This is a genomic window from Shewanella sp. LC6, assembly GCF_006385735.2.
Lineage (GTDB): Bacteria > Pseudomonadota > Gammaproteobacteria > Enterobacterales > Shewanellaceae > Shewanella > Shewanella xiamenensis.
On record NZ_CP043903.1, the window covers coordinates 230,687 to 345,668 of the forward strand.

123 protein-coding genes and 3 pseudogenes (1 of these 126 only partly in view) are annotated in these 114,982 nt (G+C 44.4%); 56 read left to right on the forward strand and 70 right to left on the reverse strand.

Annotation, left to right across the window (positions count from 1 at the left end; all coding sequences use genetic code 11):
• Positions 1-457: 457 nt before the first annotated feature.
• The 4 genes from FJD32_RS25195 (at position 458) to FJD32_RS23605 (ending at position 3,538) form a co-directional block, all read left to right on the forward strand.
• The gene (locus FJD32_RS25195; protein WP_240200038.1) at positions 458-721 is read left to right on the forward strand and encodes a hypothetical protein; all 264 of its coding nucleotides are present in this window, start codon (positions 458-460) and stop codon (positions 719-721) included.
• A complete protein-coding gene (locus FJD32_RS23595; protein ID WP_240200039.1) occupies positions 673-2,547 on the forward strand; it encodes an RHS repeat-associated core domain-containing protein in 1,875 nt (624 codons plus the stop codon). The genes FJD32_RS25195 and FJD32_RS23595 overlap by 49 nt, the downstream gene beginning before the upstream one ends.
• 4 nt (positions 2,548-2,551) lie before the next feature.
• Positions 2,552-2,818 (forward strand): hypothetical protein, encoded by a 267-nt coding sequence (locus FJD32_RS23600; RefSeq protein ID WP_140906946.1) that lies wholly within the window; start codon positions 2,552-2,554, stop codon positions 2,816-2,818.
• Positions 2,819-3,178: 360 nt separating this feature from the next.
• A complete protein-coding gene (locus FJD32_RS23605; protein ID WP_140906947.1) occupies positions 3,179-3,538 on the forward strand; it encodes a hypothetical protein in 360 nt (119 codons plus the stop codon).
• A gap of 915 nt (positions 3,539-4,453) precedes the next feature.
• Here FJD32_RS23605 and FJD32_RS23610 read toward each other — a convergent pair.
• The 6 genes from FJD32_RS23610 to FJD32_RS23635 form a co-directional block, all read right to left on the reverse strand.
• The gene (locus FJD32_RS23610; RefSeq protein WP_140906948.1) at positions 4,454-5,827 is read right to left on the reverse strand and encodes an ATP-binding protein; all 1,374 of its coding nucleotides are present in this window, start codon (positions 5,825-5,827) and stop codon (positions 4,454-4,456) included.
• Between the two features lie 59 nt (positions 5,828-5,886).
• Complete coding sequence (locus FJD32_RS23615; protein WP_181317832.1) at positions 5,887-6,762, reverse strand: tetratricopeptide repeat protein; 876 nt, start codon at positions 6,760-6,762, stop codon at positions 5,887-5,889.
• Positions 6,763-6,791: 29 nt separating this feature from the next.
• Positions 6,792-9,878, reverse strand: a complete 3,087-nt coding sequence (locus FJD32_RS23620; RefSeq protein ID WP_205403063.1) for a Tn3 family transposase — start codon at positions 9,876-9,878, stop codon at positions 6,792-6,794.
• A gap of 23 nt (positions 9,879-9,901) precedes the next feature.
• Entirely contained in the window at positions 9,902-10,213 is a 312-nt protein-coding gene (locus tag FJD32_RS23625; RefSeq protein WP_140907296.1) for a type II toxin-antitoxin system RelE/ParE family toxin, read from the reverse strand.
• Positions 10,213-10,473: a type II toxin-antitoxin system Phd/YefM family antitoxin gene (locus tag FJD32_RS23630; protein ID WP_011787805.1), complete on the reverse strand. Its 261-nt coding sequence runs from the start codon at positions 10,471-10,473 to the stop codon at positions 10,213-10,215. Before FJD32_RS23630 ends, FJD32_RS23625 begins: the two co-directional genes overlap by 1 nt.
• Before the next feature lie 264 nt (positions 10,474-10,737).
• Positions 10,738-11,340 carry a hypothetical protein gene (locus tag FJD32_RS23635; RefSeq protein WP_181159891.1) on the reverse strand — a complete coding sequence of 201 codons (603 nt, stop codon included), beginning with the start codon at positions 11,338-11,340 and terminating at the stop codon, positions 10,738-10,740.
• A gap of 552 nt (positions 11,341-11,892) precedes the next feature.
• On the opposite strand from FJD32_RS23635, the gene FJD32_RS23640 reads away from it, so the two are divergent.
• The 34 genes from FJD32_RS23640 (at position 11,893) to FJD32_RS23815 (ending at position 44,434) form a co-directional block, all read left to right on the forward strand.
• On the forward strand, positions 11,893-12,108 hold the full coding sequence (locus FJD32_RS23640; RefSeq protein WP_140418345.1) for a hypothetical protein: 216 nt from the start codon (positions 11,893-11,895) through the stop codon (positions 12,106-12,108).
• Between the two features lie 586 nt (positions 12,109-12,694).
• Positions 12,695-12,889: a hypothetical protein gene (locus tag FJD32_RS23650; RefSeq protein ID WP_088212956.1), complete on the forward strand. Its 195-nt coding sequence runs from the start codon at positions 12,695-12,697 to the stop codon at positions 12,887-12,889.
• Positions 12,890-13,682: 793 nt separating this feature from the next.
• Positions 13,683-14,624: a P-type conjugative transfer ATPase TrbB gene (gene trbB, locus FJD32_RS23655; protein WP_240200040.1), complete on the forward strand. Its 942-nt coding sequence runs from the start codon at positions 13,683-13,685 to the stop codon at positions 14,622-14,624.
• A 10-nt stretch (positions 14,625-14,634) separates the two neighbouring features.
• On the forward strand, positions 14,635-14,982 hold the full coding sequence (locus FJD32_RS23660; protein WP_081990880.1) for a TrbC/VirB2 family protein: 348 nt from the start codon (positions 14,635-14,637) through the stop codon (positions 14,980-14,982).
• 306 nt (positions 14,983-15,288) lie between these two features.
• The gene (locus FJD32_RS23670) at positions 15,289-17,724 is read left to right on the forward strand and encodes a conjugal transfer protein TrbE (protein ID WP_088212958.1); all 2,436 of its coding nucleotides are present in this window, start codon (positions 15,289-15,291) and stop codon (positions 17,722-17,724) included.
• A 19-nt stretch (positions 17,725-17,743) separates the two neighbouring features.
• The gene (trbJ, locus tag FJD32_RS23675; protein ID WP_140907734.1) at positions 17,744-18,502 is read left to right on the forward strand and encodes a P-type conjugative transfer protein TrbJ; all 759 of its coding nucleotides are present in this window, start codon (positions 17,744-17,746) and stop codon (positions 18,500-18,502) included.
• Positions 18,503-18,512: 10 nt separating this feature from the next.
• Positions 18,513-20,165 (forward strand): P-type conjugative transfer protein TrbL, encoded by a 1,653-nt coding sequence (trbL, locus tag FJD32_RS23680; protein ID WP_140907735.1) that lies wholly within the window; start codon positions 18,513-18,515, stop codon positions 20,163-20,165.
• On the forward strand, positions 20,165-20,884 hold the full coding sequence (locus FJD32_RS23685) for a type IV secretion system protein (RefSeq protein WP_088212961.1): 720 nt from the start codon (positions 20,165-20,167) through the stop codon (positions 20,882-20,884). Before trbL ends, FJD32_RS23685 begins: the two co-directional genes overlap by 1 nt.
• A complete protein-coding gene (gene trbG, locus FJD32_RS23690) occupies positions 20,884-21,765 on the forward strand; it encodes a P-type conjugative transfer protein TrbG (protein WP_088212962.1) in 882 nt (293 codons plus the stop codon). Before FJD32_RS23685 ends, trbG begins: the two co-directional genes overlap by 1 nt.
• A 4-nt stretch (positions 21,766-21,769) precedes the next feature.
• Complete coding sequence (locus FJD32_RS23695) at positions 21,770-22,213, forward strand: hypothetical protein (RefSeq protein WP_088212963.1); 444 nt, start codon at positions 21,770-21,772, stop codon at positions 22,211-22,213.
• Positions 22,206-23,528, forward strand: a complete 1,323-nt coding sequence (locus FJD32_RS23700) for a TrbI/VirB10 family protein (RefSeq protein ID WP_219848079.1) — start codon at positions 22,206-22,208, stop codon at positions 23,526-23,528. The genes FJD32_RS23695 and FJD32_RS23700 overlap by 8 nt, the downstream gene beginning before the upstream one ends.
• Positions 23,529-23,593: 65 nt before the next feature.
• The gene (locus FJD32_RS23705; RefSeq protein ID WP_240200041.1) at positions 23,594-24,391 is read left to right on the forward strand and encodes a hypothetical protein; all 798 of its coding nucleotides are present in this window, start codon (positions 23,594-23,596) and stop codon (positions 24,389-24,391) included.
• A 12-nt stretch (positions 24,392-24,403) separates the two neighbouring features.
• Positions 24,404-25,900, forward strand: a complete 1,497-nt coding sequence (locus tag FJD32_RS23710) for a hypothetical protein (RefSeq protein ID WP_088212966.1) — start codon at positions 24,404-24,406, stop codon at positions 25,898-25,900.
• A complete protein-coding gene (locus tag FJD32_RS23715) occupies positions 25,897-27,027 on the forward strand; it encodes a hypothetical protein (RefSeq protein WP_088212967.1) in 1,131 nt (376 codons plus the stop codon). Before FJD32_RS23710 ends, FJD32_RS23715 begins: the two co-directional genes overlap by 4 nt.
• A 12-nt stretch (positions 27,028-27,039) precedes the next feature.
• A complete protein-coding gene (locus FJD32_RS23720; RefSeq protein WP_088212968.1) occupies positions 27,040-27,237 on the forward strand; it encodes a hypothetical protein in 198 nt (65 codons plus the stop codon).
• Between the two features lie 155 nt (positions 27,238-27,392).
• Positions 27,393-27,830 (forward strand): hypothetical protein, encoded by a 438-nt coding sequence (locus tag FJD32_RS23725; RefSeq protein ID WP_140907736.1) that lies wholly within the window; start codon positions 27,393-27,395, stop codon positions 27,828-27,830.
• Positions 27,831-27,838: 8 nt separating this feature from the next.
• A complete protein-coding gene (locus tag FJD32_RS23730; protein ID WP_140907737.1) occupies positions 27,839-29,461 on the forward strand; it encodes an ATPase, T2SS/T4P/T4SS family in 1,623 nt (540 codons plus the stop codon).
• 11 nt (positions 29,462-29,472) lie between these two features.
• Complete coding sequence (locus FJD32_RS23735; protein ID WP_140907738.1) at positions 29,473-30,504, forward strand: hypothetical protein; 1,032 nt, start codon at positions 29,473-29,475, stop codon at positions 30,502-30,504.
• Between the two features lie 106 nt (positions 30,505-30,610).
• Positions 30,611-31,105 (forward strand): hypothetical protein, encoded by a 495-nt coding sequence (locus FJD32_RS23740; protein ID WP_219848078.1) that lies wholly within the window; start codon positions 30,611-30,613, stop codon positions 31,103-31,105.
• Positions 31,106-31,112: 7 nt separating this feature from the next.
• Positions 31,113-31,625, forward strand: a complete 513-nt coding sequence (locus FJD32_RS23745) for a hypothetical protein (protein WP_088212972.1) — start codon at positions 31,113-31,115, stop codon at positions 31,623-31,625.
• Positions 31,626-31,666: 41 nt separating this feature from the next.
• Entirely contained in the window at positions 31,667-32,593 is a 927-nt protein-coding gene (locus FJD32_RS23750; protein WP_140907739.1) for a hypothetical protein, read from the forward strand.
• Between the two features lie 11 nt (positions 32,594-32,604).
• The gene (locus FJD32_RS23755) at positions 32,605-33,318 is read left to right on the forward strand and encodes a hypothetical protein (protein ID WP_140907740.1); all 714 of its coding nucleotides are present in this window, start codon (positions 32,605-32,607) and stop codon (positions 33,316-33,318) included.
• Between the two features lie 110 nt (positions 33,319-33,428).
• Positions 33,429-33,620 (forward strand): hypothetical protein, encoded by a 192-nt coding sequence (locus FJD32_RS23760; RefSeq protein WP_088212975.1) that lies wholly within the window; start codon positions 33,429-33,431, stop codon positions 33,618-33,620.
• Between the two features lie 64 nt (positions 33,621-33,684).
• Entirely contained in the window at positions 33,685-34,701 is a 1,017-nt protein-coding gene (locus FJD32_RS23765) for a trypsin-like serine protease (RefSeq protein WP_088212976.1), read from the forward strand.
• The gene (locus tag FJD32_RS23770; RefSeq protein WP_088212977.1) at positions 34,694-35,116 is read left to right on the forward strand and encodes a hypothetical protein; all 423 of its coding nucleotides are present in this window, start codon (positions 34,694-34,696) and stop codon (positions 35,114-35,116) included. Before FJD32_RS23765 ends, FJD32_RS23770 begins: the two co-directional genes overlap by 8 nt.
• Positions 35,117-35,183: 67 nt before the next feature.
• Positions 35,184-35,843: a hypothetical protein gene (locus tag FJD32_RS23775; protein ID WP_088212978.1), complete on the forward strand. Its 660-nt coding sequence runs from the start codon at positions 35,184-35,186 to the stop codon at positions 35,841-35,843.
• A gap of 2 nt (positions 35,844-35,845) precedes the next feature.
• The gene (locus FJD32_RS23780; protein ID WP_088212979.1) at positions 35,846-36,037 is read left to right on the forward strand and encodes a hypothetical protein; all 192 of its coding nucleotides are present in this window, start codon (positions 35,846-35,848) and stop codon (positions 36,035-36,037) included.
• 11 nt (positions 36,038-36,048) lie between these two features.
• Positions 36,049-36,669 (forward strand): hypothetical protein, encoded by a 621-nt coding sequence (locus FJD32_RS23785; RefSeq protein WP_140907742.1) that lies wholly within the window; start codon positions 36,049-36,051, stop codon positions 36,667-36,669.
• Between the two features lie 11 nt (positions 36,670-36,680).
• Positions 36,681-37,208: a conjugative transfer signal peptidase TraF gene (gene traF, locus FJD32_RS23790; RefSeq protein WP_140907743.1), complete on the forward strand. Its 528-nt coding sequence runs from the start codon at positions 36,681-36,683 to the stop codon at positions 37,206-37,208.
• Positions 37,209-37,231: 23 nt separating this feature from the next.
• A complete protein-coding gene (locus FJD32_RS23795) occupies positions 37,232-39,118 on the forward strand; it encodes a type IV secretory system conjugative DNA transfer family protein (protein WP_140907744.1) in 1,887 nt (628 codons plus the stop codon).
• 89 nt (positions 39,119-39,207) lie between these two features.
• A complete protein-coding gene (locus FJD32_RS23800; RefSeq protein ID WP_140907745.1) occupies positions 39,208-39,537 on the forward strand; it encodes a single-stranded DNA-binding protein in 330 nt (109 codons plus the stop codon).
• 12 nt (positions 39,538-39,549) lie between these two features.
• The gene (locus tag FJD32_RS23805) at positions 39,550-41,607 is read left to right on the forward strand and encodes a DNA topoisomerase 3 (RefSeq protein WP_140907746.1); all 2,058 of its coding nucleotides are present in this window, start codon (positions 39,550-39,552) and stop codon (positions 41,605-41,607) included.
• Between the two features lie 51 nt (positions 41,608-41,658).
• Positions 41,659-41,844 (forward strand): conjugal transfer protein TraD, encoded by a 186-nt coding sequence (locus FJD32_RS23810; protein ID WP_088212985.1) that lies wholly within the window; start codon positions 41,659-41,661, stop codon positions 41,842-41,844.
• Positions 41,837-44,434, forward strand: coding sequence for a zincin-like metallopeptidase domain-containing protein (locus FJD32_RS23815; RefSeq protein WP_181159892.1), 2,598 nt, complete (start codon positions 41,837-41,839; stop codon positions 44,432-44,434). Before FJD32_RS23810 ends, FJD32_RS23815 begins: the two co-directional genes overlap by 8 nt.
• Positions 44,435-44,537: 103 nt before the next feature.
• On the opposite strand, the gene traI is transcribed toward FJD32_RS23815, so the two are convergent.
• Positions 44,538-46,691, reverse strand: coding sequence for a TraI/MobA(P) family conjugative relaxase (gene traI, locus FJD32_RS23820; protein ID WP_140907748.1), 2,154 nt, complete (start codon positions 46,689-46,691; stop codon positions 44,538-44,540).
• Positions 46,688-47,068, reverse strand: coding sequence for a conjugal transfer transcriptional regulator TraJ (gene traJ, locus FJD32_RS23825; RefSeq protein WP_140907749.1), 381 nt, complete (start codon positions 47,066-47,068; stop codon positions 46,688-46,690). The genes traI and traJ overlap by 4 nt, the downstream gene beginning before the upstream one ends.
• Before the next feature lie 352 nt (positions 47,069-47,420).
• Here traJ and FJD32_RS23830 point away from each other — a divergent pair, with 352 nt between their 5' ends.
• Genes FJD32_RS23830 through FJD32_RS23840 form a run of 3 tightly spaced genes read left to right on the forward strand, consistent with a single transcriptional unit; the run spans position 47,421 to position 48,988 of the window.
• Entirely contained in the window at positions 47,421-47,807 is a 387-nt protein-coding gene (locus tag FJD32_RS23830) for a TraK family protein (protein WP_140916720.1), read from the forward strand.
• 9 nt (positions 47,808-47,816) lie between these two features.
• On the forward strand, positions 47,817-48,542 hold the full coding sequence (locus tag FJD32_RS23835; RefSeq protein ID WP_047533052.1) for a conjugal transfer protein TraL: 726 nt from the start codon (positions 47,817-47,819) through the stop codon (positions 48,540-48,542).
• On the forward strand, positions 48,539-48,988 hold the full coding sequence (locus FJD32_RS23840) for a conjugal transfer protein TraM (protein WP_088212927.1): 450 nt from the start codon (positions 48,539-48,541) through the stop codon (positions 48,986-48,988). Before FJD32_RS23835 ends, FJD32_RS23840 begins: the two co-directional genes overlap by 4 nt.
• A gap of 65 nt (positions 48,989-49,053) precedes the next feature.
• On the opposite strand, the gene FJD32_RS23845 is transcribed toward FJD32_RS23840, so the two are convergent.
• The 33 genes and pseudogenes from FJD32_RS23845 to FJD32_RS24010 form a co-directional block, all read right to left on the reverse strand.
• Positions 49,054-49,365 (reverse strand): PapB/FocB family fimbrial expression transcriptional regulator, encoded by a 312-nt coding sequence (locus FJD32_RS23845; protein ID WP_345890733.1) that lies wholly within the window; start codon positions 49,363-49,365, stop codon positions 49,054-49,056.
• Positions 49,366-49,496: 131 nt separating this feature from the next.
• Complete coding sequence (locus FJD32_RS23850; protein WP_088212929.1) at positions 49,497-49,898, reverse strand: hypothetical protein; 402 nt, start codon at positions 49,896-49,898, stop codon at positions 49,497-49,499.
• An 11-nt stretch (positions 49,899-49,909) separates the two neighbouring features.
• Entirely contained in the window at positions 49,910-50,245 is a 336-nt protein-coding gene (locus tag FJD32_RS23855; RefSeq protein ID WP_088212930.1) for a hypothetical protein, read from the reverse strand.
• A gap of 75 nt (positions 50,246-50,320) precedes the next feature.
• Positions 50,321-50,767, reverse strand: a complete 447-nt coding sequence (gene radC / locus FJD32_RS23860; protein WP_088212931.1) for a DNA repair protein RadC — start codon at positions 50,765-50,767, stop codon at positions 50,321-50,323.
• 104 nt (positions 50,768-50,871) lie between these two features.
• The gene (locus tag FJD32_RS23865) at positions 50,872-51,180 is read right to left on the reverse strand and encodes a helix-turn-helix transcriptional regulator (protein ID WP_088212932.1); all 309 of its coding nucleotides are present in this window, start codon (positions 51,178-51,180) and stop codon (positions 50,872-50,874) included.
• A complete protein-coding gene (locus FJD32_RS23870) occupies positions 51,177-51,488 on the reverse strand; it encodes a type II toxin-antitoxin system RelE/ParE family toxin (RefSeq protein ID WP_140907751.1) in 312 nt (103 codons plus the stop codon). The genes FJD32_RS23865 and FJD32_RS23870 overlap by 4 nt, the downstream gene beginning before the upstream one ends.
• A gap of 95 nt (positions 51,489-51,583) precedes the next feature.
• Positions 51,584-52,072, reverse strand: coding sequence for a hypothetical protein (locus FJD32_RS23875; RefSeq protein WP_140907752.1), 489 nt, complete (start codon positions 52,070-52,072; stop codon positions 51,584-51,586).
• A gap of 351 nt (positions 52,073-52,423) precedes the next feature.
• Positions 52,424-52,774 (reverse strand): hypothetical protein, encoded by a 351-nt coding sequence (locus FJD32_RS23880; RefSeq protein ID WP_088212934.1) that lies wholly within the window; start codon positions 52,772-52,774, stop codon positions 52,424-52,426.
• Positions 52,775-52,838: 64 nt separating this feature from the next.
• Positions 52,839-54,458 (reverse strand): annotated as a pseudogene (locus FJD32_RS23885) (DNA sulfur modification protein DndB).
• 61 nt (positions 54,459-54,519) lie between these two features.
• On the reverse strand, positions 54,520-55,179 hold the full coding sequence (locus tag FJD32_RS23895; RefSeq protein WP_140907755.1) for a DUF3560 domain-containing protein: 660 nt from the start codon (positions 55,177-55,179) through the stop codon (positions 54,520-54,522).
• A 170-nt stretch (positions 55,180-55,349) separates the two neighbouring features.
• Entirely contained in the window at positions 55,350-55,511 is a 162-nt protein-coding gene (locus tag FJD32_RS23900) for a hypothetical protein (RefSeq protein WP_205403064.1), read from the reverse strand.
• Positions 55,487-55,678: a hypothetical protein gene (locus FJD32_RS23905; protein WP_173944797.1), complete on the reverse strand. Its 192-nt coding sequence runs from the start codon at positions 55,676-55,678 to the stop codon at positions 55,487-55,489. Before FJD32_RS23905 ends, FJD32_RS23900 begins: the two co-directional genes overlap by 25 nt.
• A 114-nt stretch (positions 55,679-55,792) precedes the next feature.
• The gene (locus FJD32_RS23910; RefSeq protein WP_140907756.1) at positions 55,793-56,065 is read right to left on the reverse strand and encodes a hypothetical protein; all 273 of its coding nucleotides are present in this window, start codon (positions 56,063-56,065) and stop codon (positions 55,793-55,795) included.
• Complete coding sequence (locus tag FJD32_RS23915; protein ID WP_088212938.1) at positions 56,065-56,448, reverse strand: hypothetical protein; 384 nt, start codon at positions 56,446-56,448, stop codon at positions 56,065-56,067. The genes FJD32_RS23910 and FJD32_RS23915 overlap by 1 nt, the downstream gene beginning before the upstream one ends.
• A gap of 551 nt (positions 56,449-56,999) precedes the next feature.
• Positions 57,000-57,623, reverse strand: a complete 624-nt coding sequence (locus FJD32_RS23920) for a recombinase family protein (RefSeq protein WP_240200042.1) — start codon at positions 57,621-57,623, stop codon at positions 57,000-57,002.
• A 17-nt stretch (positions 57,624-57,640) separates the two neighbouring features.
• Positions 57,641-57,832, reverse strand: coding sequence for a hypothetical protein (locus FJD32_RS23925; protein WP_140907758.1), 192 nt, complete (start codon positions 57,830-57,832; stop codon positions 57,641-57,643).
• 44 nt (positions 57,833-57,876) lie between these two features.
• On the reverse strand, positions 57,877-58,224 hold the full coding sequence (locus tag FJD32_RS23930; protein ID WP_140907759.1) for a hypothetical protein: 348 nt from the start codon (positions 58,222-58,224) through the stop codon (positions 57,877-57,879).
• 147 nt (positions 58,225-58,371) lie between these two features.
• Positions 58,372-58,569 (reverse strand): hypothetical protein, encoded by a 198-nt coding sequence (locus tag FJD32_RS23935; protein ID WP_140907760.1) that lies wholly within the window; start codon positions 58,567-58,569, stop codon positions 58,372-58,374.
• Positions 58,570-58,848: 279 nt separating this feature from the next.
• Positions 58,849-59,091, reverse strand: coding sequence for a hypothetical protein (locus FJD32_RS23940; RefSeq protein WP_140907761.1), 243 nt, complete (start codon positions 59,089-59,091; stop codon positions 58,849-58,851).
• Positions 59,092-59,119: 28 nt separating this feature from the next.
• Positions 59,120-59,338, reverse strand: a complete 219-nt coding sequence (locus FJD32_RS23945) for a hypothetical protein (RefSeq protein WP_140907762.1) — start codon at positions 59,336-59,338, stop codon at positions 59,120-59,122.
• A gap of 15 nt (positions 59,339-59,353) precedes the next feature.
• The gene (locus FJD32_RS23950) at positions 59,354-59,638 is read right to left on the reverse strand and encodes a hypothetical protein (protein WP_140907763.1); all 285 of its coding nucleotides are present in this window, start codon (positions 59,636-59,638) and stop codon (positions 59,354-59,356) included.
• Between the two features lie 12 nt (positions 59,639-59,650).
• Complete coding sequence (locus FJD32_RS23955) at positions 59,651-59,851, reverse strand: hypothetical protein (protein ID WP_088212942.1); 201 nt, start codon at positions 59,849-59,851, stop codon at positions 59,651-59,653.
• Between the two features lie 22 nt (positions 59,852-59,873).
• A complete protein-coding gene (locus FJD32_RS23960) occupies positions 59,874-60,062 on the reverse strand; it encodes a hypothetical protein (protein WP_088212943.1) in 189 nt (62 codons plus the stop codon).
• A 25-nt stretch (positions 60,063-60,087) separates the two neighbouring features.
• Positions 60,088-60,252 (reverse strand): hypothetical protein, encoded by a 165-nt coding sequence (locus tag FJD32_RS23965; protein WP_176400019.1) that lies wholly within the window; start codon positions 60,250-60,252, stop codon positions 60,088-60,090.
• A 35-nt stretch (positions 60,253-60,287) separates the two neighbouring features.
• The gene (locus FJD32_RS23970) at positions 60,288-60,530 is read right to left on the reverse strand and encodes a DUF2442 domain-containing protein (RefSeq protein WP_088212944.1); all 243 of its coding nucleotides are present in this window, start codon (positions 60,528-60,530) and stop codon (positions 60,288-60,290) included.
• A gap of 11 nt (positions 60,531-60,541) precedes the next feature.
• Positions 60,542-60,811 carry a DUF4160 domain-containing protein gene (locus FJD32_RS23975; RefSeq protein ID WP_088212945.1) on the reverse strand — a complete coding sequence of 90 codons (270 nt, stop codon included), beginning with the start codon at positions 60,809-60,811 and terminating at the stop codon, positions 60,542-60,544.
• Positions 60,812-60,889: 78 nt separating this feature from the next.
• A complete protein-coding gene (locus FJD32_RS23980) occupies positions 60,890-61,078 on the reverse strand; it encodes a hypothetical protein (protein ID WP_041413370.1) in 189 nt (62 codons plus the stop codon).
• 69 nt (positions 61,079-61,147) lie between these two features.
• Positions 61,148-61,813, reverse strand: coding sequence for a site-specific integrase (locus FJD32_RS23985; protein WP_088212946.1), 666 nt, complete (start codon positions 61,811-61,813; stop codon positions 61,148-61,150).
• A gap of 851 nt (positions 61,814-62,664) precedes the next feature.
• A pseudogene (locus FJD32_RS25330) lies at positions 62,665-62,865 on the reverse strand (hypothetical protein); the annotation flags it as partial.
• A gap of 187 nt (positions 62,866-63,052) precedes the next feature.
• Entirely contained in the window at positions 63,053-64,228 is a 1,176-nt protein-coding gene (locus FJD32_RS23995) for a DNA-binding protein (protein ID WP_140916724.1), read from the reverse strand.
• A gap of 484 nt (positions 64,229-64,712) precedes the next feature.
• On the reverse strand, positions 64,713-65,120 hold the full coding sequence (locus FJD32_RS24000) for a hypothetical protein (protein ID WP_088212951.1): 408 nt from the start codon (positions 65,118-65,120) through the stop codon (positions 64,713-64,715).
• Complete coding sequence (locus FJD32_RS24005) at positions 65,110-65,892, reverse strand: AAA family ATPase (protein ID WP_047533125.1); 783 nt, start codon at positions 65,890-65,892, stop codon at positions 65,110-65,112. The genes FJD32_RS24000 and FJD32_RS24005 overlap by 11 nt, the downstream gene beginning before the upstream one ends.
• A 115-nt stretch (positions 65,893-66,007) precedes the next feature.
• The gene (locus FJD32_RS24010; protein WP_140907765.1) at positions 66,008-66,415 is read right to left on the reverse strand and encodes a hypothetical protein; all 408 of its coding nucleotides are present in this window, start codon (positions 66,413-66,415) and stop codon (positions 66,008-66,010) included.
• 209 nt (positions 66,416-66,624) lie between these two features.
• Between FJD32_RS24010 and FJD32_RS24015 the strand changes: the two genes are divergently transcribed.
• On the forward strand, positions 66,625-67,302 hold the full coding sequence (locus FJD32_RS24015) for a DNA adenine methylase (RefSeq protein ID WP_140907766.1): 678 nt from the start codon (positions 66,625-66,627) through the stop codon (positions 67,300-67,302).
• A gap of 1,001 nt (positions 67,303-68,303) precedes the next feature.
• Here FJD32_RS24015 and FJD32_RS24020 read toward each other — a convergent pair.
• The 9 genes and pseudogenes from FJD32_RS24020 to FJD32_RS24060 form a co-directional block, all read right to left on the reverse strand.
• A complete protein-coding gene (locus FJD32_RS24020) occupies positions 68,304-69,179 on the reverse strand; it encodes a tetratricopeptide repeat protein (RefSeq protein WP_181317832.1) in 876 nt (291 codons plus the stop codon).
• Between the two features lie 29 nt (positions 69,180-69,208).
• Positions 69,209-72,295, reverse strand: a complete 3,087-nt coding sequence (locus FJD32_RS24025) for a Tn3 family transposase (RefSeq protein WP_205403065.1) — start codon at positions 72,293-72,295, stop codon at positions 69,209-69,211.
• A 23-nt stretch (positions 72,296-72,318) separates the two neighbouring features.
• A complete protein-coding gene (locus FJD32_RS24030; RefSeq protein ID WP_140907296.1) occupies positions 72,319-72,630 on the reverse strand; it encodes a type II toxin-antitoxin system RelE/ParE family toxin in 312 nt (103 codons plus the stop codon).
• Entirely contained in the window at positions 72,630-72,890 is a 261-nt protein-coding gene (locus FJD32_RS24035; RefSeq protein ID WP_011787805.1) for a type II toxin-antitoxin system Phd/YefM family antitoxin, read from the reverse strand. Before FJD32_RS24035 ends, FJD32_RS24030 begins: the two co-directional genes overlap by 1 nt.
• 264 nt (positions 72,891-73,154) lie before the next feature.
• Entirely contained in the window at positions 73,155-73,619 is a 465-nt protein-coding gene (locus FJD32_RS24040) for a cation transporter (RefSeq protein ID WP_140907297.1), read from the reverse strand.
• A gap of 7 nt (positions 73,620-73,626) precedes the next feature.
• Positions 73,627-73,911 (reverse strand): mercury resistance system periplasmic binding protein MerP, encoded by a 285-nt coding sequence (gene merP / locus FJD32_RS24045; RefSeq protein WP_069455589.1) that lies wholly within the window; start codon positions 73,909-73,911, stop codon positions 73,627-73,629.
• Positions 73,912-73,945: 34 nt separating this feature from the next.
• On the reverse strand, positions 73,946-74,293 hold the full coding sequence (locus tag FJD32_RS24050; RefSeq protein WP_058689194.1) for a mercuric transporter MerT family protein: 348 nt from the start codon (positions 74,291-74,293) through the stop codon (positions 73,946-73,948).
• A 77-nt stretch (positions 74,294-74,370) separates the two neighbouring features.
• The gene (gene merR, locus FJD32_RS24055; RefSeq protein WP_069455590.1) at positions 74,371-74,772 is read right to left on the reverse strand and encodes an Hg(II)-responsive transcriptional regulator; all 402 of its coding nucleotides are present in this window, start codon (positions 74,770-74,772) and stop codon (positions 74,371-74,373) included.
• A 197-nt stretch (positions 74,773-74,969) separates the two neighbouring features.
• Positions 74,970-75,311 (reverse strand): annotated as a pseudogene (locus tag FJD32_RS24060) (amino acid permease); the annotation flags it as partial.
• A 211-nt stretch (positions 75,312-75,522) separates the two neighbouring features.
• Between FJD32_RS24060 and FJD32_RS24065 the strand changes: the two are divergent.
• Entirely contained in the window at positions 75,523-75,954 is a 432-nt protein-coding gene (locus FJD32_RS24065; protein ID WP_037426668.1) for an Lrp/AsnC family transcriptional regulator, read from the forward strand.
• A gap of 268 nt (positions 75,955-76,222) precedes the next feature.
• On the opposite strand, the gene nrfD is transcribed toward FJD32_RS24065, so the two are convergent.
• The 4 genes from nrfD to FJD32_RS24085 all read right to left on the reverse strand — a co-directional run bounded on the left by nrfD (position 76,223) and on the right by FJD32_RS24085 (position 78,870).
• On the reverse strand, positions 76,223-77,164 hold the full coding sequence (gene nrfD / locus FJD32_RS24070) for a cytochrome c nitrite reductase subunit NrfD (protein WP_047537963.1): 942 nt from the start codon (positions 77,162-77,164) through the stop codon (positions 76,223-76,225).
• Positions 77,161-77,847 (reverse strand): 4Fe-4S dicluster domain-containing protein, encoded by a 687-nt coding sequence (locus FJD32_RS24075; RefSeq protein WP_047537960.1) that lies wholly within the window; start codon positions 77,845-77,847, stop codon positions 77,161-77,163. Before FJD32_RS24075 ends, nrfD begins: the two co-directional genes overlap by 4 nt.
• A 4-nt stretch (positions 77,848-77,851) precedes the next feature.
• Positions 77,852-78,316 (reverse strand): nitrite reductase, encoded by a 465-nt coding sequence (locus tag FJD32_RS24080; RefSeq protein WP_037423605.1) that lies wholly within the window; start codon positions 78,314-78,316, stop codon positions 77,852-77,854.
• A gap of 77 nt (positions 78,317-78,393) precedes the next feature.
• Positions 78,394-78,870, reverse strand: coding sequence for a DUF2726 domain-containing protein (locus FJD32_RS24085; RefSeq protein WP_037423607.1), 477 nt, complete (start codon positions 78,868-78,870; stop codon positions 78,394-78,396).
• A 412-nt stretch (positions 78,871-79,282) separates the two neighbouring features.
• Here FJD32_RS24085 and FJD32_RS24090 point away from each other — a divergent pair, with 412 nt between their 5' ends.
• From FJD32_RS24090 to menE, 5 genes are all read left to right on the forward strand, one after another.
• On the forward strand, positions 79,283-80,251 hold the full coding sequence (locus FJD32_RS24090) for a LysR family transcriptional regulator (RefSeq protein ID WP_140907298.1): 969 nt from the start codon (positions 79,283-79,285) through the stop codon (positions 80,249-80,251).
• Positions 80,252-80,427: 176 nt separating this feature from the next.
• Positions 80,428-82,149, forward strand: coding sequence for a 2-succinyl-5-enolpyruvyl-6-hydroxy-3-cyclohexene-1-carboxylic-acid synthase (menD, locus tag FJD32_RS24095; protein WP_205403066.1), 1,722 nt, complete (start codon positions 80,428-80,430; stop codon positions 82,147-82,149).
• Positions 82,149-82,949, forward strand: coding sequence for a 2-succinyl-6-hydroxy-2,4-cyclohexadiene-1-carboxylate synthase (menH, locus tag FJD32_RS24100; RefSeq protein WP_205403079.1), 801 nt, complete (start codon positions 82,149-82,151; stop codon positions 82,947-82,949). Before menD ends, menH begins: the two co-directional genes overlap by 1 nt.
• A gap of 50 nt (positions 82,950-82,999) precedes the next feature.
• Positions 83,000-84,049: an o-succinylbenzoate synthase gene (gene menC / locus FJD32_RS24105; RefSeq protein WP_205403067.1), complete on the forward strand. Its 1,050-nt coding sequence runs from the start codon at positions 83,000-83,002 to the stop codon at positions 84,047-84,049.
• 6 nt (positions 84,050-84,055) lie between these two features.
• The gene (gene menE, locus FJD32_RS24110; protein WP_140907301.1) at positions 84,056-85,528 is read left to right on the forward strand and encodes an o-succinylbenzoate--CoA ligase; all 1,473 of its coding nucleotides are present in this window, start codon (positions 84,056-84,058) and stop codon (positions 85,526-85,528) included.
• Between the two features lie 81 nt (positions 85,529-85,609).
• Here menE and rpoH read toward each other — a convergent pair whose 3' ends face one another.
• The 4 genes from rpoH to ftsY form a co-directional block, all read right to left on the reverse strand.
• Positions 85,610-86,467, reverse strand: coding sequence for an RNA polymerase sigma factor RpoH (gene rpoH, locus FJD32_RS24115; protein ID WP_047537943.1), 858 nt, complete (start codon positions 86,465-86,467; stop codon positions 85,610-85,612).
• A 230-nt stretch (positions 86,468-86,697) separates the two neighbouring features.
• Positions 86,698-87,663, reverse strand: coding sequence for a permease-like cell division protein FtsX (gene ftsX, locus FJD32_RS24120; protein WP_037423624.1), 966 nt, complete (start codon positions 87,661-87,663; stop codon positions 86,698-86,700).
• A complete protein-coding gene (gene ftsE / locus FJD32_RS24125; RefSeq protein ID WP_205403068.1) occupies positions 87,660-88,361 on the reverse strand; it encodes a cell division ATP-binding protein FtsE in 702 nt (233 codons plus the stop codon). The genes ftsX and ftsE overlap by 4 nt, the downstream gene beginning before the upstream one ends.
• A 3-nt stretch (positions 88,362-88,364) precedes the next feature.
• The gene (gene ftsY / locus FJD32_RS24130; protein WP_205403069.1) at positions 88,365-89,963 is read right to left on the reverse strand and encodes a signal recognition particle-docking protein FtsY; all 1,599 of its coding nucleotides are present in this window, start codon (positions 89,961-89,963) and stop codon (positions 88,365-88,367) included.
• Positions 89,964-90,176: 213 nt separating this feature from the next.
• Between ftsY and rsmD the strand changes: the two genes are divergently transcribed.
• Entirely contained in the window at positions 90,177-90,824 is a 648-nt protein-coding gene (gene rsmD / locus FJD32_RS24135) for a 16S rRNA (guanine(966)-N(2))-methyltransferase RsmD (protein ID WP_205403072.1), read from the forward strand.
• A 1-nt stretch (position 90,825) separates the two neighbouring features.
• Positions 90,826-91,098 carry a DUF1145 domain-containing protein gene (locus FJD32_RS24140; protein WP_047537927.1) on the forward strand — a complete coding sequence of 91 codons (273 nt, stop codon included), beginning with the start codon at positions 90,826-90,828 and terminating at the stop codon, positions 91,096-91,098.
• On the opposite strand, the gene FJD32_RS24145 is transcribed toward FJD32_RS24140, so the two are convergent.
• Positions 91,055-91,411, reverse strand: coding sequence for a helix-turn-helix domain-containing protein (locus FJD32_RS24145; RefSeq protein ID WP_240200044.1), 357 nt, complete (start codon positions 91,409-91,411; stop codon positions 91,055-91,057). The two genes, FJD32_RS24140 and FJD32_RS24145, sit on opposite strands and share 44 nt — an antisense overlap.
• Before the next feature lie 112 nt (positions 91,412-91,523).
• Here FJD32_RS24145 and FJD32_RS24150 point away from each other — a divergent pair, with 112 nt between their 5' ends.
• Positions 91,524-92,441: an IS5-like element ISSpu16 family transposase gene (locus tag FJD32_RS24150; protein ID WP_140906535.1), complete on the forward strand. Its 918-nt coding sequence runs from the start codon at positions 91,524-91,526 to the stop codon at positions 92,439-92,441.
• A 60-nt stretch (positions 92,442-92,501) separates the two neighbouring features.
• On the opposite strand, the gene FJD32_RS24155 is transcribed toward FJD32_RS24150, so the two are convergent.
• Positions 92,502-94,919, reverse strand: a complete 2,418-nt coding sequence (locus FJD32_RS24155; protein WP_140906536.1) for an Ig-like domain-containing protein — start codon at positions 94,917-94,919, stop codon at positions 92,502-92,504.
• Positions 94,920-94,929: 10 nt separating this feature from the next.
• Positions 94,930-97,311: an Ig-like domain-containing protein gene (locus FJD32_RS24160; protein ID WP_140906537.1), complete on the reverse strand. Its 2,382-nt coding sequence runs from the start codon at positions 97,309-97,311 to the stop codon at positions 94,930-94,932.
• Between the two features lie 109 nt (positions 97,312-97,420).
• Here FJD32_RS24160 and FJD32_RS24165 point away from each other — a divergent pair, with 109 nt between their 5' ends.
• Both FJD32_RS24165 and FJD32_RS24170 read left to right on the forward strand, forming a co-directional pair.
• Entirely contained in the window at positions 97,421-97,705 is a 285-nt protein-coding gene (locus tag FJD32_RS24165; protein WP_140906538.1) for a hypothetical protein, read from the forward strand.
• 514 nt (positions 97,706-98,219) lie between these two features.
• Positions 98,220-98,519, forward strand: a complete 300-nt coding sequence (locus tag FJD32_RS24170; RefSeq protein WP_140906540.1) for a hypothetical protein — start codon at positions 98,220-98,222, stop codon at positions 98,517-98,519.
• A gap of 2 nt (positions 98,520-98,521) precedes the next feature.
• Here FJD32_RS24170 and FJD32_RS24175 read toward each other — a convergent pair whose 3' ends face one another.
• Positions 98,522-99,235, reverse strand: coding sequence for a hypothetical protein (locus FJD32_RS24175; RefSeq protein ID WP_140906541.1), 714 nt, complete (start codon positions 99,233-99,235; stop codon positions 98,522-98,524).
• A 75-nt stretch (positions 99,236-99,310) separates the two neighbouring features.
• A complete protein-coding gene (locus FJD32_RS24180; protein ID WP_140906542.1) occupies positions 99,311-100,048 on the reverse strand; it encodes an OmpA family protein in 738 nt (245 codons plus the stop codon).
• Positions 100,049-100,168: 120 nt separating this feature from the next.
• On the opposite strand from FJD32_RS24180, the gene FJD32_RS24185 reads away from it, so the two are divergent.
• Positions 100,169-101,041, forward strand: coding sequence for a DNA replication terminus site-binding protein (locus FJD32_RS24185; RefSeq protein WP_140906543.1), 873 nt, complete (start codon positions 100,169-100,171; stop codon positions 101,039-101,041).
• 144 nt (positions 101,042-101,185) lie between these two features.
• On the forward strand, positions 101,186-102,091 hold the full coding sequence (locus tag FJD32_RS24190; protein ID WP_140906544.1) for a hypothetical protein: 906 nt from the start codon (positions 101,186-101,188) through the stop codon (positions 102,089-102,091).
• 85 nt (positions 102,092-102,176) lie between these two features.
• On the opposite strand, the gene FJD32_RS24195 is transcribed toward FJD32_RS24190, so the two are convergent.
• From FJD32_RS24195 to FJD32_RS24225, 7 genes are all read right to left on the reverse strand, one after another.
• The gene (locus FJD32_RS24195) at positions 102,177-102,722 is read right to left on the reverse strand and encodes a hypothetical protein (protein WP_140906545.1); all 546 of its coding nucleotides are present in this window, start codon (positions 102,720-102,722) and stop codon (positions 102,177-102,179) included.
• A gap of 13 nt (positions 102,723-102,735) precedes the next feature.
• Entirely contained in the window at positions 102,736-103,626 is an 891-nt protein-coding gene (locus FJD32_RS24200; protein WP_140906546.1) for a hypothetical protein, read from the reverse strand.
• A 111-nt stretch (positions 103,627-103,737) separates the two neighbouring features.
• Positions 103,738-110,211 (reverse strand): conjugal transfer protein TraG N-terminal domain-containing protein, encoded by a 6,474-nt coding sequence (locus FJD32_RS24205; protein WP_240200045.1) that lies wholly within the window; start codon positions 110,209-110,211, stop codon positions 103,738-103,740.
• A gap of 3 nt (positions 110,212-110,214) precedes the next feature.
• Positions 110,215-111,609, reverse strand: coding sequence for a conjugal transfer protein TraH (locus tag FJD32_RS24210; protein ID WP_140906548.1), 1,395 nt, complete (start codon positions 111,607-111,609; stop codon positions 110,215-110,217).
• Positions 111,606-112,601 (reverse strand): conjugal transfer protein TraF, encoded by a 996-nt coding sequence (traF, locus tag FJD32_RS24215; protein ID WP_140906549.1) that lies wholly within the window; start codon positions 112,599-112,601, stop codon positions 111,606-111,608. The genes FJD32_RS24210 and traF (FJD32_RS24215) overlap by 4 nt, the downstream gene beginning before the upstream one ends.
• Before the next feature lie 98 nt (positions 112,602-112,699).
• Positions 112,700-112,987, reverse strand: a complete 288-nt coding sequence (locus FJD32_RS24220; RefSeq protein WP_140906550.1) for a hypothetical protein — start codon at positions 112,985-112,987, stop codon at positions 112,700-112,702.
• An 8-nt stretch (positions 112,988-112,995) separates the two neighbouring features.
• On the reverse strand, positions 112,996-114,063 hold the full coding sequence (locus FJD32_RS24225) for a hypothetical protein (protein WP_140906551.1): 1,068 nt from the start codon (positions 114,061-114,063) through the stop codon (positions 112,996-112,998).
• A 643-nt stretch (positions 114,064-114,706) separates the two neighbouring features.
• Here FJD32_RS24225 and mobI point away from each other — a divergent pair.
• Positions 114,707-114,982, forward strand: partial view of a conjugative transfer protein MobI(A/C) gene (mobI, locus tag FJD32_RS24230; protein WP_240200046.1) — the 5' portion only. 216 nt of this gene lie beyond the right edge of the window; only the first 276 of its 492 coding nucleotides appear in the window; the start codon lies at positions 114,707-114,709; the stop codon falls past the right edge of the window.

Genomic DNA, 114,982 nt, shown 5'->3' on the forward strand with positions numbered 1-114,982 from the left:
AGAGTCGTTCCTAAATAGTAACGATATAATTTTTACTTATGACAAGTATGTTAGTCGATATCAGTGCATAGTGAGAGATACTTCAAAAGATAAGCAGGTAGATTCGGCGATAATTATATATTTGTATGTAGACGAGGATAAGAACTTTACCAAGTCAGAGGTTATTGAATCTTTTATCTTTCCCTAGTCCACTAATATTCAGAAATACAGGCAGATCTCTTTTGGCTTAAACCTACTGCGCATGCCACAGAATACAGCTCCCTTTGGAGTTGCCGCAGGGCTAATAGGCAAATTGCGTGAATATCGCCATGGAGGGCAAGCTAGCTTTCCCAGGTACAGGGACGCATCCTTCGGAAGCGATAGCAAATTTACCTATGAGCACAAGGGGCTTTCAACTCGGTTAGGGGCGCCGAGGGATTTCAAAAAAAAGCGGCTAGATATAACCATCGAAATGAAAGTGTTCTTTAACAATTTAAAAACCACAGTGACCGTCGATGGCGCCAGTCGCACGCTCAAACATCAGTACGATGGTTTCTATGGTCACCCTAATGCGCTGGAATACCCCAATGGCTCAACCCTCCCCCTGTATCAAGATAGTCCTATAACGATTACGGCTATCTCGAGCAGACCAGCAATGCTGCTTCAGGTTATGTATATCGTCACATCACAGCCATGGATGAAGCGGGCCATATCACGGGCGCTGACCTTGCTAACCGGGTGATGTCGGAATCTCGCCGCTATTACAGTGAAGGCACCATGGCAAGTGTCGAAGTGGATGGGCCGCTTGGGCGTATTCATGCGCACTACTATGATGGCTATGATGATTTTATGAACCTCATCAGTGAGCGTGATGGGGTGACAGGCCTAACTAAGAGTTACCGTTATGACACGCTTAATCGTCTAACGGAGTATCAGTTTAGCAATACCAACCCGACCTTTAGCGCCACGGTTAACTATGCCTACGATAAGGTGGGTAACTTCCTTAACAAGACCGACTACAGCGCAAATAGCACCACGGCCTACCGCTATGGCGGCAGCGCCTGTGGCTACAAGCCAAACGCCGTGTGTCAGCTAACTAAACTCAATGGCACCACGGTGAGTTTTCAATACGATAATCGCGGTAATTTACGTGTGGGTGATGGCTTAACCATGACCTACAACGCCATGGATAAGCCACTGAGCGTCTCAGGCCGAGGTGCCACCACCAGCTTTGTCTATGGCAGCGATAATATGCGCGCCAAGCAAAGCCGTACAGTCGGTAGCACAACCACGACCACCTATTATGTTGATAAGTACTTTGAAGTTGACAGCGATGGTAGCTGGCGAGCCTATCTTGATGATGTTGCGGTACTCAGTTACATCTGGCTGCGTGGTCATTTATTGCAATTTACCCTCAAGGACAGATTAGGCAGTACCACCACCCTAGCAGACCAACATGGTAATATCGTTAGCCAGCGCTATTTTGACCCCTTTGGCCGCACCACCGACCTGGGTATAAACCATCAGCTGGATATCCAGAATAAAAACACGGTACTCTCACAGCTACAGGATTTAGCGGTCACCAATAAGAACCGCCGCGGTTTTACCGACCACGAGCATCTGAGTGAACAACAGTTAATTCATATGAACGGGCGGATTTACGACTATAACCTCGGTCGGTTTATGAGTGTGGACCCGTTTATACAGAGTCCGACCTCAACCCAGAGCGTCAATCCCTACAGCTACATCATGAACAACCCGCTCGCAGGGACTGACCCAACGGGATACTATGCCGAGTGCCCTGATAGAAACGAAGGATGTCCTAAGCAGGAAGAGGAAAAGCCTGAGAAAAAGAGGCGAATGGACGGCAGTGGTCGGGGCTCAGGCTGGACGGTTATTTACGATAGAAGCGGTAATGGTTCAAGTCGGCAATCGAGCTCGGCAACAGGTACACAGAAAACCGAGGCAATAGGCTCTCCGAAGCAGAATGCGGGGAAAGGAAACTTTCGCATTAATGAACATGCACTGCGTGAAATGATTGCTGATCCTGATACATATGGAGCGGGGCTGGCAAATGTTGCAGGATCTCTTCATGACGATGAACTAAGGGATATCCTCGGTAATAGTTATGGTAGCTTCAGGTCTGAATTGGAAAATGCTTTTAGTACTGGGTGGGATAAGGCAGCATTAGCCAAGTCAATAATGGCTCCCGGATTTATGGCTTCTCGTGGTATGGGCTTAATGCAAGCTCTTGGTGGTTATACAAGAAGTAGTATCATTCAACAACAGATACAGTCAGCACGAACCTATACTAGACCAAATGGTGCTACGTACCACGAGGTGTCACCAACACGATTGATTGTCTCGGAAAATCATATCGGCGATGTTTCTAAGGCACTTCAAAGCCATAATGGAACTCTTAATTTATTCAACAAGAATTTTTGGCAGCATGTTTTACCGCATCGTCATATATATGATGCAGCAAAGGCTCCAAGCCCTAAAGCAAACATGAGAAAAGCATTTGAGAAAGCTGGTGCTGAAAAAACAACAGTCTGGCCATGGGAGTAATGTTATGAAACTTAATGATTTATTTATTGCTGATGGAGTTATTGAGGGTTACTGTTTTGAAAATAACATCTTATTACTTGTGTTTAAAGATTTTAGGGGCTCTGCTTACAATTTGAAATTCAACGGTTGTACTAGCATTGAAGAAAATGGCAGTGTTGGCTTTAGTTTATGTAAAGCAAGTAGCAACAATAACGAATGGACTGTTTATGATGATGATGGTCAAGTTTTAGCTGTGATGTTTTCTTCGGTTGAAATTACTCCCAAAAGTTAAGTTGTATATCGATTGTACATTGTGGAATCTAGACTATTTTTGCCAGTCATTACTTTGCACTAAGGAGCTGGCAAAGTGTAGTGGCATAGTGAATTTGGCCACTATTTGGCCACTACAAAAGCAATCACACAACAAACATTACCTTTTATAATACACCGAATTTAGGCCATAAAACTCTGGAAAAACGTTTTCCAGAGTTTATTTTTATTGTGATTTCCTTAAAAATTTTTACTTTTCCGGAAAAACTCATAACATACTAAATTATATATATTTTTATCTTTTTCCAGAAAACCATCTAAAGAGTATAAGGGGCTATTAGTGATGCGTTTATCCACTTCGACAACTTAAGCGGAAACATTAATGAAAAAAACACTGTTTCTATTGATTTCAGCCACTTTTATGTATGGTTGCGACTCTGCTACAGAGTTAGGAAGTAGCCTATCAGAATATTATCAATTACCTAAACCTACGGTATGGGCGATACCCGATGGCCGTACTCTTAATCTAGGTGATAGGTCGGCGGTAATAGTTGGCACAGATCGTTGTAACAATGGATTTGGCTATTACTCATGTTGGATGTTTTCTCTTGAACCAGATGCCCAAACATTAGTCATCCTAGCGGATGGCACTAAAGAACTTTGGAAAACTGTTGATGCGGGTGATGGCCGTATCTATCTTGAACGCCCTAACGGTTTAAGAGTAAGTGATACCCCTAATTAATAGAACGGAAAATAAAGAGTAATTCGTATGGGATATATGAGGGTCCGCCGTGATCTGACTGATTTCGGCCAAATCAAAACTAACCATCTATTTTAATTGATTTTTTAATAAATTTAAGTTTGGTGAATACAGATGACCCAAAAACACAAACTCAACTCACTTTTGGGATAAAAAGCGTGTTAGGACGTCGGCTTTATGAGGTGGATTTCGGATAAAAATTTCTATGGGTTAACGCCAAATTTAGCGCGGAAAACTGCGCAGCGGGTTGACGTCACAACCAGCGCTTTTTGCTGGCGATAAAATTTGTTTGTTATATCACGAGAAAACTGCATCCATCTGCGTATTTCCACCAATTCCGGTCTCATCCAGCCACGCGTTTCGGTGTGATCCGGCCTACTTAATCTGACCTTCGTTTACCCTTCCTTTTTAACTGACTTCTTCTATTTCAACAACTGGCGAGAAGCGTCAATCAGTCTCTTACGAGCGTCACTTTCACCGCCAGTAGGTCGACCCACTTTTTTTTGTTCCAAAGGAACATTTTGAGCTGAATGTTCATCAGACATAGTTTTGGCTCTCATTACTTAATTAATCGTCTGATTAATATCCTAGAGAGTACCGATTAAAATGGCAGCGATTTAATTCCCTAAAAACATCGAAAGTGATGAATTTATCTGAAACGTTAGCCGCCTAACGACATCTGTCGGAGGACAATAAACTTTGTATCGGAGACGTGCCTTTTCAAACGATTCGTCGGCTATAAAAAGCTAAAGTTTGATCATTTCTTATGCGCGTTGCTACCAGAAACACTGTGGAAGTGACAATAAAAGTCTGAGCAATCTCTAGCAAGCTTTTGGGGTAGAAATGATCCGGTGAAACTTCTAAATTAGTAAATAATTGCTTAGATTTTTTCCTGCGTTATTTCGCTGAATATCTGTTCAAGATAAAAGCTAATCCTGGTTCAGCACGCTCTGCTTTCAATTCCCAACCATGCGCCTGTGCAATTTCCTTGCATATTGTTAAACCGAGTCCTGCTCCGTGATCACGCCGGTGTGGGCCGCGCCAGAATCGTTCAAAAATATGCTTTAACTGCTCGCCTGTGGCGCCAAGCCCAAAGTCACGGATAGTAATCTCTGCTGTATCCATATGAATAAGAACTTCCGTATGTTTGGGAGCATGCTGAATTGCGTTTTCCAGTAAATTCTTCAATAGAACAAACAGGGCTGAACGATCTGCTTCCCAACTAGAGTCCACTGATTGAGTTACGGCTAACTTTACCTCTGCTTGCTTAGCCATAGGCTGCAAGAAACTGCATACCTCTTCAACAACAGTCACGATATGGCACTCTGCTAAGATATAATTTTGCTCTTCACTTACTTCGGCAAGCATCAGCAATTGCTGCACGTGCCGGGTCATGTGCGCAACATCGTTAAGCAAGACATCGCGGTCTTCACTCGGCTCTTTCAGTTCAATTTGCGCCCTGATTAGCGCCAATGGTGTTTTGAGTTCATGGGCCGCAGTTGCCATAAACTCCTGTTGAATACGGTAGCCATTCTCCAGTCTGTCCAAAGCGTGATTAAAACTATCGACCAGCGGAGATATTTCTGTGGGTATCCCTTCTGTTGATAATCGCTCTTTCAGGGTTCGGGGCGAAATCGCCGTTGCTGAGTCCGACAACTCTCTTAGTGGTTTTAAGGTGTAACGTAGGGTTATCCAAGTGCATGCACCAAAAATAAACAACAGAACCACACTGAACAACACTATACCAATCATCATAAAGGGCACTGAGAAGGCATGATGGACGAATGCATAAAATCGTTCGCTAACCGTAATTTGTAAGTACCAAGTACGGCCATTGTTTATTACTGCCGCAGTTACATTGTGATAAGAAATGCCATTTACTTCGGCCAGATTGTGACCTTGCTCTGGCGGTTGTGTAAGGTTTTCAGATTGCCAGACATTTTCTACCGGCACCGACGAAATAACCGTCTGTCCGGCACTGTTTAACACCCGGTAGGCGACATCTTGCTGCATACTGGTGAATACCCAGTCCAACTCACCATGCCCGATAGACAAGCCAACCGGATTCCCTTCCGGGTTAAATTGCAGTGTTTGTCCTATCTTTTCCGCGACATCAGACACATCTAGTGTCGCCAGGGTGTTTTTGTGAAAAACAGACACCCAGAAAATCACCAGAATACTCAATGCAATAGACAGCACTACGCCGGTGACAAAGGCCAGAAGTACCTTTATACCCAGGCTATTGAACTTGTGCTTGTTATCGAAGGGCATAGCCCAAACTGGCTAAATTTGCCCAACGCGCCAAATATGTAAAGTTAGCTCGAAACGGGTTATCTCGAATTCGATAATTCCTCATACAGCTTGCTAGATAATTGCTGAGCCTCATTAAGCTGTTGAGTCGACAAGTTTTTAGCTGTTTCATCTCTATAATTAATAGACTCTACATCTCCTCCAGTTGCAGCAATAGAGAACCATGCATAGCCATTTTTAAAGTCCTGTTCGGTTCCTTGTCCAAGAACATAGAGAAATCCAAGTGCCTTTTGCGCTTCTAGATTTCCTTGTCTAGCTGATTTTAAATACCAAAAATGTGCTTTACTCCAATCTATTGGAACTCCATAGCCAAAGTTATAAGTATCGCCAACAATTTTTTCAGCGATATCACTTCCTTGCTCTGCTGCTTTTAGAAACCATGCTAAAGCACGTGTTTGATCTTTTTCCACACCAACAGCTGATGCATACATGGTTCCTATAGCTAACTGAGAGTAAATATTACCTTGCCCCGCGGCTTTTAAGTGCCATAAAAAAGATTTTGAAAAATCTCTCTCTATGCCATCACCAGCGGCATACATTCTGCCGACTATATTTTGTGCTTCTGGAAGTCCTTGTTGAGCGGCCTTTAAGTACCATTTAAAAGCCTGCCCTAAATTTTCAACTATTCCGTCGCCTGTTGCATATTTTGTTGCAACGATGATCTGAGCGTTCACATCACCTTTTTCAGCAGATATTAAATACCATTTAAATGCATTACTTAAATCTTGTTTTACCCCGTTACCCAATTCATAAGCTCGTCCAAGTATCAGTGAGGAAGTGGCATCCCCATTTTGTGCTGATTGGATGATATCTTTATTTAACTCGTTTCCAGTCAAAGCAAAAGAACTGCAACATAATACTAATAAAAATAGATAGTTGTGCTTTTCAAATTTCATAATCATTTCTGCTCTTCATATTAATTACTCTAAAAATCAACGCTTGGCGTCTCACTATCCGTCAAGGCTTGCTGCCAATATTCTGGTTCAGCATATCGAGCAACCAATGCTTCGATATCTATTTTTGAGGTTGATGGACTAAACTCAAAATTGCCATACATATTGATGTGCTGCCATGCAACGGGCGAAATACTGTGAAGCTGAGCTAGTGCGTTTTGATCTCCTACTGTTTGCTTCTGTTCATAGACACGAGATAGCAGCACTGTGTTGTAGTAAATGACCGCGTTGGTGATGAGCCGAGAGCATTCATTCCAAATTTGTTGCTCCTCTTCCGTTTTTACTCTGAATTTTCCACCGTTAACAAATGCAACAGCTCGCCTGAGACGATGATAGGCTTCACCACGATTTAATGCTTTTTGTACACATTGACGTAAGCCAACATCGTCGACAAAGTCGAGAATGTATAGCGTTCGGCATATATTTTCCAACTCCCATAATGCTTTCTTGGTCTGATTCTGACGCGAATAGCTCGAGAGTTTGCGAACAATCGTGGCTTGAGTAACATCTTTTTGAGCTAGCGATGCCATGATACGTTGAATATTGGGCCATTCACGTTCAATCAATTCATCGTTGGTTTTTCGGGCAGGCTTTATTAGCCAGTCACCACACTCATTGGGATGTTGTGAGCCGACTAACGTATCCATTTTCTTATGCAAATCACGATAACGAGGTGCAAAATGATATCCAAATGCATGCAAAATCCAAAAATTAACCTGATTGGTGCCATGGGTGTCAGTGGAATGCCGTTCTGGCTTTATATCAGAGGTATTGTTATGCAATAAATCGAAAACGTAATGGCTTTCATGTTCGTGAGTCCCAATAATCTTTGCATTTATAGGAACATGATTTGCGACCAACGTGTAGGCGCTGACACCTTTCTGTAAACCAAAATACTTAGGAGAATATCGAGCGTTAAGGGTGTTAATTTGCGTTTCCATCCGCTGGCCATCGCTACTTGAATGGAGCGAGTCCTGAATATCATAGAGATGAAATGCGGGTAGCTGGCTGGTTGCATTACTAATCGCATCATTAGCCGCTCGCAACGTCTCCAAGCGTAGATAATTTCTAGACGTCCCCGCCATTGATGCTGAGCTAAGGCCTGAAACCTCAGCCATTTTTGCTAACCCCATGTTTGTTCCCATCGCAACAATACAGGCGAAAATTTCACGGGGATCAGCTTCATGCTTTACATAACGATCTAATACATGGGTAAATGCATTTAAAAATCCAGTATTACCCGCAACAAACCACAGTAGATCCGCAATACCAATTCCTGGTAACTGGCTGTAAAAATCGCTATTAACGGATTCATCACTGCTCGGATAAAGCAGCTTCCAACGACGCTTTTCGGCAGCCCCAATTACTTTAATATGTTTGTTGACCCCATCAGAAATATGTTGGTTAATCGCACTATAACGTGCTGCTAGCATAGTATGAAATACAGCCAGAGTATCTTGGATAGGGGCCAATAAAATGGGTGCACCAATATCTTGCAATACTCGTTCTTTATCCTGCCATCTAAGATCGCTTATTAAGTCATCTTCAAAGCGGCGAAATTCATTACTATGTTTAACGTACACATCACCCGCTTCCAGTGAGTTGCGTAGTAGGCGATAGACCAAAAACTCATAGCGATCTACATCTAGCGTTTTAAATGTTTTACCCTCTTTACTAAACAAATATCGGCGTAAACCTTTAGGAATAATCTCAGTCGGAAATGCATTAGGATCAGTTTGCCTTGGTGATTTTTCTGTGCGTAACAAGTTTTGTAAAAAACCGATAGCTTCAAGCAAAGGAGAGTCTTCTACACGTCCGGCAAAATCCAGATCAGTAAAAAGTTGCCTTAAGTTACGTTTGAATGTGGCTGATAATTTTGTGTAATGTGACCATTCAAATGCCGTTTTGTCGAAAGCAATATTGCGTAAGTAATCAGCAACTAATGGGAATCTCTCTTGTTCAAGCAATGCATAGGCTCTTTCTTTAATAACGGAAAAAGGTGTGTCATCGGTGATGGTGTCATCCGTAAACAGGCTCAATACATGACCCGCGGCTTGTAAATTTTTCGCTGCATTGGTAACTGCATTATTCATTGCTTCTTCAGCGGCACGCTTGGCCTGTTTCTCATATTGATCGACCCAATGGAGCAATGCTTCAATTAAGTTGTCATTAATTTGCTGAAACCGATGAAAAGCAAAAAACAGCAGATATAACTGAGCAGTCTCTTTTTTCATGCGTTGAAGTTTATAAGTGGTATAAAACTTAACCATAGAAGCATAATACTTGCCGCTTTCATTGGAGATCCCCGCTGTTATGAGGAACTGCTTGGCAAACTCATGTAGAGGCTGGAAAAACTGCCGCCGTGCGACTTCATGTCGCAATTCTTTATAACTGAAATCTTTAGCTTCATGTTTTAATGCGCTGACGCGAAATACTCCTGACTCAGCCCGAAGCAAAGCCGCTAATTGCTGATCGATAAGTGAAGTCATGCAAGTGCTAAGTAATCGAGCAATACGGGTGCGTTCATAAGCCACCACTCTACCAATCATCTCTTGCATATACCGATAACTGGGCATGACAATACGGTGTAATGCTAAGTATTGGGTTAATTCACGAAAGATAAAGATAGGTTGTGTCGATAACATCGCAACGCGCTGTGCTTTATCTTCCAAATCAACTTTTACCTCATTATCACATTGTTTATACTGGAATAAATCAAGAATTGCTCGTTGCTGTTCAGCCCTAATCGGTCTTGAGGGACTTTTCAGTCTTGAAAGCGTTTTGGTGGGAAAGTACAGCGCGGCAATGTAATCCAAGTCATTTAGTACTGACGATTCTTGTTCATAACTGAAAAACTGCCGTTTGGCTTTGAAATAACCCAGTTGCAATACTAAATGGGCTGCCACAGAAAACGTTCGGGTATTGTCGAATAGCTCGCGCTCTTTAGCACTTAAGTCAAAATATAATCGACGATCATCATCTGAGAAATGAGGTAATCCAAACAGTTCATCTATTTCATCGGTTGACAAAATAGATAGCCGCCGAGCGTCATTTTTCATGGATAACCTCATATTTCACTACATCAGATTGTTTCCCGCTCCGCGAGATGTGCAAGTGGAACCATACTTTTATGTAAGATCCCAAATACAACGAATTGATGCTCATGTTGGATGTAATAGATGACATGACTTGAATAAGGGAAGCTAAACACATTCATGCGTACCTCGGGTCTATTTTTCCCAAGGGTGGGTGTTTCAGCCAGCAGCAGAATCGTTTGTCTAAGTCCTGATAAATATGTCTTCGACTGAGTCGTTCCCCATTGGGCTAACGTAAAGCGGTGAATACCTATCAGATCAGATTGTGCATCGGGCGTTAAATGATAAGTTACCGGCATTAGTCATACTGCCCTGCGGCCAGTTCATCAAAAAAGGTATTACCATCAACCAAATTGCCCATTTTGATGTCAGTTATGGCTTTCACCGCTTTGGATTGAAGCAAATGTAATTTTAGTGTCTCGATACTTTGGTATGCATCAGCTGAAATAACAACGGCCACAGGCTTGCCATTTTTATTAATTTGGATTGGAGCTTGTTGAGCTTTGAGCAACAAATCTCCAAAGTGAATTTTTGCTTCATTGGCTGAAAGAGTGTTCATTTATCACCTTTAAACGAATCGTTCGATTCGCTCAATTTACACCAGTTGGGCGATAAAAGTCAAAAATGCACCTTATCAAAATGTATACAATTTGATAGAGTAATTTATCACCTATCAAAACTACTATCATAAGTCGGTTATCAAAATCTCTAAAGAGATTATGGCAAATTTTTAATTTTTAGGTTTAAGGTGTATTTGATATTGAAAACAAGTTGTTACCTCGTGCATAAATCTAACTTTACACTTTTGGCGCGTTGGGCAAATTTAGCCTTGTACTAATCGATTAAAGTAGAAATACCATGTAGATTCAGGTATATAAACCCCGTGCCGCATTGCAACCTCTTTACGCAGCGCATCATGGGTTACATTCTTGCCACCTTGTCTTGTAGCAACGACAATATGACCGTTGTTAACATTGCAATTAACAACAAATGCAGAAAGCATATAACCTAAGATCACTTTTGACCGGTGTTGGGGGGCACCACGCCTTAAACCGTCACCACAATCTAGAAATTCCTCACGATAAGGTAACAACTTAGCTTGTGTGAGTAACGTTTGAATAAAGTCAGGTAAACGCTTGCCTTTAAATCCTGTGAAGCCTGCAATCTTGGCCTTAAAGCCCACTGCGGCGTGTTTTCTTTTCACAGTATCAGCAATGTGTTTAATTTCTGCATTTATCTTGTCACGCTCCGCTTTTCTGGCAGCCCTTAAGCGGGTTACTTCGTCATCAACAGAAAAGGCTTCACCGTCAGGAACGGTATCGAGAAACGATGCATCCATTTCATAGCAAGATAGCGGCGGCAGCAGCTCTTGATATTCATCGCTTGGTGATGAATAGAGGAAATCTGACTGGTTAGCGTTTTGCATCAGACACACCCGCAATGCTACAACTCAGCCCAATTGATCGAGAGATCGAGGACGAATTAAAGCAACGGTTTATGTGTCTGTAGATTAGGTGCTGCAAATGGCAGCCAAAAAAAATAAATGGCATTTTATAGGTTCCGAATGTTGTAGGTGTTTGGGTGACTAATCCAAACGATGGATCTAATGTAATGGAAACGATCGCAAAGATCAATGATCTTAATTTACTGAATTACGAGCACAAAAAAGCCGCCCCATTCGGATAAGGCGGCTTTCTTGTCGAATGCTTCACGCCAAGAGGTCAGTCTCAGCACACTCTAATTCTTGGTGTAAACGTACACCACATAACAAACGTTAATGTGGTGATAGCAAGCTATGTGCTGCACTCTCACCTCAAGAACTACCCTTAGTCTATCTAAGTCTTACTTGTTTTTCAAATTTTTTAGGTCAAAAAATCACTTAATGGTACGTCACAGAGGGAGGGGATTATATTAATTCCCTAGAAAAACATTTGAAGTTGTCTAATAAAAACTCTACCATTACAAAAAACGACAACTATTGCCGAAAATGAAACAGGTAAAACTAAAAACATTCATCAATGATGTAACCAACCTCAGTGTTGGTGATCTTTGCAGCAAACTAGAAATATCAGAGTCAACGCTTCGGCATAGATGGAGATCAAAAGATAAAAGAAAAGAAGTAATTCTGCTCATTGCAGGCTTAACAGCTGACAATGGGAAGTATGGAGAAGATTTAATCGAAAAATATTATTAACATTAGATACAACAACTTAACAAATAAAATAACGCTATGTTGAAGTGTTCCCGCACTTCAACATAGCTAACCATCACAGCCTAAGTAGAAGGATGTATGGCTATGCCACATACTAAAGATCTAATTACATATTTCAAGCAAACTCCCCCTAAAAGTGTCTTAGACATCTTAGAAAAATTGTTTCCCGAACTGTCTTTAAAAGAAACGGAGGCTTTATATTGGTTTGCTTGCGGAGTGCATACCACTGATGTTTCAACCCTAATGAATGCTAATAGCAACACAGTTAAGACATATATAAACCGTTGTAAAGTAAAACTAAATACTGAATCTTCAACTGATTTGCGATTGATTTTTCATAGCCGTTTCCACAGTTTTACGCTTGCGTCTGCTTTCAATTATCAATTCCCGTTACTCTCCTAGTTCCCCGAATTGGCACTAAGTCGCCCTGTAACCTTACAGGGTGACATACTTTTATATTTTTTTTACACAAAATACACCTGCAACATAAAAGGCTCATAAGGCACACATTTTTTTCAGTTTGTACCTTTGAGAGTGATTAAGAAAAGATAAATGAGGCGTGCAATAGATGCCTAAGCAGAACCACGCTCAGGAAGCCTCTGACGAGGGTTTTTCCTCAGTAAAAATAACAGTAACTCTTTCAAGTCGTAGTAATAGGAAAATCCAAGAATTACGTCTTGATGGTGGTGGAAAAGAGACAAAGGCGCAGATTGTAGAAAGAATTGTTAATTCTCACTTAGATAAGCTCCCGCTTAAATCCTAATAGGACGTGGGCTGACTACCCACTAAATCCTAAAAAATCATGCGCTCTGCGTAGGGATTTTTACACCCCGAATTTTAGTCACGCTCTTTAACAATTTGAGCCATAAAAGACCATCCATCCATTATTTGTCATACATGGTGGAAATGGTCACTCCCGGCGTCCAGTAGGGGAGTAACGGAAACTGCTGAAATAGACCTATGTGCCTCTGGTGGCGACCGAGCACAGGAACGCCCAGATAAGCGTTAAAACGCAGGAAACACCTGCGGCCTGTGAGGGAATCAATCCCGACTTGTGAGCATGACCCACAAACGCATATAGCCCCGCCTGTTATCGGCGGCACCAGCGGACGGCTGGTTTGGTAGATAACCACATCAATAATATCCCCTGTTAACAGGGGATATTATTAAGTGATTTTATCAATTGGGATGACAAACTAATTTATAAAGTCATTTGAAATAGGTTGGATAAACTTCTGATTAAGAGGACATTTTATGTAATTAGCAACTTCCATGTGGACGGGTTACGAATCACAACAGGCGTGAGTGAGTAACGGAAACTAACGAATCTTAACGATGACGTCTGCATAAGACAGCGGATTTCATAAGTTGCGCCTGGGCGAACATGGACAAAGGAAAGGGTTAGGGGTTGCGCCGTGTCTTACTAACGCCTTTCTTGCTTGCGCTAAGGGATATTTAAACGATGACTATGGAACACATTCTTTTCATTTTCGCAGCGGTAACACTCCTAAATATCTTGTCACTTGTTCAATTGAAATTACGTAAAAGGTGAATTAATGGACGCAATGGATTCCCGGCTTCAAAGCATCAAATCACACATGGGCATACCCTTATATAAAAAATTGCACGATCCTAACGTGATTGAAATCATGTTAAATCCAGACGGGCAATTATGGGTTGAAGAATTTGGCGAGCCCATGAGCGTATTTGGCTCAATGCAGCCCCACAGCGCCAGTTTGTTTATGAAAGCAATCGCGGGTTATCACAACACAACAATTAGTGATGAAAAACCTATTTTAGAATGTGAACTACCGCTCGATGGTTCACGGTTTGAGGGGATATTTCCCCCGGTGACAAAGAACCCCACTTTTACAATCCGCAAAAAAGCACTCAGGGTTTTCACCCTGAATAATTACATCGAAAGCCAAATATTGAGCGAGCATCAATTTAAGGCGCTTTTGGATGCGATTGAGTCACACAAAAATATATTAATTGTCGGCGGTACTGGTTCAGGTAAAACAACTTTCGCCAATGCCCTTATCGATGCAATGGTAAAAAATAATATCAATGAGCGCATTGTTATTATGGAGGACACCAACGAACTGCAATGCACTGCTCCAAATTCTGTAATCCTTCGCAGCAACGAACACACCAGTATTAACCGTCTACTGAGAGCAACATTGCGACTCAGACCTGACCGAATTTTAGTGGGTGAGGTTCGAGGCGGTGAGGCTCTTGAATTACTTAAGGGCTGGAACACTGGGCACCCGGGCGGGATTGCAACAATCCACGCCGACAGCGCAAGCCAAGGCTTGCAACGCTTAGAAGATCTTCTTTCAGAAGCCACCCCAAACGTAAACAAGGCAATGATAGCCAGCACTATCAATGTCGTTGTTTTTATCAAAAAAAACCCAACTGGCCGCAAAATCGAGGAGGTGATTCAGGTTACAGGGTATGACTCCAAATCCAACCAATATCTATATGAAAAACTTGCTTAAAGGATTAATGATGACTAACTATGCACCCACGCTTAGTTTTAACAAGCACCTTCCCTTCCTAATTGGTGTATCGATTGTATTACTAATGATGATGTTCCCCGATATGGCTCACGCATCCAGTAATACGGGTATGCCATGGGAAAGCCCACTCTCAAAAATCGTTTCATCCATTACTGGCCCGATTGCTTTCGGGATTTCAGTTATAGCCATTGCGGGGTCTGGCATCACTCTAATTTGGGGTGGTGAAATTACCAACCTGATTAAAACCTTATGTTACATAGCACTCGTTGTTTCAGTCATCGTGTTTGCAACAAACATTCTGTCCTCAGTGTTCGGTATATCTTCAACGCTAATTTAAGGGGTTAAAAATGGGGTCAAAACTAAATCGCACTCCAATATTCAATTTTAACCGAAGTAATTTAGTTTTGGGCGGAGAACGTAAGATCGTTTATGGGTTGCTTTTGGTAGTAATCATTTTCGTAGTAACCCTGCAAACATGGTTCACCTTTGTTATAGGGGTGTTTTTATGGATTGTGGGAATGCCTCTACTCCGAATGATGGGCAATGCAGATCCAGAAATGTCCCGTGTATTTAAAAGATTTACGACCTATCAACCTTACTACCCTCCCCACGCCCCTAAAGACTACTCAAGAAGGAATTAACGATGTTCAAAACGGCATCTTATAGAAAATCCATTAAAGGTATGCCTGATTTACTCAATTACGGCATTCTCTGTGATGATGGAGTTGTTGCAAATAAAGACGGTTCGCTTACGGCTGGTTTTGTTTTTCGCGGGGTTGATATATCTAGCTCCACCATTGAGGAGCGAAATCACCTGACCTCACGGATCTCTGATTTGCTAGTCAGCTTCGGCACAGGCTGGATGATCCATGTGGATGCCGTTAGACAAACTTCCCCTGAGTATTTAAATCAGGAAATGTCACATTTTAGCCACCCTGTTTTTGCCATGATTGACGCAGAACGATACGACTATTTTTCGCGAGTCGCAGAGCGTTACGAGAGTAGCTATTATATGTTTGTAACATATATGCCCCCCTCAAAATCAAAAGCAAAAATCCGAGATTGGATGTTTGAAGATAACCTCCAAAAGAAATCTCTATTTGCAAAAAGTCTTGAAACCTTCAATCGCAAACTGCGGGACGTACAAAGCCGATTAGAGTCGTACATCAAAATCAGACGGCTTTTAGCGTATAAGTTGAATGACGATGATGGTTCGACACATTGGTACTGCGAATTATTGCAGAAAATCAATTTAATGGTCACAGGCGTTGACCGCCCAGTTAGATTGCCCTTTGTGCCGATTGGTATTGATTCGTTGATTGGCGCTAATGAGCTGTGGACGGGGTTAAGTCCCAAATTAAATAAACAGTATTTAGCAGCGATCAGCATTGAGAGTTTTCCTGACCAATCGACCCCCAACATTTTAAACCATTTGGACAAGCTGGGATTTGCTTATCGTTGGTCAAGTCGCTATTCATTCTTTGATGCTTTTGACGCTGAAAAAGCGTTGGAAAAAGAGCGCAAAACATGGTCTCAAAAAGTTATTAGCTTTAAAGACCAGTTAATGAAAACGCCAAACCCTAAAATCAATCAAGATGCGGCGCAAATGGTTTGGCAGTACGAACAGGCGCTTAATGATGCTCGTTCAGGTAAGTTGAAATATGGGCATTTCACCCCGTCAATTATCGTGATGAATGAAGATCGTGAGTACCTTGAATATTGCTGTGAGCAAATCGAAAAAACAGTGCAACACCTCGGTTTTGGTTGCAGAGTCGAAACGGTTAACGCTGTCGAGACATTTTTAGGCTCACTGCCAGCGGATTCACTACATAACATTCGCCGTCCGTTGGTATCAACCATTAATCTTGCCGATATGTTACCTATGTCGTCAATCTGGTCAGGTCGATTAACTAACCCCTGTCCATTTTATCCCCCTAACTCACCCGCAGTTATGCAATGTAGCGCCGAAGGGGCAGCCCCGTTTAGGCTCAACTTGCATGTGGATGATTTAGGACACTTCTTAGTATTCGGGCCACCCGGGACAGGTAAATCTACTCTGTTAGCGACTCTAGTGGCACAAACCAACCGCTATAAAGGGTGTAAGCAATATGTCTTTGATAAAGGGCGTAGCGCTTATGCGATTAGTCAATGTGGCGGGGCGCATTATGATATTTGTATCGATGATAAAGTCACTTTTGCGCCGTTATCGCATTTAAGAGACGATTTTGCATGGTGCGTAAACTACATCATCAAACTGCTGGAATTAAGAGGCGTTAAGGTTACAGCCAAACAGCGCAACTTAATTGAAGCAGGGCTAAAAGATTTAGCAGATTCAGACATTAAAGAAATCAATATCAGTGAGTTTCTTAACATCGCTAACGATGTAGAAATCATTGAAGCATTGACTTTTTACACTATCGGTAGCGCGGGTAATCTACTGAACTCAAAGGCTGATACGTTCAAGGACGGCACCTTACAAGTCTTTGAGATTGAAGAACTAATGAATAGAGGAAGTGATGAACTTATCCCTGTTCTGCTCTATATCTTCCGTCAAATTGAGCGAGGTCTAGATGGTTCTCCGGCGTTTATTTTTATCGATGAAGCGTGGGTTGCATTTGGTCATCCAATATTCAAGGCAATGCTGGTTGAATGGCTTAAGGTTCTGCGTAAAGCCAACTGCGTGGTCGGTCTGTTTACCCAGTCATTAAACGATGCCGTCAAATCTGGTGTTCTTGATGTTCTGATTGAGGCTTGTCCTACAAAGATTTTCTTGGCAAATCCCAACGCCAATACAGATCAAATTAAACCTATCTACAAAACATTCGGTTTAAATGACCGTCAGATTGACATTATCAATAACGCTACTCGAAAACGTCATTATTACATCACATCCCCGGAAGGAAACCGACTGTTTGACCTGTCTTTAGGAGAGTTAACGCTGTCGTTTGTCGGGGCTGGGGGTAAAGAAGATATTGCCCGGATGAAAGAGCTAGTAAATGAACATCAAGACGATTGGTATAAACACTGGCTTGTAGAGCGCAAGGTTCTGTCTGAGCAAGATATTTTAGAAGTAGCATAGTTTTTAAAGGATTTTACTTATGAAAAGCAAACTAATCGCTTTGAGTATTTCGCTGTGTTTAGGCTCCGCAGCTTATTTGCCGTCATCTAATGCTTGGCCTGTTGTTTGTGTTAACTGCGGCACCGAATGGACGCAGATAATGAATAACATTCAGCTCGTTCAGTCGTATTCAGAACAGATTCGACAAACCCTAAACCAAGTCAAAATGATCAATGACCAAATCAAAAACACCAAGGCACTAGCCAACGGTGAATGGGGTAATACATTTGATCAGATTGAGCGATTAAGCGCACTGGCGCGGCACGGCCAATCAATTGCCTACTCAGCATCAGATCTCACTGCTGAAATGGATAGACGCTATAAGGGCTATCAGCATTGGCAACGTGAAATATCCCCTCAAGATTATGAAAACCATTACCAGCAACTTAGCCAATCGATGGGTGACTCTGCGGGGGCTGCGTTAAAAGTTGCCAACGGGATTTATAACCAGCGCAATGAAGATGAGCGCGTTTTAAATCGTATTGAATCACGCTCTCAAAGTGCCACAGGCCGGATGGAAGCCATTCAAGCTGGTAATGAGCTATCCGCTCAAATCATTCGGCAACTGCAAAAAATCGAAACGCTATTAAGCGCCCAGATCCAGCAGACAAGCACCTTTGTGCAAGCAGAGAATGAAAAAGAGCAGCTGGCCGCCGCCCAGTCCAGCGAGTTTAAAAAAGGTGATGCACCACCTTTAAAATCTCGCCAACTTGAGACATTTGAACTCAAAAAATTCTAAGGGGTATCTTATGCGCTTGGTGATCACGTTGCTTTTATTGCTGTTGATACCCAATGCTTACGCTCAGGGTGTTCCTGAATCCGGCGCAATCGATGAACTGTTACGCACATTTGAAAATGCAGCCGGGCAATGGCCGCCAGTGCTTAGGCAGTATGCAACTTATGTGTTTATCGCTCTAGTCACAATATCGTGGGCATGGTCATTTATGTGGATGGCCTTTAAAGAAGCCAATATCACGGAGCTGTTAGCAGAATTAGCACGCAGATCCTTGATGATTGGTTTCTTTTATTACCTACTCATGGACGGTACATACTTAGCGGCCAAAATTGTTGAAGGGTTCCAGTTCTTAGCGCAAGCATTGACAGGGAAATACATTCACCCCAGCTCAATTTTCGATATTGGTTACTCATTAGCCAGTGAAATTATCAAGAAATTGAGTTGGACAGATATGGTTGACGGCCTTGGTTTTGTACTGGCCGGGATAGGGATTTTAATTGTTTTCGCGTTTATCGCTCTCGAAATGCTATTAGTCATTATTCAGTATTACATCATGCTCAATCTTGGTGTGATTATGATGGGATTTTTAGGCCATGAATGGAGTAGAGAATATGCGATTAACTATTTCCGTCTAATGCTAGGTCTAGGCGTTAAGTTGCTCAGTATGCAAATGATTGTCGCGTTATCGTTAACTATCTTACAAGGCTGGTTAAACACAAGCGATTTAACGTGGACGCAAATATTACTGATTTTACCGTGCATTATCGTTATTTGGGGATTAGTTCGGGAAGTTCCGGCGCTGGCTCAAAGCCTTATATCTGGCACCGATAGCACGTCAGGTAATTCGATTGCAGGGGCTATGCAAGCTGTGGCCGCTACCGCAGCGTTAGCCGCGGGGGCGTATGCAGCAGCTGGGGCAATGGGTGGCGGCGCAATGGGTGGCGGCGCAAATATGGGTAATTTGCTCCGTAATGCGTGGGATCAAGCAAACGGAACGGATAGCGACCCTGCCACTTCTCCACTTCCAGATAGCGATAGCGGGAGCGGCGAAAGCTCGGGCTCAACAGGTTCAAGTAATATGAGTTCTGATCTTCCTCGCTCCCATGGAAACAATGGTAGCAGTGGAAACGCTGACAGCGGCGACTTTCAAGGCTCAATCTCTGGCTCTGGCTCACCTAGTTCGTCAGGCACCGCGCCAGATTCAAGCTCCCCCTCATCGAGCGCGAGCGCCCCAGCCGCAAAAAGCAGCATGTTATCGACAGCTGGCAAAGCGGCAAAAATTGCAGGTGCGACAGTAGCCAAAGAAACCCTATCAAGCGCCAAAAATGCCTTTCTGAGCGGTTTAAAGCGTCCGATTGAAAACCGTAATCAAGACACTGTTATTGGCCGTGCTGCAAACTCACTCAGTAAAACCGCTGGCGCCCCCTCGCAAGACGCACCGATAGAAAATGTTAAAGCATCACCTCAAAGCGGAGGTAGCCAAGGCAATAACGGGGGCAGTGGTAAAGATTGGTTTTCTCAGTCCGGTGGTTATAACAATCTCTCACGTGACCAAAAAGCGGCGGCTAAAGAAGCGCATACACGCTGGCGTAGTGAATCAGATTCAAACACCTACGACCTAAATAAATATGTGCAATACACGCAAGAACATCACAAGGATAAATAATGAAAGATGATAACGCTTTGCCAGAAACGGCAAATGACAGTCAGCCTAAAGCGGCGACTGACGAACTTACGCTGCTTTACCAACGCGCACGGATGGAATGGGACGAAAGACTGGGAAATATCGTTGCATTCAACCACAAGCTAATCACTATCTCCATCATTTCAGGTCTAGCAACCTTATTAGCCGTCTGCGGAGTGATATACATAGGCGCACAAAGCAAAATTGAGCCGTATGTATTAGCAATGAGCGACACTAAATTGGTAGCACTGCAAGCAGCTCAAAGGATGCCGATGGATGAAAAGAAACGGCTTGAAATTACTCAGTTGAGCGATTTTGTGACTCACGTTAGATCAGTCTTTACCGACATAAACGCGCAGCGTGAATACGTCATAAAAGCCTACGCGCACTTAAGGAGTACCGACCCGGCATTTATACAAGTGAATCAATATTTAAGCGAAACAGCACCGCCCCATAAAAGGGCTGAAACCGAAGCCGTCACGGTCAGAATTGATAATATCCTGCCCATTGGTGATAAGTCATCGACCTATCAAATCGAATGGACAGAGAACATAACAGACCGTCAAGGCAACCCCAAATTACCTCAGCATTTTAAAGCCGCTGTTGAAATCTACTATGAAGTCCCTTCAACGCCTCAAGAGTTTATGGGCAACCCGACTGGTTTGTGGGTGAAATTCTTCAACGTCACGGAGCGTTTATAATGAAACCGAGTTTAATTCTCGTATTTGCATCCTCTATTTTTACTCCCCTTGTTAATGCCGCAAATTTTGAAGATGACTATCCAGCCCCGTCACTTTCACTAAAAGAAAATAGCGCACTCACCATTTCAAATCAGTGGATTGATAAACCGACCACGCCAATTACTGACGGCACAGGCCGAGTGACCTATTACTTTGGTGATTCCTTACCTTCTCTAGTCTGTGCCCCGATAAAAACCTGTGTTATCGAGCTAGAAGAAGGGGAAATGATCGCACAGGGCGGGTTACAGCTGGGCGATAGCACCCGCTGGAAAGTCAGCATGGCCGTATCGGGTTCAGGCGCGAATAAGCGCACTAACTTGATTGTAAAGCCTACAGACATAGCCCTTGAAACAACGATGACCGTTGCTACTGATAGACGTTTATATCAAATCAAACTGATTTCAGATCCTATCCAATGGATGCCCTATGTGTCGTTTTCATATCCAGAACAGCGACAAATGGAATGGGAAACGTATCAGGCGGCAATGGCGCAGCAAGTAAAGCAAAACACGCTGTCTGACGGGGCGTATATCCCTGAACTCGACTTTGACTACAAAGTCAGCGGTAAGTCGTATTTCAAGCCGCTGCGCGTTTATAACGATGGAGTAAAAACCTATATAGAAATGCCCCCCAAAGTAGAGCAGGGCAATTTACCCGTGATTTTGGTCGTGAATGGCTCGCAAAAAGAACTCGTCAACTACCGTTATCAGAATAGCTACACACAAGATGACGGCAGGAAAATTAACGGGCGATTTATTGTTGATCAAGTCTCAAAAGAACTCATTTTGACAATGGGGGTCGGCGGCGATCAAGAATCAATCCTTGTAAAGCATAGGGGCTAACACCATGAAAATATTTTTAGCCGTTTTGCTATCAGTTCTACTTTCCGCTTGTGCTACCTCAGAAGTGAATTACTACGATTTCCCGGTAAAAAATGCTGACCAAGTGACCATAGCGAAAGATCTTGCATGGCATATTAAAGAGAAACACGGCGCTAACGCTGTATTCGATTTTAATTATCCGATGTGGTCAACCAGCACTCACTTTTCTGAACTCGTTGAAACTGAATTAAGACGCCTCGGCATTGGTGTTTATGTCTCTGAAACTGAAAAGCAAGGTAAGCACAATCAGTTGTATTACACCTTGTCGAAGCTTAACGACCGTCAGTTTTATATTCGTGTCGTTGTAAATAATCAGTTTTCATTTCAGCGGATTTGGATTTATCAAGACGAGCAATTATTCCCACTACCAACAACCACCGTGTTTGAAGGGGTAAAAAATCGTGAGTAAAATTTCTCCAATGGGCGACCCGCAACAACATCACACTGGGTTATCGTTAAAAAAATCCCCGATTAAAATCGCGATTGCATTTGCCGGGTTTCTGGTTTTGATTGTGCTTTATGCGATTGGCAGCAAGGGGCAGCAAGTACAAGAGGCCGCAGCGCAAAAAGACGAGTCTAAAAGCTCTGGACGAAAAGAAGGTAGCAGCACAGCAGCAATTCCCCCGGCATTGCAATTAGCTGGTCAACAACCTTCAATACCAGCAGCGAACACCCCACCGCCGCCACCGCCGCGCCCAGCTTATCAAGACAATGAATATGACGATGCTGGCGCTTATGAGGATTCATACCAACCAAGGAGAGCGCCACCGCCGTCTTTAGAAGAACAACGCAGAATCCAGCAAGAGTTGCGGATTGCTGATTATAGGGCACAACAATACCTAGCCGCACTTTCAGCTGATACCGAAGTACGACTGAATGATAATAATCAATCAGCGTCACTTGGGGGTGGGGGGCAAAATGGTTTAGGTGACGGAGAAAGCCGTATCGCGCAAGCTCAAGATAAAATTCAGTCATTGCAATCTAGCTTAGGCTCCCTAGGAAATCCGTTTATGTCGTCTGCTATGGCCGCAGATCAAATGTTGCCGCAAATGCAGCAATCAGACCCAAACGGCCAAGCTAGAAAAGAGGCTTTTTTGAGTCAAAAACGCAGTGATGACTACTTAGAATTTACTCGTGATGTGCCGTTATCGCCCTTTGAGTTAAACGTGGGAACCATTATCCCCGCCGTGCTTATTTCGGGCATGAACTCTGATATACCCGGGGCGCTAATTGCCCAAGTGAGCCAAAACGTCTATGACAGCGCCACAGGGAAACATTTATTAATCCCCCAAGGCGCAAAATTGTACGGCGTTTATGACAGCAACGTGTCTTATGGACAATCCCGGGCTGTGAGCGCATGGACTCGCATTAACTACCCTGACGGTACTCGTCTAAATCTCGGCGGCATGGGCGGGATGGACGTTGAAGGTTATAGCGGATTTGAGGATCAAGTGGACAATCACTATTGGAAAACATTTGGTAATGCGGCACTCCTTGGGATGATTTCAGGCGCTACTCAAGCGGGGATTAGTGAAGATAGTCGCAACAGTAACACTAAAAGCGCCATTGCTGACGGTGTAACTCAACAGTTCGCGCAAACAGGTTCGACATTGATCCAAAAGAACCTCGATGTGCAACCAACTATCAAAATTAGACCGGGTTACAAATTCAATATCATGGTCAATAAAGACATTATGTTGACCCCCTACAAACCGTCTCGCTAACCCTTTTCACGCACATAAAAACAAAGTCAAACCCGGTTTTTTATAAAAGCCGGTAAGGAACCATTTTGTCTAAAAAACTTGCTCTATTGCTAATGGCCGTGCCTACCGTTTCGCTGGCAATGCAGCCTAAAATCGAAAACGAATCGGCCACCTACTCACAAGATGGGATCGTGATTAGTGCCGATGTACTAAGGAAAAGCCAACCAGTTGCCCCGCAGTCTCCACCCCAAATAAAAGCGATTGAGGTTGTGCCCGAAGCCCCCACTGAAACGGTTACTGAAATGGCCGCCCAAGCAGCGCAACCAATACAAGAAACCGCCGCAGTGCCAACGCCTGTTATCACTCACAACCTGTTTATTTATCCCGATGAATCGTTTTATGACGCGATTAATCGCTGGTTGAGAAATGACGGTTACACAACAGTTGCATGGTCTATCGATGACGAGGCCAGCGAGGAACTAGCGAAACGTCCTAAAAGCATAGTGAGCTTTGCGGGTTCAGTCCGAACCGTGTTGCCCACGTTATCTAAACAAATTGGTGTGCCGTTGTATTTTGCTGAAACGTCATCACTGGCAGCAATTCATCAATGGCATAACCGCCAAGTGCAAATAACGCTAGTTAACGGGCAATCATTAAGTGATGCAGTTAAAAAACTTGCTCAGGACTATGGCTGGAACTGGAACGAAACAGCACAAAGCCCCAGCTGGTTAGCGGCTAATGATTACCCCTTTTTGACGAGCTATCCGATAGTCACGCCCCAAGGCGATATTGCAAGGGCATTAGGGGTGGTTCTAGAAGGATTTCCCGTCTCGGCTCAATTGCTCGATAGCACTCAAACCCTGTTTATCGTTGATACCAAATAATAAGGACATATCATGTCGTTAAAGCTATTAAAAACTATCGGCATAGCCGCTGCGCTAACATCATTAATCGGCTGTGTTTCGCAAAATTATACTGACACGAAAAACGAAGCTGATTCGGTTCACGAAAGGATTAGCACTCTTTCTCAAGTTAAACATAGCTCGCAAGTGCGAAGCATCAGCCGCCCTCCCATTTCAACTACGCCGCTAGTGATTAAAAAGGATATTCCTTGGTTAAGTGAAGCGGTAAGTATTTCAGCTAACGATGTGCCGTTGTCACTGGTGATGTCCCAAGTGATGAACGGCGCGGAGCATTACAACAAACCTGTTCGCATCTGGTTTGATGGTGATGTAGACCCAAATAAACGTGTCACGCTCTCATTCAAGGCGAGTCGTGAGGACGTATTAAACCTGATTGCAAGGCAAACCGAATACGGCATTAACACAACTGACGATAAGGTATCTATCAGCCGCTTTGAATCTGAAACGTTTGTGATCACAATTCCCCCGGGAGTGTATAGCGGCCAGTTAGGATCTCAAGGTACGGCAAAATCATCAGGGGGCGGCGCAGATACACTAAACACCCGAGTTGAAGGCCAATACCTAAACACTGCTTACAAGGATGTAGATCCCGTTACGCAAATTAAAGACAGCATTGTCACATTGCTGAAAGACAATGATTCTGACGATGACAAACTGGTCGGCAGTGTAGAAGTTGTGCCAGCCCTAACCGCTATCGCGGTTAGAACAACACCAAGCCGAATGGCACAGGTTCGCAGCTTAGTGAACAGCTTCCAATCTCAATTTGGTGAGCAAGTGATGCTCGATATTCGCATTCTCGAATTTCGCTCTAACCGTGGAAAAGAGCGCGGGGTGGATTGGAATCTCGTAAAAGATATTGGCTCAGGCTCATTAGAATTTATAGTGCCTGGCACAAACACTGTTAGCCAAGGCAGCGCCTACGGCATGGCCTTTAAAGGCACTGGTAAATGGGACGGGACAACAGCGTTTATCAAAGCCTTAGAAAAACAAGGCACGGTTTCAACAGAAACACCAATCACAGCACTAGCTCTCAGCAATCAGCCAAGTCGTATAGCACAGACACTGACCAAGCCTTACTTATACGAAGTAAAGAGCGAGGCTAACGATAAAGTGGTATCTGCATCCGTCACTCGCGCAACGCAAAGCGAAGGGGTTGATATGATGATTACGCCCAAAGTACAAACCGATGCAGTGTGGTTACGTATCGCTGGCAAGCTGTCAAAAATAGTCGGGGAACGCTCTGAAACAGTTCACGATGTGCAATTACAGTTTTTAGATACCCGAGAATCAGAAATCAACTTCACCAATAAATTGCTCTACGGCCAAACCGTTGTGATTGGCTCAATCAAGCAAGTGAGTAAGACGGCAGAAGCCAGCAAAAACTTTGGAGTTGATGCGCTCGGTGGTGAAGGTACGGTAAGCGAAACCGTAGAAACGCTGGTTCTACTAACACCAAGGAGAGTGCAATGATCCACACGCTCGACTTACCCTATATTGCAACGTTACCCAATTCAAAAGGCGCGTTAAAAGATCATAGGCAAAGCAACTCCGCGCTATATGAGCGGGTTTTCACTAAAAACGAGCAAACCATCCGTTATTACGCTGATTTGCCCTCGATGTGCGTTGGTCAGTTTATCGCTGATACCGTGGCAATCGATGACGAAAATTTTCTGTTTTTTCATGTACTGGAAAACCAAGAAATCTATGCGCTGTACGTAAAAGGCCACCTAGTTCAACGTGAGCAAATCGGCCAGCACAATGCAATCTTGGACAGTTTCGCTTACGAACTGCACCAAGGTATTCAAATCGTTTTGTCATCGGAGCGGCTACCGCTGGAATATGAACCAGCAAACCCGCCCAAAGTCATCAGTATTAGCATTAGCGACATTCCGACTGACTATCAATTAGTCAGTAGTGCGAGTATTAAACCCCTGCATATCGGAGTTGGAGCGGCTTTAGCGGTCGGAGTCATCGGGCTTTTGCTTTGGTCTAGTCAACCTGATCCAGTTCAACAGCAGCAACAGATAGACCCGTGGCAACAATGGACAATGGAGTTTATATCTCAAGCGCCAGCAGATTCGGCGCTTAAGCAAGTCTCGCTGGCGCTGGCTTATCAAGACCTTCTACCGCCTGACTGGACAAATGACGGTGTGATGGTATCAGGCCAAACAATTGTCATGCCGCTAAAACCCGTTACAGAAGGGCAAGCGAAATATGACAATCTGCAAGCTTTCGCTTCGATGTATCCAGAGTTGAACTTAAACATCGAGGCAAAGCAATTAGTGCTGAATGTTGAACCTAGGGCAAAACCTGAATTGGTTTCGCTCGGTAACTATCCTCGGCGGTTACATGATGCGCTGCTTAATTTGGGTGCAACAAACGTCAGCTTAACCAACTCAGTGCCCGTTGGTTCTGTCAGTCGCCTAAAGATTGCAGCCACCTTTACCGATGTACCCCCGGCGCTGCTTGGCATCATTGCAGATAGTGTTAAATCTGAGCCCGTTTTTTTACAACAATTAAGCCTGAGCAAAGGGACGGGTAACAACGTTACTTGCTCCTTAGATCTTATTATCGAAGGTGTAGACGCTGTTTTATAAGGAGACTCGCGTATGAAAACCAACAATCCCGATCTTGTTACGATGACAAGCGTTCAGATCATCTGCGGTAAGACAGGCGACGGCTTGTCTGCAACCATAAGAAACTGTGAAGGTTTACCAGTAAACACGAAGCCAGTTTTTGAACTAATAGATCCACCTGAATTTGACCTAAAGACCGCTATAAAGACCGCTAGAGAGATTAACTTATGACAACAAAGCAACCCGTACCAAAGTCAAAAATTGCCTTGGCCGCTGCGTTAGCTGTGGCGGTTTTAGGGTATGGGTCATACGTAGCGTATGACTCAATGAGCACTAAAATACCCGCTCCTGCGCTCCAAGAATCCACGTCAACAACGTTAAATTCGATGGACACACTAAATCAACCTGTACCTGAGCCAGTTGTATCTCGTCAGGCGGTTTTTGTTCCGAGTCCTGCGGCCAGTGAAATTATCAGCTTTGAAAAACAGGCCAGCGTTCAAACCGCTAGGTTTAACGCGCTCACAGCCCAAAAAAATGCCGATGAAGCCGCGAACAAACTAAATAACCCAACGGCACCAATTGCCGCTTTAATTGAGCAAATGGCAGAGAAGCCCAAAGAACCGTCACTGCTTGATCTCATTGTGGTTAAAAGCCTGATTGAATCAGGTGGAGAAATCGTGGGCATGGTGTCAGTGGGTGGTGAGCTTATTGATGTTAAACGTGGTACCAAAATCGGTGATGTATCAGTTATCGGTATCACGGCTGAGTCGATTACGTTTTCAGACGGCCACACGACTAAAACCCGCCGAGTAAAAAGCTATTGAGGTGATAAATGTTACCTTCACACAATCCTGTTGCTGTAGTTCTAAGCGACAAAGTGCTAATACCTCTCTATTTTGAGGAAAGAAAATCAGTAGCACTATCTGACGGAACCATCCTAACTAGCGATTTTGATGCAAAAAAAATCTCGCAAATCAGGGATTATATTACAGCGTCAAGAACGCTTAATGGTGGCGTACTGTTTGGAAAGCCGACTACAGTAAAAAAAGTCACAGCATCTGAAATTGAGCATTATCTGAGTCAGCTCGAATCGCAATCAAGCGGCGCTAGCAATGCAAACGTGACTGATTCTGAGCCTTCAAAACGACTGCACGATTATCTTCAATCTGGTGTAGAAAAATGGTGTTCTGACATTCACATTGAAGTGCATGAAAATAGCACTGTCATCTATGCCCGGGTCGATGGTCGCCGAATCTTGTTGTCGGAAATCCCAGACCCGAGTTATGGCTTGCAGTTGTTCTCGTATATTTTCAACTCGAAAGCGACTGAAAAAGATTCAGATTTTGTAGAAAAAGATGCAAATAACGGACACGTGGAAGAAGTTCTAACGTGTAGTGAAGAAATCATCATTAATGGTGTTTCTGACATAAAAAAAGTGAAGCGCAAAACTAGCTGGCGGGTCGCCTATGTTCCAGCGAAGCGCGGGGGGCGTTGCACCTTACGCTGGTTAGATGCGAACTCTGAGATACCAAAGCTAGAGGATATGGGATGGACAGCTGGGCATGTGACGGTTCTTAGGAACTATCGCGATATGCCATCAGGTGTTTGTATCTTCTCTGGTAAAACAGGTTCTGGTAAGACTACCTCGCTCGCATCAGTGTTAAATGAAATACCCGAAGAACGCAGTGTAGTGACGCTGGAAGATCCCCCTGAATTTAATTTGAAAAAAGCGATTCAAATCCAAATTAAACCCAACACCCCCGTAAAAGAAGGTGGCGAGGAAATGAGGGGGTTTAGTTATTATTCAAAGCAGACACTGCGGCATGATGTGGATGTCGAAATGCACGGCGAAGTACGGGATAAAATCGGTGCAATGGAACTGACCCGCAAGGGGGAAACGGGGCAACTTATGTTCACCACGCTGCACACATCATCGGCATTAGGTATTGCACACACGCTCACAGATCAAATGCACGTCCCTCCCGCCGTGATTGCCGCCCCTGCTTTAATGCGGCTTTGGGTTTACCAAACACTGGTCAGAAAAGTATGCCCTCACTGTTGTTTGACGGCAGAACAAGCCGCTGATCATTACAAAGACCAACCAGATTCTAAAGTGGCGGAATGGCTCAATAAAATTGACAAGCTATGCAATGGTGAGACTACAAATGTCAGGTTTAGAAATCCAAAAGGTTGTAAGTTTTGCGTAAAAGGTGAGCGAGGAAGAACAGCCCTAGTCGAAATGATTGTCCTCGATGATGAAGATCGAGAATTTATCATCAAAAAAGACGAAGCAGGATGGTTGAAAGCTCTAAAAGCCAAGGGTTTTAAGGACGTCCGAGATCATGCAATCAGCAAAATAAAAGCAGGTGTTATCGATGTGGTGACAGCATCGGGAAGGGTGAATGATTTGCTTCCTGTTGCCTCTGCCGACATCTATAAAACCTTTGAAATGTGAGGCGGGGAATTATGTCCAAATCACTTGAACAATTGCTTTTTAATCACAAGCGACAAATCAAACTACTGCGCAATATTCACAGGCTCGCCCGGTCTGGTGTTGAACAAAAATTAATTGCTGAACAGCTGATTAAGTACGGTCAACCCACAGAGCGGAAGATTGGGGAAGGGATTTTGCGCAGTATCAGGAACGGACAAGGCTTTTCTCTCGGGACAAAACCTTGGCTTGATTCGCTCGCTTTTGAGGCGTTGGCCGCTGGTGAACACACTGGCGAATGGGCAAGGGGAGTGCAAAACGCAATTATCACGCTGTCATCAAAAAGCGCGTCTACCTCGTTACTGGTAAAAGCACTTTGGAAACCGATAGCCGGGATAGTTGCAATGCTCGCCGCATCAGCGGGTATCAGCCTGTATTTATTCCCCATGTTAGACGAGATTATGACGCGAGGTCAGAAAGGACAACTTTCCCAACTGGCGGCATCATTCGGAAATTTTTGGGCTGACTGGGGGTTATTAATTGGTTCAATAACCTTGTTATTTGTTATTGCTGTGTTTTTGTCGTTATCAGTAATGACGGGCAACTTTAGAAAGAAAATTGATAATTTCCCCGTTTATCGCCAATACAGAATGATCCAAACAGGCGCATTTCTACGCTCAATGGGTAATCTAACGTTGGCTGGCTTCGGGTTAAAAGAAGCGCTTTTGCAAACCAAAAAACATGCCAATCGCTATTTATTACACCATATCGCCAAAATGCTCGAAAAAATTGAATGGGGGGAGAAAAACCTCGGTTATATCATGGCAACAGGATTGCTTAATAAATCAGAGGAAAATTCGCTTTATTTACTCGGACAAATCGGCGGGACGTCTGAAACACTGTTGAACAGTGCTGATATTCACCACGAACTGTTAATGGAAGAAATCGACTTAATTAAATCAATCGGTATCGATGCGTTAAAACTTATCGGTTTTGCTATCGGTTTACTCATGGGAGGAGGTGTTATTTTACAGATAATGGACATTGCAACTCGCGTTAACGTTTAACCTACTTTCAACTTAAATCTAATCTCAATTTTTTAAACCCTCTTGTCGTTTCTCTTTTAAATATAAAGGGAAGGGATTCGGCTTATTTGCACTCAAGGAAATTAAAATGACTAAAACTGTAAACATGAAAAACCGTCAACGTGGCGCATCTACAACCGACATTCTGATTTGGGCATCACTAATCATCATTGCACTGATTTTTCTAATCTCTAAAGTGCCGGATATTCGTTATGCAATGAGAGTTTCCGGTTTTCAAACTGACGTATCTACTATTAGTGATGCGGCATATCGCTGGAAGAAGGCAAGACCCAATTACACAGGTGTTAGTATTGGCATTTTGTGTACTCAAGGTTATCTCAATGAATCCATCTGCGGCACCGCTAACAACGGTGTTGCAACAAACCAATTTGGCGGTAACTGGACAGTAGCCGCTAACTCCAACCCCGGCCTTTACAACATTGTAGCGACCATTCCTAACGATCCAACGCGAATGACTGATCTCGCTGACACAATGGCACCAGCGACCCGCAGCAATTGCGCGCAAGCGACTGGCTGTAGCACCATCACAGCCACAGGCACAACGTTAACCATGACGTTCTAGAGGTTGTATGTTCACGACTCGTTATCAAAACGGAGTGGCTACAACTGAGTTAAAAATTGCTTTGACCTGCTCAATATTGGTATCTGTCGTGATGTGGGTAGCGGTCGCAAGACCGCTACTTAATTACTCCGATGCTGCGGAAATTGAAACTACGGTTGAATATGTAAAATTAGCCGCCAAAAATTTCTACGGTAAAGATATTAGCCAAACTCATTGTTACCAACCGTCCAAAACTCTATCCATCAGTAACTTAATTAATAATCAACTAATTACCACCGATTTAGTAAATGGCAAAAAATATCAAATCGCAGTTGATTACGTTATGAAATCTAACGGCTCTTGGTCACGACCAAGTGCCATTAATATCGATTTGACGTTTGCAAATACTGACGAACTAGAGCGCGTATCTGGTTATTTAGATGCAAACCTTATCAGTCCTACTCAGCTCCGTTTTACACAGCCAATTACATTTAATGTCGATTGGCGCTCATTCAACCCCGCCACAGGATGCCTAAATTGAGATCACATAAGCGCCAGAGGGGCTTTGCAAATATTGTCATAATGATTGTCGGTTTATCTGTGTTAACCATGCTCATTATGCACTGGCAACAACGCAGTAAAATCATGCGGATTCAAGCCCAAGTAACCCCGTTTTATCAAAATCTGGAATACATAACTAAACAAGTTAATGCGTTTCAAATTGACCAGATAGCCCAAGGTTGGCCGCCCAGCTCTGCGGCGGTATTCCCTAACGCTTGGAGTGACTTACAGCCAGCCTATTTACCTAACTGTTCAACCACCGATAACAACGCTGGTAAGTGTCGAAAACCCGAGCAAACACCATGGGGTACATCGATGTTAATGACAAAAATTAACAGTCCTGTGCCTCCGTCAGTTACCCCTCGTTACCGTTTACAAATTCAAATCCCGTTTCCGAATGCAACAAGTGATGCAACCCGGCTAGAACATCAAGCCGTTTTGGAAACCCTGAGTCGCTTCCCCGGAAGTGAATTTAACGAGGCCAGCAACAGCCTGTTTGTATGGGTAGACCGCATCGACTCTGGTGTCCAACAAGACGCGCTTGTTAAGCGCAGCGGTGATGATTCGACATTAACAGGAGATTGGGACGTAGGCGGAAACTACGCAATCACCAACGCAAAGGACGTCACGATTAGAAATAGTGATGGAAGCCAGCGAAGTGTTGGCACTGGTGTAGTAAGGGCGTTTGTTGGTAAACACAATGAACGAGTAAATAAACATAAATGCCCCGCAAATCTAACCCCTTCAATCATTGTCAGCATTAAAAGTATCTTTGCTCAAAACAACGCCAACAATATTAATACGATCAGCCAAAGCAAAACCTATGCAACTGAAAGCAGCACATATTGGACACTCGGTCTTGATTATTACGCCCAATTACAAGGTTCTTCTACTTGGACGTTACAGCATGACGGTGAAATCAGTGCTTTTTTAATCTGTAAAAACTAAACGAGGTAAATATGAAAAAATCACACTTATTAAGTTTATTGATTTTTAGTGCTCTATTAGCAGGGAATAGCTTTGCTAATGCCGAAAAAATGACATACGAAAAAGCGATGGAGTCTGATAAAAAAACATTCCATAACAATTCGATTCCACTACAGGAAACTATCGACAACTGGAACACCTATGTAAAGCCACCAAATACAAGTTCCGGCGGTTCTACAACATTACAACGCACGTATAAACAAATTTGGAAATCTAGCTCAACGAGCGGCCTAAACACTGGAAACGTTACGTTGAGTGAGTCATTCCGCAATTTTGATGAAATTGTCACCATTGGCAGCAATGACAACGGCCATTACGTCCAGCACTACCGATTTACTCCACTTGAGTATGATCTCGCGATTGAAAACAGCTCCAGCGGTTATGCAACTCTATACGAGCGCGACTCAGTGTCATGGAATGGCAAATTCACAACAGACACCTATTTTACGACAACGGGAGAAAACTCAAAAATCTATGCAATTTATGGAGTGAAATTTGCCCCGGGTAGCAACACACCATCATGCACCGCCGGGCAAACTAAAACAGAAAACGTGTATTGCAATAGTCCACAGAAAACATGCGAAGTGGGAGCCAGAACGCAAACGTGTTCAGCCAGTGGTGATTTCACGCCTTGGTCAATTACACGCTCCCCAATTTGTGTTTCTCAAACTCAACAATGTCCATAAGCATTGGCAACCATAGTGCGGTGACTTGAGTCACCGTTCTATAATCGTTATTGTTTAAAAGCAAATATGTTTATATACTAGGTAAAAATAACCTAAGAACCATAATAAACATGAAGCTAAAAGAATATATTAAAACTCGCTACGGCACCCAACGAGGCGCTCAAGCCGATTTTCTAAGAGACAATCCCGATTGGCTGCCGCAAGAACTCACACGTTGGATAAAAAATCACCATGTAAACTTGCAAACAGGTGAGCATTACAAACCGTCATCAAAAAAGATAAAGTTAAAAGAACCAAAATAAACACTTGTGTTTATAAACAAATTTGCTTACTATAAGTGCATATAAACAAAAAAGGATGTTGCACATGAAAAAATCCCTGCTCACTTTAGCTCTTATTTCTGCGGTTTCAGCTCCCGCCTTTGCCATTCAAAATGGTTCAATCCTAGACTGGTCTAAAAACGATGACATGGTAAAAATGAACTGCTCAGGCACAATCATAAGTGGGAAGTGGGTTTTAACTGCTGCTCATTGCGATAAAGAGGCGTTACAGGGTGTAACAACCGTGACTGGCAATGTAAGTGTCGCAAAAGTTTATAACCACGAAGATTATATGTCAGACGGCATCGATATTGCGTTATGGGAACTGGTAAGTAAAACAAATACAAATAATGTTAAGTTTTTGTCCATGCGAAATGTTGAGGCTGATGAACGGATTAAAATTACTGGCTTTGGGGCTGGTAACAACACTCCTCAAACAAACTTAGCTGTCGCAGAACAAATTTCAGCACCTCAATATATCATTAATGGAGTGCCACTAAGTAAGTTAGAACTTAAATTTGATAATCTCGGCACAACAGTCCCCGGTGACTCTGGGGCTCCGTACACGGATGGAAATAATCTGATCGTTGGAATTCATCAGGGTAGTGCTTTCGATGCCGAAACAGGCAAACAAGCTAATGGAACTCGCCTCTATTTTGCGCGCGATTTCATATTATCGACCGTTAACGGTTGGCACTATCCAACTCTGGCTAATACTCCTACTTCTGGCGGCTCAGTAACAATCGAAGTGCAAAGCCTCTATGCTGACGCTTTTATGGATAACGCCACGGCCAGCGGTGATGCAACCATCACTGGCGGCACTTGTTCGGGCGCAACGGTACAGCCATTTGATATTTGCACATACACAGTATCAAGCAACGGCTATGAAGGAACAGTAACCCTCGATGGTGAACAAAAAATCACTATTAACAAAGGTCGCACTAAACCTGTTACTCCAACGCCAGACCCTGAAACGGGTTCAGGTGGCGGTGGTTCAATGGGCTTTATGTCACTAATCGCAGCATTAGGGCTTGGTTTTACGAGAAGAAAAACAAATGGGTAGACGGGTTATATTGTTTTTGATTCTGTTGGGGAGTTTAACGGTGGGGGGCTTAGTTGCTTACTTTGCTGAGATTGATGCTGATAATGCAAAGAAAGAAGCTGAGTATCTACTTAATTTTCCTTATACATTGAAAGGTTTAGGTAGATTTCCTGTCGTGGTTTATTTAACCGAAGATAAAGTGATTAAAAAAATGTCGCCTCAGTGCGTTATGCAACCAGTTGGCACAAAAATCACTCTGTTGGAAAACAAAAATATTATTCAGATTGATTCGACTCAATTAGCAATAGAGTTAGGATGCCCCGCTCGGTTTTTCCTTGCTAAGAACCTAGCTGAAACTTATTCTGAATACAGCAAAGCCTTTTCAGCAGCAGCTAACGAAAATGACCCGAGTTTAGAGTTTACCCCAGTGAACTAATCTAAAACTAAACCCTAGGCCGACACAAAACCCACTCATTACGCAGTGGGTTTTTATAGGTGCTACTATGACCAAATTAATTTTAATACTGGTGCTAATTGTCTTTTTATTGTGGTTCCTGCAAAAACTCCCACAAACCACACTCACAGAACGCCCGATAAATTTATTAGCTAACGGATTTACTCAAGCAAGATTAGACCTTGCTGCACGATTTTTAGCGCATTCTATTTGTATCACTGCGCCGCTGATATTCATCAATTTACTGCCTATAGCCGAAATGTTCAGCTATACGGTGGCATTTGTAACCTTAGCCCTGTTAATCCCTCCTGAGTTAGTCATCGATGATAATTCAGAGCTTGCAACCACAAAAAAATTATTCAGCAAGGGCGCAGACATACACCTACGCAATCCATACCAACACTTCACCATGCGTACCTATAAAGAACTTTTATTTTTAGTTGAAACGCTCCCTAACTATGGTGTTAGAAACATAAAGTTAACCTCCCCAATGTTTTACCACCCTGACGGGACACTAAGAGACTTTTCAACTTTAGAAAAACTCTTAGCTAAAAAAAACGCCATATTATCAAGCTACGAGGCGAAGCCTTGGCAAAACCTCCTCGGTAAAATAAGCATGATGATTGATAGCGCCAAAGATAAAAAAGAGAAGTTAAGAAATATCAACCTTAATAAGTGGCACGTTTTAACAATAAAGATGGAAGGCTAAAAATGGCAGAAGTAAATAAAGCGTTTAATAGCACTATATCTCACACTCCAAAAACCAAGCGACACGAACAATCTAACTCATTATCAGAGAATCATTTAAAAACAAAGAAATTATATGAATTCAAAAATGAGCTTAGAAATTTAGGTTTAAGTGAATCAGAAATTCAAACAGCTTTAAAGTTTCAGTCTTACTAAGGAGTTACGCCTTGGAAATGAGCAATATCGATTTTTTCAAAAAAGCACATCGACCTATCTACTACAAAGCTACATTAAACAAAATGCGAAACGGTGACACGCTATCACTGGGCGCAATCGTAGTGAAGCTGCCAGCCAGCGAGGACGGCCTGACGGAATCCTTTAATGCTTACGCGCAAGCGTACATAACCAAAGAAAGCAAAGGCGTGTATTCATTTACGGGGCTGTGGACTCTCCCAACTAAAGCGACCCGCGCCGATACTTGGGCAATGGGCAGGTTCACTATTCAAAAAGGCATCATCACATTTTTAGATACACCGCCTGAAACGCTAAGGGCTTTTTTCCTTGTCTGTCGATATATACAAAGGCTAATAAATTCAGAATTTGAAAGCGTAAAGGAAAATTACACAGACACATGGTTTTTCAAAAATAAAATTCCATTTTATTTTAACGGGTTTCATTTCGATAAAGAGAATACAGGGATTTTGCCTTATTCGTCATTAGACCCCAAAACAAATGAGCGCATAAGAGTTAGGTCAAAACTATCAGATGACTTGCTTGAAAATGTGTGTATGCACCCATTGGCTGCATTGTTTGAAAAAGCAAGTGCATTGGGGGCTATCGAATTATAAAAGGTGTTTCAATGAGCAAAACCGCAAAATATTGGCTCCTATCTATAAGCATATTTACCGCCGCAGTTTCACTCTCATACTTCATCGGAATAAGAATAAATACCAGTAAATCATTCCCCCCGGGGATTTATATTGTTTCAAAGGCTAATTCCTACAAGAAAAATGATTTAGTGCTGTTTTGTCCTCCCAATAAAGCCGTGATACAGGATGCAATAGAGCGGGGTTACATTGACACAGGCCGCTGTGAAAGCGGCACAGTGCCAATCATAAAACGTATTGTGGGTATGTCCGGGGATTATGTTGAGTTCACCCCCGCAGTTAAAATCAACAATTCAGAATTGACGGGCTCAATTCGTTTACAAGTGGACGGTGAAAATAGAGCGCTGCCCCAGCTGCCGCCGTTCACGGTTTCTAATAATTCGTTTTTCGCTTATTCAGATCACGCCCCTAAAAACTCGTTTGATAGCCGCTATTTCGGTGATGTACCGATAGAAAACATCATTGGCACGATTCGCCCCTTAGCTCTATTCCCTCTGTAACGCCTTAACGCCGAGTATCACAAATGAAAATCAAAGATCACAACAATATGGTGGGTGGCGAAATGCGCTCACCCCAAAAAAGCCAAAGTAAGTTTATGCCGCTTGCTCTTGTTTCAGCCTCGGTACTGGTTGGCTTGCAAATGGCAACTCAGCATTTTGCCCACACATTCGGCTATCAGCCGCAGCTGGGCGAGAATCTGAATCACATCTACCTACCCACAAAAATTCTAACGTGGGCGTTTGATTGGTACTCAGTTTACCCCGAACAGTTTATTACCTCTGGTAGCGTTGGCATGATTGCAACAGCCCTCGGCTTTGTTGCTGTGTTAGCTAACAAAATACAGCAATCCACCAAGTCCAAACCAAACCAGTTTTTACATGGTTCGGCACGGTGGGCAAACCGCTCTGATATTGAAAATGCAGCCCTCTTGAAAAAAGCAAATTCAGCTAACGAGGATTCGGGCGAAGGTGTTTATGTGGGGGGGTGGGTCGATGAAAAAGGCGTGACTCACTATCTAAGGCATAGTGGACCGGAACACGTTTTATGTTACGCCCCGACACGTTCAGGCAAAGGGGTAGGATTGGTAATTCCCACGCTGCTTACGTGGCGTAAAAGCACATTTATCTCCGATTTAAAAGGTGAACTGTGGGAACTAACGGCTGGCTATCGCAAAAAAATGGGACAAAAGGTACTACGCTTTGAACCCGCTAACCGCAACAGCATCTGTTGGAACCCTATAGACGAAATCCGGGTGGGCACAGATTCAGAAGTAGGCGACATTCAAAACCTATGCACCCTAATCGTCGATCCCGAAGGTAAGGGGCTAAATGACCACTGGCAAAAAACGGCGTTTTCCTTGTTATGTGGCGTGGTTGTTCACACGATTTATAAATCCCAAGCCGAAGGTAAAACAGCGTCACTCCCTGCTATCGATGCCATGCTATCAGAACCCAACCGCAAAATTTCAGACCTGTGGAATGAAATGGTTTCATATCCGCACATTGACGGCCAAGCGCATCCATTATCTGCGGCTGCTGGACAAGATATGATTGATAGGCCAGAAGAAGAAGCTGGCTCTGTTCTCTCTACGGCCAAAAGTTATTTGATGCTATATCGTGACCCCGTAGTCGCAAACGTGGTGAGCAAGTCTGAGTTTACGATAAAAGACCTTATGCACCATAGCGACCCGGTTAGCCTGTATATCATCACCCAACCAACCGATAAAGACCGTTTAAAGCCATTGGTCAGGATCATTATTAACATGATCATCCGGCTACTGACGTCAGATATGAAATTTGAAAACGGTAGACCAGTAGCCAACTATAAACATCGGTTACTTGGCATGATTGACGAGTTCCCAAGCCTCGGCAAGCTCGATATTTTGCAAGAATCGCTCGCTTTCGTAGCGGGTTACGGCATTAAGTTTTATTTGATTTGCCAAGACCTCAATCAGTTGAAAAGCGAAAAAACGGGCTATGGCCGTGACGAACAGATCACCTCAAACTGTCACGTTCAAAACGCCTATCCACCGAACCGCCTTGAAACAGCCCAGCACTTAGCAAACCTGACAGGTGAAACCACCATTATTAAGGAGCAAATAACCACATCAGGTAAACGGTTTGCGACCAGTAATACCAACGTTTCCCGCACTTTCACGGAAACCAAGCGAACGCTGTTAACCCCCGATGAATGTATGCGCTTACCCGCCCCGATAAAAAATGAAAAAGGGGAGATCACCAAGGCGGGAGATATGATTATTTACACGGCGGGTTTTCCCGCCATATATGGCCGTCAAATCCTATATTTCCAAGATCCTGTTTTCTCTGAGCGCGTAAAAATCCCCGCCCCTCAGCAAACAGATAAGTTAAGAACCCCTGTAACGCCTGAAAAATTCACCCTGAACGACTAGCGCCTCTGTTATCCACATTTTCAGTGGATAAGTCAGGTAAAAACTGTCGTGAACTTTCCAAACAAACCAATGAAAAAGGAACTACCCGTATGCTCATTCAACTATGCCGTATTGGACAAAATGCCGTAACCCGTGTTACTCCCGGGGGCACCGCCGTAACCTCTTTTTCTTGCGCGTATAACGTGGGATTTGGGGCACATGAGACAACCCAATGGATTGAAGCTGAATATTGGGGGGAGCGCGGCCAGAAGTTAGCGGAAAAGCTCACTAAAGGCCGTCAAATCGTACTAACTGCCGATGATCTTTGTGTTGAGACATTCCAAAGATCGGATAAAACAACAGGCGCTAAACTCAAATGCCGAGTCGTAAACATTGATTTTACTTCTGGCAGTTCACCACAGGCCAATCAAGCTCAGTAACAAGGGGGCGCAATGAATAGATTATTTATCGCGGAAAAACCCAGTGTCGCGAGGGCGATAGCCGAAGTGCTAGGAGTCACACGCAAAGGCAATGGGTATATTGAATGTGGCGAAGATACGGTTACATGGTGTTTCGGCCACATGCTTGAACAAGCCGAACCCGATTACTACACCCCAGCTGACGCACCCGCACGGGACGGCAAAAAAATCTGGCGCGTAGAAGATCTGCCTATTATCCCTCAAGATTGGATTCTTCACCCCAAAGCGGATGCAAAGACGCAATTAGAGCAAATTGGGGTATTAATAAAAAGAGCGCAAGTCATTGTAAATGCAGGAGATCCAGACAGGGAGGGGCAAAATCTAATTGATGAAACTCTAATATACCATGCGAATAGTAGTCCTGTTTTGCGTTACTGGTCAAGCGGTATCGACCAAGTATCAGTAGAACGAGCCTTAAACTCACTGTTTGATAATGCTGATAAAAAGACTTTCGGGGATGCTTCCATTGGTCGCCAAAGAGCGGATTGGTTAATTGGGATGAACCTTAGCCGGGCTTTCACTCTACGAGCGGAGCGCGGGGGTTCCCGGGCATTAATCACGGTTGGCCGAGTGCAAACCCCAGTGTTATCGATGGTCGTTAATCGTGACCGCGAAATTGAAAACTTTACGCCAATCCCATTTCACACATTACGCGCTACCTTACAAAGCAGTGATGGAGAATTTAACGCCAAGTGGAAAGCTAAAGAAGATCAAGCCGGACTCGATAGCGAAGGGCGATTAACGAATACAGAAATAGCGGACGCGCTGGTAACAAGCATGACGGGCGCAGCAGCATCGATAACAGAGGCGAAATCAACGGCAAAAAAGGCTCACCACCCGTTGACTTACTCGTTATCAAACCTGACTGTAACCGCCAGTAAAAAATATGGTTATTCCGCGCAAAACGTCCTTGATACATGCCAAGCTTTATATGAGAAACACAAGCTGACCACTTATCCGCGGACGGATTGCGGTTACTTGCCTGAATCGCAATTTACCGATGTACCGGGCATCTTGGAATCACTGAAAAAGGTTAACCCTGAGCTGATCCCTATCATTGATAAAGCCGATCCAAAGCTGAAATCCAAAACATGGGACGACAGCAAGTTAACCGCGCACCACGGCATTATCCCAACTCACGAAGTAGCAAACAAAAGCGCCCTATCAGAAATGGAGCGCAACATTTATGAGCTGATTGTGCGTACCTACATAGCGCAGTTTTACCCTGTGCATGAATACCGCAGCACCAATATTGAAATTGATATTGGCGGCGAATGCTTCACCGCCTCGGGTAAAGTTATCACTCTGAACGGCTGGAAGGACGTTTATAGTGAAGCGGAAGAAGATAGCGAAAAAGAGGATGATCAAAGCCTCCCTAAAGTGAAAAAAGGTGATGCGTTAACATGTAGTGCCATTGAGCGCAAAGACGCGAAAACAAAACCACCAAGCCGCTTTAATGAGGGTTCTATTCTTGCGGCCATGGTCGGGATTCATAAGTTTGTCGATGATCCAGCTATGAAAAAGTTACTCCGTGAAGAAGATGGACTCGGCACCGAAGCCACAAGAGCCGGAATCCTTACCGAACTTAAAGAACGGGGGTATTTGGTCGAACAAGGCAAGGCATTAGTTAGTTCAGCCCTTGGCCGCAGTGTCGTGGACGCTTTACCAACAATGGTAAAGAGCCCGGTGTTAACTGCATTAGTTGAACGCCAACTTAAAGACGTTGAATCCGGCAAAATGTCTCTCGATGCCTTTACCGCAGCACAAGTAAAGTTTGTAACTGAGCAAGTTGAAAAGGCCAATGTCGGGGCGGTAAAAATCGCCGGCGCGAAATCACCTCTACCAATCTCTGATATTTATAAATGTAAGCTCTGTAATCATGGATTAGTACGCCGCCCAACATCGGTTAAGGGGCGGTTCTGGTGGGGTTGCAGCCATTATCCAACATGTGAACAAATGTACGCAGATATTAACGGTAGACCGAATTACTCAAAACCTATCGTGCCGAAAGAAAAAGCCCCCCAACAATAACCCCCTAAATGAGCGCCTAGTGCGCTCTTTTATTTCAAGTAAGGAAATCCCATGAGTAACGAAACGAATGTCACTGAGCAATCAGTCATCGATGCAAAACTGGATGATGCTCTTACCCCTCAACTTCAAGTTGAGGTTTCACCAATCGAAGCGGATTTGATGGGCGCATTCATCGAGGACGCAATGAGTGAAGAAGATGCGCTAACGTCTGCACTGGATGGGGGTTCAAATGAATAAGAAAACCCCTAAAAAACCGTTCCACGAAGTTGTTGCAGAACGCTTGATAGAACAGCTCAAACAAGGCACTGCACCTTGGCAAAAACCGTGGGTGCCTGGGCAAGATAACCACTCCTTACCCTACAATCCGTCAACAGGTAAAAGATACAGAGGTATCAATACCTTAAACCTTATGTCACAGGGGTTTTCCGATCCACGCTGGATGACATACGACCAAGCAAATTCGGTTAATGCTCAAGTGATAAAAGGGGCAAAAAGTACCCCCGTTCAATATTGGAAGTTCAACGAAGAACAGAAATTATTAGACGACAACGGGAAACCTATTTTAGACAGCCAAGGCAAGGCCAAAACGGTTATTGTGCCGTTAGAACGGCCAAGAGTGTTTTTTGCTTCTGTGTTTAACGCAGAACAGATCGAGGGTTTACCCCCGATTGAAATTAAACCTAAAACCCCCGAGCAAACGTGGGACGCCGTAAATCGAGCGGAAAAAATTCTTAGCTCATCTGGCGCGAATATTATGCACAAATCGCAAGATAGGGCATTTTATAGCCCCGGCAGGGACAGTATTACCCTACCCGAAAAGAACCAGTTCAGTGATGCAGCTGGCTATTACGCAACGGCCTTACATGAGCTAGGCCACTGGACAGGGCACCCCTCCCGCTTAAATCGTGATCTTGGGCATCCATTCGGCAGTGAGGCTTACGCAAAGGAAGAACTACGCGCCGAAATATCATCAATGATCATGGGTGAAGAACTCGGAATAGGCCACAATCCTGAACAACATACAGCCTACGTCAAAAGCTGGATTAAAGTGTTGCAGGATGACCCGCTAGAAATTTTCCGCGCCGCAGCTGACGCCGAAAAAATTCAAACGCTGCTACTCAGCTATGAGCAAAAGCAAGAGCAAAATCAAGAGCAGGGCGTAAGTGCCGCAGTTCCTAGCAGTAACACTCCTTTGGAGCCTGTGCGCCAAAATATCGATATGGAGTCGCAAAGCATGGATAAAAAAACTGAAAAGGTTTTTATCGATGTACCATTTAAAGAAAAAGACGAAGCCAAAGCAGCTGGCGCTCGATGGGATAGATCAGCTGGTTACTGGTCTATTGATAAATCAGAGTTACCCAAGCTTAATGATAAATGGCCTGTTGTTCAGGTTGAGGCCAAGCCAGAAACTAAACTGTTTATTGCAGTGCCGTATTCAGAAAAAGATGAGGCTAAACGCATTGGTGCAAAATGGGATAAACAAAAAAAATCTTGGTATGTAGACCCCGGCACTGATAAGCAATTAATTGGTAAATGGCTCGTTGAAAATCGCCCCACTGAGCAAGCCCCAGCCCTTCACCCAAGAGAAGAATTAGCCCTTGTGATGAAAGAAATGGGCTTTGATGTGACTGGTGAGCACCCCATTATGGACGGCAAGAAACATCGATGCCGACTGCTCTCTGATAAAGCTTCTGTGAAAGATCAAAGCGGTGGAGGTATGTACGTAGCATTTACAGACGGCATACCAGCGGCTTATATCTCAAATAATCGTACCGGGGAATCACAGAATTGGTCATCGAAGGGCTATTCAATGACCAATGAGGAAAAAGCGGTTTTAAATGCTCAAGCGGCTGCGAAGAAGCAAGAGCGAGAAGCGGCTCAAGCAGCTGAACATCAAAGCGTGGGCGAAGGTATCACTCGTTTACTAGAAGTATGCAATTTACCGACAGGAAATGAGAAATACTTGCAAGTTAAACAAGCCAAAGCGGGTAACTTGCTCGTTATTCCTGAACCATCGGCCTTGCAAAATGACCCCAAAGTGTTAATCGGGGCAAACTGGAAAGAATCACAGGCACTACGCGAAAAGAACCCCTCTCACGTAGTTTTTACCACTGGTGATCTGGTTGTTCCTGCGCATGATGCCAACGGCAAAATTTGGACAGCTCAAACCATCCAGCCAAACGGCACGAAAATGTTTCCTTCTGGTTCACAAAAAACGGGCTCGTTTCATATTGTCGGGGGCGATATGGACGCACTGGCTAAAGCCCCGGTGATTATTGTGAGCGAAGGTTATGCAACCGCTGATACGCTAAGTGAAGCAGCAGCATTACCCGTAGTATCAGCTTTTGATGCAGGTAATCTTGTCACAGTGGCGAAAGCCTTACGAGAAATTCACCCTAATAAACCGATGTTGATTTGTGGTGATAATGACGCTCACCAAGTAATGACCGAAGATAAAAACGTAGGGGTGGAAAAAGCGACCGCAGCCGCCGAAGCCGTTAAAGGGCAAACGCTTTTCCCTATTTTCGCTCCAAAAGAACAGCTTTACCCTCCCGAGTTACCTATTGTCACCCCTGAATTGTGGCGCAATAAAGAGGTGACTAAGGAGCAAATGAAAGCCATTGATACAATGAAGAAATACACCGATTTTAATGATGTAAAAACCAAGAGCGCCTTGGGCATCGATGGGGTAAAACGTCAGGTGAAATTTGCAATCAATGAGCTTTTGAACAAACAAAATCTGCAACACACACAAAAACAGGAACAGACACAGGAACAAAATATTAAAAAGTCACACGTAAAAACCCGCTCTGTAAGTCCCGCCTAACCCCTCTAAACAAGCCATAGTGACGTTTTACGCGCTCTTGAATACCAAAGGCGCGGATTACGTTATCAGATAAAAGCGCCTAGCTCTAGGCGCTTTCCTTTCACTAACGCTTAACCTTCCTCGCCCTCGATACCAAACCATCCTTATTAATCGATAACAACTCACCGATTTTGAATTGCTTCAACGTGCTAACAGGTAGCACGGCCACGGCTCCATCTGGTTCAGCAAATAGCATTAATGGGACTCCGTTAACGTTTCTCGCGCCAAGGTAAGCCGCTTTAGTAGGATTGGTTAACGGTCGATGCTCAGGTATTGAGATCCCCTGCTTTTTCTTCTCTAAACGCTCTGAAATATAGCTTTCTGCCGCAGCCATTTGAACAGGCGTTATTTTGGTGTGAAATACATTCCATCGCAATGAGTCAGCACTTCGTCTTTCTTTGTGCTTGTCCATGTTATTACGTGCATCACCCGGCAATAACACTGCACTTGGCTTGAGGTAGCTTGCCACATCGATACTGGACATTGAGCGCACGCTGTTATATCCGGTGGTAGGCGGTCTGTCGCTTCTCGCTCCAAATACTCCAAGGTCTGGCTTTTGTTCGGGTCGATCTCTGTAACCAAACTCATCCCCGGGTCTAAATTCGTTTCGGTTGGCAGTTCTTCGTCCATCTGCGCCATAGCTAGAGCGATCAAATCCTCGTCCGGCAATAATTCTTCGTTTGATTTCGGCATTTTGTTTTCCCAATAGTAAGTTATGCTTTAATTTTTCCAGTTCAGGGTCAGAAAACGTAACCCGCACATTACCAACGACAGCGGCCTTAACTGCGAGGGTCTTAAATTCATCTGTTCCGTTAATGGTGATCGTGTTACCAAATCGCTCCTGTGCCATTTTCAGCGCCGCAATAACGCCCTCAGCTGTAATGTTTCGAGCTATTTTTAGCTGTTGGCCGTCATCACGTATTCCCGCCTCGATGCCCTTCTGGTAACTCACCGCCCCCCCTTTAGTGACTACCTCGCCGCTCTTTACATGGTGTGACTCTTGGCCTGAGAAGGTATTACCTTTTAAGGTCGTACCCTTCCGGGCTCTTAATGCGTTCAATGCATCAACGTTCCCGGCCTCGGCCTGTTCCCTTAACCAGTCAGCCCACGTATGACGGCGATTATTCTTGTTTAATGCGAGCCGCTCATTCTGGTACTTCTGATTTATTTTCTTAATATTATCCTGTAATGACTTGCTCGCTTGACGATAGAGAACCTTTCTCATTAGATAATTATCTGACAATGAGATGACTATTCTCTTTAATTTACTAGAGCGTTTAATCATTTCAATTTCAAATTGCTTACGGCGTTTAGAAGCGTTTAACATTGATGCTTTCCGCTTCTTGTTACTGGCCTGTTCCTTTAAATAACGAGCGTATAAATCGCTAGTATCAACTCGTGTTTGCTTGGGCTCTTTCTGATAAGAACGGGTTTTGTCATCGACAAAATCAGACTCTTTAAACTCGCCAAATTTCGCTTCTAATTTTGCTTTAGAAAATGTTCTATCAACTGTACTCGCCTTAACAAAAACGCCTGATTCAATACTCTCAATAACAAAACCATTGCCTTTTTTATGCAAAGCCAGCCCATTAAACGCCATGACTTTATGAAGTTCATCCCAGTTTTTAGAGGACTTTATATCTTCATAACAAACCCGTTTAATCCATCCCACAAGACTTTCAATACCTGAATGATGCTCTAAATCACTCGCTCTACCAGCGGAAGGAATTTTAAGACCTATATGATTATCTACTTCAAGATTATGTTTTATTTCAAGCTTCGCGCATGATTCACTTAGCTTACGATAAGATTGCCGAGGGTCTAATGTAATTAATTTTTCAGGATGGATTTTATTAATAGCTATGTGCATGTGTACGTTATCAGTATCATAATGCACAACGCTTACACGCTGGTGTTCGGCAAACCCCAAATCTTTACAGATAGTTTTTTCTACATCATCTAAAATTTCTTTACTTGGATTTTCCCCCGCTCTGAAACTCACAATTAAATGATAAGTCTTATCTTTAGTTGTACGAGTATTCATTTGTTGCGTGGCTAATATTTCATTTATTGCCATATCTAGTTTACTAGAATGACAATTGGAAAATGAAATCTGCCCAACCCTATCAATCTTATCTTGCGAATCCGTGATATAATTGACAAGGTTTGCAAAGTCACTTTTCTTTAATGAATTAATAGGTACATGCTTCGCAATCATTTATTTTGCTCTAATCGTGGTCGAATTACTTTCGACATAACAGCACCTAATTCAATTTGTGTATCTTCAATTTTTGAAAGCACAGTGCGTATTGTCTCGGGCGTAAAATTTGCCACTCTAGCATCATCAGTTAGCCACCATTTTAAAAGCCCCCCTAAACGACCAAGGTTTCCACTAATTTTTGCCATTTCGCGCACCTGCTCTGCGTCAACGATCCCGGTGACTTGGTATCCCTGCCCAACGGCCAACAAGAATGATGAAACCGATTTTCCGGTAGCTTTTGCATTTGCCTCTATGAGTGCTTTTTCTTCTGGCAAGCAATACACCTTCAAAGGTGTGGTTCCTCGCCGTGTGACTGCTTGCTCTTTCTTTTCCATGGAGTACCCGATTTTGAATAATTAAAACTGACGGTAGTCGGTGGCCTCGCAGAGCAGGAACGTTGAGCCCCGAAGGGAGCGAATAAGTCAAAGTGATGAAGTCTGCAATGGTTTACCATTGTAGGACTACATCACCCATCCTGCCCGTTTTAAAAGCCATTTTACACCAAGGTTTGAGCCCGCACAAACAACGTACATACTCCGTTTATTGCTTGATCTTGAAAAATTGGGTGATAAACTGCGTAAAAACGCCGTTTTACCTGCATTCTACGCAGCTTATACGGAGTAAATCAGATCAAAATCAGTGATAAATGATCGCAAAAAACGCGATAAATACGGAAAAGAGATTTATATGGTTAAAGGCACCAGTGGCATAGATCAATGGTTTGCAAGTCGCCCTGAAAAAGACAAAAACCGCCGTAAAGGTGGGTGGGTGCTATTTCTTGCGGTATCGGATGAAGTTTTTGCGGCGCTTGATGCAGGGTATAACTTGAAAGTGATCCATGAATACTTAACGGATCAAGGAAAGCTCAAGTGCTCGTATGACACGTTTCGCGGGTATGTGAAAAAGTACCAGCAAAAACCTATCAGAACAGCGGCCGCCGCTTCTGCACCAGCGGCCAATGAGCAAGCCCCGGCTCCAGCTCTTAAAGAAATTAAGGCACCGAAGAAGGTACAAGCCGATAAACCAAAAAAATTTGAATTTAATCCCGAACCCCAAAAAAGCGATTTAATTTAAGGTAAACCTATGAGCAAAATTCATTTAGTACTGCAAGGCAAAGGCGGTGTAGGCAAATCATTAGTGGCCTCGCTAATTGCTCAATACAAAACAGCTCAACTAGACAAAGTGACTTGTATTGATACCGATCCAGTAAATGCCACTTTTGCGAGTTACAAATCATTAAAAGTAGACACATTTAAAATATTAGAAAATGACGAAATCAATATTCGCAGCTTTGACGCGCTTATTGAAAGAATCGCCCAAACCGAAAATGATATTATCATTGATAACGGCGCAAGCTCTTTTGTGCCGTTATCAAGCTATATTATTCAGAATGGAATAGCAGACATTATCCAAGAACTCGGCCATGAGTTAATTATTCATACCGTTATTACAGGCGGTCAGGCTCTATCTGATACGTTGAACGGCTTTGTCTCTCTAGTAAATCAATATCCTGAAAATTGCTCTTTTGTTGTTTGGTTAAACCCCTATTGGGGAGCGATTGAGGCTGAGGGTAAATCTTTTGAGAACATGAAAGCCTATACAGTTAACAAAGAAAAAGTATCGGCTATTATCGAGCTGCCAACACTGAAAAAAGAAACGTTTGGGCGTGATTTTGAAGATATGCTGCGCGATAAAAAAACATTTGATGAAGCGATTAACGATGAATCACTAACGATTATGAATCGCCAGCGTTTAAAAATGCTAAAAACCGATATATTCAAGTTAATCACTGCGGCGTCAATCGTATGAGCCAAGATATAGAAAAAGTCATTCAAGATATTGCCAAGATCCATAACATCAGTATTGGTCGTGACGATCCAATACTGATTTTATACACCATAAACGAAATGCTGCTTAAAAGAGCAACTGAGGCACAAGAAAATCAATTGAAAGCATTTCAGGAAGAAATTCAGCTTTCAATGAAACAATTGAGTGAAGAATCTAAGGATAAGGCTGAAAAGGTTATTTCGGCTGCGTTAAATGCTTCTCGCGCCAATATAGAACGCGCAACCAGTGAACAAATTGATAGTTTTAATAACCAGCTATCTAAAACACTTAATGGCTCACTGATTGAGTTTAAAACGATTCTATCGAATGAAAGCGCAAAGGGAATGCAGTTAGCCAAATTCAGCATGATTGCATCAATATTTGCACTGGCTAGTTCAGTTATTGTCGCGTTAGTCACTCTGCTGTAATAGCTGCAATGGGAACCCTCTAACGGCAGGGTTCCCCCACTCTTGAGTATCGAGCATAGTCAGTATTATCTATGTTGGCCACAGCTTGATAATTCATTGGTCGCATCGATCAAATCTTGATGTATCGACCACTTTTCATTTAGCACCGCTAAGGCTTCATGGAACTTCTGAGCTGACAAATCATTAGACGTGTAAGCAAACGCCATATGATACCCTGAGACTAAGTAAGCTCGTAACGCATCAATCTTTTTCTCACTATTGAACTTCGTAAAACGAAGCAAGCACTGAAATTGCTTTTCAGATACTTGCCCTTGGAGCAATCGCCCTACTTCCAAAATCCCCTCCAAATATCCCCTGTTAAGAGGGGATAACGCCAAACTAAATTAATACAACCATCCCCTGTTAAGGGGGGATAACGCCAAACTAAATTAATACAACCATCCCCTGTTAAGGGGGATAACGCCAAACTAAATTAACACAACCATCCCCTGTTAAGGGGGGATAATTGCTAAATATTTTGATACTCTACCATGCTTTTTTGCTGTTTAAACTCTGGATGCTCTTTTAGCTGCGAGTGAACACTAGCCGAAACATTGAAGTTAAGCCCTCCGGCCACAACCAAAAATTTCAAATGTTCAAGTGTCGGATTATCATTAGCCGAATCGTCCTCGATGATAAAAATATCATTCGCATGACACCGAGAGCGCCCACCACCAACAACGACATTAACCGCCCCTGACGGCAAGAAATTAAGCGATACAGGGTAACGATAAGCGCCAAAAACATTTTCAAATGCAAAGCTCGCTCTGTTGCTGCGACGGGTACAGCAAAAGTCATCGGTAGCAATAACGATAGTTTCAGGGTCATTCCCTTCTAACATCACTTGTTTCAATTCGTCAAAAAAACGCATAACCTAGCCCTCTATAAATCCAACGCTCTTAAATCATCATCGATAGAAGCCACCCCAGCCGCATAAAGCATCATGCGCCAAACGCCATAGTTAACAGGGCGGTTCTCTGTAGAATTTAAAGGCGACTCCCACTTGCGAACCGCCCCACTACCTTTGTTAGACAGTTTCACATTACCAAAAAGACTCAGTTTTTCACGCGAAAACCCTAGTAGTACACGCAGCGCGGCAACTTCTTCGGGGGTTGGCTGCACATAGTCAGGATGACAAGCTGGCAATGAGCATGGGCGATTTTTAAACGCATCGACTGTTAGCGGCACAGAATTGCAATATTGAGTTGTAGTTTCCATAAAATTTCTCTTTGGTTGTTTAGGGCTGCATTGCAGCCCACGGAACAAATAAGGCCGCAACGCGGCCAATGTCATTTAGAGCCAGCCACGTTCGGCAAACGAGGTAACAGAATCACGCCCAACAACAAAATGATCCAATGTAGCCACATCAATTGTCGTTAACGCTTGAGTTAACCGCCCTGTGATACGTCTATCGCTTTGGCTTGGCTCGGATATGCCAGACGGGTGATTATGGGCGAAAATGACCGCAGCAGCGTTATACTGCAACACGATTTTAACTACTTCCCGAGGATAAACACTGGCGGAATCAATCGTGCCGCGAAACAGCTCCACAAATTGAATTAAACGATGCTGACTATCCAGCAGCAACATTGCAAAAACTTCATGCTCGCGAGCAACCAATTGATTTTGTAAAAACTCCCGCGCTAAGTCAGGATTAGTAAAAACAGGGGTATAAATAAGTTTAGAGCGGATAATCTCAGCGGCTTGAGCCAAAATGCGTTGTTCTTCAACAGAAAACATGGACTAATCTCCGTTTAGGGTCATGGACTATTCCCGACCGACAAAGAGATTATACCGCCCCATCGGGGCGGTGTAAAGAATTATTTTAATGTATATCTTTACTGTTATACATTGATAGGTGATTGCTGAATACTGATTTGAAGGCTCGCGCCACAGGCAGCGGCATAGCGTTCTAATGTCTCAAGGCTCGCTCTATCAGCGCGATTTTCTAGCTTAGATACAGTGGCAGGGGTCACGCCCATTTTGGCCGCTACTTGTGCGCTATTGATCCCAGCAGATTTACGCAGTTGAGCCAAAAGCGCCTTTAATTCATCTTTGCGTTGTTCTGCCAAGTACGCCTCAAGCACTTCTGGATTTCTGAATGCTTTAGCTTTCACATCGGCAAATGAAACACCTTTTACTTTAGTGGTCATAGCAATTGCTCCAATCTTGATAATGCCAGTTTAATTTCTGACGGTGGCGTTTTAGCGGTTTTCTTAACAAACGTCCGTAAAATATAGATTTGTTTCCCTTTGCTAAACGCAAAAAAGGTGCGGGTAATGTCCTTACCCCCTGCCCTTAACTCGAACAAGCCATCCCTTATTGGTGCCGTGTCTGGATAGCGCAGTTGGTGTCCCTCTGCTTCTAGCTTTGCCAGTGCCCGAAGCGCCTTACCTTGCACGTTATTAGCCAATGCTAAGATCTCGGCTTCGGCCTCTGGATGAAAAATCAATTCAAACATTAAAAACTCCCTGTTACTGCAAGCAGTATAACACCGAATAAAATTAGCACAAAGGGAAATATTAGCTTTTAGGCTAACATTTCCCTTTAGTGAAACTAGAAATATTTATAAAATTCCCGTTCATCTTCGCTGTTAACTTGACTGATCATCATCAAGTGCCCATTAAGGAAAATGGCAAACTCAGCCCCAAACTCACCGTCCCGCCGTTTTAACTGCCCTGTTCTGGCGGCAACTTCGGCCACTTTATTAAAATCTTCTTGTGATATAGGCACTCGCTTAGGTTTCAATTGCTCGGCCACCTCACTAGCGAGTTCAAGCTTGATCAATTCCTGCTCATAGTTTTTTAAGCTGTCATTGCATTGGGCTAAGTAATTAGCGTGATAGTGTTTTTTACTTAAGGTATTGCGTAAGTTACTAATATTCGTTTTGGTGTCAGCAATCATACGACTCAAGCCTTGATATTTTGAGAGAGCCATAATTTCGGCGCTAATATCATTTTTGTTGGAGCCTGACTGCTCCAGCGGGGATACGCTGGTCGCTGGTAACTGCTTAGTGCCTGTAGTTGGGTAAGTTGAATGTGTCATGGCGCTTTCTCCTGTTGTTTCGTTATCATCTTCGCTATCGCCTGTCGTACTTGCCGCGCGGCATCGTTCTGAATGGCAAGGGCGCGAAGCGGCGTAGCGAACCCTTGCGATTCAGGTTGTGACTAAGCAAAAGTGAACGACTAGCGAGTGCGTAGATGTGAAACAACGGGGAGCCATGACGCAAAAAACGTCACAACGTAGAGGCACTTGGCAATTAACAGTGAAAGCCTTTGATTTTTGCTTAACTAGCCCCGATCGTTACCCGAATGGGCTAAGACCGAACTTGTGAGGGCTTAGTTTCACTAGCGAACCTGTGAGCGTGTGAAATAGAGCGGGTTCCCCCTTGGGGGGCTACAAGTTCTGTGCGTTTAGGATCTCTTTATATTTGGCCGCAATAGCAATGTCATCTTGAATGGACGCCAGCCCAGCACAGTAAAGCATTTGACGCCATGCTAAATACTCAATGGGCTTATGATATTTGCTCGTTTCAGACAATTCCCACTTATAAACCTTGTCACAGCCTTTTTGTGAAATAGCCTTACCAAGCAATACGCCCAGCTGCGCCTGAGAGTACCCCATTAGCAGCCTAAGCTGTTTTACCTCTGCCGCCCTGGGGGGCACGTAACCCGGTTCAAATTTAGGACGGACACAGGGCAACGGCGCATAATCAGCGATAGTTAACGGCAATACAGACTCACTCATAAGCCAATCTCTTAGTATGTTGAATGAAAGAGAGCCGCAGCGCGGCTCCCGTTCTTATTGAAGATTAGTAATCTAAACCGTGACGCAAGCTGGTTTCAATCATGCTATTAGAAAGCTCTAATCCCGCTGTTCGGCGCAGCTGCGCCGCAGTGAGTTTAACGCTATCGTTATTCTTAACCATGCGGTCAGCTTTAACACAACGACCAGCCCAAAGATCATTATCTTTATTATATGCAAGAGAAGATAGGGACTTCATAACATCAAGCGTAACTTCCGGCGCAAGGTCAGCAAGACTACTCAAGGCCAACCCAAGCGACTCCAAAAATACAGCATGACCAATGATAAAATCAGTTCTGAGGGTTTCAGGCGTAATAACCCCAGTTATCACTCTATCTAAAAGCCTAAATGTCGGCTGCATGTTACCTACCACGGTATCGAAAAACTTAGCCATAGCCTCGGTTTCATTTTCAGGAAGGTTTGCAAATCCCGCCTCACTCACCCCGAGTAATTTCTCAGCAAACTTTTTCCAATGCACCAGCGACCACAATTTAACGCTTTTCGCGCCGATGGTTGTTCTTTCTTTATCAATCAGAGCGTTAATCTCTGGATGACGCTCTAGCGCATCGAGGACAAAGCGGTTAAACGGATTGCGAAGATCATAGAGCGCGTTAATCGCAGCACTGGGCTTAGATAAGTTAGCATTCAGATCAGCAAACATTTGTTTTGACCGTGCCAGCCCTTCGTCAAAGTAAAACACCACAGGGATAGTTTCGTCTCTAAGCGTTTTATCTAATTGAATAAATGTTTCCGCAGACATACGGCGGTGCTGGCCGTCATTGATCTACAACGTGGCATCAACAGGGATTCGCAGAACCCCAAGGCGATCAGCCAAGCCACCGACATTAAGCGGGTCGAACACCATAGAAGCGTTAACGCTTACTGTGAGACTGGGCAGCACGTAGCTATCACGGTTCGACACGACATAATCAGCAATATCTCGCGCATGGGCAGGATTAACGACACGCTGCGCCCGTAGTTCAGCGGGTAGGGTTTCATCCGCGAAAGTGAAGAATTTAACCAAGTATTTAAACGGCACTTGGGCAATGTAAAACTCTTTATTGGCTTGAATCCCTTTCACAGCAGGAAATGAATAGGTGTACTCTGACGCCGCCTGTTGAAAGGATTCAACCACGCTCGCCTGTTTAGCCTTCATTTCGGCCATTTTTTGGCGGTTAAAATCGCGTTCTTCAAGCAGTTCTAACGCGCTTTTTTCAAACTTGGCAAACCAATCATCAAAGGACATATCCGCGCCAAACTCGTCAAAACAATGGAGATTAGCACATGCCTCGCCAGCCTTTTGCCCCGTGCGAATGGCTTCAATCACATCAGCGCATCGAGCAGCTTGGACGCCAACCCTTAAATCACAGTACAGCATCCAAAATATTTCACGGTGGTTTTCACCGACCTTTAGGCTATCGCCATTGTATTCAATCACAGTTTGTTCAATGCGTTTAAGCGCATTGCTTGAGGTACGGCCTTTAAATGCCGCTTGAGAGGCCGCATAAGAATCATTATGACGACCCAGCACTAAGCCAAAGTCACCACGGCAAGATTCGACAGAATAAGAAAAACCTTCAGTAGCTACACGATAAAACATAGGATATTTCCTTTTAAAAATGGTCATGGACTATTCCCGACCGACAAAGAGATTATACCGCCCCAGCGGGGCGGTGTAAACAATTATTTTATTCTTCTTGTTCGCCCCATAACTTAACGGCCAGCTCTAATTTTTTCTTACATTCGTTAACTTCTTTCTTGGCATATTGCAGCGAATAAGAGTGACGCTTTGGATATTTACCCGACTTAAGGCCAGCGTGTTTATCCTGTGCGACTTCTAGTAAATGCTCGAAATATTCAAGACTTTCAGGCATCGATAGGTTTATAACGTCCGTTCTACTCGCCCAATACGCCGCTTTGGATGCGTGGGATTCCGCTTTATTTTGTAACTCTATGCTCTTATCCATACGGGCATGATTTCGAGCAATTAGCGCACGGTGACGACTTTCGCTGTGATGCCCGACTTTGATAGGCTCACCGAGCGATAAAAACTCATGCCCTTCCATAGCGGCACTAACACACGCATCACTTTTAACTGCCGCCTTATTTGCCCAATCACCATATTTTGCGGCCTTGGCCTTGGCGTGTTCCTGTGCGTTATAACCATCTGACCGAACTATCGAATAATAATGAAATTCGCCGTTAACACTGCTGCCCAAAAAGTTAAACACAATATGATCCCTTTCTGTGCCGTGCTTAGAACAAACTGGAATAACCTCACCTTTTTGGTGTTTTTCGCGACATTTTGCAACAAAGACGTTAGGGGCAAATTTATAGTATGAGTTCATGGATCAATCTCCGTTTGGGGTCATGGACTATTCCCGACCGACAAAGAGATTATACCGCCCCACTGGGGCGATGTAAACACTTTACCAATAAATATGTATATCTTTAATGTTCTACATAAAGACAAAGAAAAAACGCACTCATTGAGTGCGCTTTCTTGAACGATTAAACATTAATGACCATATAAATAATCATTTAGCAACATTGCAGTGGTGCGGGTTCTATCTGGCTCGGTAATGATAAAAATCTTTTGAGCCCCAAGACTCCACGTTGAAAGCACTCGGCCACCCTTAACAAGCATATCGTCATTTAATTTTTTATCGGCCTCTGCCATATCCCCCAATCACCCGCAGCATGGCGATAAAACAATTCAGTGAGCGCCAATTTGTCAGAGTGCGATGGTGTTAACGCATTCACGCCATTAGTGACATAAATATCACCCAGCCAAGCCATTACTCTTTGAACCTTGGCCGCTTCGCTTTCTTGATTTGCTGTAAACATGGACTAATCTCCGTTTAGGGTCATGGACTATTCCCGACCGACAAAAAGATTATACCGCCCTTTTGGGGCGGTGTAAATATTTAACCTAACATATCCAGTTGATATAAAACAAAATTAATCAAGATCATCGATGCAGATATACCCCATAGATGTACGTAAAAAAGCCTTAATATCACTGTGCCCAAGGCATTTTGAATAAACACTTAACGCATCTTTCAGATCTAAAAAAGCCGTTACATTTCCATCTGTATAGCTTTCAAGTGCGGTAATATCACCAGATACATACGCCGCCCCACATGCAATAGCTTCATCAACAGAGGCATAAGTGCCTGTATTGATAAACGTCAAGGTGTTATCTAATAACTGCCAATATTGGTTCTGAGACATTATTTAGCCTCCTTTGCTTTGGCTTGAGCTAGTCGCGCCTCTGCCTTGGGATAACATGCCTCAGCAGCTGCTAAAGCGCGCTCATATTGCTCAAAGTCATAGGGTTTAGCCCTTCTGCATGTCAACCCTAAAAGCCTTGTATGATTGCGTTTCAACCGCGCTAAAAAGTCCGCTATTTCCCCACTTCCCACGCAAGCGTGATAATGGACGTTAACCATATCAAACAGGCTATCAATGGCATTGCGGAAGTCGTACACAGGCACAGCTTCTTTTATGGTGTTCTTTTGAATATCGTCTTTGGAGAGCCTGCTTTTAGCTTCTTTGCTGGCTTGTTCAGCGATAGGCTTAGTGAGACTTGCAAGAGTAGTGATTGAGTGTGTCATGGCTGGTTTGCTCCGTTTGGGATTATCATCTTCGTTTTCGCCTGACGTTCTGTCCGCTTACCATCGTTCTGACTGACAAGGGCGCGAAGCGGCGCAGCGAACCCTTGCCGGGCGGGTTGTGGTCAGCGACAGATCAAACGGAAGCGATAAACGATAGGGATAATCCTGGGGCAAACATGACACCGAAAGAAACGAGCGCCGCTTAGTCACACTTGCCTAGCTCTGAGCGAGACAGTGTGCTTTTGCGGCTTTTGCGATAGCGATATGTAGGGCTTTAGTCCCCGAAGGGGATGAGCGGTTAGCGAACCCGGAGAAGCGCGGGTATCGCCCTTTTTAGAATCCTTGCAGCTCTAATTCTCGGAAACAATATGCAGTGTTAATTGATGACAGATTAGCCGAACGTTCTTGATATGAGAGACTTAAATTTTCAGAAACTTTTCTTTCAGCGCCGGACGCTTGGATCTCTAACGTATCGATACACTTACTTGCTCTAAACTTACGAACCCAATGCCAATCTAACTCACTAAACGTTTTTTGATCGATAAAGACCATTAATCCAGTTCCTTTGCTTCAAGACTTTTAAGCGTTTTCACATGCTCTTTCCAGACACGTTTTACAGTAGCTTCACTGCAACATGCTTTTGTGGCCGTGAGAGATATTGAGTCACCCGCGCCACGCAACGCAATGATGAAATGATGCAATTGCTTATTGGGTTTTCGGCCTTCATAAAGACCTTTCATTTTGGCCTGTTCAATGCCCTGCGCTTGACGTTCCCGCCTCAGCTCGTAATCATCCCGCGCCGCTTGAAGCGACAAGCGCAACAACAGGCTTTGGATTGAATCTAAAACAATCCGGGCAACCCCACTCGCATCATCAACCAGCTCGGACAGATCAACTAGCCCCGGGATAGACAGCTTGGCTCCCTTATCTTTAATGCTCTGGATCAGCTTTTCAGCATCGAGCAGCGGCAAACGACTAATCCGGTCGAGTTTTTCAGCAATTACCACATCGTCCGGCTGCAAATCTGCGATCATGCGTAGCAGCTCTGGACGGTCTGAGCGAGCGCCCGAGGCTTTTTCTCTATAAACCCCGGCCACATAGTACCCCGCCGCCTTTGCATCGGATATAAGGCGCTCTTGACGCTGTAAATCTTGGTCATCGGCGCTCACACGCATGTAGATTCTAGCTACTTTCATTTTTGATTAGGGTTAGGAAAGAGCAAATCGTTCAACTTAAGATCCCAACCTGATAAAATAACATCTGCAATGTCAGTTGAGATTTTATCTTTGTCAGCATCACTCAATTCATAATTTCTTAAAATAATTTCTACTTGCTCTTTAACCATTTTTGCTTGTTGTGCTATAACCTTAGATTTATCAGACATTTTATTTCCCTTGCACAAAGTTAAGATAGTTTGCGGTAAAAATTTTAAATTTTATCGCAAACTAATACTACTGATTTAATATTAGATTCGTGGATTTTAACCTTATTTATTAATGGTACGCCCATAAAACCCGTCTCAAAACACACCAAATTTTTAGCATGAAATTCATTAGTAGCTGAAACCGTCAGTGAAGAACCATCTAAGAAAGTAATTTCGTAAATTTGATATGCATTAGGATTAAAAGCATAACCACATGCTCCACAAAAATTAGGAATCGCTCCTGTCGGTGTTTTTTTGTAGTGATAGCCAAGCTTGCACATCACCAGACGCCATATAATAAATTTAATTCGTTGCAGGTTCATAAATCTCAAGATGCTGTCTACTCCTGCCATTGACTTCTAGCCGCATAAAATACCGCAGCTGATACACCAAAGGGAATGACATTAGCTAGAATCTGCGGGAGCCCAACAAAGAGACAAATTCCCCCCGCTATAGAACCCGATAACAGCGCGGCCAACAGCCACTTACCGCCCCCCGGCTTAATCCGCATTATCACGCCCCGTTTCCGAACTTGTCATACAACGAGCAACATCAGGGTACTTGGGCTTGCTCTGGTTGTTCTTTTCAGCAAGCGCAAGAGCCTCGGCCTTAGTGATGTTAAGGCGTACCGGGTATTCCCCTTCTGTCTTGCTGTAGCCGATCACCATCCAGTTTTCTTCGTTAGCGTGCGATTCCATATAACTCTCCAAAAACTCAGTCATCCTTATTTCTACTATCAACTATAATTTTCACCGCTCCAAACTCAACAACTATCACAATAAATATGAGCCATTCAGCCGATGAAGGTATACCAAAATATATTAAAGCCATTGATATAAGGAAGTGATAAACAAGCACAGTGAATACAGGCATACGTTGATTCACCTGTATGCTCATTTGAATATTGAAAATCGTGTTGCGTATATTCTTCGCAATGTGAGCAATATAAATTCATTTTGACTTCCCCCTCTATTGTTTTAATTAATTATTTCGGTAGTGCATTGAGGGTGGTCTACTGGATGATAAACATGCTTATGGTTGTAATTCGGGTTATCAACCAACGTACCGCTAGTAAGTTCAACGTGAATTGAATACTTAAAATAACCAGAAACCACGCCAAAGTTAGTGGACACCTTATACGCGCCTGTGCCTATTCCAGTTTCATCTTTTTGCGTGATTTTTACCTTCGTCCCGATTGGGTAATTAGTTTCAATATCCATAATCATAGTTTCCGTTAATTTTACCGAGTCAATTTCGCTCTAAGATAATGCCATTCTTGAGTATGTCGTATGTTGTTTTACACACGACACACGTTACAGACTTACTTGTTCTTTTCATCGGATTATCAAAATTTTCAAGCTCTCCGCAAAATGTCTCAAATGGGTCAAATTCACCCCTTGTAGTCTTAATGTGAACAGCACCTTCTGCATCTTCAACTTTAAAAACTTTATGCTTCTCACCTGACATTTTGTGGATATTCCGTTAATAAACTGCTGCTACTTTTCTAGCCGCTTGTTCAAGCAGAGCAAGATGATCTGAACGCACAGCTTGGCGCTCTTCATCAGTTGCACTTCTGACTTTATCCAAAAATGTTAATGCGTCTTTCAGCTCGGAAATAGCTGATAACTGTTCGGCTTCTAAAACTTCAAATTCAGCTTGTTCGTCAAGGCAATCTTGGCAATATTCAGACCTAGGAACAGCATAGCCTCCGCAGTTATTATGATTCCGACAGTTAACGTACTGCTCTACACACGCAGGTTTATTCATGATGACTTTCCGTTATTTTTTGGCCTGTGCGCCGCGGCGCATTCTGAACAAGCCTTTGTTGATGTAATGGGTGATCTCTTTTTTGGCACGCCTACGGTTGCGATAAATGCCGTTATAAGCCCACAAATCATTATCGCCGTATACAACGACCCAGCGACCACGGAAGTGCGGGACGATACCAAAGCAATCAGATACCCACTCAGGATTAGCCATACAAAGTTTCCGTTCAAGTTGATTAATCTTTAGTGCCTTTAACCCAATCATTCTGTTGGATTGGGACTTCACCGTTTCTTTGCTTTCTAAATCTGGTCTGAGATGCGAGGTGGCAGAAAACTTTACCGTCACGTTCAACACCTAAACCCCAAATAGTCCAAATGTCACCGTCTTTGCGTACAGTCATATCGTAACTTAGTCGTCTAGCCATCCTGATAACCTCTATTTTCCGCCGTCTACAGTAGAGTCCAACCGTTGTTAGTTCGCTGCCACTTGCGTCCTAGCTTACGCCCGACACGCAGGTAATGTGCTGCGCCGTTTCGCGTTACGCTTTCTGCATGGCCGTCAGCTTCGATAACGCGCCAGTTAGTTCTTGAGCTTATATCAGTGAATGTGCGCATAATTTACTCCTGAGCCTAGTGTGCCTACTTTCCGTTTAGTTTGCTTTGATTAACTCAGCTTCGAGGGTATCCGCGCTAAAATCCTGCTCATTCGGCCAACGAATCCCCATGCCCGAGCTATCAACCGATACTTGTTTCAAATATTCTTCATTGGCTAGCTCTTTAAAAAAACCTTTATTGGTATAACCGCTAACATCGAACAGACCTGAATCACCGTTAGAGAGGCTTACGTGTAATTTAAAAGCCCCTGCATACCTCACGCTGTTAACTGTTAACATAACGCCTCCTACTACCGTAAAGGGTCGATTTGATATGGCTTCTCACCGTCAATCGCCAGTGACCAATCGGCCATTAGTTCATCTTCGTGAATGGCTATCCATGCCTGTAACAATTTCAATTTTTTGGCAGGGAAATTTCCTTCCAAAACATCACCACTTGGGATAGCTACCGATACCTTAAACTCAGCGAATGTTGCATGAATATGAGCCTGTTTATGACGCTTATTATCAAAGCAATACATATAAACGATAATTCCGTAGAACATTGAAATTGTTGGCATTGGTGCAATCCTTAAATTTTAAGCTTAAGATAATTATGAGCGAATACCGCTCACAAGTCAACAAATAATGTGCGATATTCACACATTTTTGCTATTGCGATGTTTAATTCCATCTACGATCAATTCAACGGCAGTACGTCGAGTTGCCCACCAGTCGTAGAACGTGCGCCGCGGCACTTTGGCGAGATCAGCCACCTCTTTTGCATCAAGCCCAACTTGAGCGCGGCAGTATGCCGAAAAAGCCTCTTTATCTGCGGATTCCGCCATAAATTCCTCAAAATTTTACGAAACTAACAACTTTATAGTGTGCGCTATTCGCTCATAAATGACAACAAGTTAAACCCAATCAATCCCGCACATTTCTTCTACCCGCCTTGGTTGAATAACAACATAGTCGATAGTAGTTTCAGGGCTAGCGTGGCCGAGTATTCGCGACACGGTTTCAATCGGAACGCCTTTTACTACAGCATTCGTACAAAGCGATTTACGGCCAGAGTGTGAAGATGCTAAAGGTAAACCGCACTTTTTGTAGATCTCCCTCATAGCTTGCTCTAGTGCATCACAAGCCCAATACTCCCGTATCTCTCCTGAGTCGAGTTTTCTAGGCTTAGGCTGGAGCGAATATGGAGCACCACGAACTGTATACAGAAACCGTGACTCTGGAATTAATCCTTGGAAGTCAGCGCGGCCAGATACCCCCCACTTTTTTACTAAGCGGTGATCAATCCATTGCTGAATAATCTCCCTCGATGTCTTGTTTGTAAGCCAAACAGTTCTTGGCTTCAACATCTTACAAATGCTGGCTGGTAGGTGGATTTCTTCTTTGATTTTGCCATTGGCAAAAAGGATGTGTTCCGTTCTAAGTAGAGCGATCTCAGTCACGCGCATGGCTGCGTGAGATAGTACCAAAGCACAGCGTTTACCTTCGCTATGCTGCATGATTTGGCATGTATTTAGGACTCGGTTTATTTCTGCAGGTGTGAGTGCGTCAGCTTTACTCATTGTCTGTATATCCTCTGGTTACTGGAGTATGCAGACAATGCAATTAATTCACTGCCTAATCAGTGTAACACGGCATAACGCAAGGGATTCACGGAAAGCAATATACTTACCAGCAAGAGAGTCTTTTGCTTACCACTCTAAATATCATTTGATACATAGCAAAACCACATCAAAAAACCTAACATATTGAAACGCAAGAACATAAAGCCAATCATTTGTATCAAATGATACTAATGATGGCTATTTTCCTTCTCTAAACGATTTATCACTTACAATGCGATTTAGGCCATTTAACACCATTTGGTGTTAAATGAAATTTGATTTAACACTAAATGGTGTTAAATCGACCCTATTTCTGGTTATTTGAGTGTCACCGATGAATTGTATGATACGTTTTGTATTACTCGTTTCCGAGTTCAACCTCCCCCTACGGCCAAGCAATAAAAAAGCGGAGCCCCTAGATAGGAGTTCCGCTTTCTCATTTCGCAAACTGCCTATTCGGCAGGTAAACAACTTTTTTCTGAGTGATCTCATTGAGATTATTTTCAGCTGCCTATTCGGCAGGAACTAGCAGATTAATTATTACATTTACTAAAGATAAATTTCAACCACTGACCTTATTTTATGGTGTTACTAGCTCTAATCTTAACGATTTCTGCTTCACATCTAGCTTCCAGATCCGTGTCATTATGCTGGGCGGCAAATTGCTGAATAGCATGGAGCAAGTTACTTCTATGATGCACTGGGGCTGCATCCGAATACCCCAATAATGTCAGGGCTTCTTTCAGCCTGTCATACGTATTTATATAATCCTTAGTATCTGCATCGTTGAATATCACAGTCACAGATTGCTTGTCTGGATGGGTTACACCGAACAATCTCAATACCAAGCCCCGCCAGCCTCGCTTAGATTGGCGGTTCGTCTCATAAAGATCATTTAGTTCCCTCCGCAGCTTAGCCCACTCTGAACACAGGGTTACATGATCGAGGTTAGTTATATGAACATGCTTACCGTCAATCTCCACTGTATGAATACCACCTTTAGTAACCATATTTTCTCCTTCGTTGACTTAACCCTGTCGGTTTAATTAGGTATACCCAAACGAGCCACGGCCAAAACACATAGCTCATAAAGACTTACACCAATTTAAAAGAGCCACCTAAAAAGCCCCGACTTAAACGAGCTAGGCCAGCCCTAGCGACTCCATGTATATCATTAATGATATACATCACTCTTTCTTACTTTGATTTACCATGCTTTTGTTGAGCAGCATTTAAGGTCAACGCACTCAGCTTACCCTCGGCAATGTCGGCACGACTATTCGCCTGGGCTAATTGCTCACTGGCGTTAAGCAAGGAAACTTTTAATTCAGCTAAGTTACGCTCGGCGTTATTGGCTGTATTCGTTAGCACGGCATTTTTTTGTTCAAGTTCAGTGCTGGCCTGTGCACTTAACTCAAGTGAACGTTTTAGATCTGTAATCTGCTGATTGGCAAACCCCAGCTGCTCTTTTAAGCCATTAATTTGATTTTCAGCAACACGCAAGTCAACGGCTTTTTCTTGTTCTGCTTCTTTAGCCAAAGTTAAGGACTCTTTAGCCAAGGTCAGCTCTACTTTTGCCGCTGCGAGTTCAGCGTTCAGAGTTGCATTGACCCGGTTACTTTCATCAGCCGCCGACTTCAACAACTGAATATCGCGCTCCAAGCTTGAAATCTGCTGATTGGCAAACCCCAACTGCTCTTTTAAGCCATTAAGTTGATTTTCAGCAACACGCAAGTCAACGGCTTTTTCTTGTTCTGCTTCTTTAGCCAAAGTTAAGGACTCTTTAGCCAAGGTCAGCTCTACTTTTGCCGCTGCGAGTTCAGCGTTCAGAGTTGCATTGACCCGGTTACTTTCATCAGCCGCCGACTTCAACAACTGAATATCGCGCTCCAAGCTTGAAATTTGTGTCACTTGTTGCCGCTCACGTTCAGACAAGGCCGCCAATTGCTGCTTAAGATCTTGGTTTTCTTCAATGAAACGACTAAGCGTTAGATTCACACTCTCTATTTCATTACTCTGGCGGTCAATTTCATCGATATAGCCTGTCACCTCGGCATCGTGCCTTTTCTTCGCATCATCAAAGGCTGTTTGTTCAGCCTTAAACAACGCTTGCGCTTCTCGCGCCAATTCAGCCCAAACAGGCTGTAAAAGCCCTAAAAGGCGATCAGTAGGCATATCAGGTAAGGATTCAATCGCCTGTGAGGTACGCTGTTCTCGCCAAGCCTTTAACAATGGAGTGATCGAAGTCAGACTCCCTCTATTTCCGTTTAATTCGCGTATACGTAGATTTGTTGGTTCAACCCCCTGAGCGGTTAAGCGATCAGCTAAGTCGAACACTAACTCTTGTGTAATCTTTTCTGATTTATCAACCATACTTAACCCTTAATGTAATAATGTAATGTATTCATGTAATACATTACATTATTACATAAATACAATAAAGGGATAAATCAAATGAAATGGTAAGGTTTTACTGATAATGTGATAGTTAACGGCTTGGATTCCACGGTGAACAGCGTCTGAGCCGCCGCCCCCTGAACTGGGGGCTAGTCTTGCTAAGAAAGATAAGGAAGAAAGCGCAGCGTATAACATCAAAGCTATACACTGCTATATGAGATTATCTTAAGAACCGCCGGAACTGTTTCTGTGTCCATTCATCTTTAAGCGATAACCACTGCTCAACCAGTCCAACAGGCAAGGCTGGTAAATCGATTAGACGAGTATTAGCAACTAATGTATAGTCGTGCTGTGACATATTTTTTACCTCGAAAGTTTTAAGTGTGTTACAGGTTAGTGCGGTGGTGAGATACCGCGCTAACCATCCTAGCAATGTATAACAACAATGTTATACATTAAATTAATTCCCTTGAACCATCTTCATCTGAACGTCTTTAATTGCGCGAATAACTTCTTCATCCCCCGCTTCCATCAACAGAACCAGACCCGCTCTAATCAACTTTGTAGTGTTAACCTCCCGCAGACTGCCCAGCTGGTCGATAATAAGATCTGCACAATTTGCCTTTAGCGTATCGCTTCGAGTAGCCAAAGCTGTCAACTCCGTTTCGAGGAACCGAATTGGTTTTGGAGTGATCTTTGTTGTAGCCACCGTCCCGAATGTGTTTGCCCTTGCTTTCTGAGGCTCTTTATTGCTTGCAGCAGCCAACTTACGTTCAGCGCGTTCTAGCGCGGCCAACTCTCCTTTCTCTTGTGGAGACAATTTAGCTTTAGCTTTTAACTCGGCAATCCGCTCTAAATTACTGTTCATAGCTATCAAACTCCTTGGCAAAATCTTTGTAATACGCCGCCCCAGCGTCACTAGGGGCAAATTTAGAAACAGGAAGGTTAGCAAGTTCAGCATCACCGAAAACCACTTTGTCCCAAATTATGGTGTCCGCAACTCTGCCGTTCCACGTTAAGCCAATTCTAGAGTCACCATAGGCCAGCTCACGTTTAGAAGCTCGGCGCAAACAAGTACGTAAAATAGTAAAGCGAATTTCGGATTCATCGATAAATTTAACTTCTTCAATATGCGCCAAAAACATTTCAATACCTTGGATAGATTTTTCTCTATATGAGGTAGGAATAATAAATTCATCAGCTGCCATAATCGCATTCAACCCTAGTACAGACGTTCCCGGGTTAGTATCGATAAGAATGTAGTCATATAAATGCTTCACTGCGGCTAAGTGAGCTATCAAGCGTTCTTCCCGGCGTGGCAGTGAGATCATATCCATATCTAACTTAGTCATAACGTCCCCGCTTCTGCCGGGAATGATATGTAAGTTAGCCTGTTTTTCTCCATCGATGATTGCGGGATATATCGCAGTGGTAATATCAAATTTTCGATTGAGTAAAGCATCACCAATGTAAAATTCTTCATCCCCATTGGTAAAATACTCGGTGGCATTAGCTTGACCATCAAAATCAATGACCAACACCTTTTTACCTCTATTAGCTAACTCATAGCTTAAGTTAACAACAGTAGTCGTTTTTGTAACACCGCCTTTGCGATTCCCAACCATAACTATTCTAGTCATAAATCCACCATGTAGAACATCAAAGATATACACTAAACTAAAGCTAGATTATCACGTGTAGAACATTAAAGATATACATAAACAGTATATTTTTTATTTTAAAATAAACAGTGAGTTACGCAAAAAGCCATGATAAAGCGATACTACCCACGAAAAGAACACAGCTTAGGGCAAATGGGGCTAGATACCCGTAGTACACTTTTTTGTGAACTTGTTTATCGACCAAATATCTATGGGCAATAACCCCCACTTTGACACTCCCGCCTATAGCAACCAGCATCAAGATTATCCCTAAAACCCAATTTAAGTTTTGATAGGGCGTGATCCCTGAACCAGCTACAGCATTCTTAATTGAAGGGAACAACCTGAGCAATTCTTGAAATGTGAAATGATAAAACGCAGCAGCATATCGATAAGGGGATTCATGCGAAGCCCACTCATCCATCCATTCCCAAAATTCCCCGAATATTCCAACCGACAGTAAAACCAGAAATAAAAACTTGGCATTCCCATTCGTAAACATAACTCCCTCACAAATAATTGAAATCACCTCACAACATTAATGTATAACATCAATGTTATACATGCAATGGTTTTGTATAAATTTTATTCGCAAACGACTACAGGCTATCGCAACACTGCCGCGCATAGACGAAATTGACTATGTTGGCCACATTGATTACATAGACAGTTCTATCTATGATGGTGCCAAATTTTTAATGAGCTTGTGCAATGGACATGGATAATTACCTAGGCGGCAAAAATGGTAGTGGGGTTTACCAAGCAATAATAAATCTGCTTCCACCTCACGACACTTACATTGAAGGGTTCTTAGGTACTGGCGCAGTGATGAAAAGGAAAGCCCCGGCGCTTCGGAATATTGGGCTCGATCTAAACAAGTCCTGTATAGACGAATTTGACTATGCTGCAGCAGAGCTCTATCAGTGTTGTGCGTTTCAGTTTTTGCGTACTTTTGATTATGAAAGTAACGGTCGCACGGTTTTATATTTAGACCCTCCATATCTGCATGAAACCCGAACCAGCACCGCCCGATATGAGTACGAGCTAACTGACGAACAACACCGGGAATTGTTAACTCTGATAGTTGATCTGCCTTGCCTAATCTTGCTCTCGGGTTATCGAAACCAAATGTATGATGAAGCGCTATCTCATTGGTGGAGTGTGGACTTTCAGGCAATGAGTCGCGGCGGCGTCCGAACAGAAACAATTTGGTGTAACTTTGAGCCCGGTCAAACTCATTATCATACGTTTGTCGGAAAAAACTTTACCGATAGACAACGCATCAAGAGAAAAGCGGCAAGATGGGCTAAGAAATTTGAAGCACTACCTATTGGTGAGCGCCAAGCGTTGTTATCTGCACTGCTTGAGATTTTATCTCACAGTGAATAACCCACTTGCGCCTATTTTGCCATTATATGGTTTAACCATTAATTCAATCCTACACGCATTACCCATGATCTTCTTTACATGGTGTAATCGCTTTTAACTAGCAAACATCACATAGTTATATAGTCTCTAAACGGTGCTCGTTGGCATCATGCTTGCAAATTCATCCTGCTAGACGCTTTTGCTTTTAAGCGGGTTTTCAGCGTGTTTGTAGCGTAACGGTCGGATGACAAAAGAAATGTTCAGCGATGCTCTTAATCTCGCCCCTAGCGTTAGCTAGGAAATGGCGAGGCATTCTTAATTATTTTGCTTATAGATCTTTTTTTCTTTCTTTTTTTAAAGAAAAAATCAAAAGAAAAAAGCTCAAGATAACAGACTAAAGATCACAACTAACTTCGCAGTTTTATTTTGTACTTTAACTTTTTAAATGAAATTTGTATTAATCCGTGGCTATGCCTCCAACTAGCTGTAATCGATGACAATTCGATGACGTTTATATGTTTATGTAAGGTACTTTTAACACCATATGCCCTTACAGGGGGGTTGTCAGGCATAACAAAGCTCAGCTATTGCTGATAAGAAGTATAATGAAAGGTTCTATACGTTCATTAGTTAGGTGGGGGAGAGTAAGCTTCGCGTTGTTCGCGCGCATAATGTGATTGGATAAGGTCTAAGAGTTCTTGTGATGGTTTAACGCACGTCATATTTTGGCGCAAAGTTCCATCCTGACGATACCGAGAACTTGGATATCGAGGCTTTTGTCTAAACGATTTACCTGAAAGCTTAAGATCCGCAGCGTGTTTTGCAGCCCCAGTTCTAACAGATAATCTATCAGCTCCCAACATGCTCAATAGCTTTGAAGATAAGTACTTGTGGCTTGCTTCTGCGTGAAAAGATGCAACATGGCCATCTTCATAAACGCTTACAGTGTGGCTTTCTATGTGCCCACATTGTAGGCTAAATTTGCCCAACGCGCCAAATATGTAAAGTTAGCTCGAAACGGGTTATCTCGAATTCGATAATTCCTCATACAGCTTGCTAGATAATTGCTGAGCCTCATTAAGCTGTTGAGTCGACAAGTTTTTAGCTGTTTCATCTCTATAATTAATAGACTCTACATCTCCTCCAGTTGCAGCAATAGAGAACCATGCATAGCCATTTTTAAAGTCCTGTTCGGTTCCTTGTCCAAGAACATAGAGAAATCCAAGTGCCTTTTGCGCTTCTAGATTTCCTTGTCTAGCTGATTTTAAATACCAAAAATGTGCTTTACTCCAATCTATTGGAACTCCATAGCCAAAGTTATAAGTATCGCCAACAATTTTTTCAGCGATATCACTTCCTTGCTCTGCTGCTTTTAGAAACCATGCTAAAGCACGTGTTTGATCTTTTTCCACACCAACAGCTGATGCATACATGGTTCCTATAGCTAACTGAGAGTAAATATTACCTTGCCCCGCGGCTTTTAAGTGCCATAAAAAAGATTTTGAAAAATCTCTCTCTATGCCATCACCAGCGGCATACATTCTGCCGACTATATTTTGTGCTTCTGGAAGTCCTTGTTGAGCGGCCTTTAAGTACCATTTAAAAGCCTGCCCTAAATTTTCAACTATTCCGTCGCCTGTTGCATATTTTGTTGCAACGATGATCTGAGCGTTCACATCACCTTTTTCAGCAGATATTAAATACCATTTAAATGCATTACTTAAATCTTGTTTTACCCCGTTACCCAATTCATAAGCTCGTCCAAGTATCAGTGAGGAAGTGGCATCCCCATTTTGTGCTGATTGGATGATATCTTTATTTAACTCGTTTCCAGTCAAAGCAAAAGAACTGCAACATAATACTAATAAAAATAGATAGTTGTGCTTTTCAAATTTCATAATCATTTCTGCTCTTCATATTAATTACTCTAAAAATCAACGCTTGGCGTCTCACTATCCGTCAAGGCTTGCTGCCAATATTCTGGTTCAGCATATCGAGCAACCAATGCTTCGATATCTATTTTTGAGGTTGATGGACTAAACTCAAAATTGCCATACATATTGATGTGCTGCCATGCAACGGGCGAAATACTGTGAAGCTGAGCTAGTGCGTTTTGATCTCCTACTGTTTGCTTCTGTTCATAGACACGAGATAGCAGCACTGTGTTGTAGTAAATGACCGCGTTGGTGATGAGCCGAGAGCATTCATTCCAAATTTGTTGCTCCTCTTCCGTTTTTACTCTGAATTTTCCACCGTTAACAAATGCAACAGCTCGCCTGAGACGATGATAGGCTTCACCACGATTTAATGCTTTTTGTACACATTGACGTAAGCCAACATCGTCGACAAAGTCGAGAATGTATAGCGTTCGGCATATATTTTCCAACTCCCATAATGCTTTCTTGGTCTGATTCTGACGCGAATAGCTCGAGAGTTTGCGAACAATCGTGGCTTGAGTAACATCTTTTTGAGCTAGCGATGCCATGATACGTTGAATATTGGGCCATTCACGTTCAATCAATTCATCGTTGGTTTTTCGGGCAGGCTTTATTAGCCAGTCACCACACTCATTGGGATGTTGTGAGCCGACTAACGTATCCATTTTCTTATGCAAATCACGATAACGAGGTGCAAAATGATATCCAAATGCATGCAAAATCCAAAAATTAACCTGATTGGTGCCATGGGTGTCAGTGGAATGCCGTTCTGGCTTTATATCAGAGGTATTGTTATGCAATAAATCGAAAACGTAATGGCTTTCATGTTCGTGAGTCCCAATAATCTTTGCATTTATAGGAACATGATTTGCGACCAACGTGTAGGCGCTGACACCTTTCTGTAAACCAAAATACTTAGGAGAATATCGAGCGTTAAGGGTGTTAATTTGCGTTTCCATCCGCTGGCCATCGCTACTTGAATGGAGCGAGTCCTGAATATCATAGAGATGAAATGCGGGTAGCTGGCTGGTTGCATTACTAATCGCATCATTAGCCGCTCGCAACGTCTCCAAGCGTAGATAATTTCTAGACGTTCCCGCCATTGATGCTGAGCTAAGGCCTGAAACCTCAGCCATTTTTGCTAACCCCATGTTTGTTCCCATCGCAACAATACAGGCGAAAATTTCACGGGGATCAGCTTCATGCTTTACATAACGATCTAATACATGGGTAAATGCATTTAAAAATCCAGTATTACCCGCAACAAACCACAGTAGATCCGCAATACCAATTCCTGGTAACTGGCTGTAAAAATCGCTATTAACGGATTCATCACTGCTCGGATAAAGCAGCTTCCAACGACGCTTTTCGGCAGCCCCAATTACTTTAATATGTTTGTTGACCCCATCAGAAATATGTTGGTTAATCGCACTATAACGTGCTGCTAGCATAGTATGAAATACAGCCAGAGTATCTTGGATAGGGGCCAATAAAATGGGTGCACCAATATCTTGCAATACTCGTTCTTTATCCTGCCATCTAAGATCGCTTATTAAGTCATCTTCAAAGCGGCGAAATTCATTACTATGTTTAACGTACACATCACCCGCTTCCAGTGAGTTGCGTAGTAGGCGATAGACCAAAAACTCATAGCGATCTACATCTAGCGTTTTAAATGTTTTACCCTCTTTACTAAACAAATATCGGCGTAAACCTTTAGGAATAATCTCAGTCGGAAATGAACTAGGGTCAGTTTGCCTTGGTGATTTTTCTGTGCGCAACAAGTTTTGTAAAAACCCGATAGCTTCAAGCAAAGGAGAGTCTTCTACACGTCCAGCAAAATCCAGATCAGTAAAAAGTTGCCTTAAGTTACGTTTGAATGTGGCTGATAATTTTGTGTAATGTGACCATTCAAATGCCGTTTTGTCGAAAGCAATATTGCGTAAGTAATCAGCAACTAATGGGAATCTCTCTTGTTCAAGCAATGCATAGGCTCTTTCTTTAATAACGGAAAAAGGTGTGTCATCGGTGATGGTGTCATCCGTAAACAGGCTCAATACATGACCCGCGGCTTGTAAATTTTTCGCTGCATTGGTAACTGCATTATTCATTGCTTCTTCAGCGGCACGCTTGGCCTGTTTCTCATATTGATCGACCCAATGGAGCAATGCTTCAATTAAGTTGTCATTAATTTGCTGAAACCGATGAAAAGCAAAAAACAGCAGATATAACTGAGCAGTCTCTTTTTTCATGCGTTGAAGTTTATAAGTGGTATAAAACTTAACCATAGAAGCATAATACTTGCCGCTTTCATTGGAGATCCCCGCTGTTATGAGGAACTGCTTGGCAAACTCATGTAGAGGCTGGAAAAACTGCCGCCGTGCGACTTCATGTCGCAATTCTTTATAACTGAAATCTTTAGCTTCATGTTTTAATGCGCTGACGCGAAATACTCCTGACTCAGCCCGAAGCAAAGCCGCTAATTGCTGATCGATAAGTGAAGTCATGCAAGTGCTAAGTAATCGAGCAATACGGGTGCGTTCATAAGCCACCACTCTACCAATCATCTCTTGCATATACCGATAACTGGGCATGACAATACGGTGTAATGCTAAGTATTGGGTTAATTCACGAAAGATAAAGATAGGTTGTGTCGATAACATCGCAACGCGCTGTGCTTTATCTTCCAAATCAACTTTTACCTCATTATCACATTGTTTATACTGGAATAAATCAAGAATTGCTCGTTGCTGTTCAGCCCTAATCGGTCTTGAGGGACTTTTCAGTCTTGAAAGCGTTTTGGTGGGAAAGTACAGCGCGGCAATGTAATCCAAGTCATTTAGTACTGACGATTCTTGTTCATAACTGAAAAACTGCCGTTTGGCTTTGAAATAACCCAGTTGCAATACTAAATGGGCTGCCACAGAAAACGTTCGGGTATTGTCGAATAGCTCGCGCTCTTTAGCACTTAAGTCAAAATATAATCGACGATCATCATCTGAGAAATGAGGTAATCCAAACAGTTCATCTATTTCATCGGTTGACAAAATAGATAGCCGCCGAGCGTCATTTTTCATGGATAACCTCATATTTCACTACATCAGATTGTTTCCCGCTCCGCGAGATGTGCAAGTGGAACCATACTTTTATGTAAGATCCCAAATACAACGAATTGATGCTCATGTTGGATGTAATAGATGACATGACTTGAATAAGGGAAGCTAAACACATTCATGCGTACCTCGGGTCTATTTTTCCCAAGGGTGGGTGTTTCAGCCAGCAGCAGAATCGTTTGTCTAAGTCCTGATAAATATGTCTTCGACTGAGTCGTTCCCCATTGGGCTAACGTAAAGCGGTGAATACCTATCAGATCAGATTGTGCATCGGGCGTTAAATGATAAGTTACCGGCATTAGTCATACTGCCCTGCGGCCAGTTCATCAAAAAAGGTATTACCATCAACCAAATTGCCCATTTTGATGTCAGTTATGGCTTTCACCGCTTTGGATTGAAGCAAATGTAATTTTAGTGTCTCGATACTTTGGTATGCATCAGCTGAAATAACAACGGCCACAGGCTTGCCATTTTTATTAATTTGGATTGGAGCTTGTTGAGCTTTGAGCAACAAATCTCCAAAGTGAATTTTTGCTTCATTGGCTGAAAGAGTGTTCATTTATCACCTTTAAACGAATCGTTCGATTCGCTCAATTTACACCAGTTGGGCGATAAAAGTCAAAAATGCACCTTATCAAAATGTATACAATTTGATAGAGTAATTTATCACCTATCAAAACTACTATCATAAGTCGGTTATCAAAATCTCTAAAGAGATTATGGCAAATTTTTAATTTTTAGGTTTAAGGTGTATTTGATATTGAAAACAAGTTGTTACCTCGTGCATAAATCTAACTTTACACTTTTGGCGCGTTGGGCAAATTTAGCCATTTTCCAATCCCGCAAACGGGTTATGACGCTGCTGCTCTGCCAGTTGCGCAACCCGGATCAGGATCTTTGACGGCACACAACCAACGTTGACACAGCAGCCGCCAATGACATCCGCCCCTTCGATGAGCGTCACTTTAGCACCGCCTTCGGCTGCCTTGATGGCGCAGGCAAATGCCGCTGAACCGCTGCCAATAATAGCCACGTGCAGTTCTTCCGTATCCTCATCTTTGGTTAAGCGTGAGTTATTGCCCAACGCAACGACTTTAGCCTTATAGCCCAGCGTGGCGACAGCATCGAGCAAGGTTTTCTCATGGATATCTGTGTCGGTTTCGATGACGGCATTAGCCTCGTCATAAGAGACCATTGCGCTGCTAACGCCCGCAACGGCTAGCAGGGCCTCCTGAACATGATGGGTGCAACTTGCACAAGTCATCCCAGAGATAGACAGTGTGATCATAGGCACCTCAATTAGCTTTGTTTTTTATCGTGGAGGGATAACCAGCATTGGTGGTGGCTTCAATCAACGCATCGGCACTTGTCTTTTCATCATCAAAGGTCACCATGGCTTCTTTATCCTCATAGCTGACCTCCGCACGGGATACGCCATCGACTTTAGTCAGCGCCTTTTTCACCGTGATCGGACACATGGCGCAGTTCATGGTGGGTAAATCTAGGGTCACGGTTTGCGGTTTGGCCCAGGCCGTCAAACTTGTGACAAAGAGCATTAACACAAAGGTAAGTTTTTTCATGGATTATTCTCCAGCAGGTTGTTGGCATTCACTGTCAGGCAATCAAGGGGATCCAATAGCTACTGGTCACAAGTACCAGCGCGAGTAGAGCTGTTATCCAAAAGATGACTTGACGGCGTTTACGTACTTGCAAAACGGCACAGGCAGTGCCCGATTCGCAGGCCTCGACGGGACGGTAAACCTTCCACCCAGCCCAACTGAAGAGAACCAGCACAGCGAAGATGAAAAGGGGGCGATAAGGTTCGAGCAGAGTGAGATTACCGATCCAGGCGCCACCAATACCCAGCGTCAGCAACAGGAAGGGGCCGACGCAACACAGTCCTGCGCCGATAGCCGCCGCAATACCGCCGAATATTGGCAGATTGGCATCGTTTTTTGACATGACTCACTCCACTTGGTTTGTTCCAGTAAAGTCAGTCTAAACGCCGTACTCTAGTACGGAGTCAAGCAGGAATAAACTCAGCGCGATTTTCTATCCTCAGGAAGAAGGGAATCGATAATGGGACAATGGGTTTGGTCAGGATTAGCAGCGCATTGGTTCAACAAATCATTAAGGACGGTTTCCAAGCGACGCAGATCAGCCATCTTGGCACGAACACTGACAAGCTTGTGAGAAGCCATGTCTTGTACTTCTTGACAGGGAGTATTATCTAGCATCAGCAGATGGGATATTTCCTCCAAAGTAAACCCCAGTTCCTGGGCACGCTTGATAAACCGGATCCGGTTCAGGGTTGTCACTGGATAGCGACGATACCCCTCGGTTGGTTTATCAGGTTGTTCGATAAGACCACGCCGCTCATAATAGCGGACAGTCTCGACATTAACACCTGCCGACTTTGCTAATTGACTGATTGTGTACATTTGGGCCTTGCTCTCCGTACTTAAGTACGGTGGATTGTAATCCTAAAGCAGATAAACCCCAATAAAACCTTAACGTACGTTTTCGTTCTGTTGGACTTCATACCCCATATTGAGGTTTTGACACGATTGATGGGCGAGTTGATGGGCTATGTCGATCAGATCACCAGCTATGGTTTTAGTTCAACTGATTTAGGAAACAAAGCCTTAACAAACTGGAAAGTCATCAAAATCGCGGCGGGCGCCCCCATCGGCACGACCAACAAAAAAATGAGTCCGATAGTACGGCCTGCGGTACGCCCAAAAGCCTTTTCCACAAAATAAGCGGGACCCGCAGCATGGGGAAAGACACTCGCCAGCCGCCCAAAAATCAGCGCCACCGGAATAATGGCTAAGGTGAGGAGTGACCAAGCGATAAGCGCACCAGCATGGGCCTTGTCGATTGTCATTTGCGGGAGAATAAACACCCCAGTGCCCAGCAAAGTGGTGGCCATCAAGCCTGCACCTTGCCAACGTCCTATAGTTCCGCTATGTGAGTTCATCTGTTAACATTCAATGGTTTTGAAGCCGTCAGTATAGTGAGATTTTACGCCGCAATCTGCCGTCAATTTCGGTGTTCTTAGTGGTAAATGCCAGCACAATGACGGTAAAAAGCACTATTTCAGGCAAAATGACGGTGTAACTCAAGGCCTTATACTGAGTTGTACTTTTAGGCCGCCTCACTTGTTATACCCATTTTTATCGGAGTCTACGTTGGATAAGTTTGATACCGCCATCATCAATTGTTTGCGCCAAGATGCTCGCCAAAGTGTTTCCAGTATTGCAGAGCAGGTCAATCTTTCCCGTAGCGCGGTTGCCGAGCGGATAAAAAAACTTGAGCTAACTGGCGTGATCCGTGGCTATCAAGTATTGCTGAGCGAATCGCAAAAAGAGGGAGTGTCGGCCTACTTCGAAATCCAACATAAATGTCCCCGCTGCGCCGATGTGGTACACGTGTTCCATGCGATCCCCGAAGTAATTACCTGCCGTGGTATTTCCGGTGATATGGATTTACTGGTGTATGTCCATGCCCCTTCGATGCGCCGCTTGCACGAGATCCGCGAATATATCGATACTCACACCGATATCATCAAGATTAAAACCCATGTGGTGATGAGCGAGTGGATTAATAATACTGGCGAGTAACCTTGCGTGCCCCAAACAAGAAACGCCACCCCTAAGGAATAAAGGTGGCGAGGCCCTTGTGGAGGCAGGGCAAACAATACCTAAATATCAAATATGGCTTCCCTTCCCAATAACCTCCCTGTGACAGCAAATCGCGACAAGACAACGCACCTTTAATCACTTCAGCCAGCGTTATTAAAGGGAGTTAGCTCACGGTGCTTCCTTAGACACCGCTTCGCCATTCACCGTAATTCCTTCTTATCTATAACATTGAGCCAACCATGCTCAATCAAACGACCGTCATTTGCCCCGTGTAGAGAATAAAGTTACGCAGCAGTAGCACGCCAATCAGACTTAAGCATGCGGTGCCTGCTACATAGGCCCACTTACGCTTTGACGTGGCGGTCATAAACAGGTTCATTGCCAAGGGGCCCGATAATCCGATCCCAACAATGCCAATCCAGAAAACCCATCCCCAGAAGCCATAACCTATCGCATTGAAAGCCGCAAATTTGCTTTGACCGCCTGACAACACTAAGCCCATAAAGAAGGTAAAAATCAGCACTATCTCCACCAAAATCAATGGGATTTCAACCTTATGGATAAAGTGAACTTCCTTGGCGTTAGGATTAGCATTAAGCAACACCCCACCCAGCAGAGAAAATGCCGCGCCGGATGAGAGTCCCGAAGCCAAAAACAGCAGTGGCAATACGGGGTTTTTCAACATCGGATAGCCGGGTAAAGCCGAGAGTAAAAAGCCAGTATAAGCCCCCAGCGCGAGGGAAAAGATCACCAATAAACCGGTAATCGTGGCCTCGAAGCGGCTAAGCCAAGCTGTCAACTTCAGCACTATGGGAAAGCGACTCTCACACCATGCATCAATGGGTTTACGGAATAACAAACCAATCCACATAAACATAAAGACTTGGTAGATGAGCAGGATCAACACACCCATCGACATCACAGACTTAGGATTGTAGAAGACTAATATCTTCCAAAAATCGAAAGGCTTAGTTAAGTCCAATACCAAGATGCCTAGACCCGCCATCACCGCCACGGGCGCCACAATACAGGCCGCCTGCACAAAGCCAGACTGGTAGGCATTATGTTTCAACACAAAATGCTTGAGTAACACCGCAAAGAACATGGCGCCAGCAGATGCCCCCGCTAAAAACAGGTAAATTGCAATTGGCCAATGCCACACTAGCGTATCAAAATGTAGGGCGCTCATATTGCCACCTCCCCTGATTTAGCCACAATGCGGAACAGTTTTGGCCGAGTGCCGAGGTCGACCTTAGCCCTTTGGGTTGGGTTAGCCTTTAGCACTTGTACCACCTGAGAAGTGGGATCTTTTAAGTTGCCAAAGACCAATGCCTTAGTCGGGCAGGCCGCGACGCAGGCAGGTTGTTTACCTTGGGCGAGGTTTGTCTCACGGCAAAAATCGCATTTGTCCGCAGCGTGGGTAACAGGATTAATAAAACGAATTTTGTATGGGCAGGCTGCAATGCAATATTGGCAACCCACACACTTCCAAGCATCTACCGCCACAATGCCAGTCTCTTTATCGATAAAGGCGGCACCCGTTGGGCAAACATTGACGCAGGGCGCGTCTTCACAATGCTGGCAAGACTTACGACTGAAGTGATAAAACTGGTTCGGATATTCCCCATAGGGTCCAGTTTGCTCTATTTTTAATCGGGCAACACCCTCGGGCACTTGGTTGGTTTCACGGCAGGCAACTTCGCAAGCTCGACAGCCAATACACTTAGTTTCATCGTGGATCAGTGCGTATTTCACACTAGGTTCGGCTTTAGCCTCATTGGAGGCATTCACAGTAGCCAGTAATGTGCTACCCGATGCCCCTGCCAATAAGGCGCATGCTCCTTTGAGAAATCTTCTTTTTGAATTTTCCATAACCTTACTCCTGCTGGCCTGTATGGCAAGTACGGCACAGCTCACTGCGAACCTTAGGCGTCATCTCTGCCATAGGATCGGTTGGGCTATGTAATTTATGGCAAGCGGCACAGGCCACTTTTTGGGCATGCACATTATGCGTCCACTCTTGGGAGCTGAGTTTGGCTGGCATATGGCATTTTTGGCACACCTTTAATTGCACAGCAGCTTCGGATGCCTCATTTAATCCAAAAACCACTAAATCATTTGGTTTTTTGGGATGATCACCTTTTTCACCATGACAGCTTGAACAGGTCATTTTCATGGCATCCTGGCCGTGATGCCCTAACATTTGACCATTACGCTTATGACACTTCATGCAAGCATCACTATTAATTTGCTTCGCGGGTTCAGCACTTGTTGCGGAAAAACTGAGCAGCAATGCCATTGCACCCAAGCGTAATGACCACAGCCATTGTCGTGTAGACATAGCGAGTCCTCATATCAATTCATTGGGAAACAAAGAGGAAGTCAGGGTTCGGAGAACTCCGAACCCGACGAGCGTGGTCAAACGGCTAGCGCTTGCTTGAGACTTGTTGCATCCCACTGTTTATGCTGATTCATTTCAATAAAACCAATATTGAATTTGCTGAATAGCTTTTTCATGGGTGAATTGATTTGCTTACCGGCGTCGCTGATCACCATTTTGACTTCTGAAGAATCATGGTCAATCAACACATAGTCGAGACGGCATTCATGGTTTAAATCAGCATCGTGCTGGTCCATGTCAAATACAGTATCGAGTGGAACATTGCAGCAGACATCGTATTTGCCTTCAACGACAGTTTTTAGTGATTTAAAAAAGTTGAAACTATCTTCATCAAATAACACTGGTTTGAGTTTCATTTCATGATGTGCAGCCTCCTCGGGATCCGCCCTAAAAAACTTAATGCAAGTCATGACAAACATTACAAACACAAATGGCACCGCTACGAATAGTACGAAGTACATAAACGCATAGCTGAGAATGACTGAAGTATTCATATACGCCTCCAATAACACAATTATATTTTTGTTTTCTCCTTTAAAGCACCTTCAGTATTATTGCAGACGGGATTTATTTTTTTGATCTGGATCACATGCTTAAATCAAAAATTAAACATAAACAACAAGTTAGGATACAGGACACATTACTGTATAGCGTAAATCTAAAATGCACATATTGATAATAGTTAATTAAAAAAATGAAATTGGCGTAACTGAATATCAAAAATTAAAATTTCAAATTAGTTTAATAATATTTTTTGAAATATAAAAAATCAAATTCTAAACCTATTGTTACATATAGATGAATTTAAGGTGCAAAACTTGGGATGGATTTCACATTAAATTAAATTAATAACACCATAATTAGGTGTTCTTTAAAGTATTTACTCAATATTAAGGAATATAAAAAATGCATATTAGTAACATGGATGGCCTCGATATTCTGAGTTTAAAAATACTTGTTTCATTATATGAGAACAAGTCTGCAACCTATGTATCAAAGGCATTAGATATACCAGCCCCCAAAATAAGTCGTAGCCTTAAAAACCTGCGAGAAGTATTTGGTGATGAGCTTTTTATCCGTAAGAAATATGGCTTATTCCCCAATGAATTTGTTACGCACTTATACCCGATAGCGAAACAAACCATTGAATGTACAGAGAAGTTTCAAAAGGTACGAGCAGCCAATGTCAATCATGTTAAAACACATGTTGAGATTGCCGCCCCAGGCCTTATTGCCTATGTCTTCCCTAAAGCCTTAATGCAAGCTATCAAAGAAGAGCAAAAATCTATCCATATCAATATTACCCCTTGGTCACTGCATACCACGCAGGACATCATCAATGGTGATACCACCCTCGGTATTTGTTGCAATAAGAGTACCGCAGATGTCGCAGCCTATGGAGACAAGTTACAAACCACAACACTGCAACGTATGGGTAAGGTGTATCTTATTGCTAGCCGAAATCATCCCATTTTTAAGCGAGAAATTACCTTAGAGACGATTGCAGAGTATCCCTATGTCAATACTGATCTCGGTAATCCCAGTACTCGCCTTAGCCCATATCAAGAATTCTGTATAAAAAATGGTATAAAACTCAATACTGAAATTACCATTACCAGTATTTCTAGTTTGTTTGAATATTTAGGAGAGAGCCAAACTATTTCTTTATTACCCTACCGAGTGGTTTATGAAATGGTGGCAGAAATACCCGAACTGCATACCTGTCAATTATCACAACTTGAGGCAGAACGTTTATACGCTGACACCGAAGCACCGACGATCTTCTTGGTGCAAAAGAATCAGCCCAATCGCGCTAGCGAAGAGCTGGCGTGGCTCAGTGAACAAATAAAGAAAATTGTTGATAGCATTATTTAGTGATAAATACTTAACACGTTTTCATCTTATTATTCGAGGTGATAGGCATATTGTGCCTTAGCTTAGGCTCCACCTCACCGCTCCTCCGTGTCGTCCCAAGTTTTGTTAAGACGGGCATACATCTTAATCGTCAAACACGTTACACTAGGCCTATCTTTATCCTGATCGATCTTGCTATGCGAACCGAAAACACAGCCACACTTAATCTCATGTGGGGCGCACTGATTCTGGAAGAATTAGCACGTCTTGGTGTGCAGCATGTCTGCATGGCACCAGGCTCACGCTCAACCCCGTTAACTCTTGCAGCAGCCCAGCAAACCAAGCTGAAACGTCATTTGCATTTCGATGAGCGCGGCTTAGGGTTTATGGCGCTTGGATTAGCCAAAGCCAGCTCTGCGCCCGTTGCCATTATTACCACCTCAGGCACAGCCGTCGCTAATCTTTATCCTGCAATAGTCGAAGCGTGGCTCACCCATGTGCCTTTAATTGTCCTCAGTGGTGACAGACCGCCAGAATTACTCGGTTGTGGCGCCAACCAAGCCATAGTGCAACCAGCGATTTTTGCCCATTATGCCCAGCAGGTGAATCTCCCCACACCGGATGCACACATTGCGCCGCAGATGTTACTCACCACGCTTGATGAAGCCGTGACCAATCAAACACGCCCAGTGCATATCAACTGTATGTACCGCGAGCCGCTGTATCCGAGTGACTTAACGGCCACAATTCTCGATAGCGAATCGCCGTACCTCAAACCCCTGCAAACCTGGCTACAGCAAGCACGTCCTTACACTCTCTATGGTAAGCGTGAACAATTAAGCCGCCCGAGTGAAGATGCCATTATGCGCTTCGTCCACGGTAAGGGCGTCATCATCGCGGGTACGCTAACACCAGAGCAAGATCCGCAGCAACTCATTGCGCTATCGCAAAAAATTGGCTGGCCATTACTGACCGATGCTCAGTCGCAACTGCGACAACATCCGGCGGCGATTGGTAATATTGACCAACTACTGCAACATCCAAAGGCGCGCAATCTGTTACAAGAGGCTGACCGCGTGCTGGTGTTTGGTGGACGCTTATTGTCTAAGCGTTTGATTGCTTACCTTGCCGAACAAAACTGGCACAGTTACTGGCAAGTGCTGCCGCAGCAAGATAGGCTCGACCCAAGCCATAACGCTAAACACATTTGGCACGCCAACGCCGCCCAATTTGCATCGCTTAACTGGTATCGCTCTTCATCGGCGAATTGGGCTAATACCTTAGTTAGCTACAACGATGAATTGCATAGTTTATTCGTGCGCAATATTGATCAAGGTGAGTTTGGTGAAGCTCAGGTTATCCGCGCGATTGCCAATACACGACCACTGGAGCAGCAATTGTTTATCGGCAATAGCCTGCCGGTACGTTTGTACGATATGTACGCGCCAGTGAGCTGCTGCACTGCCACCACTTACACTAATCGCGGCGCCTCGGGGATCGATGGCTTACTGGCCACCGCCTGCGGTATTGCAGCGCACCAAGGTAAACCGACCAGCTTGATTATTGGGGATTTATCCCAGTTGCATGATCTCAACTCCTTTGCCATCGCCCGCAATTTAACCAGTCCGCTGGTGATCATTATCCTCAACAACGATGGCGGTAATATCTTTAATCTCTTGCCCGTCCCCAATGAGGAACTGCGCAGTGATTACTATCGGTTAAGCCATGGTCTGGAATTTGGTTATGCCGCCGCTATGTTTAATCTTCCTTATAACCAAGTGGATAACTTAGCAGACTTCCAAAATAGCTATAATGAAGCGCTGGATTATCAGGGTGCTTCTGTCATCGAAGTCACCGTTAGCCAACACCAAGCCAGCGAGCAGATTGCCGCGCTGAATTTATGGGTGAAACAAAGCTAATGCCGACCGTGGCCCGTTATGGAGAGACAGCACTGCCAAACTTGGTCCTGATCCATGGTTTTTTAGGATCGAAGGCCGATTGGCTACCGCTGATCCCTAAACTCAGCCAACATTTTCACTGCATCTGCCTCGATTTACCCGGCCACGGCGACAATCAACCAGAAATCGCATCGACGCTCACTGATGGCTTCGACTTTTGTGTCCAAGACATTATCAGCCGCCTCGATCGCCTCGGCATTGAAGCGTTTTACCTCTATGGGTATTCCCTCGGTGGCCGGATTGCCTTACATCTTGCCCAAGCTTATCCGCAGCGAGTGTTGAGTTTGTGGCTAGAATCCTGTCATCCCGGGCTGACAAATACCGAAGAACAAGCCGCGCGCAGCAAGAGCGACAACCTGTGGGCCAAACGGCTGCAAAGCTTGAGTAGCGGGGATTTTTTACAGCTTTGGTATCAACAGGCAGTGTTTGCCGATATGCCCGACAAGGTGCGCAATGCCTTGATAACAAAGCGCGTGGCGCAGCTCGACCAACATCCCAAACACATACTCAAGCAAATCTTTTTGGCTACCTCACTTGCCCGCCAAACTTCACTTTGGGATCTACCTGCAAGCCTTGCTTGCGAATGCCATTTTTTTGCCGGCAGCCAGGATGCTAAATTCACGGCGATCGCAAAGGACTGGCAAGCACAACAACCCATCATCTTGCATCAGATTGAACAGGCGGGGCATAACATACATCAAGCCAATCCAGCGGGATTACTCGCCTGTATAAGAAGTTTGTTCGTCGAACGCTTGACGTAGAGATACACGCAAACAGACCGCTTTTAAATCGATAAAGCGTTAAGGAAAATATGATCTTAACTTCACTTAGCTTGTATTTATATCGCCTGCCCTTAAACCGCTTTTTGCCTGTGGGTAAACAACGCATTGACTACAGAGCTGGCTTAGTACTTCAGGCAAAAGCGCAAACCGAAGGTGAAGTGCGTGAGCAATATGTTGAAATCGCGCCACTCTCAGGGTTCGATATCGACCAACAGCCATTATTAGGCTTTAGCCGTGAAAGCCTCGATGAGGTTCAACAAGCCTTAGTGGCGCTATTACCCAAGCTGCAAAACCAATCAATTGATTGCTTGCTCGAGCAAGCCGAAGCGAGTCCCTTTCCATCCATTGCCTTTGGCTTAAGCCTGCTACATGCCAAAATCAGCGGAAAACTCGATACGGTGCGCCCCGTTACCACCACAGTGCCGTTGATTTACCAGCCAACAGATGCGCCCAAAACCGAGTTGATAGCTAAAATCGCCAAGCTCGATAGCAGTGTGCGCCCAGTTAAAGTGAAGGTTGCACAAACCTCCATGGAAGATGAGTTAAGTTTGATTTATGGCATCTTAAGCCAAAGACCGGAACTCAAGCTGCGCTTAGATGCTAATCGTGGATTTAGTTTGGAACAGGCCCTCGACTTTGCCGCTTGCTTGCCACTGGATAGCATTGAATATATTGAAGAACCTTGCCAACAGCCGCAGGATAATCACACTCTGCATCGCGCCATTCCTCTGCCCTATGCCCTAGATGAATCCCTCAATGACCCAGATTATCAATTTATGATGCATGAGGGATTAACGGCATTAGTCATCAAACCCATGCTACTGGGCAGTATTGAAAAACTTCAGCGCCTTATCGACGAGGCGAACAGCCATGGCGTGCGCTGTATCTTAAGTTCCAGCCTTGAGGCCAGCTTAGGTATCAATGATTTGGCCCATTTAGCCGCCATACTGACGCCCGATGAAATCCCAGGGCTCGATACGTTAGCCGCCTTTAGCCAAGACTTAATCGTACCAAGCGGCAAGCCCCAATGCTTGAATCTTCATCAACTTAAACTTGTCGCCAGTACGCAGCAGGATTAATCGCTAATGTCCGAATCTAAAACATTGGCTTCGTCCCAATCCATTTCACAGCAACGAATCTCGCCATTACATAGCGCCGCACTCACACTCCCTGAACAAACTGCGGTTAAGTGCAATGGGCAAGACATCAGCTACACGAGCTTAAGCCAAATGGTGCTGGGATTGGGTGAACAGCTCACGCGCATCGGTGTTGGCCAAGGGCAACCTCTTGCGTGTATCAGCCGTAATAATCTAGAGATGATTTGCCTGTATTGGGCCTGCGTGGATATTGGCGCAATCTTCTTTCCTATCTCGCCACGTTTTCCGCTGGCGCAAGTGCAAGGGCTTATCGATAGCCACCACATTCCTTTTTATTGGAGCGAAGCGGCGCTGGCCTTGTCAGGCAGTCATCAACTCACGCTGGATTTTAGTCTCAATGCAGTACCTAGCGCCGACCTCGCCGCGACAGCTTTTGATATTTATCGTCCTAGTAATGTGATTTTAACCTCTGGCTCCAGCGGTTTTCCTAAGGCGGCCGTGCACAATCTTGCGAACCATATTGCCAATGCCGAGGGCGCCCGCAGTCTTATCCCGCTGGTCACTGGTGATGCTTGGTTGTTGTCGTTACCTCTGTTTCATATTGGCGGCCTCGCCATTCTCAACCGCTGCACCCTAGTGGCGGCGACGGTAGTGCTACCGGATCCGACTCTCCCGCTGCAGGCGCAAATCGAGCGCGACGGCTTAACCCATGCTTCCCTCGTGCCGGCACAGTTACTCAATCTACTCGCCGATAAACAGGCTTCACTCAAGAGCATTAAAGCCTTGCTGCTCGGCGGCGCAATTTCTATCGATTTACTCAAACAGCTCGAACAGCGGCATATTACCAGCTTTACCAGCTACGGCATGACGGAGATGGGTTCGCAAATCACCACAGGCCCGGCGCTAAGTGATGGCACCAGTGGCAAATTACTTCCAGGACGTGAGCTCAAAATTATCGATGGCGTGATTTGGGTGCGAGGAGATTGCTTGTTTATGGGCTATCTCACGGATAATGGCATTGAAAAACTACTCGATGCCGAGGGTTGGTTTTATACCAAAGACAGGGGCGAATGGGATGCTAACGGCAATCTTAAGATCTTGGGCCGCGTCGATAATATGTTTATCAGTGGTGGCGAAAACATTCAGCCTGAGGAAATTGAAGCGGCGCTAAAACTGCATCCACTAATAGATGAAGCGATCGTCTTTCCTCAGCCGGATGTGACCTTTGGCCAACTCCCCGCCGCCATTATTCGTGGCGACATTGTCCGCAGCGGAACTGTCGGCAACAACACAAGCCAAGAGATAAGCGCAATAGAGGCTGAACTTGAAGTCTTTCTTGCCGACAAAATCGCCCGCTTTAAACGACCGCGCCGTTATTACCCTTGGCCAGAGCATGCCGAGCAAACGGGTTTAAAGGTGAATCGCAAGCAACTTATTGCCGCTATTCAATCCGAATCTTGATAACTCTTGGTAACTCTTGATAAGTTCGGCCATAAAAAAACCTGCCGCAGCAGGTTTTTTATGTTCTCACGCCGAGCCTAATTAGGCTTCCATACAAGCCTTAAGCTTGTTCATGGCGTTTTTCTCTAACTGGCGAATGCGCTCAGCTGACACTTGATAGGTTTCTGCCAATTCCTGTAGTGTGGTTTTATCATCGTCTAACCAACGGGCACGCAGAATATGCTGGCTACGCTCGTCTAAGGTTTTGATGGCCGATAATAAACGACCTTGGGCATTGGATTCCCAGTTATCGTTTTCGATGTTTTCGGCTAAATCCGATGAATGATCTTCAAGATATTGCACAGGGGCAAAGTCCTGCTCATCATCGTTATCACTGCTGAGGTCAAACGCAGGATCCTGCGCCGCCATACGTGATTCCATCTCAGTCACATCGGCCTTAGATACACCTAAGTTTTCTGCCACCATTGCGACTTCATCATCGCTAAACCAACCGAGGCGAGTTTTCGCTTTACGGATATTAAAGAACAACTTACGTTGTGCTTTGGTGGTTGCCACTTTAACAATGCGCCAGTTTTTCAGCACATATTCGTGAATTTCGGCTTTAATCCAGTGCACAGCAAAAGACACTAGACGAACGCCCACATCGGGATCGAAGCGCTTAACCGCTTTCATCAGACCGATGTTGCCTTCTTGGATCAAATCCGCCTGCGGCAGACCGTAACCTGAGTAGCCCTTAGCAACATGCACCACAAAACGTAAGTGCGACATAATCAGTTGTTTCGCTGCTTGCAGATCACCCGTTTCCTGCAAACGCTTGGCTAACTCATACTCAGTCTCAGCGTCTAACATTGTCATGCTAGTCACTGAATGGATATAAGCTTCTAAACTACTGCTGCCCTGAGGGACTGTTAGTGCCATTGATTGCGTTTGAAAGGTCATTCGCGCTCCTACTTTCTTGCTACTTATCAAATATAAGTCGATTTCATCCTATGGTTTCACTCAAAACACCCTAAGGATGAGCTGACGAACTATCGGCTAATTGACAGAGTATGTCAACCTTCACTCGTCTGGGGTATTACTTTTAACCCCGTTGAATAGACATTGCAAGTGAACAAAAGTTCATCGCCAGCCATATTTATCAAGGTATTTAAACTATAAGCGATTGATCATTAAGAAGGTTCAATCGATCTTAAATGTTGCCTTACCGAAAGATAAGAACCTAGCCAACCTAAAAAAGAAGCCAAGCCCACTAATTGTAGCAGTTCGGTAAAGGTCAGAGACTTCATCTCTAGCTGACTACCATACAAACCGAGCAATTCGGCTAGGGCAGAATCCAGATACCAAACCAACAAGTTAATAATAAGCCAAGCTAATACACCGCCAATCACTCCGTACCAAATACCGGTATAAAGGAAGGGACGTTGAATAAATGCCTCGGTTGCTCCGACTAACTTCATCACTTCTATTTCACTACGGCGATTCATAATGGCTAAGCGAATCGTGTTACCTATCACTAATACCACCGCCAAGACGAGTAACGCCGCAATCGCCATTACCGTGCGTTCGAGTAAACGCACCACAGCCTGTAGCCGCTCTAACCATTCAATATCTAAGCGACCAAAACTGATTTCAGGCTCGCGCTCAAGCTTAGTCAATAATTCGCGGGCTCCCACTGGCGTGGAATAGCGCTGGGTTGGTGTCACGGTAATTACCGCTGGCAGCGGATTTTTATCAAGATAGGCTAACGCCTCACCAAATCCAGATAGACGCTGAAACTCCTCAAGCGCTTGATTGCGGTCGATATACTGTACCTTTTCTACCTCGGGATAAGCGCGGATACGCGTTAACAAACTTTGAATAGTCTGCTCGCTGCGATTTTCATCGATAAAAAGTGAAATCTCCGCCGCGCTATTCCAAGAAGTGGTAATAGTCTCGGCATTTTTAACTAGCACTTGCAGTGCTGCGGGCAAGCTTAAGCTCACCCCAAGCACAGCCATCGTCATCAAAGAAGAAACGGGACTGCGCCATAACTCGCCCATACTCGCCATGGCTTGCTGCACATGACGAATAAAAAACATCACGATGCGCCCTGAAATGGGCAACTTACTGCGCGTTAATTTGGCGTTATCACTCATAGCGCATTACCTCGAGCAGTCGCGTGTCCATGATGTAATTCCTGGGCACCGAGCATACGCCCTTGCTTCAAGGTAAAAGTGCGGTATTTCATCCGCGCGATCAGTCCCAGATCGTGGGTGGCAATGAGCACGCTCGTGCCAGCATCGTTAAAGGTTTCGAATAGGCGCAAAATATCCATCGACAATTTAGGGTCCAAGTTGCCCGTCGGTTCGTCGGCCAGCAATAGTGGCGGTTTATTCACGATCGCGCGGGCGATACCGACACGTTGCTGCTCACCACCGGATAACATGATGGGGTTATGGCGCTCTTTGCCATATAAACCCACCATATCCAACGCGCCAGCGACCCGTTTGCGGATCTCGCCATGGGAGAAACCTTCAATCACTAATGGTAAGGCAACATTGTCGAATACGCTTCTGTCCATCAATAGATGATGGTTTTGGAAAATCATCCCAATATTGCGACGCAAATAGGGCACGTGTTTGGGGCTGATTTTGGCAATATCGTGGCCATTAATCGCCACACGGCCAGTGGTGGCGCGCTCGATCACTGTGATTAATTTCAACAGGGTACTCTTACCCGCGCCCGAATGGCCGATTAAGAATGCCATTTCACCTTTTTGTAGATGAAAATTCACTTCCTCCAGCGCCATTTGGCCACCAGGATAAATCTTACTGACCTGCTGAAAATCAATCATAAATTAGCTATCCGCTTTCTCTTGAGTGAACAAGGCATCAATAAATTCTTTAGAATTAAAGGTACGCAAATCATCAATTTGCTCACCCACGCCAATATAACGTAGCGGGATTTTAAACTTGTCGGCAATCGCAAACACCACGCCGCCCTTGGCGGTACCGTCGAGCTTGCTAATGGTCATGCCGGTAACGCCAACAGCTTCTTGGAATAGCTGCGCCTGGCTAATCGCATTTTGGCCAGTACTCGCATCTAAGGTCAGCATCACTTCGTGCGGCGCTTCTGGGTCGAGTTTCTTCATCACTCGCACTACTTTCTTTAACTCTTCCATCAGATGCGACTTGTTTTGTAAGCGACCCGCTGTATCAGCAATTAATACATCAATTTTTCGGGCTTTAGCCGCTTGCAGCGCATCAAAAAGTACCGAGGCACTGTCGGCGCCGGTATGTTGGGCTATCACAGGGATATTATTGCGTTGGCCCCAAACCTGTAATTGCTCCACCGCTGCTGCGCGGAAGGTATCGCCCGCGGCTAACATCACAGACTTACCTTGGCGCTGGTATTGCTTTGCCAGTTTGCCAATCGTGGTGGTTTTACCCACACCGTTAACACCGACCATAAGAATCACAAAAGGACCATGGGTATTTTCAGGCACTAATGGGATTGCCACAGGATCGAGTGTCTTTTGCATTTCATCACGCAGCAGATCGTAGAGTGCTTCGGCATCCTTTAATTGCTTGCGCGACGCGTGTTCAGTCAGGCTCTGAATAAGGCGTGAAGTGGTTTCGACACCCACGTCGGCGATTAACAGCTGTTCTTCCAACTCTTCAAACAGTTCATCGTCGATTTTTTTACCACGGAATAAACCGATGAAACCGCTACCAATATTTTCGCTAGTACGCATTAAGCCGCGTTTTAGACGCGCGAAGAAGCTTTCTTTGGCGGGTTTGGCCTGGGGTTCGGGTTGTTGCTCAAGGGGTTGTTCAGCTTGGACCTGTGCAGCGGCAATTCGCTCTGCTTCTGCTTGGGCTTCAGCAGCCTGCTCTGCGGCAACTCTTTCGGCTTGGGCTTTTTCTGCGGCTAACTGCTCTGCCTGTGCTTGCTCCGCTGCTAAACGCGCTACTTCAGCCGCTTGTTGTTCGGCTAAACGCGCAGCTTGCTCTTCGGCAACACGCTGTGCCTCTGCTTGGGCTTTTGCGGCTTGTTCTGCGGCAACTCTTTCCGCTTGGGCATTTTCAGCGGCTAACTGCTCTGCCTGCGCTTGCTCCGCTGCTAAACGCGCGGTTTCGGCCGCCTGTTGTTCGGCTAAATGTGCAGCTTGTTCTTCGGCAACACGCTGTGCCTCTGCTTGGGCTTTTGCGGCTTGTTCTGCAGCAACTCTTTCCGCTTCTGCTTTTTCGGCCGCTAATTTGTCGGCCGCTAATTTGTCGGCTAGAGCCTGTTCGGCGGCCGCCTTTTCAGCCGCGAGACGGGCTTCTTCAGCTTGCTGCTTTGCTAATGCTTCGGCTTGCTCGGTTTGCGATGGAGTAGAGACTGGGGTTTGCTCGACAACCTCATCTTGTGATTTATCTTTACGAAACCAGGAGAAAAAACCTTTCTTTGCCATGTGTAATTCCAGCGCTCTACTTCAGTGTTGAATTTAAAATAAGACCCTGCCGTTATACCAGATTACCGCGGCAATTACGCCCAAAAAGTCGGCAATTAGTTCTGCTCTATCAGCCTTCTCACCTTTTACGAGGAGTTTGATATAAAATAGTGGCCTTTATTAAGGTGGCATAGTCTACCACTTTCTTTCTTCAGGCAAAATCACGGGGGCACTTTGGCTAATAATCGTGCAAACAACAAGCAAGTGACCAAGAGTCAAACGGCCAACAAGAAAGCCGGTAGTGGCCAAGTGCGGATCATTGCTGGGCAATGGCGTTCACGCAAACTGCCTATCCATGATTTAGACGGCCTGCGGCCGACCACAGATAGAGTCCGCGAAACCCTATTTAACTGGCTTGCCAATGATATAGCCCACGCAAGGGTGCTCGACTGCTTCGGGGGCAGCGGCGCCTTGGCGCTTGAGTCCCTCTCACGCTATGCCAGTTACGCCAAGATTATCGAGTTGCAACGTCCTGCCGCCATGCAACTTAAAGCGAATCTCAATACCCTCAAATGCGACAATGCCGAGGTACTCAACGCCGATACCTTAGTCGTGCTGCAAAATGGCTGCGAGCAAGGGTTTGATGTGGTGTTTATCGATCCGCCTTTCCGCAAAGGCTTAGCAGAAAAAACCATTCAACTGTTGGACAGCCAAGGTTGGCTTAATGATGGTGCGCTCATTTATGTGGAGATTGAGTCGGAATTAACTCACATGGCAGTCCCTGCGACTTGGCAACCGCTCAAAGACAAAACCGCAGGGCAAGTTAGCTATCGCTTATATCAATACCAAGCCGAAGACTCTCCGGCTAACACCAAGGAATAGCATGTCGTTACTGATCAATATGGGCAAAGCCATCACCCTAATAGCGTGGCTGATGATGGCTTATAACCTTGTTATGCCTTTTGCTGGCAATATCGGCATTATTCTCAATATCTTGCTCGGCATTACTTGCTTGATGCATTGCTTCCAGGTTGCCATCTTCCATATGCTGTTTAAAAATCTGCTGACGCTGCGCAAACAAGATTATCTGCAAGTGTTTATCTTCGGCGTATTTAGTTTATTGAGCTATCGTCGACAGGTGTTAGCGCAGGCGTAAGCGCACTAAACCTTTGTCGAAAGGCACTCGGTGTTAAACCGGTAATACGAGTAAACGCTTTGCGACAGGCGCTCACATCCTCATAGCCAACTTGATGCGCTATGGTCTCGAAACTCAGTGGACTATTTTCGAGTAAGTCGCAGGCCTTTTGGATCCTGAGTTTTTGTAGGTATTCATTAGGCTTATGCCCTGTCGCTTTCACAAAACGTCGCAAAAAAGTTCGCTCGCCCATACAGCACTGCTGCGCCAAAACCGCAACATTCATCGGCTCACCATAGTCGGTTTGTAGGCGATTTTGCAGACCCAAGATCACAGCATCCCCATGATCTCGTTTAGGTAAAAACTGGCGTTGTTGCCTAAATGAATGAACCTTCCGTCTCAGATGCGATCAGATCCTGTGAATACCACGCAGAAACCGCTATCAGATGGGCAAATCTAAATCTCGCATTACCAATTGGCCGGAATATAACAAGGCGTTGACCAACCGAGGCTCACTGACTTTTTGGATAGACGAGCAGGCGCTCAACCTCTGGTGTCACACTGAACACCATGGTGGTCGAGGTCGGGGATTTCAATACAGTGACACGGCGATAGAAACCGCCTTAATGCTCAAAGGTTTGTTTAATCTCCCCTTGCGAGCACTAGAAGGTTTTCTCAACTCAGTGTTTAGTTTGATGAGTCTGCAATTAACTTCACCTGGTTACAGCTGCATCAGCAAGCGGGCAAAGACAGTCAAAGTTAACTACCGCCCCCCTTGCCGAGGCGCGATTGCTCACTTAGTTGTCGATGCCACAGGACTGAAAGTATATGGCGAAGGTGAATGGAAAATGCGTAAACATGGTAAGGAAAAACGCCGAACTTGGCGTAAGTTGCACCTTGCGATAGATGCGGCCACACATGAAGTCATCGCAGCCGAAGTCAGTTTAGAGAGTGTGGCAGATAGTGAGGTTCTCCCAACGTTATTAAACCCACTAAGGCGCAAGGTAAAACAAGTGTCAGCTGACGGTGCTTATGACACCAAAAAATGTCATAAGCTGCTGAAACGCAGAGGGTGTAAACCTACGATACCGCCGCGAAAAAATGCAGGTTATTGGGAAGAAGATCATCCCAGAAACGAGGCCGTCAGCGCTCTGAAAAGTGATGAACTCAAACAATGGAAACAAGAGAATGACTATCACCAACGCTCCCTGTCAGAAACAGCTATGTATCGTTACAAGCAACTGATTAGCCCGAAATTGAGCCTGCGGGACTACAACGGCCAAGTCGGCGAGGCACTGGCTGGTGTGAAAGTGATGAACAAAGTCATAGGACTGGGTATGCCTATTCGCCAGAGGGTCAATTAATACCAGGAACCCTTTTAGGAAAAGGCATACCTAAGATTGATTTAGGCAACAACGCCCTTATCAGATGTTGCTCTTCACTTCTAATATTTCAAATAAAAACTGTGCCTTCCCTTTTTGACCGCTCGCCGCGGGATACACCGAAAATTTAACGACTCCCGAAGTAGCCACCGGGTTTAACGTTACCGTTTGACCTGGCTTTACCACTTGACCAAGTACCTGAACACTTATTTCTGCGTCAGTGCGTAACGTAAATAAAGCATCTTGCGGTCCCGAAGCGAGCTGGCTTTCAACTGTTCTCAGATCATTAATGACGACTTCACTGACAGGTTTGTCTGCAGAGCTAGCTAAATCCCTAGATACTGCAAGAGTGGTTAATGAGCCTACATTTACTATGTTAGGCGGCTGATAAGTAAAGCTCTTGCTACTAACGCCTTGGTTGCCAAAAACGTCGGTAGCTTTCACCGTTAAAGTATAAATCTCACCGGATGTAAGTGATGGGAAAAGCCTTGGATATTGCAATGAATACACGTTATTGCCTTTACTTACAGTGGCCAAATAAACCGTGTCGTTAGCTGAACCGCCGGAGATAATAACACTATCGATGGTGTAGCTTGATTCATCTGCAATGGACACTACCAAGTCATCTAGCCCGACAATTTCATTGAATACTGCACTACCGGAATTGGTAATGCTTATTGTTGGTGTGGCGTTTTCTACTTTGAATGTTTGAAGCGGGGACACAGTGGTAGGCCCGTGATTCTCGACCATCTCTAATTCTAGTGAATGGTTTCCAGTCGGCAGAGAATTTAAGTTAAAGACGTATTCCCAATTAACACCGTTGCGAATTGAACTAATAGGGTTTAAATATTTTGTACCATATTTAATTCTAGCGGCCTTCATGACTAACCTTTCAAACCAACTGCCTGCACCCGGTAGATAAACAAATGCAGTAAGAGTGTTAGTTGTCGTATCAACTTTAAAACTGGTCATTTGCGGGTATTGAGCATCGTTATAGGTTGATTCGCCGTAGCTGTAATTCGCGTAAAGTGTTCCCATCGGCAGGCCCACTGACACAACACCGATAGCATCGTGCAAATAGCCATATCCACCTTTGGTCATCTCATATGTTAAACCCGTTAAGCTACAAATTGACTCAGCTGCTGGAATGTCGCAAGAATATCCACGAAAACTTGCGCGTTGCACGTAATCCCGCGGCTGCACCCGAAGCTCAAAATCAGTCATTGTAGCTGGCAAAATCGAATTATGATGCATGATCCCTGCCGTAATAGACATTCGAACGTCATTTAACAAAAATGTTGCTGACGTCAACACTGGGGATTTTGAAGCAGTTTCAGACAATGACAAATTGTATTGGATAGTGCCTGCCATCCATCGACCAAAGTCAACCCACTTAATTTGGTTTGCGTTGTTATATCCAAATGGCGCTGTCATATCAAAATAACCGTATTCACCATTAATTATAACATTTGTCGCTCCCACTGAGTTCGCGAGAGCAAGCCCCCCTTTCACTCCAGCGTCTCGAACGTTATCTACTGGTACTCTATATAACAATCGAACGGGGTTGGTTTTGACTGTCATGCCTGGAGTATAAGCTACAAAACCTACAAATGAACTAGATACACTTTCAGCCAAGTTTGCATCCGGGTCGAAGACTGCAAAAGGAGAAGATGGAGCCCCACCATAGTTGTCGTAATAGAATGTTTTGACAGTTGAACGAGTGATGTTACCTGCTGCATCATATAGCTGAGCCTGCATTGAATATGGATCAGAAGCGTTATTTGACGGTAATATATTTGATAAGTCTGTTTGTGCATTTATCACAGCTTTGAATGCTGCTTGGTCTATGACCATGGGTCTTGTTAATACGATGGAATCGGAATTTAGTTTTTGTACAATGACAGAACCTGAAACCGCACCTTTTACATCCGTTATCCAAATTTTCGAATCTTCGCCGGTGTTTTGTGTATTTAGCCACCAAATCTCATTCGACCCTGTTTCGGCACCATAATTGCCTGTTCCATTTCCATACCAGTCTCCAATGATAGGTCCCTCAGTATCAACTTCAACAACCTTTGTATACTGATCAATTGTTATACCAGAACTGTTAATCGTTTCGATTTTAAGGCTATACAAACCATCCATCAATTTGGGGATAGTTATTGATTTTCCGTAAAATTCTCGTCCAGAAAAGCTTAACCTGTCAGAAACTCGAATAAAATCTGTGGTGTTGTTGAACACCGTCACTCCACTGGTGTTGATGACTGATAGCTTAAGTTTGTTATCAAGCCCTCCAGAGAGGTAAACCATCGCATCAGTTTGAGGGTTAATGAGCGAGCCCTCAGTGGTTTTCACTGTAGCGTTGGTGTCTGTATACGAAAAGCCTTCTACTGCCGCGTTAGCCATGCCAGAGCAGATGACGCTACACAGCCCTAAAAGTAGTGATTTATTAATTTGCATGGCCTGCCCTTTAATTGGTAGAAGTGATTTGCGGAATGTCGATCATGAAGCTTGCCTGCCCTTTCACACCAGGAGAAGCAGAGTAAACAGGAATAACAACTTCACCTGTGATGCTGGGGATGATCGTGATTTGTTTAGTTTCCCCAGGTTGCAACACGCTACCAAGGATATTGACGTTGATTTTGGCGTCACTGCGTAACGTGATAAATGCCGTTTGAGCACCGGACGCGAGTTGTCCTTCAGCCGTTCTGAGCACACCAGTTTTAATTGATGTAATTGGGTCGTTTTGCGTGTTCTGCAGTTGTTTATTAACAGCCAAAGTCGTCATTTGCCCAACTTGCAATAAGTTGGCAGGCAAATACAAGAAGGTTGAAGTTAACGTCGATGCGTTCCCTGCTGTATCTTGAGCGGTAATATTGATAGTGTAAGTTTCATTCGCTTCCAAACTAGGGAATAAACGAGGGTAATTCAGGTCGTAAATACCATCACCTAAATTATTTGTAGAAACATAAACTGAATCCTTAGCAGCCCCTCCAGATAGCACAACCGAATTGATATTGGCTTCACTATCATCAGTAATGCTGATACGTAAACTCTCTAAACCATTAATGGTGCTTCCGTTTGTGATTTGCGCTCCAGAAGGCGATTGCAATCGCAAAACTGGAGGCGTAGTGTCGTTTAGATAATCGGATAGAATCGACTGTGTTACCCGATTACCATAGGTGTCATCTGCGTAAAACGAAATATTTTGACGACCACTTGGTAATCGATTGAGTTTAAAAGTAACTCGATGACGGCCGGTGCCGGTGATCACCCAAGAATCGGGAGATATTGCGAAGCCTAAACTAGATTGCAATCGGAAAACCTCTGTCTTCCACATTCCAGAACGCCAATCGCTAGTAGTGTTCGTGTCGTACACGTTTACAGCTATTGAATCATCAGTAACATTGACCGATTCGATTGTGGGAGCAATAAAATCCCAATATGTATACCAATAATTAAATTGAGCACTAAAACGTCCATCACTGACACCGTTCACACTTGAGTAGACCACATAGCTGTAGGGTGTATAGCCAAAACCAGACTCAAATACTCTGTTGATTGTAACATCGCAATAGGTTTCACCAATTGGGATAACACAGGAGCCTAAACCTGAAACAACGGCTAATTGTTCATAACCCATTTTTTCACTGTTTAGACGAAGCCTTACCACTTTTGTGTATTTGCCAACACTGATTCTTTCGCCCCCACTGCCACCTTCCTCACTAAACCATTGTACAGTGTCAGGTTGCTTAGTAGGCGAACGATCAACACCTGGGCCTAGGGTGAACTTGAAATCAGAAAGGTAATTGACTGAGTGAATGCCACTTTTCGTCAGCGCAACCCAATATGGGTTTACTGTAGGATATGAGACAGTAAATTCGTTATAGACAAAATCACCCTCTCGATAACCATAACTACTCCAACCATAATCCCCGTTTGCTTCCAACGTTTCAGAATAGGGCCGTCTATAGCGGACTTTTATCGGATTGTTGTAGATGGTCATCCAAGATGTGTACGGCTTCCACGTAGCACTTGAAGCATCATAAATGTCGCTACGAACTGGTAAGGGATATGAGGCTTTTTCGATAAACGAGCGAGCAGTAAAATCTGAATAATTACCTGCTGCATCAAAGACCCTAAAACCAGCCTGATACCAACCTCTATCACTGGGTAAAACCTCAGATGGTAGGGACGAAAGGCTCGCAGTGGAAGTATCTAAATCCAATTGAGCATTAATCGAATTTATTAATGAAAGGCTCACATCATCTTTCACAATGTAGAGAACATTTTTGAGCCCAGCACCTGTATCTTGAATACCTGTGAGTTTTAATTGGCCGAAATCCATAGGGCTATATGAAGCTAAAGTTCCACCGAAGGATCTATAGTTAAAAGCTAAATCAGAACTATTAGCTGTTGGTGCTTGAGTATCTATTGTCACCGGAATAGACCAAGAGCCAATCACATTCCCATCAACGGATAACAAGTCAGCCTGTAAGGTATAATTTCCCTGTGAATTAGGCGCAACTATAGAGATCTGTTTTCCGTAAAAGTCTTTTCCTTGAAATGTAATTCTGTCGGAAACACCAATCACACCCGTATTGACTTCGTTAAGCTTAACCCCACTAGAAAGCCAATATAGTTTTAGCTTTCGGTCAAGACCGGCAGACACATAAACATTCATTGAATGTTCAAGAACCGGGTTGATGGCCATAGCCGAAGCAGCAGTCAAAGTCGTCTGTTCTTGCATGACAGACGTAAAGGTCATACCTTCAATTTCCGCAAATGCAAAATGTGGCAAGGCTAATAACGTAGCCGCTAAAAGTTTGTAGCGATGCTGACTGAGATTCATAAGTGGCTCCTTCATCGAGAGCGATTATTTTAACACAGATAATTAAGTTTGCATGTTATTTAATCTAAGTTAAAATCTAACATAAACCATAGTTCTAGGTAGGAAATTCATGAAACTTATCAGACTGATTAAAGCCGTATCCATTTGTGCGATTGCGTCAGCTACGCTAAATGTCTATGCCAAAGATGATGATAAGAAACGGCCAACCCTAAACGATGTGATGGCTGAAAATGCTTACATCGAACTTGCTGAACGTAATGAGCTCAGCAAGCCAGTTGTCTCTTCGTGGGAACAAAAAACGATGAAATCAGAGGGTGGGAAAACCACGGAGGTTGTTGAGTCTTGGAAAGTCGAGACTCGTATATACAGTAAGCCTAAGAGTGACAAACCTTAATCAGTTTTGCTAACTGCACATGAACCTGCTCAGCTAATCCCCGCGAATTGGTAAGCACGATACTTTTGTCACTGAGAACCACGCGATAAGCGTTCATTGTACTTTCAATTTTAAGTTCATCATTGGCTAAGTCGAATTCTCGACTCCAAATGCGCCACCCCCACAGTGTCAACTCGAGCAGGCAATCAGACTCGTAAAGATAAGACATATAGACCTTTTTCTTCAATCCAAGCGCCACCAACGCTCCCCCCCAAGTACAACCATCCCAGCCCAAGGAGTTAATGCGTTATGGAGGTTGACGATCACAGACAACGTGCTAAAACCCACAATTGAGATCAACGAATAAAAAACTGCGCGAGGGTAAGGTCTGAATGAAGTACCAAACCATACTCGGTTTTTAGCGTTGTTGTGACAAATTCTTATCGCATTCACAAAATTACATCTCCATATTTGAATTAGAATGGATTATAGTAGTGTTAGCAACACAAATCTATAATGCTAAGGCATATGTAAATTGTTTATTTCATATTCAGAATTAGTGGACGAATGCGGTAAACTACTAGAGTCAGAAATGCCAGTAGTGCTAATTCAAATTATTCATGCCCGAGGTCACAGCGCGGCCTACCATTTAAAACTGGGAGTTATCCCAGAATCAAATGACAAGATCATTGTTAAGTACCAACTTCCAAGCATGACCGATAATCCATCGGTTGCGCAGACGTGGATAGAGACTCTTCTGTCGCATTATCCTCGGCTGGCTATCCACACCTACGGCGCTTTCAAAACTCATTCCTTGCCGATTGAAAACGCCTAGCACTACTGCTGGACAGGATAGTACGGTAGCTGTGTAAAGGTCTGAACGGTATTTAACAGGCAATGCGAGTCAATGTTAGGGTAATTTCGTGCAAAGACATCCAATGCGTAGACCCCGAGTAAGTAAGCATCATCAAAGCTCACAGGAACAGCTTTTGGCTTCTTGCCACCCTCATTGATTGAGAAGAAAAACCTATTCTGTTGTCGCTTGACCGAGATGCTTTTGTTTTTCTTTGGGCCATGTGACTTGAACTCAATGAATGGAATGAATCCGAATAGCACGGCTAGCAAATGCCGATATTCAGCCGCGGTGATTTGAATGATGGTCTTATCCTGCCAATCAAACTTTTTAGTGCCATCCCCCATTCCGTTTGCGCCTTCAATGTTCAAGGTGTGAAAACCTTTCTTAGTGACAGATTCGACGATGGTCAGCGCTGCGGCCGTACCGTGGATTTTTACCGATTTTTCAAATTCAGGAGCAGCTGCAGGCTGAACATTTTGAGCGCCTTGTGCTGATTGCTCTTCAAATCCGCGGCGATTGTCATGCTGGGATTGGTACTGCTGATATTCATCATAATTTGCGGCCTCCTGGTGACGCCCCATATTCGTAGGGTTACCTTGGCGCGGTTGAGAAAAATGCGTCTGCTGTTGCATTGGAGCAGATTGGGCTTGCGGGGTTGCGTTGTAAGCGGGTTGGCTGTAATAGCTGGTATTCATTTTTAAATCTCCACTAATCATCATGACTATGATTAGACCAGACATTTCAAATGATGCAAAAATTGGCCTTTCGACTCAATAATACAACTCGACTTTACGCCACAACTTCAAATTGTCAGCATGACCGCTCATAAGTGGTGGCGAATAGGAAGCCCCATAGCTAACGACGCTAATCAGTTCACTAGGCACCCCTTTGGTGATCAATTCGTTTTTTACTCGCTCCGCACGTTTGCGTCCAAGAGCAAGATTGTAATCAGCTGAGCCACTAATATCAGCATAACCAACAACCAGCACTCTACCGTGGGTTTTTAAAAGATAATCACGATGCTTAGCCAAAACATGTTGAGCCTCGGTAATATCGGAATAGCCGACAGCATCATACTCAAAATAAAGCGTTCTATCGGTAGGTTGGTGAATAATGATTTGAGCATCAGCATTGAATTGTTGCAGATCACGCTTTTCATCATTTGCAGATGGCGCTTGCGTTGGCAGATAGCTATCACTGTAAGCAGATGAAACTGCAGCACGATAAACGTCACGATAGTACTTCATCATGGAGCTACGGCCATCATTAACAGCCGCATCTCTCGCCTTTTCCAATTCGAAAGCGAGATCGCCTATTTTCCTCCCAGAATCAGCTGAAAGGTTCCGAACGTCGTTTCCTTGTTGATGCCTTACATTGATATTTTGATCATAAATTGTTTTACTACAGCAATCAGAAATTTCAGATTTTTCAGTTGATACTGATACAGCGCACGCTGAAACCATCATGGCGAACACTGATACTGTTGCTAGTTTGTGGATTTTCATCATATGACCTACACAGTTTTCTAAGCGCAAAGTATTTAATATACAATAACATTTTTTTAGAAGAGTTCTAAGTTTTAAAATGAATCAGAAGAAAGAGAATTTGGGAATTTTACGAGGTAGACGGTGACTAACGCCGAATTCGACATTAACTCTTTTGATGTTTTGTACAACAAACTGACTCTTGAATTAATTGAACTAGCCAGTCATCTTCCTGATGCAGCTTGCAATCAGACATTTTTTTATAAAATAACTCCTTCACCCCAAACATTTGATAAATTCAAAGTAGAACTATTTTCTGACATCAAAGCGCGAGGGTGGATAGCATCTTCCTTAACTCAAATGACGCTTTCTGAAGATTCAATCGGCAGAACCAGAATAACACCAGGTATTATCATTTTCCCTCTTTCAGAATATATCCATATAAATCAACTGGTTGAAAAAATAAATATTACGAAAGATAACATTCAAGCGTTACTTTCAACGCATGACCTACACAAGTTAAGAGCTACGTTAACCCGGCAAAATGCTTTGTGCTCACTCGTTATGCTCACAAGAAAAATCCACGTTTTAAAATGCGAAGAAAAATCTACCATTTCAGTCTCGTGGTACATGAGAAGTGGAATGCGCGTTTTGAAAGAAAAGGATTTTTCAACAAGAATACAAAAAGCAGTGCAAAACAACATTCTGGAGTTTTCAAAAGGAAATGAATATTTAGAAATTTTTCAAAAAAACCAAAAAACACATAGTTTTCGAATAAAAAGAAACATAATACCAACAACGATTTACAACATTTGGAAAGCTGGTAGTAGTAAAGAAAAACAGCAATACAACGGCCAAACACCTCTTTTCATTTTCTCCGATTGCGACATAAAGGTCAAACACTTAGAAAGCAATTACGGTGCTAAGCCACGTTCAAAACGCAATGATGCAACGCCTGACACGGATCTTCTCATTCCAGAATTACACATTTACATGTCAAAGATTAACAAGGATTAATTAACCTATAGAATATTTGAATTGTGTTTGTGAGAGATTTCGCACATACTCATAGATGATAATCGTACTGAGTAGACAACTACCCTCTCAGGAATTTTACGAGCCTAGCCAGCGCGAAGCCGTCAAAAAAATCGAGAAAACATCATGAATAGCAACAACGTACTTAAATTTCCGGTTACTGCACCACTAACGCACGTACCCAAGGATAACATCAAAAAACCAGAGCAAGTTGCTTCGGAGAAGATGATAACCTCACGGAAAGGGGTGCAGTTTTTATCTTATGAAGATTGGGTGGAGTATATAAAAGATCTCGGAGTTACCAGTCGTGCGGAATGGCTTAGATACGTTGAGGCGAATGAAATCCCTCCATATCTACCAGTGTCGCCATCATTATTCTATGGCCGCAGAGGATTATGGCAAGGTTGGGGGGTGTTAAACCCTAACGCACCTGTAATACCGCAATCGGAAGAAGATGACATTCATAGTCGCGGCGGCGTATTTGCTAGTTATGAGACATCTTCCGAATATGCCAAAGCAGCTGGTATTAAAACAATGGCCGAATGGGTGGAGTATCACCAGAAGAATGAAAAACCTAAAAACATTCCTTCTGATCCTCGTTCTTTCTATACAAGAAAAGGTATGTGGCAATCTTGGAACCATTTCCTTGGAAATGAAGAACCTTATGATTACCACCAAAAAGGTACTCTTGAGAAAGTGAAAAGATGGTTTAAAGAAAACAACATCACCACTTCAACTCAATTTTTAGAAATGGCTGCAAATAAACAACTGCCTGACTTTGTGCCAGCAGCACCGACCATGTTATTCGGTGTCAAGTTCAAAGACCTTCTTGCTAAAAGACAAAAGTACGTCACTTTTAACCAAGCTAGTAAAGAAGTTAAGAAGTGGAATTGCAGCAGTATGTTGGAATTTAGAGCTAAACATCGCGAATTGAAAGCCAGTGGCAACAAACTAGCGACTCAAATTCCGTCTGCACCAGATCGCGTTTATAAAGACCTTTGGAAAGGCTGGACAAACTTCCTTCAAGGTTAATTTGCTAAAAAAAAGCTGGGTTCCCAGCTTTTTTTTATCTTAATTTCAAAAATCTTCAAAAAGCAATTTTGAAAATGTCTGCATATCAAGAACTTGAAAGTGTGTGTTCAATATAAATCCCCAGCTTATCAAGCGCCTCAAAGCTCATAAAGATCCTTGACATCTCTCCCGCATTTTTATGATTCATCGCTTTAGAATACTGTTCAAAAGCCTTTTGAAATTCCTGATTTTGCTCCAACCTCAAAACATTTTTATAAGCACGATCAATCACATCACCTCTCACTGTAATTGATTTGCTCGCAACAATTCTAAATATCGGCTCCGACTGACCTTCTATCACTCCTTGTTCAAAGGCTAAATCGCTCCCGGTAACTTCATACGGGGACAAATTCAAAACCATCACCACTTCCCATGGCTTTTCAATCTTGCGGCCTGACTGCATCAAAGCATCGTAAAGCGCATATTGAATCGATTTGATACTTCCTGTGTGCGCAAGAGAATCGGCGTCGTCGAATCCATGAACAATTAACCTGGACACACCATTACCACGATAATCATACTCACCCGCAATGACATCTGTGTTAGTTAACAACATAGTAATTATTAGCAGCGCGGCACTAATTTTTTGCATATAAATTCCTTCCCTACTTCGACGGCAACGCTTGAATCGTAGCGTTCATACCGATGGGTACTTGCGTATTTTTCAAATTGTTGACTGATACGACCTTTTTACCGACTGAGATAAATGCTCCATCCATCTTTTTAATCATCTGTTGGTCAGGATATTTAATCTGCTGCTGAGGCTTATGTGACAGAACGGCTTCAAAGACCATATCAGGCCTTGAGCTAACATCATCTACCGTGCCTAAAGTGGGTCCCTTTACCCCACGGCGCCCGTAAGCGTCAGCGAGCATTACTTTGTAGCGCATAACCCAATATTCCAAAAAGGTTTCAGTAGACACAAACTGATAGTCGGATGGCATCGTGTTCTCATGATTGCCGGTGATCACAAACAAACTATTAGGAGTGCCATAAATTCTATCTTCTTTTTCTTTCAAATAGCGTCCATCAATCGGCGTCCAGTGGCGCCGATTCTGCGAAGATAGATGCACATCCGTTTCCAACTGTTTTAATAACACGGACTCGTCGTAAGGACGAATGCTAACGGTTATATCTGCTTTAATCTCAATACCTGCAGACAACACGTTATAGCTAAATTCAACAAGATTTACAGAATACATATAGGAACTTGCAGTAACGACCTCATGTAATATCGATTCGTCATTAGATGATGACCGGATCAATACGCCCTGTTGTGCTGTAGGGTTCAATTTGGAATAAATTGCTTTTCTCGCCGCTAGGTCAATTAGTTCTGCCTTGAAATTGTTGAGTGACATTTTGCGGCCCACTGGTTTACCACTTAAATAACTCACACCCCATAAATCGGTTGCTGACTCTGTAACAGTCAATTCTTCAGCATTGACAATACTGGCAGAGCTAAAACAAGCTGCCACTAATAGGCTAATTATCTTCAAAATTTTTCCCTTACCATTACATTTCCATCCATGCTACACCACTAATCAAATCCAGCAAATTTCCCAAAAAAAAACGGCGGTAGAAACCGCCGAATTTCAAACCAAAATCTATCAACGCTCCATCGTTGGCACGTTGCTCTTGGAAGTGTCCATAGATGGGCCACCGCTGCTATTGGAACCTGCGACAGAGTGACCGCTGGCCGCACCACCACCCACTAAATCAACACTGTTATAACTCACGTTTGAGGGTTGGACGTTGTTCCCGAATCCACCCATTACAGAGAAATTGAATCCAGCTTGATTACCATCGAATGCGTAAGGATTGTTCTCTACAACGGTACTTCCCGATTGCGTAGAATTTTCGGCCGGAGTTTCGACATAGCGAACCTCTGGCTCACTTCTTTCAGGACTAGCTGTGTTTACCGCATCACCCTGAGTCGTGGCTGCTGGCACTGCGCCATGTTGGCTCACAGTGTCACCCTGAGCCATGGTTGCTGGGGCTGCGCCATGTTGGCTCACCGTGTCACCCTGAGCCATGGTTGCTGGCGCTGCGCCATGTTGGCTCACCGTGTCACCCTGAGCCATGGTTGCTGGGGCTGCGCCATGTTGGCTCACCGTGTCACCCTGAGCCATGGTTGCTGGCGCTGCGCCATGTTGGCTCACCGTGTCACCTTGAACCGTGGCCGCTGGGGCTGCGCCTTGCTGGCTCACAGTGTCACCTTGAGCCATGGTTGCTGGTGCTGCGCCATGTAGGCTCACCGTGTCACCTTGAGCCATGGTTGCTGGGGCTGCGCCATTTGGGCTCACCGTGTCACCTTGAGCCATGGTTGCTGGGGCTGCGCCATTTGGGCTCACCGTGTCACCTTGAGCCATGGTTGCTGGGGCTGCGCCATTTGGGCTCACCGTGTCACCTTGAGCCATGGTTGCTGGGGCTGCGCCATTTGGGCTCACCGTGTCACCCTGAGTCGTGGCTGCTGGCACTGCGCCATGTTGGCTCACAGTGTCACCCTGAGCCATGGTTGCTGGGGCTGCGCCATGTTGGCTCACCGTGTCACCCTGAGCCATGGTTGCTGGGGCTGCGCCATTTGGGCTCACCGTGTCACCCAGAACCGTGGTTGCTGGTGCTGCGCCATGTTGGCTCACCGTGTCACCTTGAGCCATGGTTGCTGGGGCGGCGCCATTTGGGCTCACCGTGTCACCTTGAGCCGTGGTTGCTGGTGCTGCGCCATTTGGGCTCACCGTGTCACCTTGAGCCATGGTTGCTGGGGCTGCGCCATTTGGGCTCACCGTGTCACCTTGAGCCATGGTTGCTGGGGCTGCGCCATTTGGGCTCACCGTGTCACCCTGAGTCGTGGCTGCTGGCACTGCGCCATGTTGGCTCACAGTGTCACCCTGAGTCGTGGCTGCTGGCACTGCGCCATGTTGGCTCACAGTGTCACCCTGAGCCATGGTTGCTGGGGCTGCGCCATGTTGGCTCACCGTGTCACCCTGAGCCATGGTTGCTGGGGCTGCGCCATTTGGGCTCACCGTGTCACCCTGAACCGTGGTTGCTGGTGCTGCGCCATGTTGGCTCACCGTGTCACCTTGAGCCATGGTTGCTGGGGCGGCGCCATTTGGGCTCACCGTGTCACCTTGAGCCGTGGTTGCTGGTGCTGCGCCATTTGGGCTCACCGTGTCACCTTGAGCCGTGGTTGCTGGTGCTGCGCCATGTTGGCTCACCGTGTCACCTTGAGCCATGGTTGCTGGTGCTGCGCCATTTGGGCTCACCGTGTCACCTTGAGCCATGGTTGCTGGGGCTGCGCCATTTGGGCTCACCGTGTCACCTTGAGCCATGGTTGCTGGGGCTGCGCCATTTGGGCTCACCGTGTCACCTTGAGCCATGGTTGCTGGGGCTGCGCCATTTGGGCTCACCGTGTCACCCTGAGTCGTGGCTGCTGGCACTGCGCCATGTTGGCTCACAGTGTCACCCTGAGCCATGGTTGCTGGGGCTGCGCCATGTTGGCTCACCGTGTCACCCTGAGCCATGGTTGCTGGGGCTGCGCCATTTGGGCTCACCGTGTCACCCTGAACCGTGGTTGCTGGTGCTGCGCCATGTTGGCTCACCGTGTCACCTTGAGCCATGGTTGCTGGGGCGGCGCCATTTGGGCTCACCGTGTCACCTTGAGCCGTGGTTGCTGGTGCTGCGCCATTTGGGCTCACCGTGTCACCTTGAGCCGTGGTTGCTGGTGCTGCGCCATGTTGGCTCACCGTGTCACCTTGAGCCATGGTTGCTGGTGCTGCGCCATTTGGGCTCACCGTGTCACCTTGAGCCGAAGCCACTGGGCTTGATGGGAATTGTGTCTCACCTATGGGCAATTTTTCACTTGATGGCGATGAATTGCTTGCAGTTAATTCCATGCCACGCTCTACATTCGACCTTACCGAATCCGGAAGAGATCCTAAAATTGCGGCTTTATCTTCTGGCGACATCTTATTGGCAATGGACTCAAGTTGCATGTTCGCACCTTGACCGTTAAATAGGGTGTTCTCCATCCTAGATTGAGTTGAGCCTTCTCCAACTCCTATCCGGTTGAAACCATCCATCGCTCGAATCCTTTCGCTTGAGCTTAGACCACTCATGGCCGGGCTATTTTTAGTTGCATCGTCATAAGCTGTTGCATGAGCATAACCAGTGCTATTCCTTGCATGTGCGTCAGAGTTGATTGATGCTGCTAATTTCTGATTAAAATCCTGCAATCCTTGTAGGGTTTCGGCCAACCTTTGTTTTACAGGTTCAGATAATCCATCTTGTCCCATTGCCTGTGTCACGATACCTTGAGCACGATCCGTGACTAGCCTCATACCTATCACTTCTTCCGAAGACGGGTTGTTTTCCTTGTAGTACCGACTAAATTCCGCGTTTGGCAGTGGATTAGCACTTGTCCCTTCCGCTGCAATAGTCGAGGCCAGAGCCACGGCCTGTTGAGTTTGAGGATCCTTGCTAGAACCTAAAGATGAAATAACTTGCGCTGCAGCATTACCCGCACTTGAAGGTCTATCCGAAATTACTTTAGCAGAATAGGCATCATTCAAACCACTAAAGGCATGTTGAGCATTCTGGAAGTAAGGTTTCTCACTCGGGCTTAATTGATCGCTGTTGATGGCCTTACCTAATAAACCATCAACAGTGTTGGCCATTGCGGAGATAACTGGGGCGACTTGAGCGGCATGATCGCCACTGAAATAATTAGATTTTGCATCTGTAAAATCATTCAGCATCCGACCTAACTCTGCGGGTGAGTTACTGGCGTTTTTCATCACTTCAGCAACTCTGTCTATAACCTGTGGTGATACTGCCCCATAAGTCCCTGACTTCAATTCTTGCGCTACAGTGTCGATGATTCGGTTTACCCCTGCAGGCCCACTCACAGCCTCACTTTGCTGCATTTTTTTCCAGAGGTCATCAATGTTCTTGTCTAACTTATCAAGTTTGTGCTGCTGATCAGGCGTCCATTTAGCTGGTGATTGTAACTGTAGGGCATTATAATCAGGTTTATAGTCCTTCGCTCTTTGAGCCGCCTCTTGTTCCAATTTGGCGCCCTCAGAGCTGATACGTTGACCCGCTGCATTAATGCCATTCTGTGTATCAGATTTGAAGGCCTGTTGCTCAGGAGTTAACGCTGGCTTATCGTAGTCTTTAATCTGCGCCTGGCCAACAGCAGTAAATTGAGCGCCAACAATTCTAGCGGTCTCATTACCATTGGCAGTTCCATTTAACGCAGCATATTCAATAGCGGCACCTGTAGCAAGGTTGCGAACCGCGTCAGCCTTAATCGGTTCTGATTGAGTTCGAGCCATCGTATCTGACAACTTGGCTACGGCACGGTCAGCGATCGAACCAATATCTTGAATGGGGATAGGTCTACCATCAGCTGACATCATCGTCTGCGAATCATTCACAATGCTCTGTAACGCCAGCTTGTCTCGTGCCACGTCATATAATGACTGATTAGCGGCATAGTCCTGTTTCATCGCATTAAACATGGCTTCTTCTGCTGTACCAGCCCCAGCCCCAGCGGCTTTAGCATCTAAAGCACTCATTGTTCTTTTGAAATCGAGCGTATCCACGCCGTTAGTAGCAGCATCCCAATCGTTTCCATATTTGCCACGCATTGCGCCATCAGCTGCATTCTGTGCAATCTTGCCCAAGTTGCTCGCCGTTGACATCAAATCACGATTGCTAGAAGAAATAATCTCACCAAACTTGATGTTTGCACTGCTACCAGCGGAACCAGATGAAGTTACTCCATCTCGCAATTCTCGAGATCTCGACTGAGCTTCTTGTAATTGATGTGCGGTACTTTGCTGCCTTGCAACTGCTTCATCTTTTGCTTTAGCATTTTGATAATTTACAGAAGACGTATCAGTTTTAGTTGTGCTATAGGCCTTGCGGTTTGACTCGGAATTTTGTTCTTGGTAAGCCTTAGCTACGCTCTCTTTCTCTGAGGCTGTTAAACTGCTAGTACTGCTCGCCCCCTCAGACTGAAGCTGAGCCTTAATAGAGGATTGAGTTTGTGACCATGTGGCATCAGCGTGTGCATTAACACCAAGCGTGCTTAGCAACGTCGATACTGGATTAATGCCTTTAGGGCTTTGTGTTTTTGAACTTCCGCTATGACCAAGCTCTATTCCAAATCCGGCACTTTTGGCAAACTGATTGGCTTCAGTTTCAGTCATGCTCGCCAAGGTGTTTAAAATTTTCTGCCTGACTTCACTTCCACCTATTTCGCTTCCTCTTCCAACTTGATTAATTACGGCGAAGCCAAGAGTTTGTTCATACCCTATCCCGGCTTGAGCGCCGTTTTGGAAGACATTTCCGGTTCCTACCGAATTGATTAACCTTTCATTGGTAGTACCAACCGCTTGCCTTGCCTCTGTATCCGATTGTGTAATACTGCTAACGTCAGATGTTGCTTTACTAAGGGCAGTTGCCCCTGCAGCTAGAGCGTTATAGGTTGAACCACCCGTACTAAGCCCAGTCATATTTCCGGCACCCTGACGGCTTTCCATCCACTCACCATTCGATGTCATTGTCTGACTATAACCACCTGACGAAACGGTTTTACCATCGCTATTGACCGTCTGTGGTGATACGCCCTTGGCATCCATGTTGGCGCCCATTTGGGCTTTTTGTGTTGCCCCCATCATAGTATGCACACCGCCGAAGACAATCATCATAGCCAGCGCTGGCACCATCGTTTGAATGATTGCCGCTTGAGATACAAAAGTCTCAAGTGTGGTGTAGGCGCTATCCATTCCCCCCAGAGAATCGATACTCCAATTTCGCATACTAGGCGCAATCATGCAGTTCTGAATCGAGCTCGAATCATTTCCTGGAAGTGAACACATCAGCTTACTGAAATAGTGGTTGGTATACATGTTGACGCCAACTTGGATAAGCGGCCAAAAGTTCACAGCGAGTAGAAAAGAATAGAGCTTTCCGGCCATCATGTTCCCTTTAGAGCCGAAGGTCAGAAATACCGGAAGTAGCGGAGCAACGAGGAAAATAAAACACTCGAACCAAGTAATAAGAGCGGGGGCTGTCTCAAGGAAAAATGAAGATTGTGCGGCTTGGCTCAAGTGTCTTTGCTGAATCGCATCAAACTCCTGCTGAAACGCCAAGCGCTCGGATGGATCTAATTCGACATAGCTAGCCCCTACTTTGGCCATCATTGTTTTGACAAAGTTAGCACGGTATAAATTTATGAGGTTAGTAGTATCTCCAGTTAAAGACTCGAAGACTTTCTCAACTTGAGACTCTTCTGCCATATTGTAAAGTACGGCGGCTCGCCCCTTCATTTCTTCGGCCCAAGGACTACTGTCAGAGAGATCATTTCCTAACTTGGCATAAGCATCGGTACAGGTAATTTTTGTGAAGGACTTGGTGTTAACATCGTAGTAAGGCGTAAACCAGCTTCCCGAGGTTACCTTGAATTTAGTCCAGTCAAACGCCCCTGTGACACTCTCGTCGTGATGTACCTCCTGTACCGCCTGCCCCGTCGGGTTTTTACCGTTTCGAATGTCTTCGAAATAACAGTTTTTAATGTACGCTCCCAAATTTTCACCGACAGAACGATAACTCGCATCTGCCTCAGAAGTGCCGACAAATCGGGCTTTAAGTAACGCTTTGAGAGGGTCTATGTTAGTGCCGGGCTCGGTGTCAAAATCAGGTGTTATGCTGGAATATGCTTCTGACATCCCTTGAGCAAAACCACCACCAATCATGGTAGCTAATGCAGCTGGCGCCACAATCCCAAACGGCAAAGTAAATGACTGAGACACTTCACCAGTTCTGACTGACTCAACGTAAAAATCCACCTTCGGGGTGAACAAAAACATGTAAGTGAACAAGGCGATGAAAAACTCCTTTACATGGAATTTATCAGGGTCAAACATTTGCTTGAAAGCAGACACTAGCAGGGTTATACCCAATCCAATTGCAATAAGATTGCTATTTGCAATGCCGCCATCACTGAATGCCAATTCCGCCGATTGCGCCATCTTTATCAATAAATCGAGGTCACCGAGAGAGTAGATAGTTAACATGAATTACTTACCTCTCAAACTTGCACGAAAGTTGATCTGATTTGATAGCTCCTGCTCCATTTCACGTCTTCTGTTGGCCATTTCTTCCCTTTCAAGGCTCAGTGCGTCGATTTTCTCTAACAACTTTGAAGAAAACGCGCCGCGCTGACCTTTATCAGTCGAAGCCATTTTGCTCGCGGCAATTCGTAGACCGTCGAGCAACTGCTGGGTTGCATCTATGGCCATCGCTTCGGAGATAAACTTACAATTACCTGTATTGATGACATTGACTGTTGAGGCTCGTTTAATAATGTCTTCAAATTCACTTCGCATATTGGCCATGATTTGTGCTTGAGATTCACTATAATTTCCTTTCTGAGCATAGATGGCCATGATGCTCGAACCGACTAAGTTAGAATCGACTAAGCCACAAATTGCATCACCATAAAATCGATAAAACGAATCCAAATAGCGTGAATCACTAATTGGTACAGTAGCGACCTTAGCCGATAGACACTTGCTATCGGCAGATTGGGGCTGCTCACAAACCACCATTTGTTTAGGTGCAGCCATTGATGTAGTCGCTTGAGGCTGATACAAGTCTTTCAATGAAACTTGTGGGCTAAATGACTGACTGACCGCATCACTTCCTGCAGAAGCCGATGCAGTTAATGTGCTGTCGAATTTATAAATTTCAGTCCCTAAAATAGTCATTAACATTTGAGCGACGACATGGCGGTCTGAGGATAGGGTTGGGACGGTAGTTTCAGACTGCATGAAGGTTTCATACACTGAGTTGAACTGCATCTCGTCGCCAGCCTGAGTCAACTGTGCGGCTTTCGAGTGGGAGTCTATTGAACTGCGCTCAACCGTCGATGAAGCGAATGAATCAAACCAAGCACCCGCCGAATCATTGTAGGCTTTCCACATTTTACGGTCACTTTGTACCTGAAGTGATGGCCACTGTTGCTCGGCCAGATCAGCCCATTCCTCGCAATCTTTGCTGATAAAATCATTTAACGCATTGAGGCGTTTCGCTAGGTCTGCGAGAATTGCATTACAGTCCGGGCATAACATTCCCATTGCTAATTGGAATGCGTACATCGGGGCGGCGGCGGCGATAGATCTTGCCATCTGAACAAGCTCTTCACGTTTTATAATGGACAGTGAGCCGCCGAAGAAGTCGATCCCCTTGCAGGATGATTGAAGGTAAGGAGCCCTAACCGCCACAATCTTTTCGTTAGTGGTTTTAATCCGTACCGACGCACTCCCCAGAGAAAATCCGTCACGTTTCGCGCCTGAATATGAAGTTGCACCGGAGCTGGCAGACAACATCTGATCCCATAAATTGTTTAACCCGCTAGCAGCTGTCGCTGATAACGGGCAACAAAGTAAAGCAACTATAACTTTCTTTTTCATTCTTGTTCACCCTCGCTATCAGGTTTTCCGAGCATAAAATTCCGCATCTTGTTAATGAGGTAGTCTGGGTCTTCATACACTTTTTGCGTGTCAACCTTGGCTTCTGCATCGGTCATATAAAGAGCTCGTACCTGCTTCACATTATTAAGTTCTGCTTGGCTAATAATTTTCTCGCGGCTAGCGAGTTCGATGATCCTTTCACTGAGAGAATCCATGCCGATTAGCCCAGAACTTAACAGGAAGTAATCACCCGTGTTGTTGGTTAGATACAGTGTTGGTGTCGCCAAGACGTCGAAGCGCTGCGCCATGTCGGAAGTCGCCACTCGATAATCACCTAATGCTAAAAAGTCATCATTTGGAACGGTGCCGCCATCGAGAGAAACAGGCATGATCGACCATCCATATTCCTTTGCCAGACGGATTAGGTAGGGAGTTTGCTTTGCGCAATACGGACACTGAGAGCCGTAGAAATAAATAAGGGTGGCTTTCTTGCCGATGGCTTCAATTAACTTCCATTGGTTTTCAGACTGAGCGCCTTTGAAAGTTTGCAGCGTCACGTCGTTTTCAGGACGGCGTAACCCTTCATCGAGGTAAGGGTCAAACATTTGCTCGGAAATATAAGTAGCGGCAAACTGGTTGGCGCGATCTATTGCGGCACGCTGAATGTAAAGGTAGCGTTTAACGTCTTCTGGTTTTCCAGTGTTAAGCGCCAACTCCTTTGCCTTGGGCAAGTTTTCTTGGAACCACTTAACGCTCATGGCCTCTACTGAATTTTTACTCGTTTCAGTCTCAGTTGGGGCAGAAGATAGCGTTGGCGCAATAGGTTTTTCCTCTTCCTTTTCTTCGGGCTCAGGAATGTACTCGTGCCAATACCAGCCCTTTTCGCGTTGTTTATAGAAGTTACCACCATCATTGCTATTTGCAGGATCTTCTGCCACAACTGGCAGAGCCAGAGCCGCAAAAATCAAAGCCATCAATTTATTTACTTTCATAACACCAACACACTTTTTATATCTCATAGGCTAAATATATCACGCCTCACTGGATGAAAAAAAGCCGCCTTAATTGCAGGCGGCTGATTTATTGTTTTTCACGTTTCTCGGGCGACAAAAAAATCATCACTAATATCAAAGTCATCTTCCATTGAACTTTGAGGTTCTGCCTCTGCTTCTACTTTCTCCCTTTCACTTTCGACTTCTACCTTCGGCGCCAACACAGTGCCTAGATTAAATCCCTGCTGTCTCACCATTAATCCAAATTCCATCAGGGTCATCATCTCGCGGGTCAGTGCCTTTGGCCCAAACTGAACTAAATGAGCGAAAATTAACGGGTGAGTATCATCGGCAATTCGAATGTGTCTCTCGATTGTTTTGGGCATCCCTCACCTCAGACTGCTTTTAGCTTTTGATAATCGCCTCGTGCTATGGCTCCACGAATGAATTGCTCGCCTGCGGTTTGCAAGCCACGGGCAACAGCTGTCAGAGAATCATCGACTACTTCGATTTTGTGGAAAGGGAATGCGCGCTGAATCGAAGGCAGGTATACCGCTGCGGCACCACCGGAGACAATAATCAGGTCAATGTCCTGACCATCACCCACTTTATTGACGACACTTGTTAATGCTTCGTCAGTAACAGACCGAATCGCGCTAGTTACATCAAACAGATCGCACTTAGGGAATTTCATCGCTTTACCGTACAGCTTAAGCTCACCACTGATAAAGGCTTGGTCGATAAGCTCGGGGTTAATCTGTTTGATGTTGAAACCTTCGAGTTGCGAGCGCAGCGCGACTTCGACTGCACCAATCACTTTGGACATCCCAGTTTCAGAATCACCAGAACGATTTGGACTGACCTTCAATCCTTTCGACGTAATGAAGTCGGTGGTCATATAACCTGGGTCAATGGATAACATGGTTTTATCTTTGCACTGGGCAAAGCGTTCGTTTCCGCCTTGGCGCAAAAATGACATCAACGCACCAAGCGGTTGTTCAAAAACCAAGACCTGACGAATGGTGACCTTGCGACTTGGGGTGATTTGGTGAGTGCCGGTATAAATCTTGGCGAGTTCATCTTTCCTGAACATGACACTCACTGGCAGACCAAGCACTAACACATCTATATCGATGTGATTTGATTTGCCTAAAAATGACAGGGCGCCAAACAATAACGCTTTATAGCGGTCACTCGTGATAAACGATTCGGTGTTGAGAACGCGAACATTTCGCGAACCGACCGAGGTCCCTACGTCTGAACCAACCTCATAGGTGATTCCATCGACTTCCACGGTTGTTACATCGCGTTCCTCGCCTGCTAACCCCAGATTAATATCCGATTTAATCGGAATAGGCAGGGAAGGGAACGTCTTCACTGAGTAATTGCCTAGCGATTCCTTGTGTACACAAGTCGTTGTGCCATAGCCAACATCGACTGTGATGATGACGGGATTATTCATATACCAACTCCACACCAAATGACCCCCAATATGGGGTTTTAAGAGACTACCAAAACCATTCCAGCTTGCTTTGGATGATTATTCGCACCATTCCAATACCAATCTGGGATCAATATAATACACAGTTTATTTAGCTCGTGTATTATTTATTTTGTGTGTATATTATGCGCATTGTTAACCACAACATGTCGCTAGTTAATTAATCAAAACATGAAATGGCTAACGAACTGAAGTTCAACTAAATCTGGCTTAGTAGCGAAATTCCTACTCTGGATTCTTCTAAATTAAGCAGTTTTAACGGCTTCCAAAATCAGTAAATCAACGCTCTGAATGCACAAATTGGCTCACGAACTGGGGAAAAACCGGAAATGGCCAACTGGATCGCAGACGTGAGAAAAGATTTATCAGGCGGCTTGCCCATGAATCGGTGTGTATATCACGCGAAAAGCATGAGTTGGCCAACGAACTGAAAATCATCAAAGGATGGCTAACAGTGGAGGCACCTGGGATTTATCCCAAAACTCACCTCGCAGAATGACGAATAGTGAGCGACACGAGTTCGCCAACGAACTGAGTTTCCGCATGAGTTGTCCCCGTAGGCCGAAAACGGATTACTGAAGACGAACAAACAGTAGGTAAATGAATGAATGACTACTCAGGTACTTCGGGTAGCTCTGAGAACGGGAAGCCCGTACCCGCATTAGGGTTCCAGTTGGTGAATGCCGTCAGCAGCCTGGAGGGGTTGATTGAAGCTGCTCAGTTTCAGGCAAAGGTCATTGTCGATGAATACTGGCTGAAATGGAGATCTTCAAACCGTCAGTTGCGCAGTGATGACGGAGGGAAGTTTAGTGGCGGAGAGATGGCCCCCAGGGTCGTTGTAAAAAACGAAAAGGTGTATTTGGTCTGGACGAGGTATCGA

Excerpts from the sequence above, each read along its gene's own strand:
- FJD32_RS23595 (WP_240200039.1), top strand. The coding sequence starts at position 673 with ATGGATGAAGCGGGCCATATCACGGGCGCTGACCTTGCTAACCGGGTG.
- FJD32_RS23600 (WP_140906946.1), top strand. The coding sequence starts at position 2,552 with ATGAAACTTAATGATTTATTTATTGCTGATGGAGTTATTGAGGGTTAC.
- FJD32_RS23605 (WP_140906947.1), top strand. The coding sequence starts at position 3,179 with ATGAAAAAAACACTGTTTCTATTGATTTCAGCCACTTTTATGTATGGT.
- FJD32_RS23610 (WP_140906948.1), bottom strand. The coding sequence starts at position 5,827 with ATGCCCTTCGATAACAAGCACAAGTTCAATAGCCTGGGTATAAAGGTA.
- FJD32_RS23615 (WP_181317832.1), bottom strand. The coding sequence starts at position 6,762 with ATGAAATTTGAAAAGCACAACTATCTATTTTTATTAGTATTATGTTGC.
- FJD32_RS23620 (WP_205403063.1), bottom strand. The coding sequence starts at position 9,878 with ATGAAAAATGACGCTCGGCGGCTATCTATTTTGTCAACCGATGAAATA.
- FJD32_RS23625 (WP_140907296.1), bottom strand. The coding sequence starts at position 10,213 with ATGCCGGTAACTTATCATTTAACGCCCGATGCACAATCTGATCTGATA.
- FJD32_RS23630 (WP_011787805.1), bottom strand. The coding sequence starts at position 10,473 with ATGAACACTCTTTCAGCCAATGAAGCAAAAATTCACTTTGGAGATTTG.
- FJD32_RS23635 (WP_181159891.1), bottom strand. The coding sequence starts at position 11,340 with ATGCAAAACGCTAACCAGTCAGATTTCCTCTATTCATCACCAAGCGAT.
- FJD32_RS23650 (WP_088212956.1), top strand. The coding sequence starts at position 12,695 with ATGCCTAAGCAGAACCACGCTCAGGAAGCCTCTGACGAGGGTTTTTCC.
- trbB (WP_240200040.1), top strand. The coding sequence starts at position 13,683 with ATGGACGCAATGGATTCCCGGCTTCAAAGCATCAAATCACACATGGGC.
- FJD32_RS23660 (WP_081990880.1), top strand. The coding sequence starts at position 14,635 with ATGACTAACTATGCACCCACGCTTAGTTTTAACAAGCACCTTCCCTTC.
- FJD32_RS23670 (WP_088212958.1), top strand. The coding sequence starts at position 15,289 with ATGTTCAAAACGGCATCTTATAGAAAATCCATTAAAGGTATGCCTGAT.
- trbJ (WP_140907734.1), top strand. The coding sequence starts at position 17,744 with ATGAAAAGCAAACTAATCGCTTTGAGTATTTCGCTGTGTTTAGGCTCC.
- trbL (WP_140907735.1), top strand. The coding sequence starts at position 18,513 with ATGCGCTTGGTGATCACGTTGCTTTTATTGCTGTTGATACCCAATGCT.
- FJD32_RS23685 (WP_088212961.1), top strand. The coding sequence starts at position 20,165 with ATGAAAGATGATAACGCTTTGCCAGAAACGGCAAATGACAGTCAGCCT.
- trbG (WP_088212962.1), top strand. The coding sequence starts at position 20,884 with ATGAAACCGAGTTTAATTCTCGTATTTGCATCCTCTATTTTTACTCCC.
- FJD32_RS23695 (WP_088212963.1), top strand. The coding sequence starts at position 21,770 with ATGAAAATATTTTTAGCCGTTTTGCTATCAGTTCTACTTTCCGCTTGT.
- FJD32_RS23710 (WP_088212966.1), top strand. The coding sequence starts at position 24,404 with ATGTCGTTAAAGCTATTAAAAACTATCGGCATAGCCGCTGCGCTAACA.
- FJD32_RS23715 (WP_088212967.1), top strand. The coding sequence starts at position 25,897 with ATGATCCACACGCTCGACTTACCCTATATTGCAACGTTACCCAATTCA.
- FJD32_RS23720 (WP_088212968.1), top strand. The coding sequence starts at position 27,040 with ATGAAAACCAACAATCCCGATCTTGTTACGATGACAAGCGTTCAGATC.
- FJD32_RS23725 (WP_140907736.1), top strand. The coding sequence starts at position 27,393 with ATGGACACACTAAATCAACCTGTACCTGAGCCAGTTGTATCTCGTCAG.
- FJD32_RS23730 (WP_140907737.1), top strand. The coding sequence starts at position 27,839 with ATGTTACCTTCACACAATCCTGTTGCTGTAGTTCTAAGCGACAAAGTG.
- FJD32_RS23735 (WP_140907738.1), top strand. The coding sequence starts at position 29,473 with ATGTCCAAATCACTTGAACAATTGCTTTTTAATCACAAGCGACAAATC.
- FJD32_RS23740 (WP_219848078.1), top strand. The coding sequence starts at position 30,611 with ATGACTAAAACTGTAAACATGAAAAACCGTCAACGTGGCGCATCTACA.
- FJD32_RS23745 (WP_088212972.1), top strand. The coding sequence starts at position 31,113 with ATGTTCACGACTCGTTATCAAAACGGAGTGGCTACAACTGAGTTAAAA.
- FJD32_RS23750 (WP_140907739.1), top strand. The coding sequence starts at position 31,667 with ATGATTGTCGGTTTATCTGTGTTAACCATGCTCATTATGCACTGGCAA.
- FJD32_RS23755 (WP_140907740.1), top strand. The coding sequence starts at position 32,605 with ATGAAAAAATCACACTTATTAAGTTTATTGATTTTTAGTGCTCTATTA.
- FJD32_RS23760 (WP_088212975.1), top strand. The coding sequence starts at position 33,429 with ATGAAGCTAAAAGAATATATTAAAACTCGCTACGGCACCCAACGAGGC.
- FJD32_RS23765 (WP_088212976.1), top strand. The coding sequence starts at position 33,685 with ATGAAAAAATCCCTGCTCACTTTAGCTCTTATTTCTGCGGTTTCAGCT.
- FJD32_RS23770 (WP_088212977.1), top strand. The coding sequence starts at position 34,694 with ATGGGTAGACGGGTTATATTGTTTTTGATTCTGTTGGGGAGTTTAACG.
- FJD32_RS23775 (WP_088212978.1), top strand. The coding sequence starts at position 35,184 with ATGACCAAATTAATTTTAATACTGGTGCTAATTGTCTTTTTATTGTGG.
- FJD32_RS23780 (WP_088212979.1), top strand. The coding sequence starts at position 35,846 with ATGGCAGAAGTAAATAAAGCGTTTAATAGCACTATATCTCACACTCCA.
- traF (WP_140907743.1), top strand. The coding sequence starts at position 36,681 with ATGAGCAAAACCGCAAAATATTGGCTCCTATCTATAAGCATATTTACC.
- FJD32_RS23795 (WP_140907744.1), top strand. The coding sequence starts at position 37,232 with ATGAAAATCAAAGATCACAACAATATGGTGGGTGGCGAAATGCGCTCA.
- FJD32_RS23800 (WP_140907745.1), top strand. The coding sequence starts at position 39,208 with ATGCTCATTCAACTATGCCGTATTGGACAAAATGCCGTAACCCGTGTT.
- FJD32_RS23805 (WP_140907746.1), top strand. The coding sequence starts at position 39,550 with ATGAATAGATTATTTATCGCGGAAAAACCCAGTGTCGCGAGGGCGATA.
- FJD32_RS23810 (WP_088212985.1), top strand. The coding sequence starts at position 41,659 with ATGAGTAACGAAACGAATGTCACTGAGCAATCAGTCATCGATGCAAAA.
- FJD32_RS23815 (WP_181159892.1), top strand. The coding sequence starts at position 41,837 with ATGAATAAGAAAACCCCTAAAAAACCGTTCCACGAAGTTGTTGCAGAA.
- traI (WP_140907748.1), bottom strand. The coding sequence starts at position 46,691 with ATGATTGCGAAGCATGTACCTATTAATTCATTAAAGAAAAGTGACTTT.
- traJ (WP_140907749.1), bottom strand. The coding sequence starts at position 47,068 with ATGGAAAAGAAAGAGCAAGCAGTCACACGGCGAGGAACCACACCTTTG.
- FJD32_RS23830 (WP_140916720.1), top strand. The coding sequence starts at position 47,421 with ATGGTTAAAGGCACCAGTGGCATAGATCAATGGTTTGCAAGTCGCCCT.
- FJD32_RS23835 (WP_047533052.1), top strand. The coding sequence starts at position 47,817 with ATGAGCAAAATTCATTTAGTACTGCAAGGCAAAGGCGGTGTAGGCAAA.
- FJD32_RS23840 (WP_088212927.1), top strand. The coding sequence starts at position 48,539 with ATGAGCCAAGATATAGAAAAAGTCATTCAAGATATTGCCAAGATCCAT.
- FJD32_RS23850 (WP_088212929.1), bottom strand. The coding sequence starts at position 49,898 with ATGCGTTTTTTTGACGAATTGAAACAAGTGATGTTAGAAGGGAATGAC.
- FJD32_RS23855 (WP_088212930.1), bottom strand. The coding sequence starts at position 50,245 with ATGGAAACTACAACTCAATATTGCAATTCTGTGCCGCTAACAGTCGAT.
- radC (WP_088212931.1), bottom strand. The coding sequence starts at position 50,767 with ATGTTTTCTGTTGAAGAACAACGCATTTTGGCTCAAGCCGCTGAGATT.
- FJD32_RS23865 (WP_088212932.1), bottom strand. The coding sequence starts at position 51,180 with ATGACCACTAAAGTAAAAGGTGTTTCATTTGCCGATGTGAAAGCTAAA.
- FJD32_RS23870 (WP_140907751.1), bottom strand. The coding sequence starts at position 51,488 with ATGTTTGAATTGATTTTTCATCCAGAGGCCGAAGCCGAGATCTTAGCA.
- FJD32_RS23875 (WP_140907752.1), bottom strand. The coding sequence starts at position 52,072 with ATGACACATTCAACTTACCCAACTACAGGCACTAAGCAGTTACCAGCG.
- FJD32_RS23880 (WP_088212934.1), bottom strand. The coding sequence starts at position 52,774 with ATGAGTGAGTCTGTATTGCCGTTAACTATCGCTGATTATGCGCCGTTG.
- FJD32_RS23895 (WP_140907755.1), bottom strand. The coding sequence starts at position 55,179 with ATGAACTCATACTATAAATTTGCCCCTAACGTCTTTGTTGCAAAATGT.
- FJD32_RS23900 (WP_205403064.1), bottom strand. The coding sequence starts at position 55,511 with ATGGCAGAGGCCGATAAAAAATTAAATGACGATATGCTTGTTAAGGGT.
- FJD32_RS23905 (WP_173944797.1), bottom strand. The coding sequence starts at position 55,678 with ATGTTTACAGCAAATCAAGAAAGCGAAGCGGCCAAGGTTCAAAGAGTA.
- FJD32_RS23910 (WP_140907756.1), bottom strand. The coding sequence starts at position 56,065 with ATGTCTCAGAACCAATATTGGCAGTTATTAGATAACACCTTGACGTTT.
- FJD32_RS23915 (WP_088212938.1), bottom strand. The coding sequence starts at position 56,448 with ATGACACACTCAATCACTACTCTTGCAAGTCTCACTAAGCCTATCGCT.
- FJD32_RS23920 (WP_240200042.1), bottom strand. The coding sequence starts at position 57,623 with ATGCGTGTGAGCGCCGATGACCAAGATTTACAGCGTCAAGAGCGCCTT.
- FJD32_RS23925 (WP_140907758.1), bottom strand. The coding sequence starts at position 57,832 with ATGTCTGATAAATCTAAGGTTATAGCACAACAAGCAAAAATGGTTAAA.
- FJD32_RS23930 (WP_140907759.1), bottom strand. The coding sequence starts at position 58,224 with ATGGCAGGAGTAGACAGCATCTTGAGATTTATGAACCTGCAACGAATT.
- FJD32_RS23935 (WP_140907760.1), bottom strand. The coding sequence starts at position 58,569 with ATGGAATCGCACGCTAACGAAGAAAACTGGATGGTGATCGGCTACAGC.
- FJD32_RS23940 (WP_140907761.1), bottom strand. The coding sequence starts at position 59,091 with ATGGATATTGAAACTAATTACCCAATCGGGACGAAGGTAAAAATCACG.
- FJD32_RS23945 (WP_140907762.1), bottom strand. The coding sequence starts at position 59,338 with ATGTCAGGTGAGAAGCATAAAGTTTTTAAAGTTGAAGATGCAGAAGGT.
- FJD32_RS23950 (WP_140907763.1), bottom strand. The coding sequence starts at position 59,638 with ATGAATAAACCTGCGTGTGTAGAGCAGTACGTTAACTGTCGGAATCAT.
- FJD32_RS23955 (WP_088212942.1), bottom strand. The coding sequence starts at position 59,851 with ATGGCTAATCCTGAGTGGGTATCTGATTGCTTTGGTATCGTCCCGCAC.
- FJD32_RS23960 (WP_088212943.1), bottom strand. The coding sequence starts at position 60,062 with ATGGCTAGACGACTAAGTTACGATATGACTGTACGCAAAGACGGTGAC.
- FJD32_RS23965 (WP_176400019.1), bottom strand. The coding sequence starts at position 60,252 with ATGCGCACATTCACTGATATAAGCTCAAGAACTAACTGGCGCGTTATC.
- FJD32_RS23970 (WP_088212944.1), bottom strand. The coding sequence starts at position 60,530 with ATGTTAACAGTTAACAGCGTGAGGTATGCAGGGGCTTTTAAATTACAC.
- FJD32_RS23975 (WP_088212945.1), bottom strand. The coding sequence starts at position 60,811 with ATGCCAACAATTTCAATGTTCTACGGAATTATCGTTTATATGTATTGC.
- FJD32_RS23980 (WP_041413370.1), bottom strand. The coding sequence starts at position 61,078 with ATGGCGGAATCCGCAGATAAAGAGGCTTTTTCGGCATACTGCCGCGCT.
- FJD32_RS23985 (WP_088212946.1), bottom strand. The coding sequence starts at position 61,813 with ATGAGTAAAGCTGACGCACTCACACCTGCAGAAATAAACCGAGTCCTA.
- FJD32_RS23995 (WP_140916724.1), bottom strand. The coding sequence starts at position 64,228 with ATGGTTGATAAATCAGAAAAGATTACACAAGAGTTAGTGTTCGACTTA.
- FJD32_RS24000 (WP_088212951.1), bottom strand. The coding sequence starts at position 65,120 with ATGAACAGTAATTTAGAGCGGATTGCCGAGTTAAAAGCTAAAGCTAAA.
- FJD32_RS24005 (WP_047533125.1), bottom strand. The coding sequence starts at position 65,892 with ATGACTAGAATAGTTATGGTTGGGAATCGCAAAGGCGGTGTTACAAAA.
- FJD32_RS24010 (WP_140907765.1), bottom strand. The coding sequence starts at position 66,415 with ATGTTTACGAATGGGAATGCCAAGTTTTTATTTCTGGTTTTACTGTCG.
- FJD32_RS24015 (WP_140907766.1), top strand. The coding sequence starts at position 66,625 with ATGGACATGGATAATTACCTAGGCGGCAAAAATGGTAGTGGGGTTTAC.
- FJD32_RS24020 (WP_181317832.1), bottom strand. The coding sequence starts at position 69,179 with ATGAAATTTGAAAAGCACAACTATCTATTTTTATTAGTATTATGTTGC.
- FJD32_RS24025 (WP_205403065.1), bottom strand. The coding sequence starts at position 72,295 with ATGAAAAATGACGCTCGGCGGCTATCTATTTTGTCAACCGATGAAATA.
- FJD32_RS24030 (WP_140907296.1), bottom strand. The coding sequence starts at position 72,630 with ATGCCGGTAACTTATCATTTAACGCCCGATGCACAATCTGATCTGATA.
- FJD32_RS24035 (WP_011787805.1), bottom strand. The coding sequence starts at position 72,890 with ATGAACACTCTTTCAGCCAATGAAGCAAAAATTCACTTTGGAGATTTG.
- FJD32_RS24040 (WP_140907297.1), bottom strand. The coding sequence starts at position 73,619 with ATGATCACACTGTCTATCTCTGGGATGACTTGTGCAAGTTGCACCCAT.
- merP (WP_069455589.1), bottom strand. The coding sequence starts at position 73,911 with ATGAAAAAACTTACCTTTGTGTTAATGCTCTTTGTCACAAGTTTGACG.
- FJD32_RS24050 (WP_058689194.1), bottom strand. The coding sequence starts at position 74,293 with ATGTCAAAAAACGATGCCAATCTGCCAATATTCGGCGGTATTGCGGCG.
- merR (WP_069455590.1), bottom strand. The coding sequence starts at position 74,772 with ATGTACACAATCAGTCAATTAGCAAAGTCGGCAGGTGTTAATGTCGAG.
- nrfD (WP_047537963.1), bottom strand. The coding sequence starts at position 77,164 with ATGAGCGCCCTACATTTTGATACGCTAGTGTGGCATTGGCCAATTGCA.
- FJD32_RS24075 (WP_047537960.1), bottom strand. The coding sequence starts at position 77,847 with ATGGAAAATTCAAAAAGAAGATTTCTCAAAGGAGCATGCGCCTTATTG.
- FJD32_RS24080 (WP_037423605.1), bottom strand. The coding sequence starts at position 78,316 with ATGTCTACACGACAATGGCTGTGGTCATTACGCTTGGGTGCAATGGCA.
- FJD32_RS24085 (WP_037423607.1), bottom strand. The coding sequence starts at position 78,870 with ATGAATACTTCAGTCATTCTCAGCTATGCGTTTATGTACTTCGTACTA.
- FJD32_RS24090 (WP_140907298.1), top strand. The coding sequence starts at position 79,283 with ATGCATATTAGTAACATGGATGGCCTCGATATTCTGAGTTTAAAAATA.
- menD (WP_205403066.1), top strand. The coding sequence starts at position 80,428 with ATGCGAACCGAAAACACAGCCACACTTAATCTCATGTGGGGCGCACTG.
- menH (WP_205403079.1), top strand. The coding sequence starts at position 82,149 with ATGCCGACCGTGGCCCGTTATGGAGAGACAGCACTGCCAAACTTGGTC.
- menC (WP_205403067.1), top strand. The coding sequence starts at position 83,000 with ATGATCTTAACTTCACTTAGCTTGTATTTATATCGCCTGCCCTTAAAC.
- menE (WP_140907301.1), top strand. The coding sequence starts at position 84,056 with ATGTCCGAATCTAAAACATTGGCTTCGTCCCAATCCATTTCACAGCAA.
- rpoH (WP_047537943.1), bottom strand. The coding sequence starts at position 86,467 with ATGACCTTTCAAACGCAATCAATGGCACTAACAGTCCCTCAGGGCAGC.
- ftsX (WP_037423624.1), bottom strand. The coding sequence starts at position 87,663 with ATGAGTGATAACGCCAAATTAACGCGCAGTAAGTTGCCCATTTCAGGG.
- ftsE (WP_205403068.1), bottom strand. The coding sequence starts at position 88,361 with ATGATTGATTTTCAGCAGGTCAGTAAGATTTATCCTGGTGGCCAAATG.
- ftsY (WP_205403069.1), bottom strand. The coding sequence starts at position 89,963 with ATGGCAAAGAAAGGTTTTTTCTCCTGGTTTCGTAAAGATAAATCACAA.
- FJD32_RS24140 (WP_047537927.1), top strand. The coding sequence starts at position 90,826 with ATGTCGTTACTGATCAATATGGGCAAAGCCATCACCCTAATAGCGTGG.
- FJD32_RS24150 (WP_140906535.1), top strand. The coding sequence starts at position 91,524 with ATGGGCAAATCTAAATCTCGCATTACCAATTGGCCGGAATATAACAAG.
- FJD32_RS24155 (WP_140906536.1), bottom strand. The coding sequence starts at position 94,919 with ATGCAAATTAATAAATCACTACTTTTAGGGCTGTGTAGCGTCATCTGC.
- FJD32_RS24160 (WP_140906537.1), bottom strand. The coding sequence starts at position 97,311 with ATGAATCTCAGTCAGCATCGCTACAAACTTTTAGCGGCTACGTTATTA.
- FJD32_RS24165 (WP_140906538.1), top strand. The coding sequence starts at position 97,421 with ATGAAACTTATCAGACTGATTAAAGCCGTATCCATTTGTGCGATTGCG.
- FJD32_RS24175 (WP_140906541.1), bottom strand. The coding sequence starts at position 99,235 with ATGAATACCAGCTATTACAGCCAACCCGCTTACAACGCAACCCCGCAA.
- FJD32_RS24180 (WP_140906542.1), bottom strand. The coding sequence starts at position 100,048 with ATGATGAAAATCCACAAACTAGCAACAGTATCAGTGTTCGCCATGATG.
- FJD32_RS24190 (WP_140906544.1), top strand. The coding sequence starts at position 101,186 with ATGAATAGCAACAACGTACTTAAATTTCCGGTTACTGCACCACTAACG.
- FJD32_RS24195 (WP_140906545.1), bottom strand. The coding sequence starts at position 102,722 with ATGCAAAAAATTAGTGCCGCGCTGCTAATAATTACTATGTTGTTAACT.
- FJD32_RS24205 (WP_240200045.1), bottom strand. The coding sequence starts at position 110,211 with ATGTTAACTATCTACTCTCTCGGTGACCTCGATTTATTGATAAAGATG.
- FJD32_RS24210 (WP_140906548.1), bottom strand. The coding sequence starts at position 111,609 with ATGAAAAAGAAAGTTATAGTTGCTTTACTTTGTTGCCCGTTATCAGCG.
- traF (WP_140906549.1), bottom strand. The coding sequence starts at position 112,601 with ATGAAAGTAAATAAATTGATGGCTTTGATTTTTGCGGCTCTGGCTCTG.
- FJD32_RS24220 (WP_140906550.1), bottom strand. The coding sequence starts at position 112,987 with ATGCCCAAAACAATCGAGAGACACATTCGAATTGCCGATGATACTCAC.
- FJD32_RS24225 (WP_140906551.1), bottom strand. The coding sequence starts at position 114,063 with ATGAATAATCCCGTCATCATCACAGTCGATGTTGGCTATGGCACAACG.